111 protein-coding genes and 3 tRNA genes (1 of these 114 cut by a window edge) are annotated in these 113528 nt (G+C 71.1%); 39 read left to right on the forward strand and 75 right to left on the reverse strand.

The window, feature by feature from the left end; all coding sequences use genetic code 11:
• Window positions 1-165 precede the first annotated feature (165 nt).
• Both ligD (BN1197_RS06820) and ligD (BN1197_RS06825) read left to right on the forward strand, forming a co-directional pair.
• Complete coding sequence (gene ligD, locus BN1197_RS06820; RefSeq protein ID WP_176489721.1) at window positions 166-1254, forward strand: non-homologous end-joining DNA ligase; 1089 nt, start codon at window positions 166-168, stop codon at window positions 1252-1254.
• The gene (gene ligD, locus BN1197_RS06825) at window positions 1244-2188 is read left to right on the forward strand and encodes a non-homologous end-joining DNA ligase (protein ID WP_040157573.1); all 945 of its coding nucleotides are present in this window, start codon (window positions 1244-1246) and stop codon (window positions 2186-2188) included. The genes ligD (BN1197_RS06820) and ligD (BN1197_RS06825) overlap by 11 nt, the downstream gene beginning before the upstream one ends.
• Before the next feature lie 13 nt (window positions 2189-2201).
• Here the strand turns inward: ligD (BN1197_RS06825) and BN1197_RS06830 are convergent, their stop codons facing one another.
• From BN1197_RS06830 to dacB, 12 genes are all read right to left on the reverse strand, one after another.
• Window positions 2202-2879: a (2Fe-2S)-binding protein gene (locus tag BN1197_RS06830; protein WP_040157576.1), complete on the reverse strand. Its 678-nt coding sequence runs from the start codon at window positions 2877-2879 to the stop codon at window positions 2202-2204.
• Between the two features lie 31 nt (window positions 2880-2910).
• Window positions 2911-3243, reverse strand: coding sequence for a histone-like nucleoid-structuring protein Lsr2 (locus BN1197_RS06835; protein WP_040157579.1), 333 nt, complete (start codon window positions 3241-3243; stop codon window positions 2911-2913).
• A gap of 185 nt (window positions 3244-3428) precedes the next feature.
• Window positions 3429-3656: a hypothetical protein gene (locus BN1197_RS06840; RefSeq protein ID WP_040157582.1), complete on the reverse strand. Its 228-nt coding sequence runs from the start codon at window positions 3654-3656 to the stop codon at window positions 3429-3431.
• A gap of 109 nt (window positions 3657-3765) precedes the next feature.
• Complete coding sequence (locus BN1197_RS06845; RefSeq protein ID WP_040157585.1) at window positions 3766-4644, reverse strand: DUF2520 domain-containing protein; 879 nt, start codon at window positions 4642-4644, stop codon at window positions 3766-3768.
• 86 nt (window positions 4645-4730) lie between these two features.
• A complete protein-coding gene (gene folK, locus BN1197_RS06850; protein WP_040157587.1) occupies window positions 4731-5624 on the reverse strand; it encodes a 2-amino-4-hydroxy-6-hydroxymethyldihydropteridine diphosphokinase in 894 nt (297 codons plus the stop codon).
• Complete coding sequence (folP, locus tag BN1197_RS06855; protein ID WP_040158023.1) at window positions 5621-6427, reverse strand: dihydropteroate synthase; 807 nt, start codon at window positions 6425-6427, stop codon at window positions 5621-5623. Before folP ends, folK begins: the two co-directional genes overlap by 4 nt.
• Before the next feature lie 14 nt (window positions 6428-6441).
• The gene (gene folE, locus BN1197_RS06860; RefSeq protein ID WP_040157589.1) at window positions 6442-7026 is read right to left on the reverse strand and encodes a GTP cyclohydrolase I FolE; all 585 of its coding nucleotides are present in this window, start codon (window positions 7024-7026) and stop codon (window positions 6442-6444) included.
• Window positions 7004-9028: an ATP-dependent zinc metalloprotease FtsH gene (ftsH, locus tag BN1197_RS06865; RefSeq protein WP_040157592.1), complete on the reverse strand. Its 2025-nt coding sequence runs from the start codon at window positions 9026-9028 to the stop codon at window positions 7004-7006. The genes folE and ftsH overlap by 23 nt, the downstream gene beginning before the upstream one ends.
• A gap of 314 nt (window positions 9029-9342) precedes the next feature.
• Window positions 9343-9894, reverse strand: a complete 552-nt coding sequence (gene hpt, locus BN1197_RS06870; RefSeq protein WP_040157595.1) for a hypoxanthine phosphoribosyltransferase — start codon at window positions 9892-9894, stop codon at window positions 9343-9345.
• 40 nt (window positions 9895-9934) lie between these two features.
• A complete protein-coding gene (gene tilS / locus BN1197_RS06875; RefSeq protein WP_040157597.1) occupies window positions 9935-10933 on the reverse strand; it encodes a tRNA lysidine(34) synthetase TilS in 999 nt (332 codons plus the stop codon).
• Window positions 10934-11011: 78 nt separating this feature from the next.
• Complete coding sequence (locus BN1197_RS06880) at window positions 11012-12103, reverse strand: zinc-dependent metalloprotease (protein WP_052466138.1); 1092 nt, start codon at window positions 12101-12103, stop codon at window positions 11012-11014.
• 75 nt (window positions 12104-12178) lie between these two features.
• Window positions 12179-13420: a D-alanyl-D-alanine carboxypeptidase/D-alanyl-D-alanine endopeptidase gene (dacB, locus tag BN1197_RS06885; RefSeq protein WP_052466140.1), complete on the reverse strand. Its 1242-nt coding sequence runs from the start codon at window positions 13418-13420 to the stop codon at window positions 12179-12181.
• A gap of 449 nt (window positions 13421-13869) precedes the next feature.
• On the opposite strand from dacB, the gene BN1197_RS06890 reads away from it, so the two are divergent.
• Window positions 13870-14418, forward strand: a complete 549-nt coding sequence (locus BN1197_RS06890; protein WP_040157598.1) for an inorganic diphosphatase — start codon at window positions 13870-13872, stop codon at window positions 14416-14418.
• A gap of 80 nt (window positions 14419-14498) precedes the next feature.
• On the opposite strand, the gene cutA is transcribed toward BN1197_RS06890, so the two are convergent.
• Complete coding sequence (cutA, locus tag BN1197_RS06895) at window positions 14499-14831, reverse strand: divalent-cation tolerance protein CutA (RefSeq protein WP_040157602.1); 333 nt, start codon at window positions 14829-14831, stop codon at window positions 14499-14501.
• Between the two features lie 761 nt (window positions 14832-15592).
• On the opposite strand from cutA, the gene BN1197_RS06900 reads away from it, so the two are divergent.
• Complete coding sequence (locus BN1197_RS06900; RefSeq protein WP_040158030.1) at window positions 15593-15826, forward strand: ribbon-helix-helix protein, CopG family; 234 nt, start codon at window positions 15593-15595, stop codon at window positions 15824-15826.
• Window positions 15823-16065: a hypothetical protein gene (locus BN1197_RS06905; protein WP_040157605.1), complete on the forward strand. Its 243-nt coding sequence runs from the start codon at window positions 15823-15825 to the stop codon at window positions 16063-16065. Before BN1197_RS06900 ends, BN1197_RS06905 begins: the two co-directional genes overlap by 4 nt.
• Window positions 16066-16399: 334 nt before the next feature.
• Here BN1197_RS06905 and BN1197_RS06910 read toward each other — a convergent pair.
• From BN1197_RS06910 to BN1197_RS06930, 5 genes are all read right to left on the reverse strand, one after another.
• Window positions 16400-16473: transfer RNA gene (locus BN1197_RS06910), tRNA-Thr, on the reverse strand.
• Between the two features lie 109 nt (window positions 16474-16582).
• The gene (locus BN1197_RS06915) at window positions 16583-18145 is read right to left on the reverse strand and encodes an alpha/beta hydrolase (RefSeq protein WP_052466218.1); all 1563 of its coding nucleotides are present in this window, start codon (window positions 18143-18145) and stop codon (window positions 16583-16585) included.
• A gap of 116 nt (window positions 18146-18261) precedes the next feature.
• Window positions 18262-19404 carry a DNA polymerase III subunit delta' gene (locus BN1197_RS06920; protein ID WP_040157611.1) on the reverse strand — a complete coding sequence of 381 codons (1143 nt, stop codon included), beginning with the start codon at window positions 19402-19404 and terminating at the stop codon, window positions 18262-18264.
• Entirely contained in the window at window positions 19401-20105 is a 705-nt protein-coding gene (gene tmk, locus BN1197_RS06925) for a dTMP kinase (protein WP_082043701.1), read from the reverse strand. The genes BN1197_RS06920 and tmk overlap by 4 nt, the downstream gene beginning before the upstream one ends.
• A 207-nt stretch (window positions 20106-20312) precedes the next feature.
• Window positions 20313-21098 (reverse strand): CDP-alcohol phosphatidyltransferase family protein, encoded by a 786-nt coding sequence (locus BN1197_RS06930; RefSeq protein WP_052466141.1) that lies wholly within the window; start codon window positions 21096-21098, stop codon window positions 20313-20315.
• Here BN1197_RS06930 and BN1197_RS06935 point away from each other — a divergent pair.
• The 5 genes from BN1197_RS06935 to BN1197_RS06955 all read left to right on the forward strand — a co-directional run bounded on the left by BN1197_RS06935 (window position 21097) and on the right by BN1197_RS06955 (window position 25437).
• Window positions 21097-22098: a zinc-dependent alcohol dehydrogenase gene (locus BN1197_RS06935; RefSeq protein WP_040157614.1), complete on the forward strand. Its 1002-nt coding sequence runs from the start codon at window positions 21097-21099 to the stop codon at window positions 22096-22098. The genes BN1197_RS06930 and BN1197_RS06935 overlap by 2 nt on opposite strands.
• Before the next feature lie 71 nt (window positions 22099-22169).
• On the forward strand, window positions 22170-22562 hold the full coding sequence (locus BN1197_RS06940) for a 6-pyruvoyl trahydropterin synthase family protein (RefSeq protein WP_040157615.1): 393 nt from the start codon (window positions 22170-22172) through the stop codon (window positions 22560-22562).
• The gene (locus BN1197_RS06945) at window positions 22559-23653 is read left to right on the forward strand and encodes a glycosyltransferase family 4 protein (protein WP_052466143.1); all 1095 of its coding nucleotides are present in this window, start codon (window positions 22559-22561) and stop codon (window positions 23651-23653) included. Before BN1197_RS06940 ends, BN1197_RS06945 begins: the two co-directional genes overlap by 4 nt.
• Window positions 23650-24531, forward strand: a complete 882-nt coding sequence (locus BN1197_RS06950) for a class I SAM-dependent methyltransferase (RefSeq protein ID WP_082043702.1) — start codon at window positions 23650-23652, stop codon at window positions 24529-24531. Before BN1197_RS06945 ends, BN1197_RS06950 begins: the two co-directional genes overlap by 4 nt.
• Window positions 24532-24534: 3 nt before the next feature.
• Window positions 24535-25437 carry a lysylphosphatidylglycerol synthase transmembrane domain-containing protein gene (locus BN1197_RS06955; protein WP_052466145.1) on the forward strand — a complete coding sequence of 301 codons (903 nt, stop codon included), beginning with the start codon at window positions 24535-24537 and terminating at the stop codon, window positions 25435-25437.
• A gap of 31 nt (window positions 25438-25468) precedes the next feature.
• Here BN1197_RS06955 and BN1197_RS06960 read toward each other — a convergent pair whose 3' ends face one another.
• From BN1197_RS06960 to BN1197_RS07000, 9 genes are all read right to left on the reverse strand, one after another.
• Complete coding sequence (locus BN1197_RS06960) at window positions 25469-26212, reverse strand: RibD family protein (RefSeq protein ID WP_040157618.1); 744 nt, start codon at window positions 26210-26212, stop codon at window positions 25469-25471.
• Window positions 26213-26305: 93 nt separating this feature from the next.
• On the reverse strand, window positions 26306-26494 hold the full coding sequence (locus BN1197_RS06965; protein ID WP_040157621.1) for a YjfB family protein: 189 nt from the start codon (window positions 26492-26494) through the stop codon (window positions 26306-26308).
• 232 nt (window positions 26495-26726) lie between these two features.
• A complete protein-coding gene (locus BN1197_RS06970) occupies window positions 26727-28001 on the reverse strand; it encodes a sensor histidine kinase (RefSeq protein ID WP_040157624.1) in 1275 nt (424 codons plus the stop codon).
• On the reverse strand, window positions 27998-28672 hold the full coding sequence (locus tag BN1197_RS06975; protein WP_040157625.1) for a response regulator transcription factor: 675 nt from the start codon (window positions 28670-28672) through the stop codon (window positions 27998-28000). The genes BN1197_RS06970 and BN1197_RS06975 overlap by 4 nt, the downstream gene beginning before the upstream one ends.
• Before the next feature lie 340 nt (window positions 28673-29012).
• Window positions 29013-29774: a nucleoside phosphorylase gene (locus BN1197_RS06980; protein WP_040157627.1), complete on the reverse strand. Its 762-nt coding sequence runs from the start codon at window positions 29772-29774 to the stop codon at window positions 29013-29015.
• 34 nt (window positions 29775-29808) lie between these two features.
• Complete coding sequence (gene rpmF / locus BN1197_RS06985; protein WP_040157631.1) at window positions 29809-29997, reverse strand: 50S ribosomal protein L32; 189 nt, start codon at window positions 29995-29997, stop codon at window positions 29809-29811.
• A gap of 108 nt (window positions 29998-30105) precedes the next feature.
• Entirely contained in the window at window positions 30106-30708 is a 603-nt protein-coding gene (locus BN1197_RS06990) for a GTP-binding protein (RefSeq protein ID WP_141397238.1), read from the reverse strand.
• Window positions 30701-31165 (reverse strand): CobW family GTP-binding protein, encoded by a 465-nt coding sequence (locus tag BN1197_RS06995; protein ID WP_052466147.1) that lies wholly within the window; start codon window positions 31163-31165, stop codon window positions 30701-30703. Before BN1197_RS06995 ends, BN1197_RS06990 begins: the two co-directional genes overlap by 8 nt.
• Window positions 31162-31434, reverse strand: a complete 273-nt coding sequence (locus BN1197_RS07000; protein ID WP_040157633.1) for a type B 50S ribosomal protein L31 — start codon at window positions 31432-31434, stop codon at window positions 31162-31164. Before BN1197_RS07000 ends, BN1197_RS06995 begins: the two co-directional genes overlap by 4 nt.
• A gap of 54 nt (window positions 31435-31488) precedes the next feature.
• Here BN1197_RS07000 and rpmB point away from each other — a divergent pair, with 54 nt between their 5' ends.
• Genes rpmB through ykgO form a run of 4 tightly spaced genes read left to right on the forward strand, consistent with a single transcriptional unit; the run spans window position 31489 to window position 32378 of the window.
• A complete protein-coding gene (gene rpmB, locus BN1197_RS07005; RefSeq protein ID WP_040157636.1) occupies window positions 31489-31725 on the forward strand; it encodes a 50S ribosomal protein L28 in 237 nt (78 codons plus the stop codon).
• A complete protein-coding gene (gene rpmG, locus BN1197_RS07010) occupies window positions 31722-31892 on the forward strand; it encodes a 50S ribosomal protein L33 (RefSeq protein WP_342743869.1) in 171 nt (56 codons plus the stop codon). Before rpmB ends, rpmG begins: the two co-directional genes overlap by 4 nt.
• Window positions 31892-32197 (forward strand): 30S ribosomal protein S14, encoded by a 306-nt coding sequence (gene rpsN, locus BN1197_RS07015; protein ID WP_040157641.1) that lies wholly within the window; start codon window positions 31892-31894, stop codon window positions 32195-32197. Before rpmG ends, rpsN begins: the two co-directional genes overlap by 1 nt.
• A gap of 58 nt (window positions 32198-32255) precedes the next feature.
• Window positions 32256-32378, forward strand: a complete 123-nt coding sequence (gene ykgO, locus BN1197_RS07020; protein WP_040157644.1) for a type B 50S ribosomal protein L36 — start codon at window positions 32256-32258, stop codon at window positions 32376-32378.
• A 168-nt stretch (window positions 32379-32546) separates the two neighbouring features.
• Here ykgO and topA read toward each other — a convergent pair whose 3' ends face one another.
• From topA to BN1197_RS07045, 5 genes are all read right to left on the reverse strand, one after another.
• Entirely contained in the window at window positions 32547-35327 is a 2781-nt protein-coding gene (gene topA, locus BN1197_RS07025; RefSeq protein WP_040157647.1) for a type I DNA topoisomerase, read from the reverse strand.
• 170 nt (window positions 35328-35497) lie between these two features.
• A complete protein-coding gene (locus BN1197_RS07030; protein WP_082043723.1) occupies window positions 35498-37132 on the reverse strand; it encodes a DUF7059 domain-containing protein in 1635 nt (544 codons plus the stop codon).
• Between the two features lie 10 nt (window positions 37133-37142).
• On the reverse strand, window positions 37143-38384 hold the full coding sequence (locus BN1197_RS07035) for an ABC transporter substrate-binding protein (RefSeq protein ID WP_040157650.1): 1242 nt from the start codon (window positions 38382-38384) through the stop codon (window positions 37143-37145).
• 177 nt (window positions 38385-38561) lie between these two features.
• On the reverse strand, window positions 38562-39383 hold the full coding sequence (locus BN1197_RS07040) for a sigma-70 family RNA polymerase sigma factor (RefSeq protein ID WP_245851845.1): 822 nt from the start codon (window positions 39381-39383) through the stop codon (window positions 38562-38564).
• Window positions 39384-39490: 107 nt separating this feature from the next.
• A complete protein-coding gene (locus BN1197_RS07045) occupies window positions 39491-39862 on the reverse strand; it encodes an STAS domain-containing protein (RefSeq protein WP_040157657.1) in 372 nt (123 codons plus the stop codon).
• A gap of 87 nt (window positions 39863-39949) precedes the next feature.
• Here BN1197_RS07045 and BN1197_RS07050 point away from each other — a divergent pair, with 87 nt between their 5' ends.
• Window positions 39950-42262 carry a DEAD/DEAH box helicase gene (locus tag BN1197_RS07050; RefSeq protein WP_052466149.1) on the forward strand — a complete coding sequence of 771 codons (2313 nt, stop codon included), beginning with the start codon at window positions 39950-39952 and terminating at the stop codon, window positions 42260-42262.
• Window positions 42263-42404: 142 nt separating this feature from the next.
• Window positions 42405-43406, forward strand: coding sequence for a MinD/ParA family ATP-binding protein (locus BN1197_RS07055; protein ID WP_245851846.1), 1002 nt, complete (start codon window positions 42405-42407; stop codon window positions 43404-43406).
• On the opposite strand, the gene BN1197_RS07060 is transcribed toward BN1197_RS07055, so the two are convergent.
• The 9 genes from BN1197_RS07060 to BN1197_RS07095 form a co-directional block, all read right to left on the reverse strand.
• A complete protein-coding gene (locus tag BN1197_RS07060; protein WP_082043703.1) occupies window positions 43375-43818 on the reverse strand; it encodes an Rv3654c family TadE-like protein in 444 nt (147 codons plus the stop codon). The two genes, BN1197_RS07055 and BN1197_RS07060, sit on opposite strands and share 32 nt — an antisense overlap.
• The gene (locus BN1197_RS07065; protein ID WP_052466153.1) at window positions 43796-44206 is read right to left on the reverse strand and encodes a TadE family type IV pilus minor pilin; all 411 of its coding nucleotides are present in this window, start codon (window positions 44204-44206) and stop codon (window positions 43796-43798) included. The genes BN1197_RS07060 and BN1197_RS07065 overlap by 23 nt, the downstream gene beginning before the upstream one ends.
• Window positions 44207-44348: 142 nt before the next feature.
• Complete coding sequence (locus tag BN1197_RS07070) at window positions 44349-44588, reverse strand: DUF4244 domain-containing protein (protein WP_052466155.1); 240 nt, start codon at window positions 44586-44588, stop codon at window positions 44349-44351.
• A gap of 250 nt (window positions 44589-44838) precedes the next feature.
• Window positions 44839-45408 carry a type II secretion system F family protein gene (locus tag BN1197_RS07075; RefSeq protein ID WP_052466157.1) on the reverse strand — a complete coding sequence of 190 codons (570 nt, stop codon included), beginning with the start codon at window positions 45406-45408 and terminating at the stop codon, window positions 44839-44841.
• Between the two features lie 10 nt (window positions 45409-45418).
• A complete protein-coding gene (locus BN1197_RS07080; protein ID WP_052466158.1) occupies window positions 45419-46219 on the reverse strand; it encodes a type II secretion system F family protein in 801 nt (266 codons plus the stop codon).
• Window positions 46216-46341 carry a hypothetical protein gene (locus BN1197_RS17950; RefSeq protein WP_261795888.1) on the reverse strand — a complete coding sequence of 42 codons (126 nt, stop codon included), beginning with the start codon at window positions 46339-46341 and terminating at the stop codon, window positions 46216-46218. Before BN1197_RS17950 ends, BN1197_RS07080 begins: the two co-directional genes overlap by 4 nt.
• Window positions 46341-47477 (reverse strand): TadA family conjugal transfer-associated ATPase, encoded by a 1137-nt coding sequence (locus tag BN1197_RS07085; protein ID WP_040157663.1) that lies wholly within the window; start codon window positions 47475-47477, stop codon window positions 46341-46343. Before BN1197_RS07085 ends, BN1197_RS17950 begins: the two co-directional genes overlap by 1 nt.
• Window positions 47474-48196 (reverse strand): nucleotide-binding protein, encoded by a 723-nt coding sequence (locus BN1197_RS07090; protein WP_096807369.1) that lies wholly within the window; start codon window positions 48194-48196, stop codon window positions 47474-47476. The genes BN1197_RS07085 and BN1197_RS07090 overlap by 4 nt, the downstream gene beginning before the upstream one ends.
• Window positions 48197-49183: 987 nt before the next feature.
• Complete coding sequence (locus BN1197_RS07095; protein WP_040157666.1) at window positions 49184-50038, reverse strand: Fic family protein; 855 nt, start codon at window positions 50036-50038, stop codon at window positions 49184-49186.
• A gap of 179 nt (window positions 50039-50217) precedes the next feature.
• Between BN1197_RS07095 and BN1197_RS07100 the strand changes: the two genes are divergently transcribed.
• The 6 genes from BN1197_RS07100 (at window position 50218) to BN1197_RS07125 (ending at window position 56572) form a co-directional block, all read left to right on the forward strand.
• On the forward strand, window positions 50218-51453 hold the full coding sequence (locus BN1197_RS07100; protein WP_390622704.1) for a histidine kinase: 1236 nt from the start codon (window positions 50218-50220) through the stop codon (window positions 51451-51453).
• A gap of 138 nt (window positions 51454-51591) precedes the next feature.
• A complete protein-coding gene (locus BN1197_RS07105) occupies window positions 51592-52368 on the forward strand; it encodes a LytR/AlgR family response regulator transcription factor (RefSeq protein ID WP_040157669.1) in 777 nt (258 codons plus the stop codon).
• Window positions 52365-52751 carry a hypothetical protein gene (locus tag BN1197_RS07110; RefSeq protein WP_040157672.1) on the forward strand — a complete coding sequence of 129 codons (387 nt, stop codon included), beginning with the start codon at window positions 52365-52367 and terminating at the stop codon, window positions 52749-52751. The genes BN1197_RS07105 and BN1197_RS07110 overlap by 4 nt, the downstream gene beginning before the upstream one ends.
• Window positions 52748-54253: a sodium/solute symporter gene (locus BN1197_RS07115; RefSeq protein WP_040157675.1), complete on the forward strand. Its 1506-nt coding sequence runs from the start codon at window positions 52748-52750 to the stop codon at window positions 54251-54253. The genes BN1197_RS07110 and BN1197_RS07115 overlap by 4 nt, the downstream gene beginning before the upstream one ends.
• A gap of 340 nt (window positions 54254-54593) precedes the next feature.
• Window positions 54594-54932, forward strand: coding sequence for a DUF485 domain-containing protein (locus BN1197_RS07120; protein WP_040157678.1), 339 nt, complete (start codon window positions 54594-54596; stop codon window positions 54930-54932).
• A 35-nt stretch (window positions 54933-54967) separates the two neighbouring features.
• Complete coding sequence (locus BN1197_RS07125) at window positions 54968-56572, forward strand: solute symporter family protein (RefSeq protein WP_040158072.1); 1605 nt, start codon at window positions 54968-54970, stop codon at window positions 56570-56572.
• A gap of 68 nt (window positions 56573-56640) precedes the next feature.
• On the opposite strand, the gene BN1197_RS07130 is transcribed toward BN1197_RS07125, so the two are convergent.
• A complete protein-coding gene (locus BN1197_RS07130) occupies window positions 56641-57648 on the reverse strand; it encodes a hypothetical protein (RefSeq protein ID WP_141397240.1) in 1008 nt (335 codons plus the stop codon).
• A gap of 408 nt (window positions 57649-58056) precedes the next feature.
• Entirely contained in the window at window positions 58057-59541 is a 1485-nt protein-coding gene (locus tag BN1197_RS07135) for a S8 family serine peptidase (protein ID WP_082043705.1), read from the reverse strand.
• A gap of 254 nt (window positions 59542-59795) precedes the next feature.
• Here BN1197_RS07135 and BN1197_RS07140 point away from each other — a divergent pair, with 254 nt between their 5' ends.
• From BN1197_RS07140 to BN1197_RS07155, 4 genes are all read left to right on the forward strand, one after another.
• A complete protein-coding gene (locus BN1197_RS07140) occupies window positions 59796-61223 on the forward strand; it encodes a S8 family peptidase (RefSeq protein ID WP_245851847.1) in 1428 nt (475 codons plus the stop codon).
• A gap of 230 nt (window positions 61224-61453) precedes the next feature.
• Complete coding sequence (gene acs, locus BN1197_RS07145) at window positions 61454-63379, forward strand: acetate--CoA ligase (protein WP_040157684.1); 1926 nt, start codon at window positions 61454-61456, stop codon at window positions 63377-63379.
• A 202-nt stretch (window positions 63380-63581) separates the two neighbouring features.
• A complete protein-coding gene (gene sppA / locus BN1197_RS07150; protein WP_052466163.1) occupies window positions 63582-65351 on the forward strand; it encodes a signal peptide peptidase SppA in 1770 nt (589 codons plus the stop codon).
• Window positions 65352-65478: 127 nt separating this feature from the next.
• Window positions 65479-66282, forward strand: coding sequence for a crotonase/enoyl-CoA hydratase family protein (locus tag BN1197_RS07155; protein WP_040158083.1), 804 nt, complete (start codon window positions 65479-65481; stop codon window positions 66280-66282).
• 515 nt (window positions 66283-66797) lie between these two features.
• On the opposite strand, the gene BN1197_RS07160 is transcribed toward BN1197_RS07155, so the two are convergent.
• Window positions 66798-69050 carry a 6-phosphofructokinase gene (locus tag BN1197_RS07160; protein WP_040157686.1) on the reverse strand — a complete coding sequence of 751 codons (2253 nt, stop codon included), beginning with the start codon at window positions 69048-69050 and terminating at the stop codon, window positions 66798-66800.
• Between the two features lie 136 nt (window positions 69051-69186).
• Complete coding sequence (locus BN1197_RS07165) at window positions 69187-70011, reverse strand: glycerophosphodiester phosphodiesterase family protein (protein ID WP_040157688.1); 825 nt, start codon at window positions 70009-70011, stop codon at window positions 69187-69189.
• A 221-nt stretch (window positions 70012-70232) separates the two neighbouring features.
• On the opposite strand from BN1197_RS07165, the gene BN1197_RS07170 reads away from it, so the two are divergent.
• Complete coding sequence (locus BN1197_RS07170; RefSeq protein WP_082043707.1) at window positions 70233-70817, forward strand: phage holin family protein; 585 nt, start codon at window positions 70233-70235, stop codon at window positions 70815-70817.
• 103 nt (window positions 70818-70920) lie between these two features.
• Here BN1197_RS07170 and BN1197_RS07175 read toward each other — a convergent pair whose 3' ends face one another.
• The 3 genes from BN1197_RS07175 to nth all read right to left on the reverse strand — a co-directional run bounded on the left by BN1197_RS07175 (window position 70921) and on the right by nth (window position 73735).
• On the reverse strand, window positions 70921-72132 hold the full coding sequence (locus BN1197_RS07175) for a MarP family serine protease (RefSeq protein ID WP_052466165.1): 1212 nt from the start codon (window positions 72130-72132) through the stop codon (window positions 70921-70923).
• Between the two features lie 116 nt (window positions 72133-72248).
• Complete coding sequence (locus BN1197_RS07180; RefSeq protein ID WP_095999869.1) at window positions 72249-72995, reverse strand: NUDIX hydrolase; 747 nt, start codon at window positions 72993-72995, stop codon at window positions 72249-72251.
• On the reverse strand, window positions 72992-73735 hold the full coding sequence (gene nth / locus BN1197_RS07185) for an endonuclease III (RefSeq protein WP_261795896.1): 744 nt from the start codon (window positions 73733-73735) through the stop codon (window positions 72992-72994). The genes BN1197_RS07180 and nth overlap by 4 nt, the downstream gene beginning before the upstream one ends.
• Window positions 73736-73842: 107 nt before the next feature.
• Between nth and BN1197_RS07190 the strand changes: the two genes are divergently transcribed.
• Window positions 73843-74520 carry a Crp/Fnr family transcriptional regulator gene (locus BN1197_RS07190; RefSeq protein WP_040157689.1) on the forward strand — a complete coding sequence of 226 codons (678 nt, stop codon included), beginning with the start codon at window positions 73843-73845 and terminating at the stop codon, window positions 74518-74520.
• A gap of 47 nt (window positions 74521-74567) precedes the next feature.
• Here the strand turns inward: BN1197_RS07190 and BN1197_RS07195 are convergent, their stop codons facing one another.
• The 4 genes from BN1197_RS07195 to BN1197_RS17300 all read right to left on the reverse strand — a co-directional run bounded on the left by BN1197_RS07195 (window position 74568) and on the right by BN1197_RS17300 (window position 77185).
• Window positions 74568-75380, reverse strand: coding sequence for an MBL fold metallo-hydrolase (locus BN1197_RS07195; RefSeq protein ID WP_040157691.1), 813 nt, complete (start codon window positions 75378-75380; stop codon window positions 74568-74570).
• On the reverse strand, window positions 75377-76363 hold the full coding sequence (locus tag BN1197_RS07200) for an NUDIX hydrolase (RefSeq protein WP_096807370.1): 987 nt from the start codon (window positions 76361-76363) through the stop codon (window positions 75377-75379). The genes BN1197_RS07195 and BN1197_RS07200 overlap by 4 nt, the downstream gene beginning before the upstream one ends.
• 101 nt (window positions 76364-76464) lie before the next feature.
• Window positions 76465-76944, reverse strand: coding sequence for a RidA family protein (locus BN1197_RS07205; RefSeq protein ID WP_040157693.1), 480 nt, complete (start codon window positions 76942-76944; stop codon window positions 76465-76467).
• Window positions 76945-77029: 85 nt separating this feature from the next.
• The gene (locus tag BN1197_RS17300) at window positions 77030-77185 is read right to left on the reverse strand and encodes a DUF4177 domain-containing protein (RefSeq protein ID WP_095999870.1); all 156 of its coding nucleotides are present in this window, start codon (window positions 77183-77185) and stop codon (window positions 77030-77032) included.
• Window positions 77186-77415: 230 nt separating this feature from the next.
• On the opposite strand from BN1197_RS17300, the gene bagA reads away from it, so the two are divergent.
• Together bagA and bagB are read left to right on the forward strand one after the other, a co-directional pair.
• Complete coding sequence (gene bagA, locus BN1197_RS07215) at window positions 77416-78480, forward strand: ATPase BagA (protein ID WP_052466169.1); 1065 nt, start codon at window positions 77416-77418, stop codon at window positions 78478-78480.
• Window positions 78477-79760, forward strand: a complete 1284-nt coding sequence (gene bagB, locus BN1197_RS07220; RefSeq protein WP_082043708.1) for an ArsA family ATPase — start codon at window positions 78477-78479, stop codon at window positions 79758-79760. Before bagA ends, bagB begins: the two co-directional genes overlap by 4 nt.
• A gap of 237 nt (window positions 79761-79997) precedes the next feature.
• Here the strand turns inward: bagB and BN1197_RS07225 are convergent, their stop codons facing one another.
• The gene (locus BN1197_RS07225) at window positions 79998-80315 is read right to left on the reverse strand and encodes a WhiB family transcriptional regulator (RefSeq protein ID WP_052466171.1); all 318 of its coding nucleotides are present in this window, start codon (window positions 80313-80315) and stop codon (window positions 79998-80000) included.
• A 298-nt stretch (window positions 80316-80613) separates the two neighbouring features.
• Here BN1197_RS07225 and BN1197_RS07230 point away from each other — a divergent pair, with 298 nt between their 5' ends.
• From BN1197_RS07230 to BN1197_RS07245, 4 genes are all read left to right on the forward strand, one after another.
• On the forward strand, window positions 80614-82899 hold the full coding sequence (locus BN1197_RS07230) for a penicillin-binding protein (RefSeq protein ID WP_040157695.1): 2286 nt from the start codon (window positions 80614-80616) through the stop codon (window positions 82897-82899).
• Window positions 82900-82984: 85 nt separating this feature from the next.
• Window positions 82985-83911, forward strand: a complete 927-nt coding sequence (locus BN1197_RS07235; protein ID WP_040157697.1) for a metallophosphoesterase — start codon at window positions 82985-82987, stop codon at window positions 83909-83911.
• A 105-nt stretch (window positions 83912-84016) separates the two neighbouring features.
• A tRNA-Pro gene (locus tag BN1197_RS07240) sits at window positions 84017-84093 on the forward strand.
• Window positions 84094-84402: 309 nt separating this feature from the next.
• On the forward strand, window positions 84403-85932 hold the full coding sequence (locus BN1197_RS07245; protein ID WP_141397241.1) for a methyl-accepting chemotaxis protein: 1530 nt from the start codon (window positions 84403-84405) through the stop codon (window positions 85930-85932).
• A 637-nt stretch (window positions 85933-86569) separates the two neighbouring features.
• Here the strand turns inward: BN1197_RS07245 and BN1197_RS07250 are convergent.
• The 17 genes from BN1197_RS07250 to BN1197_RS17710 form a co-directional block, all read right to left on the reverse strand.
• Window positions 86570-87373: a flagellar hook-basal body protein gene (locus tag BN1197_RS07250; RefSeq protein ID WP_040157701.1), complete on the reverse strand. Its 804-nt coding sequence runs from the start codon at window positions 87371-87373 to the stop codon at window positions 86570-86572.
• A gap of 163 nt (window positions 87374-87536) precedes the next feature.
• The gene (locus BN1197_RS07255) at window positions 87537-88340 is read right to left on the reverse strand and encodes a flagellar hook-basal body complex protein (protein WP_040157703.1); all 804 of its coding nucleotides are present in this window, start codon (window positions 88338-88340) and stop codon (window positions 87537-87539) included.
• A gap of 39 nt (window positions 88341-88379) precedes the next feature.
• On the reverse strand, window positions 88380-89168 hold the full coding sequence (locus BN1197_RS07260; RefSeq protein ID WP_040157705.1) for a flagellar hook capping FlgD N-terminal domain-containing protein: 789 nt from the start codon (window positions 89166-89168) through the stop codon (window positions 88380-88382).
• A gap of 12 nt (window positions 89169-89180) precedes the next feature.
• A complete protein-coding gene (locus BN1197_RS07265) occupies window positions 89181-91649 on the reverse strand; it encodes a flagellar hook-length control protein FliK (protein ID WP_040157707.1) in 2469 nt (822 codons plus the stop codon).
• Window positions 91646-93076, reverse strand: a complete 1431-nt coding sequence (locus tag BN1197_RS17510; protein ID WP_052466174.1) for a transglycosylase SLT domain-containing protein — start codon at window positions 93074-93076, stop codon at window positions 91646-91648. Before BN1197_RS17510 ends, BN1197_RS07265 begins: the two co-directional genes overlap by 4 nt.
• Window positions 93073-93504, reverse strand: a complete 432-nt coding sequence (locus BN1197_RS07275; RefSeq protein ID WP_040157710.1) for a flagellar FliJ family protein — start codon at window positions 93502-93504, stop codon at window positions 93073-93075. The genes BN1197_RS17510 and BN1197_RS07275 overlap by 4 nt, the downstream gene beginning before the upstream one ends.
• A gap of 35 nt (window positions 93505-93539) precedes the next feature.
• A complete protein-coding gene (locus tag BN1197_RS07280; RefSeq protein WP_245851848.1) occupies window positions 93540-94916 on the reverse strand; it encodes a FliI/YscN family ATPase in 1377 nt (458 codons plus the stop codon).
• Complete coding sequence (locus BN1197_RS07285) at window positions 94913-95644, reverse strand: FliH/SctL family protein (RefSeq protein WP_040157712.1); 732 nt, start codon at window positions 95642-95644, stop codon at window positions 94913-94915. Before BN1197_RS07285 ends, BN1197_RS07280 begins: the two co-directional genes overlap by 4 nt.
• The gene (fliG, locus tag BN1197_RS07290) at window positions 95637-96656 is read right to left on the reverse strand and encodes a flagellar motor switch protein FliG (protein ID WP_040157715.1); all 1020 of its coding nucleotides are present in this window, start codon (window positions 96654-96656) and stop codon (window positions 95637-95639) included. The genes BN1197_RS07285 and fliG overlap by 8 nt, the downstream gene beginning before the upstream one ends.
• A gap of 103 nt (window positions 96657-96759) precedes the next feature.
• Complete coding sequence (gene fliF / locus BN1197_RS07295) at window positions 96760-98394, reverse strand: flagellar basal-body MS-ring/collar protein FliF (RefSeq protein ID WP_040157720.1); 1635 nt, start codon at window positions 98392-98394, stop codon at window positions 96760-96762.
• Window positions 98391-98930 carry a flagellar hook-basal body complex protein FliE gene (fliE, locus tag BN1197_RS17705; RefSeq protein ID WP_052466176.1) on the reverse strand — a complete coding sequence of 180 codons (540 nt, stop codon included), beginning with the start codon at window positions 98928-98930 and terminating at the stop codon, window positions 98391-98393. Before fliE ends, fliF begins: the two co-directional genes overlap by 4 nt.
• A complete protein-coding gene (locus tag BN1197_RS07305) occupies window positions 98927-99325 on the reverse strand; it encodes a flagellar basal body rod protein FlgC (protein WP_040157721.1) in 399 nt (132 codons plus the stop codon). The genes fliE and BN1197_RS07305 overlap by 4 nt, the downstream gene beginning before the upstream one ends.
• Before the next feature lie 14 nt (window positions 99326-99339).
• Window positions 99340-99702, reverse strand: coding sequence for a flagellar basal body rod protein FlgB (locus BN1197_RS07310; RefSeq protein WP_040157724.1), 363 nt, complete (start codon window positions 99700-99702; stop codon window positions 99340-99342).
• Between the two features lie 572 nt (window positions 99703-100274).
• The gene (locus tag BN1197_RS07315; RefSeq protein ID WP_040157727.1) at window positions 100275-101093 is read right to left on the reverse strand and encodes a CheR family methyltransferase; all 819 of its coding nucleotides are present in this window, start codon (window positions 101091-101093) and stop codon (window positions 100275-100277) included.
• Complete coding sequence (locus tag BN1197_RS07320; RefSeq protein ID WP_315969804.1) at window positions 101090-102214, reverse strand: protein-glutamate methylesterase/protein-glutamine glutaminase; 1125 nt, start codon at window positions 102212-102214, stop codon at window positions 101090-101092. Before BN1197_RS07320 ends, BN1197_RS07315 begins: the two co-directional genes overlap by 4 nt.
• A 20-nt stretch (window positions 102215-102234) precedes the next feature.
• A complete protein-coding gene (locus BN1197_RS07325) occupies window positions 102235-102600 on the reverse strand; it encodes a response regulator (protein ID WP_040157732.1) in 366 nt (121 codons plus the stop codon).
• A gap of 171 nt (window positions 102601-102771) precedes the next feature.
• Entirely contained in the window at window positions 102772-104391 is a 1620-nt protein-coding gene (locus tag BN1197_RS17710; RefSeq protein WP_040157734.1) for a methyl-accepting chemotaxis protein, read from the reverse strand.
• A gap of 273 nt (window positions 104392-104664) precedes the next feature.
• On the opposite strand from BN1197_RS17710, the gene rpiB reads away from it, so the two are divergent.
• Window positions 104665-105114: a ribose 5-phosphate isomerase B gene (gene rpiB / locus BN1197_RS07335; RefSeq protein ID WP_040157737.1), complete on the forward strand. Its 450-nt coding sequence runs from the start codon at window positions 104665-104667 to the stop codon at window positions 105112-105114.
• A 117-nt stretch (window positions 105115-105231) separates the two neighbouring features.
• On the opposite strand, the gene BN1197_RS07340 is transcribed toward rpiB, so the two are convergent.
• From BN1197_RS07340 to BN1197_RS07350, 3 genes are all read right to left on the reverse strand, one after another.
• Window positions 105232-105663 carry a chemotaxis protein CheW gene (locus BN1197_RS07340; protein ID WP_040157739.1) on the reverse strand — a complete coding sequence of 144 codons (432 nt, stop codon included), beginning with the start codon at window positions 105661-105663 and terminating at the stop codon, window positions 105232-105234.
• 150 nt (window positions 105664-105813) lie between these two features.
• On the reverse strand, window positions 105814-107493 hold the full coding sequence (locus tag BN1197_RS07345; protein ID WP_040157742.1) for a methyl-accepting chemotaxis protein: 1680 nt from the start codon (window positions 107491-107493) through the stop codon (window positions 105814-105816).
• Window positions 107494-107681: 188 nt separating this feature from the next.
• Complete coding sequence (locus BN1197_RS07350) at window positions 107682-110207, reverse strand: chemotaxis protein CheW (RefSeq protein ID WP_040157745.1); 2526 nt, start codon at window positions 110205-110207, stop codon at window positions 107682-107684.
• Between the two features lie 403 nt (window positions 110208-110610).
• Between BN1197_RS07350 and BN1197_RS07355 the strand changes: the two genes are divergently transcribed.
• The 4 genes from BN1197_RS07355 (at window position 110611) to BN1197_RS07370 (ending at window position 112236) form a co-directional block, all read left to right on the forward strand.
• Entirely contained in the window at window positions 110611-111063 is a 453-nt protein-coding gene (locus tag BN1197_RS07355) for a chemotaxis protein CheX (protein WP_040158120.1), read from the forward strand.
• A gap of 68 nt (window positions 111064-111131) precedes the next feature.
• The gene (locus BN1197_RS07360; protein WP_040157747.1) at window positions 111132-111494 is read left to right on the forward strand and encodes a response regulator; all 363 of its coding nucleotides are present in this window, start codon (window positions 111132-111134) and stop codon (window positions 111492-111494) included.
• A 49-nt stretch (window positions 111495-111543) separates the two neighbouring features.
• Complete coding sequence (locus tag BN1197_RS07365) at window positions 111544-112029, forward strand: hypothetical protein (protein WP_040157749.1); 486 nt, start codon at window positions 111544-111546, stop codon at window positions 112027-112029.
• A 118-nt stretch (window positions 112030-112147) separates the two neighbouring features.
• Window positions 112148-112236 (forward strand) — tRNA-Ser (locus tag BN1197_RS07370).
• Window positions 112237-112296: 60 nt separating this feature from the next.
• Here the strand turns inward: BN1197_RS07370 and BN1197_RS07375 are convergent.
• Both BN1197_RS07375 and BN1197_RS07380 read right to left on the reverse strand, forming a co-directional pair.
• A complete protein-coding gene (locus tag BN1197_RS07375; RefSeq protein ID WP_052466178.1) occupies window positions 112297-113400 on the reverse strand; it encodes a hypothetical protein in 1104 nt (367 codons plus the stop codon).
• A protein-coding gene (locus tag BN1197_RS07380) for a glycosyltransferase (RefSeq protein WP_040157752.1) crosses the window boundary here: on the reverse strand, window positions 113397-113528 show its 3' end. Its footprint extends 1131 nt past the window's final position; the window shows 132 of its 1263 coding nt (coding positions 1132-1263); the start codon falls outside the window, past its right edge — the gene reads right to left on this strand; its stop codon occupies window positions 113397-113399. Before BN1197_RS07380 ends, BN1197_RS07375 begins: the two co-directional genes overlap by 4 nt.

Here is a 113528-nt window from a genome sequence, read left to right on the forward strand (position 1 = left end):
ACAGGCGCTTTCACCGCCCTCGTTCACCACCCTCGCCCAGGCCCCGCCGCCACCGCGCGCGACCAAACCGCCTGTCCGAGCCGGGAAGGGGCTCAAACAGGCGGTTCCATCCGGGTCCGGGCCGGTGGACGCGCCCGTCTCGGCGGGATCGGGTGAAGATGGGGCATGCGCCCGATGCTCGCCACCCACGCCGATGCCGTTCCGCGCGGTCCGGAATGGGCGCACGAGGTCAAGTGGGACGGGTGGCGGATCATCGCCGAGATCACCGGTGGGCAGCTGCGCCTGTTCAGCCGGTCAGAACGCGACGTCACGTCCTCGTTCCCGGAGCTGCAGGGCATCGTGCTTCCCGATCTCGTCCTCGACGGCGAGGTCGTCGCTCTCGATGAGCACGGAGTCCCGTCGCTGCACGCCTTGGCCGACCGAATCGCCGGGCCCGTCAAGGCCGGACGCGCGCGGCCGCGGCCGGTCACGGTCATGCTCTTCGACGTCCTCCGCCTCGAAGGGCAGGATCTGCTCGACGTGCCCTGGGCGCAGCGTCGCGAACTGCTCGAGGCGCTCGCGCCCAGCCTGGACCACGAACGCTGGGCGGTTCCCGACGTGTACGACGACGGAGAACTGCTCTTGGAGGTCACTGCGCAGAACGGCCTCGAGGGCGTCGTCAGCAAACGACGCGACTCCCTGTACCTCCCCGGTCAACGCAGCCGCGCCTGGCTCAAACGCCCCCACCGGCGCACCCGCAGCGTCGTCGTCGGCGGCTGGCGGTACGAGACGAACGGCCGCGACCGGCTCGGGGCCGTACTCGTCGGAGCCCCGCAGGCAGACGGGCGGCTCCGACTTCTCGGTCGGGTCGGCGCAGGCCTCGCGGGTGAGGCGGGAGGCCACCTGCGCGAACAACTCGCCGACCTCACGTGTGACGACTGTCCCTTCGACGACGTTCCGCGCGAGGACGCCACCGGCGCGATCTGGGTGCGGCCGGAGGTCGTCATCGACGTCGAGAGCCTCGGGTTCGCCGCACATGGCCGGCTGCGTCAGCCGGCCTACCGTGGGCTTCGCCCCGACCTCACCGCCGCCGACGTCCCCGTCGAGGACCCCGCCGACCTCGAGAGGGACGTCGACGCCGGCGCATCGCCCGCTCCTCGTCCGGCCGGCGACGAATCCACACCCGAAGAATCCACACCCGGCGAACGCGCCCACGACGACAGCACCGAGAACAGCCCTGCCCGCGCCGAACAGGAGATCCGTGATGGCCGATGACCGCACCCGGGTTCGCGTCGAGGTCGACGGGCGCGTGCTGCAGCTCACCAGCCTCGAGAAGGTGATGTTCCCGGGCACGGGGACGACGAAGGCCGAGGTCCTCTCCTACTACCAGGAGGTGGCGCCGGTCCTCGTGCCGCAGCTGCGCGATCGCCCGTGTACGCGGTTGCGTTTTCCGCACGGCGTCTCGGGCGAGTCGTTCTTCGAGAAGAACCTGCCCGCCGGAGCGCCGAGTTGGATCCGGCGCGTCACGCTCGTCTCCCCGCATTCACGTCGCGCCGACGAGCTCGTCACCTATCCACTCATCGACGACGTCGCCGGGCTCACCTGGCTCGGGCAGCTCGGCGCGTTGGAACTCCACGTGCCGCAGTGGCGCATCGTCGACGACGGCACGACCGACGATCACGACACCGCGCGGTCGCGCCAGGCCGATGCGGACCGGCTGGTCGTCGACCTCGACCCCGGTGCTCCGGCGGGACTGCACGAGTGCGCGCAGGTGGCGCTGCTCGTCCGCGACGTGCTCGCCGGTGCCGGTCTCACCGACCTCGTGCCGGTGACCTCGGGCAGCAAGGGCCTTCAGCTCTACGCGATGCTCCCGGCACCGACTCCGTCGGCCCAGACCCGGGAGATGGCCAAGACCCTCGCCGAGCACCTCGCCGCCGAACGTCCCGACCTCGTGCTCTCGACGATGGCCAAGCAGGCCCGCGGCGGCAAGGTGTTCCTCGACTGGAGCCAGAACGTCGCGGCCAAGACGACGATCTGCCCCTATTCACTGCGAGGCAAGAACGATTCGCCCTTCGTCGCCGCACCGCGCACCTGGGCCGAGATCGAGGAGGGCGCAAGCGATCCCGTGGCCCTCGACCAACTCACCCCGCGCGAGGTGCTCGACCGTCTCGAAAGCGACGGCGATCTCATGACGGACGTATCCGGCTAGCGTTCGGCCGTGTTCAGGCCGAGAGCGCATTCTTGCGGTTGCGCGGGCAACGCGCGCAGGTGATGGCACCCGGAAGGGCGAAGAGAAAACAGCAGGATTCCCGGAGCCCGAGGCGGCTCGGTTCGCCCAGGACCGACGTGCGCGCCGAATCCAGGGTTGCGGCCCACGTGTCGCGCACCAGACCGAATCGCTGTTTGCTGCTCATCTTCACACCGGGCGAATAGGACTCCGCAAAGCGCATCGCGTGCGCTTCGTAGGCCTTACGAGCTTCGATCAGCCTCATTTGTGGATGTGTCACGCGTTTGATCGAATCGCCGCCGAGCGATTCGGCGACGGGATAACGCTCGAGATCGTCGAGGTCGAATCGCAACGCCGCCGGGGAGACGTCGGGGATCCAGTCACGCAACACCGCTGCGTAGGCAGCAGGCACCGCGACCACCTGGAGGTACCAGCCGAACACGAACGCGGCGCCCACCTGAGGGGGCGCCGCGCAGTGGTACCGACGTTCCTGAGCCCGGCCGACCTCGTCGCGCCATGCGGCGGTCGGGTCGTCGCCGGCCTCCTGGGCCTCGAGGATCTGCTGACACGACCACGGCAACGGACTCCCCCAGCCCTCGGCGACGACGTCGACGTACCCGATGTGGGCGGTGATGTCGGAGGCGAGGGCGGCGAGGTCGGGGGGCGTGGTCATGGCACGATCCACGATGCCACGAGGGGTCGGACTACTTGCCGTGGGCCTTGTCGTAGGCGGTCTGGAGTTCACCGGAGACACGACCGCGGTCGCTCACCTTGAAGCCGTTGGCCCGGCCCCATTCGCGAACCTCGTTCAGGTCTTCGCGTCGGGCCGATGCCCCACCGCGACGCCCGGTGACCTTGCGCCCGCCCGCACGACGGGCATTTCCGACCCATTCGCTGAACGAGTCGCGTAGACGCGCCGCATTCTTCTCGGACAGGTCGATCTCGTAACTGACACCGTCGAGCGCGAATGTGACGGTCTCCGTGGCCTCTCCACCGTCGATATCGTCGACGAGGATGACCTGGACGCGCTGGGCCATGGGTGTTCTCCCGAATGTAGTGGAACGCAAAAGTCGGCGAAGTCGATCTCGCCGACCGCAGTAACACTACGACATGAAGGCCACCCACGGAAACAGAACACCAGGCAAACGAAGAATGAGTGGAGCGGGTCGGCATCCGCTCACAACGACGGCCTCCCGCGGCCGACGGGTATTCGAGTTCGACGTCACATCCGCCGCGACGAAGTGCCGTCCTCGACCGGTGCGGAATCGTCGAACTCGTGCGGCCGCTGAACGCTCTCGGCCCGCTGTGCATCCTGGTCGGCGAGCCAGCGCGAGTAGGCGGCCCGTTCCTTGCGGTCGCCCTCGAGGAGCAGACGCATGATCTTGTAGAAGAGGAAACCGATACCGACCGACGGAAGCAGGGCGAAGAGGACCTGCTGCAAGAGTTCCACGACCGTTCCTCCTCTGAATCTCGGGATCGGCCCCCACGTTACCCGCCGGCCCCGGTCACCCCGACATCGCTCCGGGAGAACCACCCGTCGCGATCGGCGGGGCAGCTGCTCAGCCCGACTCCCCCTCGGGCGACCTCAGCGTGTCGAACACGGCGTCGTCGCGCAGGTCGATGACCTCCCCGCGGCGCAGCGCAGTGGCGAGTGCGACCCGCGCGCCGTCGCGATAGGCCGGGCGCGCGTCGGGGTGCCCGCCCGCGAGCGCGGCGATGTCGGAGGCCAGCCCGGGGGCGTCCCCCGTTTCCGCAGCGCCGTGTGGGTGGGCCGCCCGCGAGGCCACGACGTCGGCGCTCGCCTGCAGGTATCCCGCAAGGACGGCGGGCGCCTGCTCGACTCCCGATTCCCGCAGGCGGGCCACCCCGACCTCGAACAGCCCGTGCAGGTGATCTCCGAGAAGGGCGATCGCGGCCGCATAGCCCGCGCGCCCCTGCTCGTCCACCCAGAACGGCTCGGCCCCCATCTCGACGGCGAGAGCCTCGGCCACGGCACGATGTTCACCTCGCGCGGTGACCGCGGCCCGAGAAACCTGCAAACGCGCGAGATCGGAACGCGTGCCGGTGAATCGCGTGGCGGGATGAAGGGCGATGGGGAGGATATGTGGAATGTCGGCAAGGAGGCCGATTCCGAATCGCGGATGAGTGTGAAGGACGATCTGGCCCGGGCGAAACGCGTCGCGAAGCCGCTCGACCAGCGCGCAGAGTTCTCTGGCCGGTGGAGTGAGCAGCACGAGTTCACTTCTTGCGACGACGTCTTCGCATTCCCGCACCGGCGCTTGCAACAGAGCGGCGGCGCGATCACGAGAATCCTCACCGCGGCCGGAGGCGGCGACGACCCGGTGTCCGGCGGCGATCAGCGCGGCACCGAGCACCGAGCCCACGCGTCCGCATCCCACGACGCCCACGTCGAGTCGGGCGGGGTGCTGCGACGACATACCCGCACGGTAACCGCTCGTCTCGTTCGGGCGGACGGGGCGTGCCCGAACGACGACTCAGTCGCGGCCGGCGTCCAGAAGTGCGGTCACCAGTCCGGATGCCAGGCGCCTGCGGTGCGCACGCCCGCGAGGAGGCCGTCGGCGTCGAGACGCGCGACGAGTTCGGAGACGGGAACCGCCCGGCCCCTCATCCGCAGTGTCGCCTGCGGATCGACCTGGGCCCAGGGCACGAGGACGAATCCCCGTTCGTGCGCGCGGGGGTGGGGCAGCACGAGCGACTCGGTCTCGACGACGACGTCGTCCCCGGCGAGCGGATCTCCGTGCTGGACGAGGTCGAGGTCGAGCGTGCGCGGCCCCCACCGCACCCGGCGCACTCGGCCGTGGTCGGCCTCCACCTCGTGCAGCCGTCGCAGGACGGTGTGCGGCGCGAGGCGCGTGTGGCCCATGAGCACGGCGTTGAGGTAGACGGGTTGCTCGGGGCCGCCGACGGGGTCGGTCTCGAAGAGCTCGGAGACCCCGTCGACCCGCAGCCCCTCGATGGCCGCCACCGCGCGCACGGCCGAGGTCAGCGTGCGTCGTGGGTCGCCGTCGTTGGCGCCGAGGGCGATGACGACCTTGTGCACCGACTCGCGCCGGATCTGCACGGCGACGTCGGCGAAGGGCACGTCGATCGGGGCGTCGGGCTTGTGCACGACGACCTCGACGGCCTCGACCCCCGCCCGGGCCAGTGCCGCGTCGGCGATGCGTGCGGCGAGGGTCTCGACGAGGTCGACGTGCGGACCCTCGACGATGCGCACGACGTCGGTGGCGACGTCGGCGTAGCTCACGGTGTCGGCGAGGTCGTCGCTGCGGCCGGCGGGAAGGAGGTCGAGCTCGAGCGTGACGTCGACGACGAATCGTTGGGCCGTGCGGTGTTCGGCGTCGAGCACGCCGTGCGTGCCGAAGGCGGACACGCCGCTGAGCCGGATGCGGTCGCTCACGACGCGGCCTCGTCGGTCCAGGCGCTCACGGCCTCGTGCACCTGCAGCGCCGCGAGCGTCGAGGGCACGTCGTGCACCCGCACCGCCCACACGCCCGCCTGGGCGCACAGCAGGGAGGTCGCGGCGGTCGCGGCGTCGCGCGCGGTCGGCGGCACGGGCTCCTCCCGCCCGCCGAGCCGACCGAGAAAGGTCTTGCGGGAGGCGCCGACGAGCACCCGGTATCCGAGCCCCGAGAACGCATCGAGGTGAGCGAGGAGCTGCCAGTTGTGTTCCGCGGTCTTGGCGAAGCCGAGGCCCGGGTCGAGCACCAGCCTCTCCGGGTCGATCCCGGCGGCGAGCGCGGCCTCGACCCGCTCGTTCATCTCGCGACACACGTCGGTGACGACGTCGTCGTAGACGGCCCGCTGCTGCATCGAGTCACCGTGACCGCGCCAGTGCATCGCGACGTAGGTCGCGCCTTTCCGCCCGACGAGAGGCAGCATCTGCGGATCGGCCAGCCCACCGCTCACGTCGTTGACGATCTCGGCTCCCGCCTCGATCGCGGCCGCCGCCACCGACGCCCGCATCGTGTCGATCGAGACCCGCAGGCCCGACCCCGCGAGCGCGGAGACGACGGGCAGGACGCGGTCGAGCTCCTCCTCCTCGCCGGGGCGTCGCGAGCCCGGCCGGGTCGACTCTCCGCCGACATCGAGGATGTCGGCGCCCTGCCGGGCGAGGTCGCGGCCGTGCGCGACGGCTGCGTCGGGGTCGAACCAGCGCCCGCCGTCGCTGAAGGAGTCGGGGGTGACGTTGACGATGCCCATGACGAGGGGCCGGGTCACCGTGTGCCTCCGAGGATGAGGCTCATCGCCTCGGCGCGGGTGGCGGCGGAACGCAACTGGCCGCGCACGGCGGACGTCGTCGTGCGGGCTCCGGGTTTGCGCACCCCACGCATCGACATGCACAGGTGCTCGCAGTCGACGACGACGATGACGCCGCGCGGCTCGAGGTGCTCGACGAGGGCGTCGGCCACCTGGGAGGTCAGGCGCTCCTGGATCTGCGGTCGCCGCGCGTAGATGTCGACGAGACGGGCGAGCTTGGACAGGCCGGTGACCCGGCCGTTCTTGGCGGGGATGTAGCCGACGTGCGCGACGCCGTGGAACGGCACGAGGTGGTGCTCGCACGTGCTGTACACCTCGATGTCGCGCACGAGCACCATCTCGTCGTGGTCGATCTCGAACGTCGTCGACAACAACTCGGCCGGGTCCATACGCAGGCCGGCGAACAACTCGGTGTAGGACCGGGCGACCCGGGCGGGGGTGTCGCGCAGCCCGTCGCGGTCGGGATCCTCCCCGACGGCGATGAGCAACTCGCGCACGGCGCGTTCGGCCCGCGCGAGATCAACTGGTGGGGGGATCGACATGGCCTCCGCCGGGTATCTCGATGATCTGGGTGGGTGGGCTCTCGGTCTCGGGCTCGGACTCGCGTGGGTCCTCGCCTCGCGCGAGCGCGCTGCGTTCCGACGGGGTGAGAACCGGCGGGAGCTCGCTCGCGGCGCGGCCGTCGCCGCTGCACCAGACGGCGCGCCTGGGGCTGCGGATGACGCCGGCGAGCAGCTCGGCGAGCCGTGCTCCGCCGATCGACTCGTGCTCGATGAGCTCGAGAACGAGCCGGTCGAGCAGCGCGCGGTTCTCGTGCAGGACTTGCCACGCCTCGTCGTGCGCGGTCTCGATGAGGTGCCGCACCTCGAGGTCGACGAGGCCCGCGACCTCCTCGGAGTAGTCGCGCTGATGACCCATGTCGCGGCCGAGGAAGACCTCGCCGTCGTCCTGCCCGAGGCGCACCGCGCCGATGCGGCTGCTCATGCCGAACTGGGTGACCATGCGGCGGGCGAGGCCGGTGGCCTTCTCGATGTCGTCGGCGGCACCGGAGGTCGGGTCGTGGAACACCATCTCCTCGGCCACGCGCCCGCCGAGCATGTAGGCGAGCCGGTCGAGCATCTGGTTGCGGCTCGTGGAGTACCGCTCGTCGACGGGGACGACCATCGTGTACCCGAGCGAGCGGCCACGCGGGAGGATCGTCACCTTGGTGACCGGGTCCATGTCGTTCATCGCCGCCGCGACGACCGCGTGCCCGGCCTCGTGGTAGGCGGTCATCTTCTTCTCGGTGGAGCTCATGACCCGGGTGTGCCGGCGCGGGCCGCCGACGACCCGGTCGATCGCCTCGTCGAGGGCGGCGTCGTCGATGCCGCGCGCGCCGGCCCGTGCGGTGAGCAGGGCGGCCTCGTTGAGCACGTTGGCGAGGTCCGCGCCCGTGAAGCCGGGCGTACGGCGGGCCACCGCGCGCAGGTCGACCCCCTCGGCGAGGGGTTTGCCGGCGCCGTGGACGGCGAGGATGGCCTCGCGCCCACGCAGGTCGGGGGCGTCCACCGCGATCTGGCGGTCGAAGCGGCCCGGGCGCAGCAAGGCCGGGTCGAGGATGTCGGGGCGGTTGGTGGCGGCGATGAGCACGACCCCGGCCGCGTCGTCGAACCCGTCCATCTCGACGAGGAGCTGATTGAGGGTCTGCTCGCGTTCGTCGTGCCCGCCGCCCAGGCCCGCACCGCGGTGACGCCCGACGGCGTCGATCTCGTCGACGAACACGATGGCGGGTGCCTTGGCCTTGGCCTGCTCGAAGAGGTCGCGCACCCGGCTCGCACCGACGCCGACGAACATCTCGACGAAGTCGGAGCCCGAGATCGAGTAGAACGGCACTCCGGCCTCGCCCGCGACCGCGCGCGCGAGGAGGGTCTTTCCGGTGCCGGGCGGCCCGTACAGCAGGACGCCCTTGGGGATCTTGGCGCCGACCGCGGTGAACCGGGCGGGGTCGGAGAGGAAGGCCTTGATCTCCGACAGCTCCTCGACCGCCTCGTCGGCGCCGGCCACGTCGGCGAACGTCACCGTGCTGCCCTCGCCGTCGGCCAGCTTGGCCTTGGAGCGCCCGAACTGCATGAGCCGCCCGCCGCCTTGCATGCGCGCCATGAGGAACCAGAAGAGCAGCACGAACAGCAGGAGGGGCAGGACGTTGACGAGCAGCAAGGCGCCCCACCCGTCGGACGGCGGCTCGTCGTCGTAGACCCCGATCGCGTCGGACTCGCGCACCTGATCCATGAGCGAGGGCCCGCGTCCTTCGACGTACATCGTGTAGACCTCGCGCGTGGCACGGCCCGTGCCGACGTCGGTGGGCGCGGCGAGCTCGAGATCGAGCCGGTCGCCGTCACGGAACGTCGCCTTCTTGACGTGCCCGTCGGCGATGAGCTGCACGGCCCTGGAGGTGTCGACGCGCTGCGGACCGCCTGAGGTGCCGAGCTGGAGCACGACCAGACCCACGACGAAGACGAGAAGGACCCACAACATCGGGTTCTTGACGATTCGCGTGGCGTTCATGTGCTCCGGGGCCCTGATCGTGCCCCGCCCCTTCTGTCGGTGGCGTCGATCTGTCGGTGGCGTCGATCTGTCGGTGGCGTCGATCTGTCGGTGGCGTCGATCTGTCGGTGGCGTCGAGGGTCGCGCCGACGGCGGCGCGGGACGTTGGCACGACGGTACACCGGGGCACCGACAGACCCCGGTGGGCCTGCGGCTCGCTCGGCGAGATACCGCGCGCGGGAACGGCTTTCCTCTCGCCTGCCGGCTCGTGGAGCACCGGCCGCGACGCTCTCCCCGTCCTCGGACCGCGCAGGCGGAGATCGGTGCTGAAGGGATCAGGTGTAGACGTGCGGAGCGAGCAGACCGATGCAGCGCAGGTTGCGGTACTGCTCGGCGTAGTCGAGGCCGTAGCCGACGACGAACTCGTTGGGGATGTCGAACCCGACGTACTTGACGCCGACGTCGACCTTGACCGCGTCGGGCTTGCGCAGCAGCGTGCAGATCTCGACCGAGGCGGCCTGGCGGGAGGCGAGGTTGGCCTTGATCCAGCTCAGAGTGAGGCCCGAGTCGATGATGTCCTCGATGATGAGGACGTCCTTGCCGGTGATGTCGGTGTCGAGGTCCTTGAGGATGCGCACCACGCCCGAGCTCTTCGTGCCCGAGCCGTAGGAGCTGATCGCCATCCAGTCCATGGGTGCGGTGCCCGGCAGGGCCCGGATGAGGTCGGAGACCACGATGACCGCACCCTTGAGCACGCCGACGAGCAGCAGGTCCTTGCCCTCGTAGTCGCGCCAGATCTCCGCGGCGAGCTCATCGAGCCGAGCGAGGATCTGCTCCTCGGTGATGAGCACTCGCTCGAGATCGCCCGCCATGTGCTCGGCGTCCACGGTTCCTCCTGCGTGCGTGCGTGAAGCGGATGCGGCGAGGCTATCGGACGCGGCGGGACGGGTCGCACTCGACGACCAGGCGCGGGGGGTCGGCGAGGCGAGAGACCCGCACCCCACCCGGGAGGTCGATCGGGCCCTGCCCGTGCCAGTCGGCGACGAGCGCGTCGACGTCGGCGAGGTGGCCGGCGCGCAGGTCGCCGGGCGGGACTCCGTGCTCGAGGGCGAGAAGTCGCCACAGCCGGCGCCGGATCGCGGCCGGCTCGCCTTCGACGGCCGCCACCTCGCACTCCGACTCCCCGACCCGGTCGCGCAGGTGCCGGGCCACCGCATCGAGCGCGTCGGCATCGTCGCGCAACAGATCCGCGCTGCGAGCGAGGGCCGCGCCGATGCCGGGCAGCTCGTCCTCGATCGCCGCGAGGAGCAGCCGGGTGCGCACCCGCCGGTAGCGCGGGTCGAGGTTGTGCGGGTCGTGCCAGACCTGAAGACCTTGTGCCTCGCACGCGGCGCGGGTCGTCTCGCGCGGCAGGGCGAGGAAGGGTCGGCGGATGGCGCCGCGCTCGGGCGGCATTCCCGACAACGACCGGGTTCCCGAGCCACGCGCGAGCCCGAGCAGCACCTGTTCGGCCTGGTCGTCGCGGGAGTGACCGAGCAGTACGACGTCCGCGCCGGCCCGGCGACGCGCCTCCTCGATCGCCGCGTACCGGGCCGCGCGAGCACGCGCCTCCGGGCCGCCGCCCCCGACCGAACCCACCTCGACCCGCACGACCTCGGCGCCGAGCCCGAGATCTCGGCACGTCTGCGCCGCTTGGGCGGCCACCTGCGCCGAGCCGTCCTGCAACCCGTGGTCGACGATCACCGCCGCCGCGCGAATCGGCAGTCCCGCCGGGCGCCGCGCATCGCACTCGAAGGCGACGGCGGCGGCGAGCGCCAGCGAGTCCGCGCCTCCGCTCACCGCCGCGAGCACACCCCGGTCCTGCGAACGCAGAGCACGACGCACGGCGAGGCGGGTCGCGGCGACGGCGGGGTGCGGTCCGGGCACGGGATGGCCTCGAGTTCTTTCGGATTCGTCGCTGGAGGTCGTCGTTGAGATCCGTCGGGGGTGACGGGCGAGACGTGATCAGCCGTGGACGCGCGCGACCCACAGTTGCGGGTCGGCGATCTCCTCGGGCGCGGGCAGGGTCTGCGGGGAGGTCCATACCGCGTTGAAGCCGTCGACGCCGACGCGATCGATGACGGCACGCACGAACTTCGCGCCGTCACGGTACTGCGCCATCTTCGCCTCGAGACCGAGAACGCGGCGCAGGAGGATGTCGGCCGGCCCGAGCCCGTCGCGGCGCTTCTCGAAGCGAGCGCGGATCGTCTCGACGCTGGGCACGATGCGGGGGCCGACCTCGTCCATGACGACGTCGGCGTGGCCCTCGAGCAACGACATGATCGCCGTGACCTCGTCGAGTCGACGTCGTTGCTCGGGGGTGGTGAACAACGTCACCAATCCGCTGCCGCCTTCGCGGAAGGCCTCGGGAATGCCCCTGACCAGCGTCCCGAGGCGTTCGCGCAGCGTGTCGAGGTCGGGCGCGAGTTCGTCGAGCAGGGTGCGCGAGCGGGTCACCACGTACTCCCGCAGCCACGGATTGGCCGTGAACTGCACCCGATGGGTCTCCTCGTGCAGGCACACCCAGAGGCGGAAGTCGGTGGGGTTCACCGACATCGCGCGTTCGGTCTCGACGATGTTGGGGGCCACGAGGAGCAGCCGGGCCCCGTCGGCCGGGCCGCCGGGGGCGATGTCGTACTGGCCGAGGACCTTGGTCGAGAGGAACGACAGCAGACTGCCCACCTCGACCCCGGTGAGGGCGCCGCCGACCTTCTTCACGGGCGCGGGCATCGTGTGGTCGGGGCGCTCGACGATCCGCGTGACCACCGGGTCCATGAGCCCCGAGAAGGACCCGATGTTCACCTCCGACCACGTGGGCCGGTCGACGACGAGGGCCGGGGGCAGATCGGCCGGGGTCTCGAGGCGGGCCGTCTCGGCGACCGGGGCGTGGGCGCGCGCGGAGGCGAGCCGCAGCTCGGTGACCGCCTGTTCGGCCTCGGCGACCGACACCTTCGGGCCGGAGGGGGTGAGTCGCCGGGCGGTCGACCTCGCGAGTCCCCAGTCGACGAACGAGGGCGCAGGTGCGGATGCCCGCCGGGTGATGTCCTGCTCGGTCATCGGAGGTGTCCTCTCATCGGGGTCGAGCGAACTCGGGGCGTGGCGTCGATGTCACGCTGTGGCAGCCGATGTGCGTCACCGACAGCCGCAGGCCGCGATCGCCGCGATCAGGCGGTCCAACGCCGCACGCGCCTCGAGCGTTCCCCCGGCGCGATCGACGAGCACCGCGTAGACGAGCAGTCGGCCGTCGGCGTCGACCACCGTGCCGCCGAGTGCGTGGACGCCGGTGAGGGTTCCCGTCTTCGCCCGCGCCAGGCCGGCGGCGGGGCGGGCGCCGGGGCCGTGGAAGCGGTCGAACAGGGTGCCGCTGAGGCCGGCGACGGGCAGGCGCGCGACGACCTCGGCGAGCGCCGGATCCTGCCCCGTGCTCGCGAGCGTGAGCACATCGGCGACGACGTTCGCGGGAGCGCGGGTGCTTCGGGAGAGGCCGCTGGTGTCGACGAGCTCGGCCCCGGACACGGGAACTCCGAGGTCGGCGAGGCCGGTGCGGACCCACGTGGCGACCGCGGGAAACGTCGGTTCGACCCCCTGCGCGGCGGCGGTGCTGCGGGCGAGGGATTCGGTGAGCGCGTTGTCGGATTCGTCGAGAGCGAGCGCGAGCACCTCGGTGAGCGGCGCGGACCGCACCGCGCCGAGCGGGGCGGCGCCGGCCGGGGCTGGTGCCCGGTCGGGACGGCCTCGAACCTCGATGCCGGCCCTGCCGAGCTCGGTGGCGAGCAGAGAGGTCGCACGCAACGCCGGATCGGCGGGGGCCGCACGGCCGGGCAGGGCGCGGGCGTCGGTGGTGCCGAGCATCGTCACCGGGCCGGTGAGTCCGAGGCTCACGTCGCCGGGCTCCCACTCGGGGGCGAGGGCCGGGCCGCGAGCGTAGGAGTCGTCGAGATGGACGCGGACCGACCGCACGCCCGTACGTTGCAGCGAGGTCGCGACCTGCCCCGCGAGGTCGGCGATGCCGGCGCGTCCCGCGACCGCGCTCCGGTCTCCGCGACCGGGGGCGAGCAGCGTGTCGCCACCCGCGACGAGGACGACGTCGTTCGGAGTGGCTCCCGTGACGACCTTGGTCTCGAAGGTGTGCCGGCCGTCGGCGACACGGGTGATGGCCGCGGCCGTGAGCAGTTTGGCGGTCGAGGCGGGGGTGCGTGGCCGGGCGCCGTCGTGGTCGAGGAGGGTTCGCCCGGTCGCGCCGTCGCGGACGACGAGCCCGATCGAGGGCCCGAGCGCCGGATCCTTGAGGAGCGGCGCGAGACGCATCTTGAGCGCGGACGAGGTGGGTGCGGGCGCCGCCGAGGCCAGGGCGGACAGGGGCGGCGCCCGCACCCACCTCGTCCGCGCTCAAGATGCGGGGCGCCGCCGAGGCCAGGGCGGACAGGGGCGGCGGGGCGGTGGGAGCAGATGGGGCGGACGGCTCGATCCTGTCGGAATCGCCTGGGGCGCCCGGCTGCTCGGGCTCCCGACCGGATGGCGCCTCGTCGCGGGTCTCGGTGGTGAGCACCCCCGGAACGACATCGGCCACGTCGAGGGCGACGTATCCGCCGGCCAGCAGGCAGGCTGCGGCCACCCCCGCGGTGACGCGCTGCCCGCGCGTCGTGCGCGCCGTCATCCGACTCCTCACCCCCTGTGACCCCTGCGCGGGTTCTCCCCCGCTCGCTCGCGCGGGGAGCCGATGAGGTCCCCGTCGCATTCCCTGCCCGTCGGGGCACCTAGGGCCCCCGTGCATGACATGCTGTGCTGCGAGAATACGTCGCCACCTCAGGAGGGTTTCGAGCATGACCGGTACCGAGGCGTCCTCGCCGAAGATCTTCGACGTCACCGTCGAGATCCCGAAGGGTCAGCGGAACAAGTACGAGGTCGACCACGAGACCGGGCGAATCCGGCTCGACCGCATGCTGTTCACGTCGACGCAGTACCCCAGCGACTACGGCTACATCGAGGACACCCTGGGCGAGGACGGCGACCCCCTCGACGCCCTCGTGCTGCTCGACTCCCCCACGTTCCCCGGTGTGCTCATCGAGTGCCGCGCGATCGGCATGTTCCACATGCGCGACGAGGCCGGCGGCGACGACAAGATCCTCTGCGTGCCCGCCAAGGACCCGCGCGTCATCCACATCCAGACCCTCGACGACGTCAGCGAGTTCGACCGTCTCGAGATCCAGCACTTCTTCGAGACGTACAAGGACCTCGAGCCGGGCAAGTCGGTCGTCGGCGCGCACTGGGCCGGCAAGGACGAGGCCGAGCGCATCATCCAGGAGGCGGTCGACCGCGCTCGCGAGAACAACGTCACCACGAGCCGCTGGCCTGCGCCGCACGCGCACTGAGCCTGCGTTCGTTCGTCGCTTCTCGATCCCCCGTCGCCGCTGGTGGCGGGGGATCGTTGCGTGCCGGGACCCTTGGGCGTTCAGGAGGTGGTGGCCGGGCGCGTCTCTTCGGCGATCCAGTCGAGGTAGGCCGGTAGGCCGCCGGTGATGGGGAGCGCCATGATGCACGGCACGTCGTACTCGTGGAGTTCGGCGATACGCCTGCCGACGGAGTCGACGAGGTCGGCGCGGGTGTGCAACGACAGGCGCGCCTCGGGTGCGTCCTCGATGCGCCCCTCCCACCGGTAGACCGAGCGGATCTCCGGAAGGATGTGAGCGCACGCCGCCCACCGTTCCTCGACGAGGACGCGAGCGAGATCCGCGGCCCATTCGGCATCCGGACCGGTGACGACGAGTTCCACGCAATCGGCCACGACGGGCTCCCTCGGTGAGTGCGATACGGACGGCCGAGTTCAGGGTGTCAGACTCCGAGGCGCAGTGTCGCCGAGTGGATGGGGTTGCTCGGCGGCGGGCGGAGGCCCGCGTTCCAGCGTTGGCACGGAAGACGACGGGACCGGATTGGACCGTAAGCGCGCTGCCGACGCCCGATATGGCCCCTGGCATCCCTCGCAGACCCCCGAACCGGGCCGTCCACCCCTGCAGTTCTCGTGGACTCCCCGAATATGAGGAGTGCGATACGGATCTGAGGGCCCCGCGGCAGTCGGACTATCGACCGGCAACGAACCACCACCCGCTCACCGAGCACGACGAGGCGCGGGAGGGACACACTCGCGCAACAAAGACCGGTCAGTCTCGGCACCCTCAGATCGTGCAAGCTCCTGACCAGGGCCGATACGCCTACCCCTGTCTAGACCGCCCTGACTGACCGGTCTTTGTTGCGCGAGTTCTGCACAGCGGCGGGAGCTCGAGGTCGCTCGACGGGCGCCGACGCCGGACACGACGACGGTGGCGGCCGGAACGGCTTCGAGGTGCAGAGCACAAGAGCCGGTCGGAGTGCTCCGGTCAAGGATGGCGAAGCCATCGCGGAGCGACGCGACGAAGGAGCGCCCTCAATGCGGACGCGGAGTCCAGCGGATGCTCGGTCGTCGGGTCGGCGGTGCGGCGTCGCGCTCCCTCGGTCGCGCATGGCTCCGGCTTCCTGTTGCAAACCGCGTTTTCGTATTACGGTGAAGGCATGGTGAGCGAAGGTCGGATCGAGCAGTGGGTCTCTGAAGCCGAGGCGGGGTATGACGTCGAGACGTTGAAGCGGCGTGGGCGGGGTCGGCCCGGCCGCGCCGCGGAGGCATCTCAGGTAGTGGCGGTGCGTCTGACGGCAGATGAGCTTGCAGCCATCGACGCGGTTGCTGAGCGCGAGCAGGTGAGCCGCTCTGAGGCCATCCGGCGAGCGTTGGCCGAGTTCGCGGCGTGAGACTGCATCCGAGCGCGCTGAAGCACGGCGTAGCGGCGAAGGATGTCGAGCAGGCAGCGACCTGGTCCCAGTGGATCGAGCCTCTGGAGGATGAGGAGTGGCCTCATCGGGAACTGAGGCTTGGGTTCGACACTCGGGCTCGGTTGCTCGAGACGGTGGTGTTGGTGTTCGAGGGCGGCGAGGAGCTGGTCATTCACGCGATGCCGGCGCGACGTCAGTACTGGGGGCTGCTGCCCTGACCCTGCCCGTCGATCTTGCAAGTCGTGAGGGTGTCTGCGATTCCGTGGGCGCCCTCTCGTCGCGTCCTGGGGGCGGCCGAGCGCGAGAACCGCCGAAGGCCGCAGCGCAGCGCCGACCGCCAGGCGGCGGCTGACCCGCGCCGACGGAGTCAGCGCCCTTGACGGGCTGGCTCGGCACAGGAGGGACGACCTGTGTGCCCAAATAGTGCCCACGGAACGCTGATTCCGGCCAGACTCGCGAATCCAGGCGTTCGTCGTCGCGCTGTCGCCCTCCTGGCTTCACACGACCCTGAGCAGCAGAAACGCCCCCGACCGAAGTCGAGGGCGCCTTCTGAGCCGCTTGTCGGAATCGAACCGACGACCTATTCATTACGAGTGAATCGCTCTGGCCGACTGAGCTAAAGCGGCATGCACCTGCGCGAACACGTGCTCGGCCAACGATAGCAAAGCGGGTGCCCCGACCAAAAACCGAGCGGGGCAGGGCGACCGGCCCGCCGGCCACCGAGCCGGAGCCTCGTCAGCAGGTCAGGCCGTCCTTCGGCACCCGGCCCTTGGTGAAGAAGTCGTCGACGGCGTTGTCGACGCAGTTGTTGCTGCGCATGTAGGCGGTGTGCCCGTCGCCGTCGAACGTGAGCAGGTGCCCTCCCTCGAGCTGGTCGGCGAGTTTGACCGCCCAGTCGTACGGGGTGGCGGGATCGCGAGTCGTGCCGATGACGAGGATCGGGCCGCTGCCCGCCGCCGTGATCTTCGCCGGCTTCGCTCCCGAGCGAACCGGCCACTCCTCGCAGCTCATCGTCGCCATCGCCATCGACGCGCCCCACGTCGGAGCGGCCTTCTCGAAGCGGGCGATGCGGGCCTCGACCTCGGAGTCGTCGGACGGCGACGAAGGACGATCGAGGCAGTTGACCGCAGAGATGACCTGCATGATGTTGCCGTGGTAGGCGCCCTTCGCGTCACGGTCGGCGTACTCCCGCGCGAGCTCCATGAGCTGGTCGCCCTGCCCCTCCTTCGCCGCAGCCCGGAGCGCGTCGGTGAGTTGCTCCCACGAACTCTCGTCGTACAACGCCCGGGCCAGGCCGACGCTGGCCCAGCCCTCGGTGAGTTGGGTGACGCGCGCGTCGTCGGTGACCGGCAGGGGGTTCTCGTCGATGCGCTTCAACAGGTCGCGCAACCCCTGCATGCCCTGATCGACGTCATTGCCGAGCGGGCAGTCCTCCTCGTCCACGCAGTTCTTCACGTACGCCCGGGTGGCGGTCTCGAACCCCACCGCCTGGCCGAGGTTGAGCTCCTCGTCGGACAACTCGGGAGCGATGGCGCCATCGAGCACGAGACGCCCCGCGCGCTCGGGGAACAACCCCGCGTACGTCGCGCCGAGGAACGTGCCGTACGACTTGCCGAGGTACATGAGCTTCGACTGGCCGAGCGCCGCCCGCACGATGTCCATGTCCTTGGCCGCGTCGATCGTCGACAGGTGCGGCAGTAGCTCCGGAGCCTTCTGCTCACAGGCCTGTCCGAACGCCTTCGCCGACGCACGCGAGGCGTCGATCTCCGCCGTGTCATCGGGTGTCGGGTCCTGGGCGATGATCTCGTCCATCTTCTGCCCGTCGACGCAGACGAGCGGATCGGACTCCCCCACACCCCGAGGGTCGACGCCGACGACGTCGTAGGAACGCCGGATCGTGGGCGCGACGACGAGATCGGCCGCCCGCGCGTACTCGACCGCGGAGCCGCCAGGGCCGCCGGGGTTGACGAGTATCGAGCCCTTCGCCTTTCCCTCGGCCGGCACCTTGAGCATCCGCAGACGCATCGTGGCCCCGTCGGGCTTGTCGTAATCCACCGGCACCGTGACCCAACTGCACTGGGCCTCGGCCTCTCCCGCCGCTCCGCACGGTTCCCAGGTGAGCTTCTGCGCGTAGACCTCCGCGAGCCCCTCCTGGCCCGCCGGCGGGCTCGTCGCAGGGGCGGTCGTGTCACCACTGGCACCCCCGGGAGCGGGAACCGAGCACCCCGCCGTGAGCAGAGCCCCCGCGACCAGGATCGACAACGTGCGAGCGCGCCTCGCTGCCACGGATCGACCCACGGCGGTGACCTCCCTCGTCAATGGTGTCGTCAGTCGACGACGCCCCCACACGGTACCCGGGCCCGCACCCCGCGCGGACGAACGTCCAGCCCTGCGCACGGCGACTTCGCCCGGCCTCAGCGCCGCGGGAGGCGGAGCGAGATCGCCATCGCCTCGAGCGCGAGCAGCAGCGGAACGTTGGCCTCGATGCGGGTGCGCGCCTCGCCGATCGCGGTCATCGCGGCGAGCAACTCGTCGGCACTCATCGCCCGCGCGAGGGTGTCGACCTCGGCGCGCGCGTCCTCGTTGACGAGATCGACATGTGCCCCGAGCCGCACGACGAGCGCGTCGCGGTACACCGACAGCAGGTCGATGAGTGCCCGGTCGGTGACGTCACGCGCGAATCGGGTGGCGCGGGTCTTCTGCTCCTTCTCGAGCGTGGCGATCTGCGCGCGCACATGAGGAGGCTGGGTGCGGGCGGCCGGGTCGGCGCCGAGGGTCTCGAGGAGCCGGGAACGCTCGGCCGCGTCGCGTTCGGAGCTCGACGCCCCGGACTCCTCCGTGGCGATCGAAGCGAGATCGGCCGCCGCCCCGATCGCGTCGGGAACGCTGCGGATGCGTCCGCTCATCTGCACCACCTCACGCCGACGCCGGCGAGCGTCGTCGTCGCGGGCGAGCCGCCGGGCGAGACCGATATGACTCTGCGCGGCGCGCGCCGCGTACATCGCCATCGCCGGATCGACGCCGTCGCGCCGCACGAGCAGGTCCGCCACGGCCTTGGGCGGTGGCGTCCGTAGTCGCACGTGCCGGCTACGGCTGCGGATCGTGATGATGACGTCCTCATGCGATGGAGCACACAGCACCCACACGGTGCGCTCCGACGGCTCCTCGAGAGCCTTGAGCAGGGCGTCGGCAGCGCGTTCGGTGAGCCGGTCGGCGTCCTCGACGATGACGACCCGATACCGCCCGACCGACGGCCGATGCGCTGCCTCCACGACGAGTTCGCGCGCGTCCTCCACCCGGATCGACAGCCCCTCGGTGGCGACGACCGTGACGTCGGCGTGGGTGCCGTCGAGACTCGTCAGGCACTCCCGGCACTCGCCGCACCCGTGGTCGGGGCAGTTGAGCGCGGCGGCGAACGCCCGCGCCGCCGTCGACCGCCCGGATCCTGGCGGGCCGGTGAGCAGCCACGCGTGCGTCATCGACCCCGGATCGCGCGCGGCCCGATCGAGCGTCTCGATCGTCTGCTGCTGACCGACGAGGTCGTCCCAGACGGTCATCGCACCTCACCGTCCGGCGTGGTCGCATCGCCCGCCTCGGCGGTGGGCCGTGCATGCGGCGCGGCGTCACGATCTCCGACCCTCGGAGCCGCCTCGGTGGCGAGCAGGGCGCCCACCCGTTCTGCGACCGCGCGGGCGAGCTCATCGCGAGGTGCGGCGGCGTCGAGCACGAGGTAGCGCGCGGGATCGGCGGCGGCGAGGTCGAGGAAGTGCTCACGGACGCGGGTGTGGAAGTCCTCGGCCTCGGTCTCCATGCGGTCGGCGGCACGACCGGAGCGACGCTCGAGGCCCGTTCGCGGGCTCACGTCGAGCAGCACGGTGAGGTCGGGCACGAGACCGCCCGTGGCCCAACGCGAGAGTCCGGCAATCTGCTCGGCATCGAGGTCGCGACCCGCCCCTTGATACGCGATCGAGGAATCGACATAGCGATCGGTGACGACGACCTCGCCTCGTTCGAGCGCCGGCCGGATGAGCGTCTCGACGTGCTGGGCGCGGTCGGCCGCGAACAGCAGCGCTTCGGCGCGGGGCGCGATCGCGTCGCCGTGCAACAACAACTCGCGGATGCGCCCACCGAGCGGAGTCCCCCCGGGTTCGCGAGTGACGACCACCGCTCTGCCCCGCGCACGCAGGCTCGTGACCAGCGCCTCCACCTGCGTGGACTTGCCGGCCCCGTCTCCGCCTTCGAACGCGATGAACACCACGTCCGCAGCCTAGGCGAGACCTCCGACAACCCACCCGACACGCACCCGACACGCACCCACCCCGCGCTCGAACAGGCACTTCCACCCACCCGCTCACCCGCTCACACACCCACCCCTTCGGACATACCGATGTCCCACCCGGACCGGGCGTCCCGACCGCCGAGACAGCCGTCGTTTCCGGCCCTCTGGCTCATACGCCGAGCCCGATCACGTCCGAGGCCGGAAACGACGGCTGTCTCGGCGAGTTTCCAGGAGGGCGATGTCGCGGCCGAAGGAGCCGACGAGGGCGGCCGCCGCCGAGGTCAGCAGCACACGCCCCACCCTTCGCCGCACCACCGGGGCGAGCGCGACCGACAACGCGACCCCCTGCAACGCAGCGATGGCACGTCGCCGCCGGCTCGGTGGTAGATCCGCCCTCCACGCCGGCCGGACCCGCCCGCCGGCCACGAACGCGTACCGCGCGACCCCGATCACGAACGCCCACGGCGTCACGGTCCGCGCGGCCACCCCCGAGAGCAGGAGGAACACCGCCGCGTCGGTCTCCGTGTCGAGTCGCGCGCCATGCGTGCTGGCGGTGCCGGTCGTCCGCGCGACGATCCCGTCGACCGCGTCGAGGGCAAGTGCCGGAATCGCGAATCCCGCCACCCGCCAGGTACGTCGCCCCTCACCCAGCGTCTCCGGAGTGAGCGCCCCCGCCACGGCACATCCCGCCAGCACCGATCGAACGAACGTCACGGCATCCGCCGGGCCGCTGACACCCCCGCCCCCGACTCGTTCGTCCACGACGCCCCCATCAGAGGATCCCTCGATCGTGGACGGAGGTTCGCTCGCGATCGTCAGCGCCACTGCCGCCGGGAGGGGGAGTCCGAGAGCGACCCCCGCGAGCCGTCGCGGCCAGGGCCCACCTGCGACGGCGGCGTCGGCGACCACGGCGAGCGCCACGCCCATCGCGAAGTCGCGGCGCCGCCACCGACCGGCGAGAATCCCCTTCATGGAGTGCCGATCCTATTGGACCCTGCCCGGTGGCCGTGGTGAGATCCGCGCCGAGCAGGTCGGACCGCCTGGTCCGGGTGAGGCGCTGATCCGCACCGTGTGCTCGGGGGTCAGCCGGGGCACCGAGTCCCTCGTCCATCTCGGGCACGTGCCCGAACGGGTTCGCGACATCATGCGGGCCCCGTTCCAGCGCGGCGACCTGCCGGGCGAGGTGTGTTACGGCTACCTGTCGGTGGGCGTCGTCGAGGAGGCCGGACCGGCCGACCCCGAAACCGGCGCGGATGCAGGCGATCTCGTCGGCCGGCGCGTGTTCTGTCTCTACCCGCACGTCGACTGCTACGTCGCCCCCGTCTCGATGCTCACGCCCGTCCCCGACGACGTGCCCAGCGAGCGCGCCGTTCTCGCCGGCGCCGTCGAGACCGCCGTCAACGCTCTTTGGGACGCCGGTCCACGCCTCGGAGACCGGGTCGCGGTCATCGGCGGCGGCATGATCGGCATGTCGGTCGCCGCGTTGCTGCGCCGCTTTCCGCTCGACCGTCTCGAACTCCTCGACCCCCAGGAGTCGGCACGCCAACTCGCCGACGCGTTCGGTGTCACCGCATTGTCTCCCGAGAGCGGCCACGATGACTGCGACCTCGTCTTCCACTGTTCGTCGACGGCCGCCGGGTTGGCCCGCGGGCTCGAGTTGCTCGGCGACGAGGGCGAGGTCGTCGAGATGTCGTGGTACGGCACGACCGAGCCGGAGGTGCCGCTCGGTGTCGACTTCCACGCCCGACGGCTGAGCATCCGCGCGAGCCAGGTGGGAATGGTCTCCGGATCGCGACGGGCCCGCCGCACTCCCGCCGACCGCATGCGCCTCGCGCTCGACGCCCTGCGCGACCCGGCGTTCGACGCCCTGCTCACCGGGCCCGTGCCCCTCGCCGAGCTTCCGCAGACGATGGACGACATCGCCCACGGCCGCATCGACGCCCACTGTCACGTCGTCGACCACACGCGCTGACCGCTGCACACCTCCACCACAGCACCCCGCACCGCCGACGCCCGATCCCGCACTCGACCACAGGAGTTCCGTTGTTCCGTCTCACCGTTCGCGACCACGTGATGATCGCCCACAGCCTGCCCGACCCCTTCTTCGGGCCCGCCCAGGGGTTGCACGGAGCGACGTTCGAGGTGGAGGCGACGTGGAGTCGTCGTGACCTCGACGAGCACGGGGTCGTCCTCGACATCGGCGCCGCGACCGAGGCCCTCAAGGAGGTCCTCGGCGACCTCGACTACCGCAACCTCGACGATCACCCGGCGTTCGCGGGCCGGATCTCGACCACCGAGGTCGTCGCCCGGCACATCGCCGACGAGCTCGCCGCGCGCCTCCCCGATCCGGCGCTGGAGTCCCTCGAGGTGCTCCTGCGCGAGAACCCCGACGCGTGGGCGTCGTACACGCGCGAGCTGGGCCCGACGCGGGCGTGACACTCTTCGTCAGTCCGGCGGCGACGTCGGTGAGCGGCGGGCACGTCTACAACGAGGCCGTCCTCGCCGCCTGGCCCGGTGAACCTCCGGAACACGCGCGGCTCGAGGGAGATTGGCCCGACGGCCCCGGCACCGCGGAGACCCTCGCGGCGGCCCTGCGCGGCCATGACGCCGCGATCGTCGACGGGCTCGTCGGTGCCGCACACCCCGACGTGCTCGCCGCCGCCGAACGCGACGGATGCGCGGTGGCCCTGCTCGTCCACCTGCCGTTGCCCGACGAGACGGGGCTCACCGACGAGCGGCGCCGGAAGCTGACCGAACGCGAACGCGCCGCGATCCACGCCTGCACCACCGTCGTCGCGACGAGCCGCACCGCCGCCGCCGACCTCGCGGCACGCTACGAGCGCGACGACATCGGCGTGGCCCCTCCCGGCGTCGTCCAAGGGTCGCTCGCCCACGGCAGCACCCCGCCGCTCATCCTCTGCCTGGCGGCGTTGACCCCCCGCAAGAACCACGCCGGCCTCGCCCAGGCGCTCGGCCACATCTCGCACCTCGACTGGCAGGCCGTGTTCGCCGGTGGGGGCGACCTCGGTGCGCGGGCGGCGGTCGAGGGCGCCCTCGCTGCCGCCGGGATCGCCGAGCGGGTCGCCCTCGTGGGCGAGGTGACCGGCTGCGATCTCGAGGAGCTGTGGGCGCGCGCCGACGTCCTCGCGTTGCCGTCCTTCGCCGAGACCTACGGGCTCGTCGTCACCGAGGCGATCGCGCACGGCGTTCCGGTCGTCGTCGCCGAGGGCACCGGCGCGGTCGAAGCCCTCGAGGACGGCGAGGGGCCGGCCCCGGGGATCACCGTCGACCCCCATGACCCGTCCGAGATCGCCGACGGTCTCGCGACCGTCCTCGCCAATCCCGGCTACGGCGCATTCGCCCGCGCCCGCCGCGTCGACCTACGCTCGTGGTCCGAGACGGCGGCCGTACTCCTGGCGTGCCTGCCCGGCTCGACTCAGAAACAGAACATGACCGATACCGGCCGAGAACGAGCCGGCAGATCGGGCATCGGCCCGGGGACGACATCGACGGAAGGCACTTCATGACCGACGCCACACCGGATCCGGCCGACGCATCCGACACCGCCTCGGCACCCGGCACCCCTGCCCCACCGATGCCGACGCGCCCGGTGGAGGCCGACTGGCTCACGTTGCGCCGGCCCGCCGACGAGGCCGCGCGCGAGGGCACCCAGCGCCTGCTCACCCGTCTGTGGCGTGACCTGCGTACTTGCGCCGGTCCCGAGCACGAACAGCGGCCCGTCCGGATCGTCGACGTCGGCGCCGGCACCGGCGCCAACCAGGCGTGGCTCGCCCCGCGCCTGCCGTTCCCCGCGACCTGGACCCTCCTCGACCACGACGCCGACCTGCTGCACCATCCGGTCGCGACCGGCCAAGGCACTCGCGTCCACGGTGGGCTGGACGATCTGCCCCGGCTCGTCGAGGCCGACGGCACCCTCACCGTCGTCGTGGGGTCGGCGTTGCTCGACCTGCTCACGTACGACGAACTCGATACGCTCGCGACGCTTCTCGTCGAGACGGCGACCCCCGCCCTGTTCAGCCTCAGCGTCGACGGCGCCGTGAACCTCGTTCCCGCGGACGACGACGACACGCTCGTCGCGGACGCCTTCGACGCCCACCAGCGCCGCGACGGCCTGGCCGGGGCCTCCGCCGCGGACCACTTCTCGAGCCGGCTGCGCGAGGCGGGCGCCGAGGTCGTCGACGCGACGACCCCGTGGCGCCTCACGGCCGCACAGCCCGACCTTCTCCGGCGGTACCTGACGGATCGCGCCGCGGTGGCCGTCGAACACGACCCCGCCCTCGCCGACCGGGTGGAGGCGTGGCTCGAACGCCGCCTGCAGCAGGTCGACGCCGGAACGCTCGCGGTCGTCGTCGGCCACGTCGATCTGCTCGCCCTCCCTCGCTGACCCGTGACCGACGCCCCGGCGACCCGGCGGATCGCGCTCGCGACCCTGCAGGTCGTCGTGACGATCGCGCTGATCGCGTGGCTCGTGCACCTCTTCGGCACGAGCGCGGTGAGCGAGGCCGGAGCCGTGCTCACCCCGCTCGCCGTCGCCGGGGCGGTCGCGCTCGGGCTCGTCGGCGGCCTGGCGCAGGGGCTGCGCTGGCAAGCGGTCGCGGCCGGGCTCGGCGACCGAATGAGCACGGCCTACGCCGTGGCCCGCTGCCTGGAGGCGGCGTTCCTCAACGCGATCCTGCCCGGTGGGCTCGCCGGTGACGCGGTGCGCGCATTCCGGCGGGGGCGCTCGGGAACACGGTGGACCGCGAGCATCGGCTCGGTCGTCGGCGAACGGCTCTGCGGGACGGCCGTCGTCCTGCTCGCCGCCACTGCAGCGGCCGTCTCGTGGGGTCGGCTCGACCTCGCGGCCGCCTTCGCCCTGATCACCGTGGCGGTCGCCGCCGTGGCCGGCTGGTCGATGCGCCGGCTGCCGGCTCGTTCGGTCCTCGCGTGCGTGGGCTGGTCGGTGCTCGGCTGGCTCTGCTTCCTCGGTCTCTTCGCTCTCGCCGCCCAGGAGCTCGCCGCGGCGCACGCGGCTCCCGCCCTGGCCCCGGGGACGATGCTCGCGCTCGGTTCTCTGACCCTGGCGGGCATGTCGGTGCCGATCAACGTCGGCGGGTGGGGCCCCCGCGAGGGTGCGGCGACCCTCGCCTACGGCCTCGCGGGGCTCGACCCGGCGACGGGATTCACGACCTCCGTCGCCTACGGCCTCCTCGCGCTGATCTCCACCCTCCCCGGTGCTCTCGTCACCGTCGCCGGGCTTCTCAGGAGCCTGCGTCGAGACGAACATCCGGAGGACGACGACACGCGCTGAGCGACGTCCCGAGAGCGCCGGACCGGCGGCCTCATCCCCGGAGCAACAGCTCGGTACACACGTCGTCGCCGAGCACGAGACGCCGCGACGGTGGCCGAATCGCGTCGGCGAGCACGTCGGTACCGGAGAAACGCAGGCCCGGAACACCGTCGCCGATGAGCACCGGCGCGCAGGTGACGAAGAGACGGTCGAGGGCACCGGCCGCGAGGAATGACGACACGAGGCGCCCCCCACCTTCGACGAGGACGCGGCGCAGGCCACGCTCGGCCAGCGCGTCGAGGACCTCGGCCGGCTCGTACCCCGCCCCGGGCTCACGAACGACGACCTCCACGTGCTCGGGCAGGTCGTCGGGCACGTCCGCCGCCTCTCCCACCAGCCACAACGTCGGCGCGTCGGGCTCGGTGAGCAGATGCGAGGACCGCGGGACCCGGCCGCGGGGATCGAGGACGACCCTCGTCGGGTGGCCCGTGCGCAGCGGCGCGTCACGCACGGTGAGGCGGCAGTCGTCGGCGATGACCGTGGCCGCGCCGACGACGACGGCGTCGACCAGCGAGCGCAGCACGTGCAGGTGACGACGGTCCTCGGGGCCGGTGACGAACTCCGCGTCACCGGTGCGTGAGGCGATGAAGCCGTCGAGGCTCTGCCCGAGCTGTGCGATCACCAGGGGTTCGTCGCCGGTGAGGGGGACGTAGAAGTCGTCCAACCCCGGCAGAGAGGTCGCAGACCCGTCCGCGTCGGGGACGGGCGTCGGGGTGTCGTCGGGCGTGGCGCTCACCCCGGCACGCTAACCGGCGGGATGTGCCGGTGCGCGACGGAGTGTGTGCCGACTGTGTCCAGCAGCGCGACGAGGTGCGCGCGTCGGGCTGGGTCAGGCGTAGGTGTTGACGTTGCGACCGAGGTTGCCGTCGGTGGCCAGCGGCAGCGTCATGCTCTCGATGAGCCTGCTCGCGGCCGCCTGCTGGGTGTCCATCGTCTTCTTGAGGATCGACACCTGGGCGTCCTGGTACGCCGCGGCCGTCCTACTGCTGAGGATGGTCTGGGCGAGTGCGACATCCATGTCGGGTCCTTCCCGGTTCTTCGCAGGGCACCTCAGGGCGTCCGGCCCGGAGGACGGGGTGCGTGGCAGCGCACCCTCCGACCGGTCCCATCGGCCACGCGCGGGGTGCTCTGAGCGTGCCGCCGACGGGGTGTCGCCCACGCTCGACCCGCGGCGGCGATCCTGCTGCCTCCGAACGAGTCCCGGCCATGAACGCCGGTCTCGCATGCCGGACGATCGAGAGACGGACGTCCTAGGGCTCGGTGGGTGGGAACCGCAGCTCTGCCGCCGCACCGTCGAGGCAGTCCTCGCCGCCGGCGGATCCGAGCCACAGCTCGGCGCCGTGACGACGCGCGATCCACCGCACGAGCGGGAGGCCGAGGCCGTTGCCTCCGGTGGCACCGGAGATGTACGGCCGCAGCACGTCGACGCCCTGCGGGAATCCGGGACCGTCGTCGGCCACGCGCACGACCGCGCATCCGTCGCGGTGGGTGACGGTGAGCATGACACGGGCCGTACCGTCCTCGCTGCGGCCGTGCCGCCGGGCGTTGTCGACGAGGTTCGTGATCGCCTGCTCCAGCAGCATCGCGTCACCCTCGACCCAGACGGGCTCGGTGACGTCGACGACGATGCCGCCGATGCGCGTCTCGGCGTCGCACGCGAGCTCGTCGAGCCGCACCGCCTCGTGCCGGGCGGGCACCTCGGCGTGGTCGATGCGCGAGGCGAGGAGGAGGTTGGCCGCCACCCGCCCGGCGCCCTCGGTGGTCGCGACGAGAGTGCGCAGGTCACGGGCCGTTTCGGGTTGATCGGCGGGCAACCGCGTGAGCGCGGATTCGGCGATGGAACGGATGCGGGCGAGCGGCCCTCGCATCTCGTGAGCGGCGGTGGCGAGGAACTGCTCGCGGTCGTCGAGAGCCCGTTCGGCGATACGCAGGCTGCGCCCTGCCGTCCACCAGACGATCCACGTGAGCAGGAGCAGCAACGCCGCGGATCCCAGGACGGCGGGCGGGGTGAGGTCGGCCTGCAGCGGGCCCGCGCGGGGCGTGGCCGCCAACACGCACCCCGCGGGCGCGGGGTCGGCCTGGTCGAGCCACCACGGCATGCCCGCGACGCGCAGGGTGCCGAGGTCGGAGACGGTGCCGTTCTCCTCACCGTCGGCGAGGCAGGCGTCGACCGCCGCCTGCCAGTCGCCGTCGATCGGCTGCCCGCTGCTGAAGAGCCGGTGATACTCCGCGCCACGCTTCCACACGAGCACCAGCCCGCTCGACTGCCTCGTCACGTGATCGCCGTAGAGCGCCTCGGTCTCGGGCCGGCCGTCGCTGCCGGCGTAGACGAGCGCGGCCGCCCGCGACGCCTCGCCACGCAGGATCGCGTCGACCCGCCCGCGATCGAAGTGTGCGTCCAGCGCGGTGAGCAGCGTGACGAGAGTCGCGAGGCCGGCGACGGCCACGGCGACGAAGATCGCGGTGAGGCGCAGGCGCAGTCGGCGAAAGACGTCACCCGCACCGCCGAGCTGCCTCGTCTTCACCCCCGCACCTCGGCGACGAACCCGGCACCCCGCACGGTGTGGATGATCGGTGGTTCGCCGAGCTTGCCGCGCAGCAACCGGATGCGCACGTCGACGACGTTGCTGCTCGGGTCGGCGTACTCGTCCCAGCAGTGTTCGAGCAGTTCGGAGCGCGAGCACACCCGGCCCGCGTTGCGCACGAGGTGCACGAGGAGCGCGAACTCCTTGGGGGTGAGCAGCATCGAACGTCCACCGCGGGTCGCCTCGACGCGCGCGAGGTCGATCTCGACATCGCCGAGGCTCAGCGTGGAATCCGTGCCCCCGCCCTGGCGACGGGCCAGCGAGCGCAGCCGCGCGAGAAGCTCGTCCATGGCGAACGGCTTGACGAGGTAGTCGTCACCCCCGGCGTCGAGACCCCGGACGCGGTCGTGGATGTCGGCCCGCGCGGAGAGGAACAGCACCGGCACGGCGCACCCCCGGGCGCGGACGTCACCGAGCAGCTCGGCGGCGTCCCCGTCCGGCAGGGCGCGATCGAAGACGGCCACGTCGTAGGAGTTCACGCTGAGCCGCACGTCGGCCTCCGCGAGGGTGCCGGCCTCGTCGACGGCATAGGCACGTCGGCGCAGCACATCGGCGACCGAGCGGCGCAGCTCCAGGTCGTCCTCGAGCAGGAGAACTCGCACAGCGTCCATGATCGGCCCGAGACTGCCCCGGGGCACCCACAATTGGCGCGCGTCGGCCCCGGCACTCCCCTGATCTGCGCCGGGACCGACGATGCGAGCCCACCCCGCTGCGGGGCCCGGTCGCGCCTCCCCCGGGGAACCACGACGTCGGCGCACCCGTGACTCATCGCCCCGGGGTCCGACCGAGCCAGTTCTATACGAGTGTTCATGACGTTTTCGTGACGCTCCCCTGCTGGTCGGCCGGCTCCTAGCCAGGCCGGGAGCGTGCGCAGACCGACGTGGACCGGATCGTCCGCTGCGGCCGCGGAGCCCGAGGACGTCGAACCGGCCGAGTGGCCGACCCGGCGCGTCAGCGGACGACGGCGTCGAGGGCGAGCGTCAACGCGACCTCGCGCGCATCCTTGCCGAATCTCCTGGCGTCCCAGTTCTCTTCGGCGAGCGTGTCGGCGGTGTAGAGGATCTGCGCGAACGAGACGCCGCGAAAGTGCGCGCACGCGGCGAGCGACGCGCATTCCATCTCGACGACCTGGCATCCCTGCTCGAGACGCGATGCGAGAGTCGCGCGGGTCTCGCGATAGAAGGCGTCCGTCGTCCACGTCGGCACCTCGACGGAGGCGAGCCCGGCGTCGTCGATCGCCGCCGCGCACGCCGACCGAAGCGCGGCGTCGGTCTCGACCCAGTCCGCGGGCGGCAGGTAGTGATAGGAGGTGCCCTCGGCCCGCAGCGCCCTCGTCGGCAGCACGAATGCCCCCTCGTCGAAGTGCACGAGGCCGCCGCACGACCCGACGGCCACGGCCTGCCGGACTCCGCTCATGAGGACGTGCTCGAAGAGGATCGTCGCCGCCGGGCCGCCGAGCGGGATCTCGACGAACGCCACCTCGACACCCCGATGTGTTCCCACCCGAACCGGGTGCCGTCGGATGATCGTCTCGACCTCGTCGACGACCTCGTACCCGTGCTCGTCGGCGTAGCGGCTCGCGACGTCGCCGAGCAACGTGAGCACCGCTCGGGGAGGCAGCGAGACCCGCTCCTGAGCCCGCTGGGCCGCGGAGATCAGGTCGTGCGGGTCCGCGTCGTGGTCGAGGATCGGGAAGGCACCGGAGTCACGCATCCCGTCAGTCTCGCACCCGGCCGCCGCGGCGCCGTCAGTCGACCGGCACGCCTTCGACCAGGCCGAGCCGGGCGGCCTTGACCAGCCGACGAGGCACGACGACCGTGCGTCGGCCGCCGGCGCTCGTCACGTCGACCTCGACGAGGTCGGGCGCGGACGCCTTCCAGTTCGCCCGGCGGCTGCGGGTGTTGGACCGGGACATCTTGCGCTTGGGAACGGCCATGGGGTTCTCCTGTGGGGTGAGACGGATAGGGGGCGGGATGGATGCGGGGATGACGACGTCGTGGGCCCGCGCGCCGGAAACGACGGCTGTCTCGGCGTTCGGACGAGGTCAGGCCACGTCGCGACGAGAGCCGAGCCACGGGTCGTACCCGTCGTCACGACCGGCCCACGCTCCGAGCCCGGCGGCCAGTTCGGCGTCGGTGAGCAGCGTGGCCTCGAACACGGCGGCGACCTCGTCGATCTCGTCGTCGAGACCGGTGACGACGAGACGCGTGCACGCCTCGCATCCCGCGTCGTGCCAGGTGGAGAGGTTGCCGAGGCTGAGCTGACCGCCTGCGCCCTCCCACTGACAGACGACGTCGGGGCGGGTGGGCAGCCAGAAGACGCCGCGGCTGCGGCCGGGTCGTCCGCCCAGGGCCTCGAGGTTCTCCCGCAGTCGATCGGGGTGGAAGGGGCGCCACGACTCCAGCTGCAGGGTCCATACGCCCTCGCGACTCTCGGCCTCGGACGCGGACGCCGACAACGGGTCGCCCCGGTGCAGCACGTCCTCGCGGTCGCGGGGTTCGAGCAGCGCCGCGACGTCGAGTTCGTGCAGGCGCATGGTGCGGGCGGGGGTGAGGTGATCGAGCAGGACCTCAGCGGTCGAGTCGGGCTCGTCGTCCACGACGACGACGTCGGCGCCCTCGACCTGACGTACGAGGACCTCACCCACCGCCCGTTCGTCGTCGGCGGCCAGCGCCAAACCGCTCGCTCAGCAGGTCGTCCCCGCACACGTCCCACACGAGGTCGTCGCACGCGAGGGCGGTGACGACCGCGCCGATGTCGACGACACCCTGGTCCGCGAGCTCGACGAGCGCACGCAACACCGGAACCGGCTCGGCGGTGAGCGGCAGCGCGAGCACGATCGCCGTCGGTCGGCGCAGCGCGACCTCCCGGATCGCGGGAACGATGTCCTCCCGCAGGGCACAGCCGAGGCAGGCGTGCTCGAGCTCGGACGTGCGGTCCTCGATCGTGCCGCCGGCATCGTGGACGAGGCGGCGGAGGGTTCCGGCCTCCGCGTCCATGTCGTGGCGGATGACGACCGCGCCCGGGAGGTCGAGCAGCAGACCACCGGTCACCGACGAGCGCAGCACCTCCTCGATCGTGCAGCAGGTGACGACGGGGATCACTTCGCACCCCGCGCCGCGCCGGCACCGCTGCGGCCGTACCGACGACGGAACTTCTCGACCCGACCCTCGCTGTCGAGGACGCGGGCCGTGCCCGTCCAGAACGGGTGGCTCGCCGCGGACACCTCGACGTCGACCACGGGGTAGACGTTGCCGTCCTCCCATTCGATCGTCGCCTCGGGCGTCGCCGTGGAGCGGGTGAGGAAGGCGTGCCCGGCCGCGCGGTCGCGGAAGACGACGGGTCGGTACTCGGGGTGGATTCCCTCTCGCATGGGACCTCCTGTATCTTAATGCGAATCGTTCTCAGTTCTAGCACAGGAGGAAGGATGTCTGCACGCTGCCAGGTGACGGGAGCGACGCCGCAGTTCGGCAACTCGATCTCCCACAGCCACACCCGCACCAAACGCCGCTGGTCGCCCAACGTCCAACGCCGCACCTACCACGTTCCGAGCCTCGGACGCCGCGTCACCCTCACGGTGAGCACCCGGGGCATCGGCATCATCGACCGGCGTGGCATCGACGCCGTCGTCGCCGAACTCATCGCGAAGGGAGAAAAGCTCTGATGGCGAGGAGCACCGAGCTGCGCCCCATCGTCAAACTGCGCTCGACCGCGGGGACGGGCTACACGTACGTCACCCGCAAGAACCGCCGCAACGACCCCGACCGCCTTCGGCTGCGCAAGTTCGACCCCCGCGCCGGCCGCCACGTCGAGTTCCGCGAGGAGCGCTGATGGCCAAGAAGAGCAAGATCGCCCGCGACGCCCAACGGCGTGAGATCGTCGCCCGGTACGCCGAGCGGCGGGCGGAGCTCAAGCGCATCATCGCCGCCCCCGCCAGCAGCGACGACGAGCGTGACTCTGCCATGCGCGCCCTGCAGAAGATGCCCCGTGACGCCAGCCCGACCCGGTTGCGCAACCGCGACGTCGTCGACGGCCGGCCGCGCTCGGTCTACCGCAAGTTCGGGCTCTCCCGGGTGCGATTGCGCGAGATGGCCCACGCAGGCGAGCTGCCCGGCGTCACGAAGTCGAGCTGGTGACCGGGCGCGCCGACCGGCACGAACCCGGCGCGAACACGAGCAGAGAGAAGGAGACACCATGAAGGTCCGAGCCTCGATCGGATCCCTGGCCAAGGCGCCGGGGTCCAAGGTCGTCCGCCGCCGCGGGCACCTCTACGTCATCAACAAGCAGAACCCGCGGTTCAAGGCCCGCCAGGGCTGAGTCGGGCCGCCTCCCGCAGACCTCGGCCCGGAGGCGAGCCGAGAAGGAAGATGGGATGGCAGCGACGGTGGGGTGATCACCCCGGCTTCGCTGCCATCCCATCTTCCATGTCGGAGGCGGGCTCGCGTTCGGTGAGGTCGGCGGGTCCGCGTCCGGTGAGGTCGGCGGTCAGGCCTTCTTCGTCGACGTCCTGGCCGTGGACTTCTTCGTCGTGCTCTTCTTGGCCGTCGACTTCTTGGCGGTGCTCTTCGTCGACTTCTTCGTGGCCTTCTTGCGGGTCGTCGGACCCTTGGCGCGCTTCTCGGCGAGGAGTTCGAATCCCCGCTCGGGGGAGATCTTCTCGGGGTCGTCGTCGCGTCGCAGCGTCGCGTTGGTCTCCCCGTCGGTGACGTAGGGGCCGAAGCGACCGTCCTTGACGACGACGGGGCGTCCGCTCACCGGATCCTCGCCGAGTTCGGCGAGCGGCGGTTTGGCCGCGGCGCGACCACGCTGCTTGGGCTGGGCGTAGATCGCGAGCGCCTCGTCGAGGGTGATGTCGAAGATCTGGTTCTCGCTGGTGAGCGAGCGCGAGTCGGTGCCCTTCTTGAGGTAGGGGCCGTAGCGGCCGTTCTGCGCGGTGATCTCGGTGCCCTCGGGGTCGGTGCCGACGACTCGCGGCAACGACAGCAGCCGCAGCGCGGTGTCGAGCTCGATGGTGCCGAGATCCATGTCCTTGAAGAGGCTGCCCGTCTTGGGCTTCGGCTTGTTCTTGCCCTTGAGCTCGGCCTCGGCGTCGGTGAGCACCTCGGTGACGTACGGCCCGTACCGCCCGGCCTTGGCGACGACGGTGCGACCCGTCTCGGGGTTGGTGCCGAGCTCGCGCCCGTCCTCGGAGGCCTGTTCGAGCAGTTCGCGGGCCTTCTCGGGAGTCATCTCGTCGGGCGCGATGTCGTCGGTGATCGACGCTCGTCGAGCCTCCTTGGGGTCGGCGACCTCACCGGTCACCTCACCGGTGGCGGGGTCGACCCCGGTGGGCACCTCCTCCTGCACGTACGGCCCGTAGCGCCCGACGCGCACGACCATGTTGTCGCCGAGGCGGACCGTCGAGATCTCGCGGGCGTCGATGTCACCGAGGTTCTCGACGAGGTTGCGCAGGCCCTCGGCGTGCGCGGCCTGGTCACCGAAGTAGAACTTCTGCAGCCAGTCGACCCGCTGGGCGTCGCCCCGGGCGATCGCGTCGAGGTCGGCCTCCATCGAGGCGGTGAACCGGTAGTCGACCAGGCTCGGAAAGTGCTCCTCGAGCAGGCGGGTCACCGCGAACGCGAGCCAGTGCGGCACGAGAGCGCTGCCGCGGTGACCGACATAACCGCGGTCCTGGATCGTCGCGACCGTGGCCGCGTACGTCGACGGACGGCCGATGCCGAGCTCCTCCATCGCCTTGACCAGCGTCGCCTCGGTGTACCGGGCCGGCGGGGAGGTCTCGTGGCCGTTCGCCTCGGCCTCGCGCACGTCGAGCTCGGCGCCCTGGGTCAGCTTGGGCAGGCGCCGATCCTCCTCGCGCAACTGGGCGGCGGCGCGCTCGTCGTCGTCACGCCCCTCCTCGTAGGCCGCGAGGAACCCGCGGAACGTGATGACGGTGCCGCTGGCCGAGAACTCCGCGCTCGACGTCGACTTCTCGCCGACCTGGGCGCCCGCGGTGGGAACCGTGAGCTTGACCGAGGCCGTCGACCCCTTGGCGTCGGCCATCTGCGAGGCGACCGTGCGCTTCCAGATGAGCTCGTACATGGCGAAGTCCTCGCCGCGCAGCTCTCCGGCCACCTGGGCCGGCGTGCGGAACGTGTCGCCGGCGGGACGGATCGCCTCGTGCGCCTCCTGCGCGTTCGCGGCCTTCTTCTCATAGCGGCGCGGGCTCGCGGGCACATACTCCTCGCCGTACATGTCGCGGGCCTGGTTGCGGGCGGCGGTGAGGGCCGACTCCGACAGGGTCGTCGAGTCGGTACGCATGTACGTGATGTAGCCGTTCTCGTACAGCCGCTGGGCCACGCGCATCGCGTTGCGGCTGCTCAGGCGCAGTTTGCGACCGGCCTCCTGCTGCAGGGTCGAGGTCGTGAACGGCGGCGAGGGACGCCGGGAGTGCGGCTTCTCGCTGACCTCCCGCACCGTGGCCGCGACGCCGGTGACGGCCTCGGCGACCGCACGCGCCCCGGCCTCGTCGACCTGGAGGGCGTTGCCCTTGAGCAGGCCGTCGTCGCCGAAGTCTCGCCCACTGGCCACCCGGGTGCCGTCGAGGCCGGTCAAGCGTGCGGTGAACGACTCCCCCGAGGCGGCGTCGAACCGGCCGGTGACGTCCCAGTACGACGCGGAGCGGAACGCCATGCGTTCGCGTTCGCGCTCGACGATGAGACGCGTCGCCACCGACTGGACGCGTCCGGCCGACAGGCCCTGCCGCACCTTGCGCCACAGCACGGGCGAGACCTCGTAGCCGTAGAGCCGGTCGAGGATGCGCCGGGTCTCCTGGGCGTCGACGAGCGACTGGTCGAGGTCACGGGTCTCCTGCGCGGCGCGCTGGATGGCCTCCTTGGTGATCTCGTGGAACACCATGCGACGCACCGGGACCTTGGGCTTGAGCACCTGCAACAGGTGCCACGCGATGGCCTCGCCCTCGCGGTCCTCATCGGTGGCGAGCAGCAACTCGTCGGCGTCCTTGAGCGCGCGCCGCAGCTCGGTGACCTTCTTGCGCTTGTCGGGATCGACCACGTAATAGGGGTCGAAGCCGTTGTCGATGTCGACGGCGAAGCGACCGTAGGGCCCCTTCTTCATGTCGGCCGGCAGCTCGCTGGGGTTGGGCAGATCGCGGATATGCCCGACCGATGCCTCCACCTCGTAGCCGGAGCCGAGGTAACCGGCGATGGTCTTGGCCTTGGCCGGCGACTCCACGATGACGAGACGCCGCGGTTCACTTCCTGTCACGACTGCCCGATGTCCTTCCTCGCAGCGGATTCGTCGCTGCTCTCCAACCTGCGCCGTCGCGCGAGTGTTCGCCACACGGTAACGCGTGGTCGGCAAACTGATCGATTCCGAGGTCCTACGACCCGGTTGCGGCCGGGGCCGTGCCGGCCGGCGCCGCCGTCATGCGTGCCTCACTCGTGGTCCACCGCGGTGGCGGCCGGCACGAGCAGCCCGTCGGCGAGAAGCCTGCGCACGGGACCCGAGAGACGCGCTCGCAGGTCGACCGGGTCCTCGTCGGTCAACGCGGCGATCGCGGTGACCGCGACCTGGGCCGGCAGCTCGCCGTCGCACACACTCACGAAGGCGGCCAACGCCGTGTCGGCCTGGATCGCGCGTCGGAATCCACCGCCCTGCCGGATGAGGATGACGCTGGGATCGGAGGCACCCGGGCGCGTGTGGCGCTCCTCGGTGACGTCGGCGGCGGCGACGTACGTGTCGGCGAACAGCGCCTCGTCGTCGAGCGAGTGCAGCCGGGTGCGAGCGGTGAGACCCCGCGCGACGTGCGGGCCCATCGGGGAGTCGACGGCGCCGGTGACCTCGTCCAGCTCGATCCAGCGTTCCCGGCCCTCGGCGGGCCGCTGCAGCACGACGACGCCGAACCTCACCGACTCGACCCCGCGCGCCTCGAAGTCGTCGAGCCACGCGTCGATCCAGCGGTCGTACTCGGCAGTGCCGGGCCGGTGGCCACCGTCACGCGCCCACGTCTCGGCGTACTCCGCGACGTCCTGCTGCTCCCGCGCGATCACCCACGCGTCGAGACCGGCGCACTCGGGAGCGTCGAGCCACGCCCGCCAGCGCTCCTGCCATTGCGCGCCCGCGGCCACCTCCCAGTTGGCGAGGAAGCACGCGACCCCGCCCGGCGCCAGATGAGCACCGACCCCGCGCACGAACGCCTCGACGAGCGCGTCACCCTCCCGGCCACCATCGCGGTACTCGTACCGCGGCAGCCCGGCTCGGCGAGGGCTGATGACGAACGGCGGGTTGCTGACGACGAGGTCGAACTGCTCCGGCACCCCGTCGTGGACGACCGGGGTGAAGAGGTCGCCTTGCCGCAGATCCCACCGCTGCCCTGCCAGCTCGGCTGTGAACGTGGCGAAGGCGACTGCGCGGGCCGACAGGTCGGTGGCGACGATCTCGTCGGCGTGCGTGCCGGCGTGCAGGGCCTGGACACCGCAACCGGTGCCGAGGTCGAGCACCCGACCGACCGGCGTGCGTGGCGTCCACCGCGCGAGGGTGAGGGACGCACCGCCGACACCGAGCACGTGGTCGGGATGCAGGGGTCGACCGGTGGTCACCTCGGCGAGGTCGGAGACGACCCACCACGTGTGCTCCTCGTCGCCGTACGGACGCAGGTCGCACGCAGCTCGCAGGCCGTCCTCGGCCTCGCGCACGAGCCCGATGCGCAGCAGCCCGGCCGCTCGGACCCGCGGAAACGCCTCGTCGAGCTCGGCGTGGGTCACGGCCTCACCGAGGCCGAACAGGCGGAGCATCGTCGTCGCCGGCGTCTCTCCCAGACGGTCGAGCACCCGGCGCGCGGGCACGAGGTGATCGCGCATGATCGCGGTCGCAGCAACCGGCCCCAGGATGTCGTCGATGCCCTCGACGGTGAACGCGGCGTCGAACAGGTCGGCTCGCAGGGGCTCGACGAGCTCCGGCGGGAGCACCGGAACCGGTGGCGACTCTGGCGAGCCGCCCTGCTCAGTCGGGGCGGACGAGACGCGATCATCGACCGACGACGCGAGTTCACGCGGATCGAGATGGCTCATGGCGCACACACTAGAGGCAGGCTCCGACAACCCCGTCGCACGCGTCGAACCCCTGGGAGCAGGGCTCCTCGCGTGACCGGGAGGCCGTCGCAGGGGACGAAGCGACGGAGGCCCACCAGCCCTCGGCAGCCGTCAGCCCGGCGGCGGTCGGTGCGGACGGGGCGTCAGCGCGGGCGGCGGCGTCGGCGAGGGCGGAGTCGAGCTGGTCGAGGACGAAGTCGACCTGGGCGTAGCTCGTCATCGCGAGCACACCGGCGCCGCGCATGATCGCGTCGTGTTCGCGCACGTACCCTCGCACGGCATCGGAGTTGGCCAGGCTGCCGCCGGTGAAGGCGTCAAGACCTCCTGCGTAGTCGCTGGCCAGCATGATGACGCCGGCACCGGCGAGGTACCGGCCGACGTCGGCGAGCGTGCCGGGGAACTCCCCGGGTGCGGCGAGCGCCGACGGCGACGGTGAGGCTGCGCCGTTCGGGGAGGTCGTCGACGGCGCCGCTGTCGTGGCCTTGGCGCGGCCCTCACGCGACGACTGGACGGCCGGGACGAAGGTCACGCCCGCGTCCGAGTAGATCGCCCCGATGACCGACTGCGGTCCGTACGCGGTGATCCTCGTGGGGTCCCAGGCGCGGAGCACGACGACTCGGGTCGAGGCGAGCACGTCGCGATGGACGCGGCGAATCCCCGCGGTGCGCTCCTCGTACTGCCGCCGCAGGGCGGGGGCGCGGTCGCTGCCGAGCACGTCGGCCAGCCCCCGCACCCGGGCCTGCCAGTCGCGCCGGTGCTCTCCCGAGGTACGAACGACTACCACGGGCAGCCGCGCGCCGAGCTCGTCGACGAGGCGTCGATCGGTGTCCTCGGTGGCGAGGACGAGGTCGGGGTCGTGTTCGAGCACGTCGGCCGGATTCACGGGGTCGTCGGCACGGCCGCTGCCGACGACCGGCAGGGCTCGCAACGCCGCCCGCCGCGAGGGCGGCACGACGGCCGGGGCGACGGCGGTGGTCGCCACCACGGGCGCCGCGAGATCGAGCGCCGGCTGCAGGCAGGCATCACCCAGCGTGACGATGCGGCGTGCGCGTTCGGGGACGTCGTACGTCGTGCCCTGGAAGTCGACGCGACGACTGGTCACCGACGGCGCGGTGGTCGCGGCGGGCCCGGGCGTCTCCCGGGACTGATCCGGCCGACCGGAGCACCCGGCGATGACGCCACCACCCACCAGCGCCCCGAGCAGCACCGCGCGCCGAGACACGCCCGTCATCCGGTCACCCTCCCCTGGATCCACTCGAAGCCCACGCACGTCATACGCGTGTGGTCCCAGAGATCATCCCCGACGGCCGGGGCTGCGGAGGAACGACCTGCGCCGCGCGCGTCGGCACGGCGCGAACGGGCAACGAGGCGCGGTCGGTGAGGCGGGGTGCTCGGGTCGAGCGGTCGGTCAGACCGTGACCTCGAGCTGATCGCGCAACCCGTCGAGGATGCGGGAGAGCAGGCGGGAGATCTGCATCTGGCTCACGCCGATCTCGTTGCCGATCTGCTCCTGGGTGAGGCCGCGCACGAAGCGCAGCAGGAGGATGTGCCGGTCGCGCGGGCTGAGCATGGCGAGCGCGGGGCGCAGCATCTCGGCGTCGTCGACGTGGGCGAACGCGTCGCTCTCGTCGACGAGCATGTCGCCGAGCGCGGCCGTGCCGTCGGAACGCACCGGAGCGTCGAGCGAGAGGGCCGTGAACCCGGCGCGGGCCTGCTCGGCCTCGGCCAGCTCGTCGACGGGCACCCCGAGGTCCTGCGCGACCTCGGTCTTGGTCGGCGGACGCCCCCATGCCTGCTCGAGATCGGCCTCGGTCGTGGCCGCGGCACTCCGCAGCTCCTGGAGGCGACGGGGCGGGCGGACCATCCAGCCGTGGTCGCGGAAGTATCGCTTGATCTCGCCGGAGATCGTGGGAACGGCGTAGGCGAGGAACCCGGGGCCCTCCCCGATGCGGTAACCCTGCACAGCCTTGACCAGACCCAGGTAGGCGACCTGCACGAGGTCCTCCGGGTCGGCGCCGCGCTGGGAGTAGCGACCCGCCAGGGCCTCGGCGACCCCGGCGTTGAGGAGGACGATCTCATCCAGGCAGGACTGTTGTTCGGCGATGTCGGTGAGCGTGGCAGCGTGGGCGAACAGTTGCTCTGTCCGCTCCTCGCGGGCGGCGGACTCTGCCGGGGCGACCAATGAGACTCCGTTCACATCAGCTATCGCCGTGGCACGGGTCTCGGCCACAGCTCAGAACCTAGCGGCACCGTCTTGCCGGGAGCAAGAGGGCGCCGTAGCCCGGACTCACGACGGTGGCCAAGGGGCCGCGTCGAGAGGCGGGGGGGCCGGTAGGACTAACGCGGATCGGCCGGGCGGTCCTGCGGATCGGGCTCCTCGACGGCCTGCTCCGGGCTGTCGTAGATGGAGAACACCTGGTCGAGCCCGGTGATGGAGAAGACCCGAAGAACGCGGGGGTCGGAGCACACGATGCGCACATCACCGCCGTGATGACGCACGGCGCGCTGCGCACCGACGAGAACCCCGAGGCCCGTGGAATCGAGGAACGGAACGCCACGCAGATCCATGACGAGCCGGGAGCGTGCATCGCGAAAGAGCGTGTCGAGGCTCGCGCGAAGCACCGGCGCCGAGATGAGGTCGATGTCCCCGGTCGCCTCCACCACCGTGAAGCGACCCATGTCGTGACTGGACACCGATAGCTCGTTCATCACCGCCTCCTTCGACTTTCGCTCACTCTATGCGCCTGCGGGCCCCGGCGTGCACCCGGTCCGAGCCTCGCGCCGTACCGTGGACGGATGCCCCCCTTCGACCCCGGTACGACGCTCGCCGGGCTGCCCCCGTCGGCGCCCCGCGTCGCCGGTCGTCGTGTTTTCGTGGCTCGCAAGGGAACCGGGGTGCCGTGGCCGGAGTGGGCCGCTCCGGAGGTGCGCCGTGCCTTCGAGGCCCGGGGTGTTCGAGCGCTCTACAGCCATCAAGCGCATGTCGCGGAGCACCTGCACGCGGGTCGGCACTGCGTCGTCGCGACCGGCACCGCGTCGGGCAAGAGCCTCGCCTACCTGCTGCCCGCACTCTCCGCCGTCGTCGGGCCACCCGGAGCCGCCCCGTCGACGATGCTCTACGTCGCCCCGACCAAGGCGCTCGCGGCCGACCAGTTGGCGCACGTCGAGGCCCTCGGGATCCCCGGCGTGCGCGCCGCGCTCTACGACGGCGACACCCCGACCGACGAACGGGCGTGGATCCGGCGGCACGCGAACGTCGTGTTCACGAACCCCGACATGCTGCACCACTCGATCCTGCCCGGGCATCGACACTTCGCTGCCTTCCTCCGCGGGCTCTCGTTCGTCGTCGTCGACGAATGTCACGCGTACCGAGGGGTGTTCGGCACCCATGTCGGGGCCGTGCTCCGGCGACTGCGGCGTCTCGCGGCGCATCATCGAGCCTCACCGACGTTCGCGTTCGCCTCGGCGACCGTGGCCCGCCCGGCGGAGCATGCCGGCGCTCTGCTCGGGCAGGACGTGGTCGCGGTGGTCGACGACGGCTCGCCTGCGGCCGAACGGACCCTCGTGGTGCTCGATCCGACTCCGACCGACGGCACGGAGCGGCGCTCCACCCTCACCCACGCCGCAGAACGACTGGCCGACCTCGTCGCCGAGCAGGTGCGCACGGTCGTGTTCACGCGGTCGCGCGCCGGCGCCGAGGTGGTCGCCGAGACGGCCCGCCGCCGCCTGCTCGAGCGCGGCGCCGATGCGACTCTGGCGTCGACCGTCGCCGCCTACCGCGGGGGTTATCTGCCGGAGGATCGCCGAAGGCTCGAGCGGGATCTGCGTGAGGGGCATCTGCTCGGGGTGGCCTCGACGAGCGCGCTGGAGCTCGGGATCGACGTGAGTGGTCTCGATGCCGTGGTCCTTGCCGGTTGGCCCGGAACCACGGCGGCGTGGTGGCAGCGCGCCGGGCGGGCCGGACGGTCCGGCCGCGACAGCCTCGTGTTGTTCGTCGCCGACGAGGATCCGCTGGACACCTACCTCGTCGCCCATCCCGAGGCGTTGTTCGACCGCCCGCTCGAGGCGTGCGTGACCTCCCCGGACAACCCCCACATCCTCGGACCGCACCTGCTCGCCGCCGCGTACGAGCTTCCTCTGCGACCGGAGGAGACGATCTTCGGCCCTGCAGCGCCCGCGTTGCTCGATCGACTCACCGCGGCGGGACTGTTGCGTCGGCGACCGGTCGGGTGGTTCTGGACCCGAGACGAGCGCCCCACCGACGAACTGCCGATTCGCGGGGTGGGGGCGCAGATCGCCATCGTCGAGGACGCGACCGGACGTGTCATCGGCACGGTCGACGCCGCACGAGCCGACGCGGCGGTGCACACCGGGGCGGTGCATCTGCACCAGGGACGCACCTACGTCGTGCGTTCCCTCGACCTCGACGGGGGCAGTGCCCACGTGGCCGAGGGCGACCCGGGCTGGACCACGATGGCCCGCTCCGTCAGCGCCTTCGACATCCTCGACGTCGCCCGGTGCCGCGAATCGGGATCGGTCACCACGAGCACCGGGCGGGTCTGCGTGCGCAATCAGGTCACGTCGTTCCTGCGGCGCCTGCCCAGCGGTGAGGTGCTCGGTCAGCATCCCCTCGACCTGCCCGAGCGCAAGCTGACGACGTGCGCGGTCTGGTGGACCCTCACCCCCGAGCTGCTCGCCGAGGCCGGCGTCGACCCCCGCGACGTGCCCGGCTCGTTGCACGCCGCCGAGCACGCGATGATCGGGCTGCTGCCGCTGCTCGTCGCCGCCGACCGCTGGGACATCGGTGGGGTCTCCACGGCCGTGCATCCCGACACGGGCCTGCCCACGGTGATGATCTACGACGGCCACCCCGGCGGCGCGGGCTTCGCCGCGGAGGGATACGCCCGCGCCCGGGAGTGGATCGAGCGCACCCGGGAGGCGGTGAGTGCGTGCCGGTGCGAGTCCGGATGCCCGTCCTGCGTGCACTCGCCCAAGTGCGGCAACGGCAACGAGCCCCTCGACAAGGCGGGCGCCGTGGCTGTGCTCGACCTGCTGCTGATGGCCGAATCCCGCGACGACACGGGTGTTCTCGCCGCCGGTGACGTTTGACAGGAGCCCGGCTCTTGGACAAAAGTCCAGACACCGAGCCCCCCACCATCCCAGGACGGATCACGTGGCCTCCGCTTCTTCCCCGCACGGCGACTCTCGCCTCGATGCCCTCGCCGATCCCTCTGCGCCGCACCCGGACCCGGTGAGTGAGACACGGATCGAGTCCACGACTCGGACGGCGACGTCGACCCCGGCGACGTCGGAGCCGGCCGTCGCGGACGAGGCGAGTCCTCGCCCCGAGTGGACCGCCCCGATGGTCAGGCCGCGCGAACGCCGGCCGCGGTCCGGCTGGCGGTCGTCGGCCTACACGATCTCGGGTGGGCATTGGAACCCCGGGCTGTCGGCCAAGGAGGCCCATGAGCGCGATCGGGAGGCCCGCATCGCGACGCAGTTGCGCGGACGGCACGTCACCGCGTTCTTCTGCCTCAAGGGCGGCATCAGCAAGACGTCGACGACGGCGGCGACCTCCATCGCGTTGGCCGACCTGCGGCCCGACCCGGTGTTCGCCATCGACGCCAACCCCGACGCCGGTGACCTCGCCGAGCGGGTGGTGGGGGCCAAGCTCGCGGGCATCTCGCGCCTGGCCCGAGACGTGGAGAAGGTGACGAGCCTCGACGAACTCTCGCGGTACACGGCGACGAGCGGCCGGCTGACGGTGCTGCCGGGCGAGCCGAACCCGACGCTGGGCAACTCGCTCAGCTCTCGCGACTTCGAGAACATCATGCGCGTGGTGCAGCGGTACTACTCGTTCGTGCAGATCGACTGCGGAACGGGTGTCACGCACCCGCTCATGGCGGGCATCCTCCGGTTCGCCAACACCGTCGTCATCCCGGCCGCGTGGTCGATCACCGGCGCGAAGCGCGCGGCGGAGTCGATCGAGTGGCTCGAGGACAACGGTTTCGAGCATCTGGCCCGCACCTGCATCGTCGTGCTCACGGCGAAGGACATCGTGAGCAAGTCGGTGGACAAGGAGGCCGTCACGCAGCACCTGTGGAAGGCGGGGGACCTCATCGTCGTCCCCTCCGACCCGCACGTCGCCGACGGCGCCCTCCTCGAATGGGACCAGCTCAAGCCGGCGACCCGTGAGGCCTACCTCGACATCGCCGCCGCCATCACCGGGCGGTTCGGACGCCACCACCGCTGACGGCTGCTCCGGCCGGCGCGCGGGCACGCGCCGCGGCGACGGGCGCAGACGAGAGCGGTCGCTCCGGCCCGGCACGAGCCCGTGCGCGCGCCTCGCCGAAGCGAGCCGCGGCGCCGGGTGGTCGGATCGCCACCTCGATCTCGACGTCGAACCCGTCGGCCTGGCATTCCCGGACGGTCGCACCGTGCAGGCGGGCCACCCGGCGCGCCTCACCACAGACATCACCCGCCGTAGCGGTGGCTCTGCCCGCTGCGGCGAGCGCAGCCAGATCGGCCGCCGCCCGCGCGCGGTGTGACGTCACGGCCGCCGTGGTGAGGATCAACGCGGCGACGAGCAGGGCGAGAACGACCCCGAGCAGACCGAGCGCCATCACGGTCGCGCTCCCCTGCTCATGGTCTGCTCGACGCGACATCGGCACGTTCCCCTTCGCCCCCGGTGAGTCTGCTCGGCCGGACCTCGGAGGCACCTCGCTCGGTGGTGCCTTCCAGAACACTCGTCGCGCGGGCGGCCGGGGAGGGCAGGGCGTCGAGCAGCGGAACCCTCAGCACCGCCGGCGCGGACACGTCGACGACGACATCGGTGTCCACGCGGGAGATCGAGACGCGTGACCCGCGGGGGGCGGCTCGCGCGACGACAGTGCCGACCGCGTCGTCGCCCTCCCCTCGTGCGGCTGCTCGGGCGCCGGCCCGAGCGGCATCCACGCATCGCATCTGGTCGACACCGACCCGCACGGAGGTGAGGACCAGCGCCAACAGAAGGACGACGACCGGCATCGCCGCGGCCATCTCGGCCGTCACCATTCCGCTGTCGCCCGAAGCGGCCGGCCGCGCCGCCGCGCCCGGCCGCCGGCAGGCAACGCGGGCGCGGCGGTGGGCGTGGCCCCGACGATCAGGAACCGAAGGCGTGGGCGCGGACGGCCGTCCGGGGGTGGTCGGGCGCATGTCAGTTGCCGACGGCGAGGGCACTCGTGATGAGTTTGGTGAGCGCAGCGCTGACGGCGCTCGACTTGACGACCGCGACGAGCACGGCCGCGAACGTGCACGCGGCCAACGTGCCGACGGCGTACTCCGCCGTCGACATGCCGGCCTCGGCGGACCGGCGCAGTTCGGACCACCGCGACGCGATCCGTCGCGCGATGCGGTGGGTGATGAGTCGACGGGTGCGCACGAGGGTGCGAGACATGACGTGACCTTTCGTGGGGGTGGGATATCGGGAGGACACGGCGGGAGCCGCACCACCACTCTCGACTTCGACGCCGAGGGGCGGGGCACGCTCTCTCGCGCCTGGGGATGACGACGCCCCGCCCGCGCCGCTGTGGACAACGCTCGCCCGCATTCGCTCCACCGGACCCGCTCAGACAGGCGCTTTCACCAGGCGCCCCGGCGTGCGAAGCCGTCGACCTGCGGTGAAAGTGCCTGTCCCGGCGGTGACGTCAGCCCGCGAGGATGGTCGCGGCGAGAGCACCGACGACCGGGACGACCGTGGTCGCGACGAAGGCGGGCAGGAACGTCAGCCCCAAAGGAAGGACGAGGCGGACTCCGAGCCGCTCGGTCGCGACCTCGAGCCGCTGGTCCTCGGTGCGTCGGATGTCCTCGGCCGCGGCCGCGAGCGTGGTCGAGGGAGGCACTCCGGCCGCCTCGGCGAGTACGAGTGCACGCGCGACCGGCTGCCACGCGGCGTCCACCATGCGCCACGCCTGGTCGTCGGTGAGTCCCCAGCCGCGAGCGGCGACGACGACCGCGAGATCGGCTCCGAGCCGCCCACCTGTTCGCTCGGCGACGGTCGCCATCGCCGGCAGCACGCCCCGCCCGGAGGCCAGCACGAGCGCGAGAAGATCCGCGACGTCGGCGATCTCGACCGCAGGGGTGACCGCCGGCCTCGCCTTGGGGAAGAACCGCGCCACCCGGCCGTCGGCGCGGCCGGTCATGACGAACACCGCGGCCGCCACGAGGAGGGCGACGACGATCGCCTCGCCGGGAACGGCCGTCATGAGCTCACCCATGCCGCCGTCCTCACCCCAGAACCGGGCCGCGGGCCACCTGCTCGACCAGCCGCCGGACCCAGATCCGACCCGCCAGCACGAGGACACCTCCGGCGACGAGACACCACCAGGCGATGGGCGAGCGGACGTAGGCCTGCATCGGGTCGACGCCGACGGCGAAGGCCAGCAGCGGGCCGCCGAGCGGCAACGCGGTGAGGATGCGAATGGTCGCGTCCGCGCCCGTGGACGCGGTCTCGACACGACGGCGATGCGCGAGCTTGGCACGGACGAGACGGGCCACGCAGGCGACCGTGTCGGCCAGCGGGCAGCCGGTGAGCGCCGACAACTGCCAGGCGCGGGCGAACAGCCGCACGTCGGGGTGGTCCCGGGCGTGGCGCGACAGAACGGCCTCCACCGAGCGACCACGGCCCAGGGCATCGCGCATGTCGGCCACCACCGCTCCACCGTCCACGACCTCGCAGGCGAGTCGCGCCGCCTCCTCCGGCGATCGCCCTGCCCGCAGACTCGGAGCGAGGACGTCGAGGAACGCCAGCAGTGCCTCGGTCTCGGACTGCTCCACCACGGCACCGCCGGGACGTCTCCAGCCGAGTCCCAGTCCGTCGGCACGCGCCGCCACTGCCGACGGGCCTCCCGCCGGCCTCCGACCGAACACGCCCGGCGGCGGCCCACCGACGACCGAGGAATCCCCGGGTCGCCTCGCACGGACCGACGAACGCTGCAGGCCCTCGATGCGGGAGAGGGCCGCAGAGGACGGCAAGACGAGGATCGCCGACGCGAGGGCGAGTCCGGCGAGCACCACCGCGCCCGTCACGGCTGCTCCGCGAGACGCCGCGGTTCGGTCGACACCGGTCGCGGCGCCTCGACCCGCGGTCGGGATACCGACACGACCAGACCGGCGCGGGCAACGACGAGCGCGGTGACGAACGACGCCATCACGGCTCCTCGGGCAGGTCGAGCAGCCCGGCGAGCAACGCGTACCCCGCCTCTCGTCGGTATCCATCCGGCGCGCGGTGAAGAGCGGGCACCACGCGCAGACCGCGCGCGCCGCCGTCGAGGACTCCGATCGAGTCGACGACTCGCGCGTGCCCGTCGCGTCGCATGTGGACTACGACCCGCAGGGCACTCGCCAACTGGCTGCGGGTGGCCTGCGGGCTCATCCCGGCGAGGGCGCCGAGCGCCTCCATGCGAGCGATGACATCGGCCGGAGCGTTGGCGTGGACGGTGCCGCAGCCGCCTTCGTGCCCGGTGTTGAGGGCGGTGAGCATGTCGCGAACCTCGGCGCCACGAACCTCCCCGATCACGACGCGGTCGGGTCTCATGCGCAGGCTCTGCCGGACGAGGGTGGCGAGGTCGACCGCTCCCGTGCCCTCGACGTTCGGCTGGCGGGCCTGCAACGCGACCACGTGCGGATGCCTGATGGCGAGCTCCTTGACGTCCTCGACGACGAGTAACCGTTCCGTGGCGGCGACCTCGGCGAGCAGTCCGGCGAGCAGGGTGGTCTTGCCCGACCCTGTGCCACCGGTGACGAGGAAGGCGCAGCGTCGCGCGACCACGGCGCGCAGCACCGCGGCCATCGCGGGCGTGCAGGCACCCCAGTCCTCCAGGTCGGCCAGGGTGGGCGCGCTGCGACGTGGGATGCGCAGGCTGATGTGCGGGCCGCCGTCGACCAGCGGCGGGAGTACCGCGTGCAGACGGACGCCGGCCGGGAGCAGCCCGTCGACGTAGGGACTCGCGTCGTCGAGACGGCGGCCCGCGGCCCCGGCCAGCCGTACCGCCAGGCGGCGCAGGTCGGCGGCGTCGCCGAGGTCGACGTCGACGGGAGTCAGCCCTCCCCCACGGTCGACCCACACCCCGGTGACGCCGTTGACGAGCACATCGGTGACGCGGGGGTCCTCGACGAGGTCGGTGAGAGGGCCGCTGCCGAGCAGGGCATCCTCCATGCGGTCGGCGCGCCGGGCCACGCCGGCGGCACCGAGGACCGCCGACTCCTGGCCGACCGCGTGCGCGACGCGGGTGGGCGTCGGGCCACGACCCCGACGGATGTGGTCCCAGACGGCCGCGGTCGTCATGCGGGCCTCCGGCCGGGTCGCAGGAGTGGGTTCAAGGTGGAGAGCAGGACGTCGACGGCTCGGGCGTACGGCCCCTTGCCGGGCGGAGGACGTCCCTCGAGGATTGCGGTGGCGACTCGACCGTCGGTGGGCACGGCCCCGAGAAGCGGCAGGTCGAGAAGGCCGGCGAGCCGCTCGGGCAGGTCGGTCGTGCCCCGGTCGGTGCGGCAGGCCAGCCAGACGGCGTCATGGACGGCGTCGAGGTGGGCGAGGGAGGAGGCAGCTCCGGCGAGCGCCGGTACCGAGGTGCCCGTGAGCGCCACGACCTCGTCGCTCAGCTCGGCGACCTCGGCCTCCCACCACTCACCGGCGCGGGGAGCGTCGACGAATACGAGGTCACTCACCCGCTGGAGGGCGGCCACGGCGCTGAGCAGCACCTCGCCGGAGGGGACGACGGGTGCCTCTCTGTCGAAGGACAGCACTCCGCAGCGCCGGGACAACGGCAGCCTGCCGAAGATCTCGGCACCGTCGAGCGTGCCCGCCGCGTCGAGCAGGTCGCGCCATCGCAGGCCGGGCTCCTCGTCGACGCCCAGGACGACGTCGAGCCCGCCGCCGCAGGGCCGGGCATCGATGGCGACGACCGCTGCGCCGTGATGGGACGCGCGAGTGGCGAGCGCAGCGGTGAGGACGGAGGCGCCGACGCCCCCGGCGGTGCCGACGACAGAGATCACGCGAGACATGCCTGCAGCCTGGCGCGGGCGGGCTCCGCACCGGGAGGGCGCCGCGGCCGCCTGTGGACGGCTCTCGTGCCGCCGATCGGGTTGTGGACGACGCGCCGTTCGCCCGCCCCGCGGATCGGGCTGACGAGCCCCTTCGACAGGGCCGGTCGGGCGCGCGACGCTGCTCCGTCCCGCGGAGCGCGCGTCACGGCCGAGGGAGAGAACAGCGCAGATCTGGAGGTGGACATGGGGCGGCCCCCGCTGGGGGGACAACGGGGGCCGCCAAACGCGCCAAGCCCCGGGGGGGAGGAGCTGGTGCGCCGCGCTCAACCCGAAGGGAGCGCTGAACCCATTGTGCTGGTTGGACGTCCGATTGGCAATTCCGTGAGGCGAGAAAGTTGCACCCACTTCTGTAACGCCGCCGTCACACCCCCGACAGGCCGATGACCTCGGCATTCATCGTCCGTTGGCGCATCGGCGGCATCATGGAGGGGCGCCGCGCGGCCGATGGGCATCGGGCCGCGGCGGTTCCGGATCCGAGCGTGTTCGCCGAGCGTGGACGAACCCACACGGCGTCGACGCTCCCGTGGCCGTGGCAGCGGCCGAGACAAGGTCCGGAGACGACGATGGCACCCCCGCGGACGGGGGTGCCATCGGGCGGTGAACTGGCCGGGTGATCAAGCGTGCGGTCAAAGCCGTCCGGGTGGGGCCAGCCCACCAACGGACCGGTCCATCAGTGGACTGCCTGCGAGTGGGTACCCGGTTCGTTCACCTGCTCGTCGACTCGAGGATCGCTCTTCGTGTCGACAGGTTCAGCATGGGCGGCCATCCTGCAGCCGCGCAAGAGCAGACCATGGTGGCGTTCGTCATTGCGGCGTACGCTCATGGTGGGGATGCGCGGGCCACGGCCTCGACCCTCACGTCCGCACCCTCCTCGAACGCCCCGATTCGCGCCGCAATCCCTCAAGCACCGCAGTCCCTCAAGAGCACTCGGCCCTCCGGCCGGCATCACGCCCCGGCGTCGAGTCGCCCGGCCCGCACCTCGGTGGCGATCCGCTCCCCCTCGGCCGCGCCGTCTCGCACCGCGCCGGCCACGTGCCGCACCCACAATTCGATGCCCTCCCGGCTGCCATCCGCGTACGCGGCGAGCGCGCCGAGGTAGGGCGTTCCCACCCGGCGCAGGTGGCCGGCCTCGGGCACCGAGACCCCCGTCGGATCGACACCCCCGGCGTGGATCAGCGCACGCTCAAGCGCTCGGGCCACGAGCCCGTTGCCGCGCACGAACGGCCGGACGACGGCGATCTCGGCGTGGGCGAGGGCGGCGACGAGAACCACCGGGATCCCCGGCGTCCCGGCGCACGACAGTAGCGACGCAACGCCCGCGAGGCGCTCGTCGACGTGCGCGAGCGGCTCGCCGAGGTCGGAGAACTCCGGACATCCCTCGCCGCGACGCGGCCGGCCGAGCAGATCCGGGGTGGCGCCGAGAAGCGGCTCGGCGGCGGCCGTGTGGAGTCGCGCGAGCGCCTGCCGCGGCGAGCTCGTGACGAGGCGGCCGATGTGCTCGGCCTCGGCGGTCGCCTGCATCGCCCCGCGCAGCACGGTGAGCGTGGGGTCGGGACGTTCGGGCCATTCGACGGCGCCGATGAGCAGGCCACGGACGACCGCGTCGTCGGATCGGGCCCCGTCCATCTCGGCGGAGGCCCGGGCTCCTCGGACGCGCGACTCGGCCGCCGCCTCCGGGGCCCGGCGTCGCAGGCCCTCGTGCCAGCGCAGGCGGGTGCACGCCTCGCGCGCCTCGGTGAGGGCCTCGTCGACGGCCGGCCAGGCGGCGATCGTGCGGAGCGCGTCTGCGGCATCGTTCATGGGCGTCAGCGTAGGACGGCGGGTTCGGCCACCCGGGGGAAGGGCCGGCGCGGATGCCTCGCTTGCCTCGGTCCCGTCGTCACGCGGTCGCCACCGGTCGTCACGCGGTCGCCACCGGTCGTCACCCCGCCGCGTCGTCGATCCGGGGTTCGTGCCGGTTCCGGCCGTAGAGTGCGGGAGTGACGACGCTCCCGCTCTCCCTGCGGTGGTCGCAGGCCGCCGTGGCCGAGTTGGGCGCCCAGGCCCCCGTCGTGGTCGCCGTGGCCGTGGTCGCCGTGGCGCTGGTGCTCGTCCTCGTCGCCGTGGCCCTGCGTTCGCGGGGGCGCATCGCCTCCCCCGAGAGCACCGCCACGTACCGCACGCTCCACGCCGCCTCGACGGCCGCGCGCCACCTGCGTCACGGGCTCACCCCCGATGCCGCCGCGCGCGCCGCCCGAGACCTGCGACCCCTGCTCGGCGTCGACGCCGTCGCCATCGGTGACGCCGGAGGCGTGCTCGCGTGGGAGGGCGAGGCCGACCATCACCGTGCGGACTTCGCCGAGCAGGTGGGGGTCGTGCTCTCCAGCGGTCGCACGATGCGGCTCGACGAGCGTCGCGTGAGCTGCGACGATCCTGATTGCCTGCTGCGCGCCGCCATCCTCGCGCCCGTCGTGAGCGACCACCGGGTCGTCGCGGTGCTCGCCTCCTACCACCGCGGGTCGACGAGCGATCTCGTGCGCGCCACCGAGGCCGTGGCCGTGTGGATCGCGGCGCAGATCGACATCGCCGAACTCGGCCGTGAACGCGGCCGCGTCGTCGAGGCCGAGTTGCGGGCGTTGCGGGCCCAGATCAGCCCGCACTTCATCTACAACTCCCTCGCCGCCATCGCCTCGTTCGTGCGCACCGATCCCGACCGGGCACGCGAGTTGCTGCTCGACTTCGCCGACTTCACCCGGTACAGCTTTCGCCGCACCCGGCCCCTCACCCCGCTCGCGGACGAACTCGTCAACATCGAGCGCTACCTCGTGCTCGAGGAGGCCCGGTTCGGCGATCGGATGCAGGTCCACCTGCGGGTGGCGCCCGAGGTGCTCGGTGTGCGGGTGCCCTCGTTCGCCATCCAGCCGCTGGTGGAGAACGCGGTCCAGCACGGTATCGAGGCCGCCACGGGCGTCGGCACCATACGCATCGAGGCCCACGACATGGGGACGGAGGCCGAGATCGTCATCGAGGACGACGGCGCGGGGGCCGACCCCGAGCGCATCCGCGCCGTCCTCGCAGGGGACGAGGCCGGCGACCACGTCGGCATGGCCAACGTCGACGCCAGGTTGCGCCAGACGTTCGGCGACGAATACGGCCTCACCGTGGAGACGGCCGTCGGCGCGGGCACGAAGGTCTGCTTTCGCGTGCCCAAGTTCCATCCCGACGCCGACGAGTGAGCGCCGAGTGAGGCGGTGACGAGTGAGACGCCGAGTGGGGTGAGCAACGCCCTGAGACCACCGGCGACGGCGGCCTCATGCCACGGCCTGTCGCGTCGTTCACCACGTCCGTGGCCTCACCTCCCGTAATCTTCTCGCATGGCAGCAGAGCCTGCCGGGCCGACGACGCCCGGCCTGCGTGCCCTCGTCGTCGACGACGAGGCGCCGACCCGTGCGGAGCTGGCGTGGTTGTTGGAGCAGGACGACCGCGTCGGCGAGGTTCGCACGGCCGCGAACGGGGCCGACGCGCTGCGGGCCCTCGACCAGTCGCCCGCCGACGTCCTCTTCTGTGACATCCGGATGCCGGGCCTCGACGGCATGGAGCTCGCTCGTGTCCTCGCCCGCTTCGCCGAGCGTCCGCAGATCGTCTTCGTCACCGCCTACGAGCAGCATGCCGTGGATGCGTTCGACGTCTCCGCGACCGACTACCTGGTCAAGCCGGTGCGGGCGACGCGCCTGGCCGAGGCCGTGCGACGGGTCGTCCTGGCCCGTGGCGGGTCCTCGTCCTCGGCCTCCACGCCGACCGTGCCCGACGAGACGATCCCGGTCGAGCTCGGTGGCGTGACGTCGTTCGTGCAGCGCTCCGACGTGCTCTACGTGCAGGCCCAGGGCGACTACGCCCGGTTGCACACCGCGGAGGGCTCTCACCTGTTGCGCGTCTCGCTCACCATGCTCGAGGAGAGGTGGGCCGAGGCCGGTTTCGCCCGCATCCACCGCAGCACGCTGGTCTCGCTGCCCGCCATCACCCAGGTGCGCACCGACGGAGGCCGCAGCGTCGTCGTCGTGGGCGACGGCATCGAGCTGCAGGTGAGCCGTCGGCACAGCCGCGACCTGCGGGAGCGGCTCGTCCGGCTGCCGCGTCGCGGATCGTCGTGACCACGCCCGGCCGAGGACACGCCCCGCGTCGGGTGCGGATCACCTCGCCACGCCAGACCGCGAGCCGGGCCCACCGCGGTTCCCGCTACCGCGACCTGGAGGAGGAGACCGCGCTCGGCGAGGTCTATCTCGACTCCATCCTGCGCACCCAACGCCGCCTCACGTTCTCCCTCGTCATCTGCGTCGCGCTCATGGTGCTGCTCCTGCCGGGCCTCCTACTCCTCGCGCCGGAGGTCGTGCCGGTGGGCGGTGTCGGAGTGCCGGCATCTTGGGTGGGGCTCGGGGTGCTCGTCTATCCCGCCGCGGTGCTCCTCACGTACTGGTACGTGCGTGCCGCCGAGCGCGTGGAGAGCGAGTTCGGCGAGCTCATGGATCTTCCGTGACCGCACCGTTCGTCGTCCTCGCCATCGCGGTGACGTGCATCGCGACGGTCGTCGGCGGCGTCCACGGCGTGCGCCTGTCGCGCACGACCTCCGACTTCTACGTCGCCGGCCGCACCGTCACCCCCTGGCGCAACGCGTTCGCGATCGGCGGTGAATACCTCTCGGCGGCCTCGTTCCTCGGCATCGCCGGGCTCGTGTACGCCTCGGGTGCGGCGATGCTGTGGTTCCCCGTCGGCTACACCCTCGGCTACGTCGTGCTCGCCGCGGTCATCGCCGCCCCCCTGCGCAGGTCCGGTGCCTACACCGTGCCCGACTTCGCCCAACTCCGCTTGGAGAGCGCGCGACTGCGGCTCTTCACCTCGGTTCTCGTCGTGGTCATCGGATGGCTCTACCTCGTGCCGCAGTTGCAAGGGGCCGACATCGCCGTCGCCACGCTCACCGGAGCCCCCGGCTGGGTGGGCAGCGTCCTCGTCGTCGGTGTCGTGACGATCAACGTGGTCTCGGGCGGCATGCGGTCGGTGACCGACCTGCAGGCCGTGCAGTACTGGGTCAAGCTCGTCGCGATCGCGGTGCCTGCCGTGATCCTCGTCGCGATCTGGGCGGCCGACCACCGCCCCTTCCCCGAGATGCCCGCACCGCGCGTCGAGTCCCTCGGCATGGAGGCCTACTCGACGTATTCCCTGCTCATCGCTCTGTGCCTGGGCACGATGGGGCTGCCGCACGTCGCGGTGCGCTTCTACACCAACCGCGACGGCCGATCCGCGCGCCGCACCACCGTCCCGGTCATCGGGCTGCTCGGGCTCTTCTACCTCTTCCCGCCGGTCTACGCCGTGCTCGGACGCGCCTACCTGCCGACGCTGCCGCCCGGCGGTCAGGCCGATCAGATCGTGCTGCTCCTGCCCCACGTCATCGCGCCGGGGGCGATCGGCGAGGCCCTCGTCGTCGTGCTCTCGGTCGGAGCGTTCGCCGCGTTCCTCTCGACCGCCTCCGGGCTCGCGGTCGCGGTGACCGGGGTCATCGACCAGGATCTCGTGCGTCCTCGTCTGCGTCGATGGACCGGCGACGACGTCGACGGCATCTTCAGCTTCCGGGTCTCCGCCATCATCTCGATGATCGTCCCGCTGGTCATCACCGTCGCCCTCGGGCACGTGGGCCTGGCGACGATGGTCGGACTCGTGTTCGCCGTCTCGGCGTCGACCCTGTGCCCACTGCTCGCCCTCGGCGTGTGGTGGCGCGACCTCACCGCTCGCGGCGCCGCCATCGGCATGACCGTCGGCGCGATCGGTTCGCTCGCGGCCACCGTCGTCGTCCTCACCGGCCATCTGCCACCCGAGCCCTACGCGGCGTACGTGCAACGGCCGGCGGCGTGGACGGTGCCGCTCGCGTTCGTCACCGCGATCCTCGCCTCGCTCGCCACGGCCGAGCGGATCCCCCGCAACACCCTGCGCACGATGACCCGCCTGCACACCCCCGAACGCGCGCACTCCGGCCGGCGTCACTGACCAGGCGGCTCCGGCCGCCTCGTGGGTCGCTTCGTCGGGCTGGTCGTCGGGCCGGTCGTCGGACGCGTCGAGACCCGGCACGGTCACCGGCACCGGTCGCCGGTCCACCTCGCAGGGCAGGTGGCCCCGCCGCTCAGCGGCGACGGACGACCGTTCGCCGAACGACGGGGCACCGTCAAACGCACTCTGCCACCGTCGGCCTCACGCCCCGGCCGTGGTGCTGCCGCGACCCCCACCCGTCGCACCACAGTGGGGCAACGCGAGCGCACGGCTCGTGCGTCCGACCGTTCACGAACCCGTTTCACGACTCCGTTCACGACCCGACAGGAGGTGCTCGTCGGTGGACACGTCAGCCTCGGCAGCCTCGCCCTCGTATCGCCAGGTGCAGGAGAGCAGCCAGTTCCAGGATCTGCGGCGCAGGTTCCGCAGCTTCGTCTTTCCCTGCACGATCTTCTTCCTCGCCTGGTACTTCGCCTACGTCATCCTCGCGGCGTACTTTCCCGAGTTCATGTCGATCAAGGTGTTCTCGAACATCAACATCGGCCTGATCCTCGGATTCGCGCAGTTCCTCACGACGTTCGGCATCACGATCGCCTACGTGCGTTGGGCCGACAAGCAGTTCGACCCCCGCGCCGACGCCATTCGCGAGGAGATCATGGGAGTGGGTGAGCACAAGTGAACGCCTTGCAGTCCCTCACCCCGGCACTCGCGCCGATGGAGGGCGGGAGCACCGACGTCGGCAACCCGATCCTCAACATCTCGATCTTCGTCGTCTTCGTCGTCGTCACGCTGACCGTCGTCATCAAGGTCGCCTCCGGCAAGAAGACCGCGGCCGAGTACTACACCGGCGGCGCGGCGTTCTCGGGTGGCCAGAACGGCCTCGCGATCGCCGGCGACTACCTCTCGGCGGCCTCGTTCCTCGGCATCGCCGGCGCGATCGCCCTGCAGGGCTACGACGGCTTCCTCTACTCCATCGGCTTCCTCGTCGCCTGGCTCGTGGCGCTGCTGCTCGTCGCCGAGCTCATGCGCAACACGGGCCGGTTCACGATGGCCGACGTCCTCTCGTTCCGGCTGCGCCAGCGCCCGGTGCGCCTCGCCGCCGCGACGAGCACCCTCGCCGTGTCGTTCTTCTACCTGCTCGCCCAGATGGCCGGTGCGGGTGGTCTCGTCGCGCTGCTGCTCGGCCTCACCGGTCGGACGGCGATCAACGTCGTCATCGCGGTCGTCGGCGTCGTCATGATCGGCTACGTGATGATCGGCGGCATGAAGGGCACGACCTGGGTGCAGATCATCAAGGCGTGCCTGCTCATCGCGGCCGCCGCGCTCATGTCGGTGTGGGTCCTCGGCCTCAACGGGTTCAGCCTGCCGCAGGTCATGGACGCCGCGGTCGCGAACTCCGGCAAGGTCGGCGAGGCGCTGCTCAACCCGGGTCTGAAGTACGGCAAGAGCGATCTCACCAAGCTCGACTTCGTCTCGCTGTCGATGGCCCTCGTGCTCGGTACCGCCGGCCTGCCGCACGTGCTCATCCGGTTCTACACGGTGCCCACCAGCAAGCAGGCCCGAAAGTCGGTCGAGGTCGCGATCTGGCTCATCGGCGCGTTCTACCTGTTCACGCTGCTCATCGGCTACGGCGCCGCGGCGCTCGTGGGGCCGGAGCGCATCAACGCCGCGGCCGGAAAGGCCAACTCGGCCGCGCCGCTGCTCGCACTCGAACTCGGTGGCCCGATCTTCCTCGCCATCATCTCGGGCATCGCGTTCGCGACCATCCTCGCCGTCGTCGCCGGCCTGACGATCACGACGAGCGCGACGATCGCCCACGACATCTACAACGAGGTCATCAAGCGCGGCCAGGCCTCGCAGGAGAACGAGGTGCGGGTCGCTCGGATCGCGACCGTCGCCGTCGGCATCATCGCCATCGTCGGTGGCGTGCTCGCCTACGGTCAGAACATCGCGTTCCTCGTGGCACTGGCGTTCTCGGTGGCGGCCAGCGCCAACCTGCCGACGATCCTCTACTCGCTGTTCTGGAAGCGCTTCAACACCCGCGGCGCTCTGTGGAGCATCTACGGCGGCCTCGCCTCCTGCCTGCTGCTGATCTTCTTCTCCCCCGTCACCTCGGGCAAGGAGACGTCGATCTTCCCCCACCTCGACTTCGCCTTCTACCCGCTGGAGAACCCCGGCATCATCTCCATTCCCCTCGGGTTCTTCCTCGGCTGGCTCGGCTCGATGACGAGCAAGGAGTACAACGAGGCCAAGTTCGCCGAGATGGAGGTCCGCTCCCTCACCGGCGCCGGCGTCACGGGCGAGGTCGTCACGCACTGACACTCGTCCTCTCACGACAAGGCCGCTCCGGACAACGATGTCCGGAGCGGCCTTCGTCGTGCGGTGCCCTACGGACGCCGGACCTCGGACAGAAGCCGGGAGAGGGTGGCCGGTCCCCCCGCGGTGAGTGCCCCGGTGATGTCGGTCGCCCGCCACCGGGAGACGACCCGCGAGGTGCCGGTGCGTGTGTCGATGACGACCAGGCTGCGCTCGTCGCCGGTGCGGAGTTCACCGACGTACTCACCGTCCTCCGTGAAGCCGATGCCCTCGAAGAACTGATCCTCCTCGATCGGGACGCGGTGGCGCAGGCTGCCGTCGAGGTTCCGGATCTCGAGGCCGCCCACGGGTGGCTCGTTTCCGACCTGCTGCTGGTGGGGCGTCCGCTGGGTGCTCCGAGTGATCACCGTCTCGGGTGACGCCCCCAGTGGCATCGCGCCGATCTGATAATCGTCGGTGACGCGCCGCCTCAACCGCCCCGAGCCGGCGTCGTACGTGCGCACCCCGTCGGCACCCCACGTGGTGAACTCGTCGCGTCCCGGCCCCGGGGACAGCGACGCGACGGACTCGGCCCACGCCAACGTCCGTTCCGTGCCGTCGAGCGAGAGGAACGAGATCGGCACCGGTGCCCCGTCGGGCTCGGCGGTGAACGGGATGTGAGAGGCCCACCGTTGGTCGTAGAGGCGCCCCGGCACGTAGTAGACGCCCGAGCCGTCGGGAGCCCACGCCAACGGTCGCGCGATCCACTCTCCGCGATGCCGCACCGGCAGCCGGACGTCACCCGAACGGTCCCGCACGACGATCTCGGTGGGCGTGCCGAAGGCCACGCGCTGCCCGTCCGGGCCCGGGAGAGCAAGTGGCGCGGCGCGCCTCGGCAGGGAGAGACGCGTGGCCTCGCCGCCGACCGAGACGACGTCGACCTGTTCGGCCCAGGAGCCGATCTCCGGGTCGACGTAGTAGGTCAGCGCCGCCGGAGCCCGGCTCGCAGACCAGGCCGCGCTGGTCGGCGGGAGCCAACCGGGAAACGACGAACCGGTGAGCTCTCCTCCCCCGGAGACCCCTGAGATCCCGGAGGCCACGCAGACCAGGGCGCCCACGCCCGCGGCGAGGCCGAACCACCTGCGTGCTCGGAAGACGCGCCTGGGCCGATGCACCCCTGCCTCGGCATCGAGAGGCGGAGCCGCACCATCCTGGGTCGGCGCGACCGGCGCGTTCTCGTGATTCTCGTGAGTGTCGTGATTCTTGAGATTCCTGTGATTCTCGTCAGTCGAGATCGAATGCGACATCACAGACCCCCCGATCTGCTCGCTACGCGCGACGTCGGATTCCCCGCGTCGATCGCAGCGTAGAGCGCCGATCATCACCGGACAGCCGAAGCCCGAAGACCATCCGGTGAACAATGCTCACGGTCGCACCCCACGACACGCCGGAGGCGGTGACGCGTCGTGCGTCACCGCCTCCGGTGGTCCTCCTGAGGTACGGAGAGATCAGCGCTGGACGGCCTTGAGGGCGTCGACGATGCCGTCGCCGTAGAAGCCGTTGTACTGCGGGGTGCCGGTGCAGCGCGCGTCGCCCGCCGGGCACGGCCGGTCCTGCGCCTGCGACTTCAGCAGCGACACGAGCTGCGCCGGGGTCGCCTCGGGGTGCGTGCCCTTGAGCAGGGCGAGAACGCCCGCGACGTGCGGAGACGCCATCGACGTGCCCGAGAGCCTCGCCCAGCGGTGGCCGACGTAGGTCGAGAGGATCGACCGGCCGGGCGCCGAGACGTCGATGACACCGTCGCCGTAGTTCGAGAACGACGACAGGCCGCCGCTGCTGTCGAGGGAGGAGACGGTGACGACGCCCGGCAGCTCGGTCGGGATGTCGCGGCACGTGTTGTTGATCTTGCGGTCGATCGGCGTGGAGTCGTTCGGGCTCTCGTCGTCCGTCGTCTTGTTCGCGAGGTCGTACGCCGAGTTGCCGGCCGCGGCCGCATTGACCACGCCACGCTTGTCGGCGAACGCGTACGCCCGACGCATCGCCTCGAGCACCGGGGCCTGGTCGGCCTGGTCACCGCACCAGAACTGGAACGGGTCGACGTAGTAGCTGTGGTTGGCCACGGGGATCTGCTTGTTCGCGGTCCACATGATCCCGCAGATCGCGTACTCGGGGTAGATGAAGCCGTCGTCGTTGACGACCTTGACCGAGGCGAGCTTGACCGCCGGGGCGACACCGACGATGCCGACACCGTTGCGTGCCGCGGCCACCGTGCCCGCCACGTGAGTGCCGTGCGAGCTCGCCGTGGGCTCCCACCCGGTCGGCGACGGCACACCGCTGCCCGTGCAGTTGACCGACAGCGACGGGACGATGTTGGCCTTGAGATCGGGGTGGTCGGCCTCGATACCGGAGTCGACGATGGCGACCGTCACCTTGCGGTCACCGTCGGTGACCTTGTGGGCCTGATCGGCCTTGATCATGACGTTGTCCCACTGCTCACCCTCCATCGGGTCGAGGTTGCCGGCGGCACCGGAAGGGCTGCCGGTGTACATGCCCTCGAAGTCGGCGAGCTTGCGGTGACCGGGCGGGACGGGACGACCGGCGGGGGCTCCGGGAGCCTCGCTCACGGGCACCGTGCGGGTGGGCGCGGCGGAGGCGACGGCGCTGTTCTTGTCGGCCCGCAGCGTGGGCAGGAACGACGCCTTCGTCGACTGGACGATGAGGACGCCGATCTCGTCGTAGCGCTGGATCACGGTTCCACCGGCGGCCTTCACGGCGCGCTCGGCCTTGTTGATCTGACCGAAGTTGACCTTGTCGACGTTGACGACGTAGCTCATCGTCGCGCCCTCGGGAGCCACCACGGGCACCGGAGTGGAGGGGTCGGCGGTGACCGCGGCCGAGGCAGGAAGGGCCGAGGTGGCGAGGACGGGAACCACGAGAGTGCCCACGGCCGTCAGGGCCAGACCCAGACGCGTGAGACGGGAGGAAGGCTGCACGGTGTCTCCTGTGTTTCAGGGGGGGATGCCGGACATCGTCGTCCGACCGGATCAGTAGACACGGACCAAAGGCCCGACTCAAGGATTACGGACATCTTTCTCCGAGCCCGCGTTCAGGTTTCTCCGGAGCCCCGAGCATGTCGGTCGTCCGCACGATCTCAGTGAGCGGCGCGGGCAGGGTGTTGTCGGAGCCTTTCCCTACGCTGGCTCGTGGGTCACTCCCCCGGTGGCCGTCGACGCAGAGGAGGTTCTCCGTGTTCCGCAAGGCCGTTCCGTGCGCCCTCGCCGCGCTGGTACTCACGCCGATCGCGTGGACGTCGGCGCCTGCCACGGCGGGTCCCCGGCTCGAATCTGCCGCGACACGGGTCACCGAGCGACCCTCCACCCCGATGGCGCAGATCCCTCGGGCCGGCCGCACGGCCAGTTACCTCGTCGACCTGCGCGACACCTCGCGTGCCGATCGCCTCGCCGGCCACAAGGCCGTCACCGCGGCCGGCGGGCGGGTCGTCGTCGCGTGGCCAGAGATCGGGGTCCTGGTGGTCCAGTCCCGCGACACGAGCTTCCTCACCAAGATCCGCCGCGCCAAGGTCGTGGCGGCGGTCGGAGCCACCCGCAGCATCCCGGTCAAGCCCACCGCCATCGGGGCCGGTGTGTCCACCTCCGAGGGCGGTCGAGGCGGGCGCGAGCGCCCCCAGTGGAACCTCTCGATGGTCCGGGCCGATCAGGCCCACAAGGTCACCCGCGGCTCGCGCTCGGTCACGGTCGCCGTCGTCGACGCCGGGATCGACCCGACGCATCCCGAGCTCCGGTCCGCGATCGACCCGGCCAAGAGCGTCGGATGCACGAACGGCGGCCGGCCCGACACCCGTCCCGCCGCCTGGCGCGCCACCACCGACTCCCACGGCACGCACGTCGCCGGCATCGTCTCCGCGGCCCGCAACGGCCAGGGGGTCGTCGGCGTCGCGCCCGGAGTGCGGCTGGCCTCGGTCAAGGTCCTCGACGAGGACGGCATGATCTACCCCGAGTACGCGCTCTGCGGCATCATGTCCGCCGCGCGGGTGGGCGCCAAGGTCGCCAACCACAGCTACTTCGTCGACCCGTTCGTCTTCTGGTGCGACGACCAGCCGAGCCAGGCCGCGGTCAAGACCGCGATGCGCCGGGCGTTCGCGTGGTCGACCCGCAAGGGGGTCGTCAACGTGGCCGCGGCCGGCAACTCCGGGCTCGACCTCTCGCGCAAGTCGATCGACAGCGAGAGCCCCACCGACGCCACCGAGCGCATGCGCCGCATCAACAGCGGATGCCACGACCTGCCCACCGAGCTGCCGAACGTCGTCTCGGTGTCGGCCGTCGACCGCAAACGCGTCCTCGCGTCCTACTCCAACGACGGCCTCGGCTCCATCGACGTCACCGCCCCCGGCGACGACGTGCTCTCCACCGTGCCGGGCAACAAGTACGCCATCGAGTCGGGCACCTCGATGGCCGCCCCGCACGCCTCCGGCGTCGTCGCGCTGCTCGCCTCCCGGCACCCCAAGGCCGGCCCCAGGCAGCTCGTCGCCATGCTCGAGGCCCAGGCCCGGCCTCTGCCCTGCCCGCGCGGTGACGCCCAGTGCCGCATCAAGGGCGGAGTCTCCAGCTACTACGGCCACGGTCTCGTCGACGCCCTCGCCGCCGTCCGTCGCTGAGTCACCTCGTCGGCCTCCACCACGCCGACGGCCGTCGACACCGGCGGCCGGATCGGCATGCGCTCGGCCCCGAACCGCACCGAATCCGGTGCTGCCGCCGCGCAGCTCACGCGGTGTGACCGCTCGCCGCAGCAGGTGACCGACTGCCGACGGGGCTGTGAGCCCCCTTGGCAGGAGTAGCGTGAACACGGTTGAGTGACCCCACGCCACCGACCCCGCAGGAGGACAACGTGACCGAATCGAACCTCGCCCCGACTCCCGAGCTCACGGCGCAGGCCAACGGCAAGGCGGAGATGTTCGAGGCCGCCGACAAGGACTTCGAGGGTTTCTGGGCGGAGCAGGCCCGCAACTACGTCACGTGGCGCAAGGACTTCGACACCACGCTCGACTGGAGCAATGCCCCGTTCGCCAAGTGGTTCGTGGGCGGCGAGCTCAACGTCGCCGAGAACTGCGTCGATCGTCACGTCGAGGCCGGCAACGGCGAGCGCGTCGCGTTGCACTTCGAGGGCGTCGAGGGCGACTCCCGCTCGATCACGTACGCCGAACTGCAGAAGCTCGTCTGCCAGGCGGCCAACGCGTTCACCGAGCTCGGCATCGGCAAGGGCGACCGGGTCGCGATCTACATGCCGATGATCCCCGAGGCCGTCGTGGCGATGCTCGCGTGCGCCCGGCTCGGAGCCCCGCACTCGGTGGTGTTCGGCGGGTTCTCCTCCGACGCGATCCGCTCGCGCATCGCCGACGCCGAGGCCAAGCTCGTCATCACCTCCGACGGCCAGTACCGCAAGGGCAAGGCCGCGCCACTCAAGGCCGCGGTCGACGAGGCTGTGAGCGGCGAGAACACGACGATCGAGCACGTGCTCGTCGTCAAGCGCACGGGCATCGACGTGGAGTGGAACGACAAGGACCTCTGGTGGGAGGACCTCGTCGGCAAGGCCTCCGACGTCCACGAGCCGCAGCCGATGGACGCCGAGCACCCGCTGTTCATCCTCTACACCTCGGGCACCACGGGTAAGCCCAAGGGCATCCTGCACACCTCCGGCGGCTACCTCACGCAGTGCGCGTTCACCAACTCGATCGTCCACGACGTGCACCCCGAGACCGACGTCTACTGGTGCACCGCCGACATCGGCTGGGTCACCGGGCACTCCTACCTCGTGTACGGACCGCTCGCCAACGGCGCCACCCAGGTGCTCTACGAGGGCACCCCCGACTACCCCCACCAGGGCCGTTGGTGGGAGATCGTCGACAAGTACAAGGTCTCGGTGCTCTACACCTCGCCCACCGCGATCCGCGCGTGCATGAAGTGGGGCGCCGACATCCCGCAGCAGTACGACCTGTCGTCGATCCGCGTGCTCGGCAGCGTCGGCGAGCCGATCAACCCGGAGGCGTGGCGCTGGTACCGCGAGTACATCGGCTCCGGCACCGCTCCCATCGTCGACACCTGGTGGCAGACCGAGACCGGCGCGATCATGATCTCGCCGCTGCCCGGGGTCACGGTGCTCGAGCCGGGTTCGGCGCAGAAGCCCATCCCCGGCGTCAGCGCCGAGATCCTCGACGACGAGGGTCAGCCGTTCACCGAGCCCGAGAAGGTGGGTTATCTCGTGCTCACCAAGCCTTGGCCGGCGATGCTGCGCGGCATCTGGGGTGACGACCAGCGGTACAAGGACACGTACTGGAGCCGGTTCGGCGACAAGTACTACTTCGCCGGCGACGGGGCGAAGTACGACGAGAAGGGCAACATCTGGTTGTTGGGGCGCGTCGACGACGTCATGAACGTCTCCGGCCACCGGCTCTCGACCGCCGAGATCGAGTCGGCCCTCGTCTCGCACCCGACCGTCGCCGAGGCCGCGGTGGTCGGTGCCGCCGACGACCTCACCGGTCAGGCCGTGTGCGCGTTCGTCATCCTGCGCGGAGGCGCCGACGACTCCGACGTGGAGAAGATGGTCGCCGACCTCAAGGCGCACGTCTCCAAGGAGATCAGCCCGATCGCCAAGCCCAAGTCGATCGCGGTCGTGAGCGAGCTGCCCAAGACCCGCTCGGGCAAGATCATGCGCCGCCTGCTCAAGGACCTCGCCGAGGGCCGTGAGATCGGTGACGCGACGACGCTGACCGACTCCTCGGTCATGGACACCATCAAGGCCGGCATGGCCAAGTAGTCGAGCCCCCACGCGTCGGCCCTGCGGCAGGGACCGACGTGAGGTGACCCGCATCGTCCTGCCGCCCGAACGCCCCACCGGACCCCTGCCGGTGGGGCGTTCCCTTTCCCGCACGCGATCGGGTACGACCGGGGTGCCGTCACCGTCAACGGTTCAGGTGGTTCACCGGGCGTTGTCGGTGGGGGTCGGTAGCCTCGCAGGCGTGAGTGCATTCACCGAGATCCTCGACCGCCTCCCCTTCGACACCTCGGCCCTGCGCAAGCTGCCGGTGCCGGGCCTGTCGGGTGACTGCCTGCTCGAACTCGACCTCGCGCGTGGCGTCGCCGAGACCGCGCCCACGTCGCCGATCGAGGCGCTGCGCGAACGGCACACCCCTACCTTGCACGCCCTTCTCGAGGGTCTTCGTGACGCGGCCGACGACCCCAAGGTGCGGGGTCTCGTCGTCCACGCCTGCGCCCCGACGCTCGTACCGGCGCACGCCGAGGAGGTGCGCGACGCGGTCGAACGGTTCGGTGACTCCGGCAAGCCGGTCGTCGCCTGGGCCGAGACGTACGGCGAGATGACCAACGGGGTCGCGGGCTACCTCGTCGCCACCGCCGCCGACGAGGTCTGGCTGCAGCCCACCGGATATCTGCAGATCACGGGCGCTGCGGCAGAGGCGGTGTTCCTGCGCGAGGCGCTCGACAAGACGAGTATCGAGCCGCAGTTCGACCGCCGACACGAGTACAAGTCGGCGATGGAGACGTTCACCGAACGGCACATCACCGAGGCCAACCGCGAGATGCTGCAATCGCTCACCGATTCGGCGGTCGAGGCGTTCCTCGCCGGCATCGCGCGCGGTCGCGGGCTCGAGCCCGACGATCTGCGCGGCGTGCTCGACGAGGGGCCGCTCGCCCCGGGGCGGGCTCTCGACCTGCGGTTGATCGACCGCATCGGATACCGCGACGAGGCCTACGCGTCCCTGCGCGCCCGCGTCGGCGCCGAGGACGACATCGAGCTGCGGTACGTCGAGCGGTACGACTCCGGCTTCTCCGGCCTGGAGTCGATCCGGGGGCGGGGGCGCAAGGTCGTCGCGATCGTGCAGGCGGCCGGCCCGATCCACCTCGGACGCTCGGGCAGCGCCCCGATGGGCGGCCGTTCCATCGGCTCCGACTCCCTCGCGGCGGCGCTGCGTCACGTCGCGAAGGACGACAAGGTCGGCGCCGTGGTGTTGCGCGTCGACTCCCCCGGCGGCTCAGCGGTCGCCTCCGACGCGATCCGGCGCGAGATCCTGCAAGTCAAGGCCGACAAGCCCGTGGTCGCGTCGATGGGGTCGGTCGCCGGGTCGGGCGGGTACTACATCTCGATGCCGTGCACCGAGATCGTCGCCGACGCCACCACGCTCACCGGCTCCATCGGTGTGCTCGGCGGCAAGTTCGTCGCCCAGGGGGGCCTCGACCGGCTCGGCATCCACCGGGCACTCATCGAGACCGGCCGTTACGCGGGGATGCTCTCGAGTCAGCGTGCGTTCACCGAGGAGGAGTGGACCCTGCTGTCGCGCATACTCGACGACACCTACGCGGACTTCACGAGCAAGGCGGCCGAAGACCGCGACCTGCCGCTCGAAGAGCTCGAGCCACTCGCCCGCGGACGCGTGTGGAGTGGAGCGCAGGCCGTCGAGCACCGCCTCGTCGACGAGGTCGGCGGCCTCGATGCCGCGGTCGGCCGGGCCTGCGCCCTGGCCGGTCTCGACCCCGACCGCACCGAGACCCGCATCAGCCCCAAGCTCGGCCTGCTCGACAGGTTCATGCCCGCCGACAACAGCGATTCGCCGATCTCCACCGCGGCCGGTGACCTGTCGGCGCGCGGCATCGTCCGGGCAGGACTCGGCGCGATGTTCGGCGAAGGGGTGCCGCTGCTCGACGACGCCCTCGCCGCGCTGGGGCTCGGCACCACCGGCGTGCTCACGATGACGCCCGTGCGCTGGCGTTGACCGGGCAGACCGAAGTGAGGACCGAAGCGGACCGAGAGGAAGATCCGAGATGACGGAGCGCGCGAGAAGCACCGAAGGAACGGACGACCCGGCGTCGTCCCGGGTAGACGAGGTCGGGCGCGTCGACATGAGCGATCCACCGGTGCTCGTCTCCCGCGACGGTCACGTCGAGACGTGGACGCTCAACCGGCCCGACATCCGCAACGCGATCTCCGACGACGAGATGATCGACGCGATCGTGGCATCCGTGGAGCGGGTCAACCGCGACGACGAGGTGCGGGTCGTCGTGCTCACCGGTGCCGGGTCGGCCTTCTCGGCCGGCGGCAACGTCACTGCGATGGCGGAGAAGTCGGGCATGTTCGCCGGCTCGCCCGCGCAGATGCGCGAGGGGTATCGCCACGGTATCCAACGCATTCCCCGCGCGTTGTACGAGTGCGACGTGCCCGTGATCGCCGCGGTCAACGGTCCCGCGGTCGGCGCGGGGTGCGACCTCACGCTCATGTGCGACCTGCGTATCGCGTCGAGCCGCGCGTTCTTCGCCGAGAGCTTCGTCAAGCTCGGCATCATCCCCGGCGACGGTGGCGCGTGGTTCCTCCCCCGCGTCGTCGGCGCCGCCCGGGCCGCGGAGATGGCGCTCACCGGTGACCGCGTCGACGCGCGGACGGCCCTGGAGTGGGGGCTCGTCTCACGCGTCGTGGAGCCCGACGAGTTGCTGCCCGCGGCTTTCGACCTCGCACGACGCATCGCGGTCAACCCGCCGCGCGCGGTCCGCATGACCAAGCGACTCCTGCGGGAGTCCGGCCACTCGAGCCTCACCTCCCTGCTCGAGCTGTCGGCGGCCCTCCAACCCCTCGGCCACCACACCGACGACCACATGGAGGCCCTCACCGCCATGCGCGAGAAGCGCGAGGGCGAATACACCGGCGACTGACCCCCGCTCGAACAGGCCCTTTCACCCACACGACCGCAGCCCATCACGCTCGAACAGGCTTTTCTACCCCACGACGGCGGTGAAAGCGCCTGTCCGAGCGGGAGCACAACGGTCGACGCGGGTGAAAGGGCCTGTCTGAGCGGTCCGACGACGACCGACGCGGGTGAAAGGGCCTGTCCGAGTCCGGCCCCTTCCGCTCAAGCCCGCGACCGCCCACCCGACGCGCTCGAACAGGCCTTTCCACCCACCCGGCACGCTCGGACAGGCCTTTTCCACCACACGAGGGCGGTGAAAGGGCCTGTCCGAGCGGGAGCACAATGGCCGATGCGGGTGAAAGAGCCTGTCTGAGCGGGAGCCCGGCGGCCGACGCGGGTGAAAGGGCCTGTCCGAGCGGGAGCCCGGCGGCCGACGTGGGTGAAAGGGCCTGTTTGAGCGGGGTTTCGAGTCGCGTGAGTTGCCGGCTGATGTCGGCTGATACCGGCGGGTGGGAGCGGGTGCGGGTGGGTGCGCGTGGGTCAGTCGGCGCGCAGGACGGGGACCGGAGTCTCCTCTGCCGTGGCGGCGGCGCCGCGTTCGGCGACGGCGGCGAGCGCGGGACGCAGGTCGAGCCACCACTGGTGGAGGGGGCGGCGGTTCTCGACGTCGAGGTGCTCGAGCATCCGGTCGACCGGGGCATAGGTGACGACGCCGTCGACGAGACCGACGGAACGGGCCTGGGTGTCGCCGTCGGCAAGCTGGTCGGCGAGCCCGTCGATGGCGTGCTTGACGAGTCGCGTCGCGAGGATGCGATCGAACGGGGTCGGGGATCCGCCCTGCTGGATGTGGCCGAGCACGGCCTGGCGCACGTCGAACAGCTCGTGCCCCTCCTCCTCGAAGAGGCGGGCGAGGAAGTCGGTGGTGTAGAGGTCGTTGGCCCGTTCGTTGCGAATGGCCAGGTAGAGCCGCTTGCCGTCGAGGAACGCCTCCCGCATGGTGGCGACGTCGCGTTCGAGCCCGGCGAGGGTGATGCCCTCCTCGTGGAGGTAGACGCGTTCGGCGCCGGAGGCGATTCCCGACATGAGCGCGAGGTACCCGCATCGACGGCCCATGGTCTCGACGACGAAGCACCGGCGCGCCGCGCTCGCCGACATCTTGATCGCGTCGAGGGCGGTGACGGCGCTGTTGAGCGCCGTGTCGGCGCCGATCGAGAGTTCGGAGCTCGGCAGGTTGTTGTCGATACTCGCGGGCACGAGCATCATCGGCAGGTCGAAGGCGGGGAACCGCCCGCGTTCGGCGTTGAGGAGGTGCACGGCCAGGTAGGCGTTGTATCCGCCGATGACGAGCAGCGCGTCGAGTTCGAGTTTCTCGATCGACCGGCCGAGCGCGTAGAACTGGTCCTCGCTCGGGATGCGGCGTCGTGTGCCGAGTTCGGCCCCGCCCTCGTTCGTCCAGCCCTCGACGTCTCCCCACGTGAGGTCGCGGACGTTGCCCTCGAGCAGCCCCGGGAACCCGCCGTCGACGCCGACGATGTTCATGCCGCGGGTGAGCCCGAGGCGTTCGGCGGCTCGCGCGGCGGTGTTCATGCCGGGCGCGAGGCCGCCGGCGTGCAGGACACCGATTCGCGGCATCGGTTCGACGGGCTCGGTCCGCGACGGTGGCCGTGACATGCGCTCGAAGACGTCGAGCATCTCGCCGAAGCTCGCCCCGCGGGCGAGAACGGCCGACTCGAAGTCGCCGATGTCGACGAATCTCGCGACCTCCCGGGTCTTCTCGACGGCCTCGACGAGGGGGATCTGGGCGATCCGGTTGTGTCGCACGCCGAGGATGTGCGGGACGCTCTCGGGGGTCGCGTCGAGCACTTCCTGCACCGCGGCGTAACCGAGGAGGGTGCTCATCCAACGGTCGTAGGCGCTCGGTGAGCCACCCCGCTGCACGTGGCCGAGGATCGTCACCCGGGTGTCCTCGCCGAGACGCTCGGCGAGAAGGTCTTTGACCTGCTCGGCGGTGATCGGGGTGCCGTGCCGGTCGTGGGCGCCCTCGGCGACGAGCACGATGCTGTCGCGACGCCCCGCGGCCCGGCCAGCCCGCAGCAACTCGCAGACCTCGTCCTCCCACCCGTCGGCGGGCGGGTCCTCGGGCACGAAGACGTAGTCGCAGCCGCCAGCGATCGCGGCCATGAGCGGGAGATAGCCGCAGTGTCGGCCCATGACCTCGACGACGAAGCTGCGTTGGTGGCTGGCGGCGGTGCTCGCGAGGGTGTCGATCGCGTCGACGATGCGGTGCAGGGCCGTGTCGGCGCCGATCGTCATGTCGCTGCCCACGAGGTCGTTGTCGATCGAGCCGACGAGCCCGGCGATCATGAGCACGGGATGGGCCGCGGCGGTCTCGGGGGAGATCTCACCGAGCTCGACGAGTTCGGTCACGAGCTGCGGCCAGTTGCGGCGGAACGCGTCCGTGCCGGTCAACGAGCCGTCGCCGCCGATGACGATGAGGCGGTCGATGCCGTGTTCGAGCAGGTGGCGCGCCGCGCGACGCTGCCCCTCCCATTCGCGGAAGTCCTTGCTGCGAGCGGTGCCGATGACCGTGCCGCCGCGGTGCAGGATGCTTCCCACGTCGTCCCAACTCATCGGGGTGATACCCGCGCCGCCGTCGACCGCCCCCTGCCACCCTTCGTGGATGGCGTAGACCTCGGCCCCGAGGTGGATGCCGGTGCGCACCACGGCCCGCACGGCGGCGTTCATGCCCTGGGCGTCGCCACCGCTGGTGAGGACTCCGATCCGGGTGGTCATCTCGCGCACTCCTCACGTCGCTGGACCGCGGGCCGTCGCCCGGCCACGTCATCCACTCGGCCTTCGCGGGCGCGACCTGACGACCTCGCCCGTGCCCGGCCGCAACAGGGCCGGATGCTGCCCATCATGCCGGGCGTCAGCGGGCGGCCGGCCCGAGGCGGGGGTCGAGGGCATCACCGGAACCGTCGTGGCGGTCCTCGCCGGTCATCGGCGACCACAGGTCACGGCGCACGAAGACCGCGCGCAGCACGTCGGGTCGGTCGGTGATGACCGCGTCGACGCCGAGATCGAGCAGTTGGTGCATGCTCTCGGCGTCGTCGACGGTCCACGTGACCACCCGTACCCCGAGGTCGTGAGCCATCTCGACGACGCGTTCGACGTGGATGCGCAGACGTCCGAGGCGCACGGGCACGTGCGCGAACGGGGCCGTGGCGATGTGGCGCGGCGGGCGGATGCCGGCGCGTGCGCACGCGATGAGCACGGTCAGGGAGCGCCAGCCGAGCGTCGTTGCGACTCCCGGCACCTCCTCACGCACGTCGACGAGCCACCGGTCCCAGGCACCAGCGATGCAGAGCCGTTCGGCCACTCCGGGCCGTTTGAGGGTGGCGACGAGCGGCCCGATCGCGCGTTCGTCCTTGAGGTCGACCGAGAAGCACGTGTCGGGAAACGCCTCGAGGGCCTCGTCGAGGGTGGGAATCGTCTCGCGGCCAGACACCCGCACGCGTCGCAGCTCCGCCAGCGTGCGCGCCGCGAGCGGCCCGCGAGCGTCGGTCACTCGGTCGAGGGTGGCGTCGTGGAAGCAGACGAGGTGCCCGTCGGCGGTGAGCCGCAGATCGCTCTCGAGGTAACGAAAGCCGAGGTCGGTGGTGAGAGCGAAGGCGGCGAGGGTGTTCTCGGGGGCCAGCCCGCCACCTCCCCGGTGGGCGAGCGCGATGGGCCCGGATGCGTCGGCGTACCCCATGTCTCCACTGTCGCCGACCGCTCGTCACGCCTTGAACACGTACGGGCCCGCAGCCGGGTAGTTCACCGACCTTTCACAGCCGCACCACTCCGCGCTCACACACGCGACTCGCGATCGCCACCCGGCGCGCCCCGTCGCACCAGGCCTCGCCGGTGCCCATTCGACTCGCTAAGGTCGGGGTTGACATGTTCGAGGGCGTTTGCCCGCACAGGAGGTTCCCGATGTCCACAGCAGTGCCCCCCACCCCGGACCCGGCCGCGCCGCGGGCCTCCGACCCGACGATCGGGCGGTTGGTCGCGGACGCCACCGAGAACCTGTCCGGCATCATCCGTGACGAGATCGCGCTCGCCAAGGCCGAGATCTCCGTCGATGTCTCCCGGGGAGTCAAGGGCGGCGCGATGTTCGCGGTCGCCGGCGTGCTCGCCGTCTTCGGCCTCACATTCCTGTTGCACACGATCGCCCTCGGCCTTCACGCCCTCGGTCTGGCGCTGTGGCTCTCCTACCTCATCGTCACCGTCGTGCTCTTCGTCATCGCGGGCATCCTCGCGCTCGTCGGCAAGGGCGTCCTCAGCAAGATCAAGGGCAAGCCAGAGCGCACGATCGACTCGGCGCAGCGCTCCATCGACACGATCAAGCGCAGCGCGACCGGAGACACCACGCGCACGACCCGCGTCGCCGACCCCATCGCCCACGGCGCCACCGACCGTCCGGGCCTGAGCGGTCCGGCTCCCACGCCCGGCAACATCGCCGCGGCGGGCACGGTGAGCACCGGCGGATCCGGGTCGACCGAGGTCACCGAGCGCTGACCCCGCACCCGCACGAGAACGGCGCGTCCCTTTCGGGGCGCGCCGTTCGTCATGTCGTGGCTCGTGTCGGGTCTCGTTCCGGCCCAGGTCTAATCACGAGCGGTCAGGCGGCGGTGCAGCCGCCGACCGGAACCTGATGCCCGGCACGTGCCGTGGCGAGGACGGGGGCGACCTCCTCGAGCCGCAGCGCGTACGCCGTGTCGGCCTCGTCCTGCGAGCGCGCGAACACCACGCCGGCGACCTCCCCGGTGGTCGTGAGCAGGGGCCCGCCGGAGTTGCCGGGGTGGATGTCGGCGCGCAGGCCGTAGATCTGCCGGCTCACGGAGGCATCGTCGTAGATGTCGCGACCGCGCGCGGTGATGAGCGCACCGACCCGCGCCGCGGAGACGGTGTAGGGCCCGCCGAGCGGGTAGCCGGCCACCGCCGCGTCGGCGCCCCGGCGCAGGGGTGAGGACGCCAGCGGGATCGGCGAGAGATCCCCAGTCTCGGCGGAGAGCACCGCGAGGTCGCGCCCCGCGTCGAACGCGACGACCCGGGCGGTGCTTCGCAACCGGTCCTTGGTGATGCTCACGTGTTCGGCGCCGCTGACCACGTGGGCGTTGGTCACGATCAGCCCGGGTGCGACGACGAAGCCGCTGCCCTCCTGCATGCGTCCGCAGGCGGGTGCGGTCACGTCGATGCGCACCACCGAGCGACCGGCCCGGGCCACCGCCGTGTGGTCGGCGACGGCGGGGTCGACGGCCTCGGCCGGCAACGCGGGTTCTGCGCCGCCGTGTTCGAAGACCCGGGGGAATTCGTACCGGGCGAACAAGGCCGTGACCTGGTGCAGAGCCTCGTTGCGGTCGACCGGGGCGACGTCGTCGATCGCCCGCAGCACCCGTGAGCCGTCGATCGTGCGCGACACGTCTCCGGGCAGGGCGACTCGCAACGCACCGGCACCGAGCCACACCGTGGCGGCCGCGAGCACGAGCGAGACGACTCCGCCGAGCAGCCGGTCGATCGGGCCGATGACGGCACCTCGCCGCGGCAGCCGCCGCGCCAGGCCCGAAAGGATCGCCTGGCCGACGAGGGCGGCGAAGACGACGACGGCGGCCAGCGCCGCGAGCAGCAGTGGCCCGTCGAGGCGGTCCGGCAGGCGCGCGACGAGGTCGGGGGCGAACCGCAGACCGAGCAGGCCACCGAGCGCGAAGCCGACGACCGCGCCCGCGATCTGCACGAACCCGCGCGTGAGGCCGGCCGCGACGTACGCGAGCAGGACGGCGGCGAGGAACACGTCGAGCGCGAGCACGCTCACCCCCGCGTCGGTCATCGTCATCCCCGCTCGTCCTGTCGGTCCTCGACCGATCAACGTTCCGCTGCTCGTGCCGGTTCCGCCTCGCGCGGAGGCAGGTGCGGACGGTGCCGTCGATGCGGTCGACCCGTCTCAGCCGCTCATCGCCCCGGACGGTCGTGGCCCTGCCCGCCCTCGTCCGCCTCCTCGGCGACGATCGCGGCGGGATCGCGGGGAGGTTCGCTCGTCATCGGCGCTCGCCCGGCGCTGACCCGGTCGGGCAGCACCCGGGTGACGGCGGGATCCCAGGGCCGTTCGAGCCCGGCGAGGACGAGCAACCGGTCGAGCAGGGCCGCGGTGAACCCCCAGACGAACAGACCCTCGATCTCGAAACCCACACCCGTGTACCCGACGGGGTGGGTCACGGTGAAGCGGTTGGCGGGGTCGGCGAGCTCGGCCACGGAGGCGAGCACGACCCGCTCGACCTCGGCCGGGGAGTTGACCCGCACCGCTGCGGGGCGCTGCCACCAGCCGAGCACCGGGGTCACCGCCGAGTTCGAGACCGGCACGTGAACGGCCGGGAACGTCGTCACGATGTCGACCCCGGCGGCATCGAGAGCGACCTCTTCTCCCGCCTCGCGCAGCGCCGCCGCGACCGGGCCACCGTCGGCCGGATCGACGCGGCCACCGGGAAACGCGACCTGACCGGCGTGCGAGCGCAGCCCGGCCGCCCGCTCGGTGAGGACGACGATCTGGTCTCCCGCGCGCTCGCGGTTCGGTCCGACGAGCATGAGCACCGCGCTCGCACGGTCACCGCGCCCCGCCGGTCGGTGGCGGTCGAAGAATCCCGCGGGCGCGCGCTCGGACTCCGCGGCCACTCGGTCGAGCCACGGCGGGCGGGCGATCACGACGACGCCCGATCGTCGGCAGGCAGGTCCTTGACGAGCTTCTCCGCCGTCTGGGGGTCGGTGACGCCGATGCCGTACGACGGGCACCAGCGCGCGACGGGGCACGCACCGCAGGCCGGGCGACGGGAGTGACACGTGCGCCGGCCGTGAAAGATCAGCACGTGGGAGAGCATCGTCCACTCCCTCTTCGGGATGAGGGCGCCCACGGCGTGCTCGACGCGCACGGGATCCTCCTCGTCGGTCCACCCCATCCGCCGCGCGACGCGCCCGAAGTGGGTGTCGACGGTGATGCCCGGAACACCGAAGGCGTTGCCGAGCACGACGTTGGCCGTCTTGCGTCCCACCCCCGGCAGGGCGACGAGTTCGGTCAACGAGTCGGGGACCTCGCCGCCGTGCCGCTCGACGAGCGCGGCACCGATCCCGATGAGCGAGGTCGCCTTGGCACGAAAGAACCCGGTCGGCCGGATGATCGTCTCCAGCTCCTCCCGGTCGGCGCCGGCGTAGGCGGCCGCGTCCGGATACCGCGTGAACAGACGCGGGGTCACCTTGTTCACCCCGACGTCGGTCGACTGCGCCGAGAGCACCGTCGCGACGAGCAACTCGAGCGGAGAGGTGAAGTCGAGCTCGCAATGGGCGTCCGGATAACGTTTGTGCAGAACCCGGTACATGCGTCGCGCACGTCGCTTGAGCGCGAGCGGCGTCTCGGTACGCGCTCGCACCGCGGTGGATCCTGACCGCACATGCGGTGCGGTCTCGTCCGGAATGATCGGGCCGGTGCTCACGCACCCAGCGTAGGACCGGGCCTCGACGCGAGATCGCGCCTAGTGACCTCTGGCACACTGGACCCGTGGAGAACGACGTCGTACGCAAAGCCCCCCTGTTCGCGGCCCTGGACGATGCCGACGTGTCGGCGCTGCAGGCCACGATGTCCACGAGCCGTCTAGGCCGTGGCGAGGTCCTCTTTCGGGAGGGCGAGCAGGGAGACCGTCTGTACGTCATCCAGTCCGGCAAGGTGAAGCTGGGCCGCTCGAGCGCCGACGGCCGTGAGAACCTCGTCGCGATCCTCGGCCCGGGCGAGATGTTCGGCGAGCTCTCGGTGTTCGACCCCGGCCCGCGCAACGCAACCGCCACGGCGGTCGCCGAGACCCACCTCATCGGTCTGGGCAACGAGGCCCTGCAGCAGTTCCTCCTCGCGCGCCCGCCCGTGGCGCAGAGCCTGCTCGCGGCGTTGGCGCGGCGTCTGCGTCGCACCAACGACTCCCTCGCCGACCTCGTCTTCACCGACGTGCCCGGCCGCGTGGCCAAGGCGCTGCTCGATCTCTCCGAGCGCTTCGGCCGTCCCGTCGACGAGGGTGTGCTCGTCGCCCACGACCTCACGCAGGAGGAACTCGCCCAACTCGTCGGCGCCTCCCGCGAGACCGTCAACAAGGCTCTCGCCGACTTCGCCACCCGCGGCTGGCTGCGCCTCGAGGCGCGCGCCGTCGTGCTGCTCGACGTCGACCGCCTGCGCCGCCGCAGCCGCTGACGTTCGCGCCGGCCGGTCCTCACGCGACGCCGGCGCATGGCCCGGGTTCAGGACCTCTCGGTACCACGCAGGTGGTGCAACTGCGCCTCGACGCTGCGGGAGGCCGCCGGCCACAACTCTCGCGGCACGTCGGCGTAGACCACCTCGAGCACCGACTGCACGTCGGTGGCTCCGCCTTCGACGGCCTGACGTACCTGGTCGAGGCGTTCCCGCCGATGATCGAGGTAGAAGTGCACCGAGGCGTCGGCGTCGGGCAGGTACGCGCCGTGCCCGGGCAGGAAGCGTCGCACCCGCCCGCTGCCCGTGAGCCCGGCGAGCCGGTCGAGGGAGGCGAGATAGTCGTCGAGCCTGCCGTCGGGCCAGGCGACCATCGTCGTCCCCCATCCGAGCACCGTGTCGCCGGTGAGCAGGGCGTCGTCGGCACCCACGTAGAAGCACACCGAGTCGCGCGTGTGCCCCGGGGTGGCGAGGACACCGATCTCGAGGTCGCCGGCGACGATCACATCGCCGTCCGTGAGGTCGTCGGCACCGGGCCCCTCGGCCCGCACCCGGCTGCGGACGCGCTCGGCGAACACTCCGGCACCCTCGGAGTGGTCGGGATGCCGGTGGGTCAGCAGCACGGCCTCGACCCGCCGACCGTCGACGACCTCCTCGATCGCGGCGAGGTGGCCCTCGTCGGGCGGCCCGGGGTCGACGACGACGCACGACGATGCGCCCGCGTCACCGATGACCCAGGTGTTCGTGCCCTCCAGCGTCATCGGCGAGGGGTTGGGAGCGAGCACGGCGCGAACGTGTGCCGAGCCCTCTCCTCCGGTCCAGGTGCCCGGCTCGACCGGTGGGGTGGGAGGGGTCGCACTCATGGATGATCTCCTGACGGGCTCGGGCCTCCGCGGTGGGCCGGCAACTCCACGCGCAGCCGCGAACGGCCCGCGTCGTCGCTCTCGAGCACCGGCATGACGCGCAGCATCGGCGGCGCCGAGCCGAGGAACTCCCGCGCGTCCCGCGCCGCCGCGACCTGTTCCAGACAGACGACGGTGGGCGGCAGCAGCTGCGCGCGACCGGCCTCGAACTCGGCGAGCAACGTCCTCGGACGCACCCAGTCGGCGGCGGCGGCCTCGGTGGTGCGGTCGTCGGGCGTCTGTCCTTCGGGCAGACGCGCCGCGAAGAACCTCGTGTCGTAGCGGCGGCGTTCGAACTCCGGCGTGACCCAGTGCGCCCAGGGTCGCAACAGGTCGGTGCGCAGCACGAACTCACGCCGGATGAGCAGCTCGGCGAACGACTGCTCGCGAGACAGCAACCGGTCACGCTCGGCGTGCCACTGCTCGCTCGACACGTCGCCGACGAGCGTCTCGGCGTCGGGCCCGGCCAGCAGCACCCCGCATTCCTCGAACACCTCGCGGGCGGCCGCGACGACGAGCTCACGCGCCTCGGCCTCGTCGGACGTGCCGAGCCAGGCCGCCCACTGTCGCGGCGACGGGCCCGCCCATGGGAGGTGGTCGTCGGCGTCGCGCGCGTCGACTCCCCCACCGGGAAACACCATGCGGTTGGGCGCGAACGCCATCGACGAGCGGCGCCGAAGCATGAAGACCTCGACCTCACCCGAGGCCCCGGTCTCGGTCCCGGCCTCTGCCTGCGAAGCGTGCCCCGTCGATGCCGCGCCCCGGGCGCCGGCCGCATCTCGCACGACCATGACCGTCGCGGCCGGTCGAGCAGACACCACCTCGTGCCCTCGCTCCTTCTCCCCGCCGTCACCGTCACCGTCACCGGCGAGCGTCACCAGGTCCACGGGCACGTCGAAGTGGCGGACCCGCACCGGGATCCGTGGGGACTCGGGCGCGCTCACGTCACGCTCACCTCTCCTCGCAATGCCTCAGCACGCTGTGTCTGACAACGCCTCACGAACGCCCTCGGGCACTCGGCGCACACCGCAACGTCGCGGGTCGGTCAGTCGTCCTCGGCGAGGGCGACGAGGATCTCGACCTCGACGGGCGCGTCGAGAGGAAGGGCGGTGACACCCACGGCGCTGCGCGCGTGCACGCCTGCGTCGCCGAACGCGGCACCGAGGAGGTCGCTGGCCCCGTTGACGACACCGGGCTGGCCGGTGAACGCGGGGTCGCTCGCCACGTAGCCGACGACCTTGACCACCTGGGCGACCCGATCTAGGTCACCGACGACGCTCTTCACGGCGGCGATCGCGTTGAGCGCGCACACCTGCGCGAGGTCCTTCGCCTGCTGCGGCGTGACGAGCCCCTCACCCTCGCCGACCTTGCCGGTGGCGAGCATCTGACCGTTCTGCATGGGCAACTGCCCCGAGGTGTAGATGCGGCGGCCGTCGCGCTGGGCGGGCACGTAGGCGGCGACGGGCGGCACGACCTCGGGAACGGTGAGTCCCAGCTCGGCCAGACGATCTTCGACGTTGCTCACGATGTTTCTCCTCGCTGACGCCGCTCGGCGTCTCGGTGACACGGCTCTGTGAGCCCGGGGAACGCGACGCGGCGTCGCGCCCGGGTCAGGACTGCAGCGGACGCTTGAGGTAGGCGACGAGGTTGCCCTCGGGCATGACGACGACCTGGACGAGCTCCCAGCCGTCGGAGCCCCAGTTGTCGAGGATCGCCTTGGTGTTGTGGACGATCAACGGAACGGTGACGTCTTCCCACGTGGTCATGCCCCGACAATAGGCGGTCCCACCGACAGCCCGCCCGGCCCTCGCCACACCTCGTCATCCCTCGTCACCGCTCGCCTCCCCTCGTCATGCGCCGGTACACCCCCGGCACGCCTGAGATCGGGGACGCACCACCGAGCGCGACCCCTGCCGGGTCGCCGAACAGAGAGCCTGGTGCGCAGGCCGCGACCGCGCGCAGAGCGGGCCCGACGGCCCGTCCCTAAAGTGGTGGCATGGCCGACACCTCCGAGCTCCCCGTCGACGACACGGGTGCGCGACCCGATTGGCCCGGCGTCCGATTGCACGTCGTCACGGGCAAGGGCGGCACGGGCAAGACGACCGTCGCGAGCGCTCTCGCCCTCACCCTCGCCAGCCTCGGTCGCAAGGTCCTGCTCGTCGAGGTCGAAGGACGCCAGGGCATCAGCCAGGCGTTCGACGTGCCGCCGCTCGCCGACGACGAGCGGCTCGTCCTGAAGGTCTCGGGCGGTGGCGAGATCTGGGGACTCGCCGTCGACGCCAAGGCCGCGTTGCTCGAATACCTCGACATGTACTACCGGCTCGGGCGTGCGGGATCGGTGCTCGAACGGATGGGAGCCGTCGACTTCGCCACGACCATCGCGCCGGGCGTGCGCGACGTGCTGCTCATCGGCAAGGTCTACGAGGCGGTGCGGCGCCGCGCCGAACACGGCCGGAGCGCGTCCGGCACGGCTGCGGGCACGTCTGCGTGGGTCTACGACGCCGTCGTGCTCGACGCGCCTCCCACGGGCCGTGTCGGTCATTTCCTCAACGTCAACGAGGAGGTGGCCGAGCTCGCCAAGGTCGGCCCCATCCGCAGCCAGGCCGATTCGGTCACCCGCCTCCTGCGTTCCGAGGCCTGCGCCGTGCATCTCACGACGATCCTCGAGGACATGCCCGTGCAGGAGACCGTCGACGCCGTGGCCGAACTCGCCCGCATCCGCGTCCCCCTCGGCGCCATCGTCGTCAACCAGGCCCGCGACGAGTTGCTCTCCGAGGCCACGCTGGAGCGTCTGGCGGAGCTCGACTCCCCTGGTGTCCTCGCCGCGATCGGCGCCGACCTCGCCGCCGCGGGACTCGACGGGTCGCCGCAGGTCGTCACGGCGCTCGTCGACGAGGCCCGCGATCACGCGGCCCGTCTCGCGCTGGAGGACGAGCATCTGGTCACTCTCGCCGGCCTCGACGCGCCGCTCTACGTCCTGCCCCGCGTCGGCGACAGCGGTGATCCCGGCGGCATCCGCGTGCTCGCCCAACACCTCGCAGAGCAGGGAGACTGGTCGTGAACGCCCCCACCCCCGGCGCCGCCCGGCGTCCCGGCGCCCGGCCCGCCGGCCGGCCTACCGCGCAACTCTCGGCCCCGTTGTCGCTCGATGCCGACACGGTCATCGCCGATCCGAAGATCCACATCGTCGTGTGCTGCGGCTCCGGTGGGGTGGGCAAGACGACGACGGCCGCCGCGCTCGCCGTGCGCGCCGCCGAGCAGGGGCGTCGGGTCGCCGTGTTGACGATCGACCCCGCCCGCCGCCTCGCGCAGTCGCTCGGGCTCACCGAACTCGACAACATCCCGCGCGAGGTCCCCGGCATCGACAGCACCGCCGGAGGCAGCCTCGACGCGATGATGCTCGACATGAAACGCACCTTCGACGAGGTGGTGCAGGCGCACGCCACCCCCGAGAAGGCCGAACAGATCCTCGCCAACCCGTTCTACGAGGCGCTCTCCAGCTCGTTCGCGGGCACGCAGGAGTACATGGCGATGGAGAAGCTCGGGCAGCTCCGCGGTCTGCGCGGCGACGACGGACGGCCCCGGTGGGATCTCGTCGTCGTCGACACCCCGCCGTCGCGGTCGGCCCTCGACTTCCTCGACGCACCCTCTCGCTTGGGGTCGTTCCTCGACGGCCGGTTCATCCGCGTGTTGCTCGCCCCGGCCAAGGCCGGAGGCCGCGCCTACACCAAGGTCATGGGCGCGGGCATCGGCATGGCCTCGGGAGTGCTGTCCAAGCTGCTCGGCGCGACGACGCTCGACGACGTCCGCGGGCTCGTCGCTGCCCTCGACACGATGTTCGGCGGATTCCGCGAACGTGCCGACCACACCTACGCCCTACTGCGGCAACCCGAGACGGCGTTCCTCGTCGTCGCCGCGCCCGAACGCGACGCGCTGCGCGAGGCCGGTTACTTCATCGACCGCCTCGACGCCGACGGGATGCCGCTCGCGGGGGTCGTCGTCAACCGCGTACGCCGTGCGCGCACCGACGCCGTCTCGGCCGAGGGCGCGTACTCGGCGGCCGAGACCGTGCGTGCCGAGGCCGGCGAGGATCCCGAGGCGATCACGACCGCCGAGCTGCTCGAGGTGCACGCCGAGATCGCGGCCGAGGCCAGGCGGCACAACCGGCTCGTGCGCGACTTCGCCGCCCGGCATCCGCGGGTTCGGTTCGCCGAGGTGCCCACCGCCGCCACCGACGTCCACGACCTCGACGACCTGCGTCGCATCGGGGCGGCCCTGGCAGAACGGACGGCAGAACGGACGGCAGAACGGACGGCAGAACAGGTGGTCTCGGAGGCCTGAGCAGGCCACGTCGCCCCGCACGAGTCGCGCGACGAGATCGCGGGCACACGCAACGCCCACCCTGTGGCGAAGCCACGGGTGGGGGGGCCGGGCCTGAGCCGAGGTGAGAAGTTCGGGCGCCGGAATCGGCGAAGGCGGTCAGCCGGCCTGTTCGGCGGAGCGGGCCCGCTGGAAGAGGTCCTTCCACGACGTCACACTCGGGTTGCGACGCTCGGGCGCCGGAATCGGCGAAGGCGGTCAGCCGGCCTGTTCGGCGGAGCGGGCCCGCTGGAAGAGGTCCTTCCACGACGTCACACTCGGGTGGCGACGCAGGATCGCGCGACGCTCACGCTCGGTCATGCCGCCCCAGACGCCGAACTCCGCACGGTGGTCGAGCGCATCGGCCAGGCATTCGGCGACCACCGGGCACTTCAGACAGACGCGCTTCGCCTGTTGCTGTGCCGCCCCCTGCACGAACAGCTCGTCGGGTTCGGAGGTGCGGCACCTGGCGAGTGGAGTCCAGTCCTCCACCCACTCAGACTGACGACGCCGCATCGGCGTTGATGAGATCGTCATTGTTCGTCCTTGCGTCGGCGACCCACGGTCTGCAGATTGCACGTTCCTGATCGGCCGGTACCGGCCCGTGATCAGTCATCTGTGCTCCTAACGTTAAGAACGGTCGGCCGAACTTTCGATCCCCCGTCGGGATGGTTCGGCGTAGTGCGAAAGAACTAGTCCTGACGTCCCGAATCGGTCGTTTCGTCCGTAATGGCTACCTGTGGCGGGTCGAGTTCGCTTGCACGACCGCGGTGCAGGCCCATCGTCGACTGCGCAGGTGACGGGGGTTGTCGGAGACGGCGTCTACGCTGAACCCATGGAACGGCGTCAGGGGGCGACTGCGGTCGCGGGACTTTTCGGGGCCTTCGTCGCGGCATCGACCGTGCTCGGGCTGCTGATCGCGGGCATCTTCATGCCCATCGCGGGTCTCGGCGGCAGCGCCACCAAGTCGGTCATCACCGCCTTCGACGCGCTGCCCGCGCAGTTCACCTCCTCACCGATGGCCCAGCAGTCGCGCATCCTGGCGCGTGACGGCTCGGTCATCGCCACGCTGTACCAGGAGAACCGGCTGGTCGTGCCCATCGAGGACATCTCGAAGGACATGCAGAACGCCCAGGTGGCCATCGAGGACAGGCGCTTCTACGAGCACGGCGGCGTCGACGGGCGCGGCATCCTGCGCGCCGTCGCCACCGGCCTGCGGGGCGGGGGCAAGGAGGGTGCGTCGACGCTCACGCAGCAGTACGTGCGGCAGTTGCTCATCGCGACCGCGCGACAGAACGGCAACGAGAAGGCCGCGCAGGCCGCGCAGGCGCGCAGCGGAATCCCCGGTTACGTGCGCAAGATCCAGGAGATGAAGTACGCCATCTCCATGGAGCAGCGCCGCAACAAGGAGCAGATCCTCGAGGGCTACCTCAACATCGTGTACTACGGCGCCCAGGCCTACGGGGTCGAAGCGGCGGCGCGTCGTTACTACGACACCACGGCGGCCGAGCTCACGTTGCCGCAGGCCGCGATGATCGCCGGCCTGGCGCAGAACCCCGGTGTCGCCGACCCGATCAACAGCCCCAAGCGCGCGATCGAGCGCCGTAACACCGTGCTCAAGGCCATGCAGGAGCAGGGCTACATCAGCACCCGGCGCATGAACCAGGCCCAGGAGTCTCCGCTCGGGCTCAAGGTGCAGCCACTCAAACCGTCGTGCCCGGCGGCCACCAATCCCTACGTCTGCTACTACGTCGTCAACTGGCTGCTCGACCAGCCCGCGCTCGGTGACACCGTGAAGGAGCGCGAGAAGCGTCTCTACTACGGCGGCCTCAACGTGCAGACGACGTTCGACCCGGGCCTGACCAAGCGCACCAACGAGATCCTCGCCCGGCGGATCTCCCCCACGAACAGCGCCAAGCGAGGCACGGCCGCGGCCGTCGTCGAGCCGGGCACCGGCCGGGTGCTCGCCATCGGCCAGAACACGTCGTGGGATCTGGTGGGAGGCCGCGGAAAGACGAGTGTCAACTGGGCCGTCGATCAGAAGTACGGCGCGTCCGGTGGGTTCCAGATCGGTTCCACGGTCAAGGTGTTCGGCGTCGTCACCGCACTCGAGCAGGGCATGACCGCGAACAGCTCGTTCTACGCCCCAACCGACGGCACGCGCATCTCCGGCTCGAGGTTCGGAGGTGAGAAGTGCGGCATCGTCGACCGGTACTTCGCTCCCTACAACGCCGAGGGCGAGGAGCACGGCATGACGACGCTGCGCGAGGCGACGGTCAAGTCGATCAACACGGCCTTCGCCCAGCTCGCCACCATGGTGGGCGTCTGCAACGAGCGCGACACGATGAAGCGCATGGGCATGCACCGCGCCGACGGCAAGGAGTACGGCGCGGGTGGTATCGCGGCCACGGTGCTGGGAGCCGACAACGCGTCCCCGCTCACGCTGGCGTCGTCCTACGCCACGCTCGCCTCGGGTGGGATGTACTGCGAGCCGCGTCCGGTCGAGAGCGTCATCGCGTTCGACGGCACCGAGTTGCCCATCGGCCAGAACAAGTGCCGGCGAGCCATCGACCCCAAGGTCGCCTACGACACGACGCGCATCCTCACCGGAGTGCTCCAGAAGGGCGGCACCGGCACCAAGGCGGCGATGGGGCGCCCGGCCGCGGGCAAGACCGGTACCTCCGACAACAGCAACCAGACGTGGTTCGCCGGCTACACCCCGCAGCTCGCGGCGGTCGTCTGGTACGGCACCCCGTACGAACAGCGTTCGGTGCACGCCTACGGCGGCACGGTCGCCGCTCCGCTGTGGCGCCAGATCATGACCGAGGCGAGCAAGGGCATGAAGACCGAGCAGTTCCGCCTCATCAAGAGCGACACTCCCGCCGAGGCCGAGAAGAACGACGAGACCGTCTCGGTGCCCAACGTCGTCGGGCGCAGCGAGGAGTCCGCGACGCGCATCCTCGAGGAGGCCGGTTTCGAGGTCTCGGTCGACGACAACCGGGTGAACTCCGGAGACGTCGCACCGGGCAGCGTCGCCGAGTCCTCCCCGGAGGGTGGCAAGGAGGTCGACGCGGGGTCGACGGTGACCATCACGCTCTCCCGGGGTGGGCGTCCCGACTGACCCGCGCACACCCCCCAGCGCCATGAATGCGTTCGGCCCCGTCGGCGTCGACGGGGCCGTTCGCGTATCTGGAAGACTGGGCGCGATGCACACGCTCACGAAGGCCGTCCTCGCCACCGGGCTCGCCGGCGCCGGTGCGCTCGCCTACGGCTCGCTCATCGAACGCAACGCGTTCACGTTGCGCCGGTTCGTCGTGCCGGTGCTGCCGCGGGGCAGTGAACCGGTCGATGTGCTCCACCTCTCCGACATCCACCTCATGCCGACGCAGCGGCGCAAGCTCGCGTGGATCTCGGCGCTGGCCGAGCTGGAGCCCGACGCGGTCGTCAACACGGGCGACAACATCGCGCACCCGGAGTCGATCACTCCGCTCATCGACGCCCTTGCGCCGTTTCGGGGGCTGCCCGGTGCGTTCGTGCTGGGGTCGAACGACTACTTCGCGCCGGGGCGCAAGAACCCGGCCGATTACCTGCTGCGCAAGAAAGCCAAGCCGCGCACGCCGCGACTGCCCACCGACGTCCTCGTGGGCGAGCTCGTCGACTCCGGGTGGAGCGATCTGACGAACACGCGTGGGCGCATGGCCGTCAAGGGTCTCGACCTCGAGCTCGTCGGCGTCGACGACCCGCACCTGGAGTACGACCGGTACGACGAGGTCGCCGGCCCGGCCGATCCGACGGCCGATCTCACGGTCGGCATCGTCCACGCGCCGTACACGCGGGTGCTCGACGCGATGACGGCCGACGGGGCGGGCCTCGTCATCGCCGGCCACACCCACGGCGGCCAGCTCGCGGTGCCGTTCTACGGCGCGCTCGTGACCAATTGCGACCTCGACACCGGCCGGGTCAAGGGCCTGTCGCGCTGGTGGCCGGGTGCCAACGGCATCCCCTCGAACGAGGCACCGACGGACGCGGCCTGGATGCACGTCTCGGCCGGGCTCGGAACGTCGCCGTACGCTCCGATCCGGTTCGCCTGCCGCCCCGAGGCGACGCTTCTCACGCTCACTCCTCGCGCCTGAACCGGCCGGGCGCCCGACGCCGTCGGAGCGGTGCTGCCGATTCGGCGAACGGGTCGACGGTCGGCTAAGGTGGGGCGGTCGCCCACGCGGAACACCGCCGGGCTTCGGGGTGTGGCGCAGCTTGGTAGCGCGCTTCGTTCGGGACGAAGAGGCCGCAGGTTCAAATCCTGTCACCCCGACCACAATCGAAGGGCTCCTGACCTGTCCGGTCAGGAGCCCTTCGGCATACCGGCCCAGAATCCCCCTAGGCACGGGGTGCAATCGCAACCTCCGAGCCCCCAATGCAACCCGGCCTGTGTGATGTCGGCCATAAACAGCCGTACGAGCGTCCAAGAATTCACGCTTCGGGCTTAGGACCAGCACACTTCCTCCGATGAGACGCCTGGCCACGGTCGGCGAAACCCGTTCGACCGGTTGTCACTTCTCATCATCTGGAGACACCAGTGTTCGCTCGCTCAGCCCGCTCCGTTCGCTTCCGACTCCTGGCGACCATGCTCTGCGTCGCCGCCTTGGGCCTACTCATCGGTGTCGTCGCCTTCGTCCAGATCGGGAGTCTCTCCACGACCCGGTCCGAGGAGATGGGGCGCACGGTGCCGTACACGATCGGTCTGGAGAAGGTGGCGATCGCCGCCAAGGCCGCTGCGAACGACGAGCGTGGCTACCTGCTCACGGGCGACAAGAAGTTCCGCGACTCGGTGGACAAGCAACTCGCGGAGATCGACACCGACCTCTCGGCCGCCGAGCAACTCGCCCCCGACCAGGAGCAGGAATCGGCTCGCAAGGTCCACGAGTCGATCAACGCGTGGGCGACCGCGGTGCGAGCCGAGTTCGTGCAGTACGACACCGACAAGGACGCGGCGGTCAAGGCCGCACTCGGCCCGAACCGCGACCTGAGGAAGGCGTACGAGAAGGAGCTGACCGCGACCATCGACAAGGCTGCGTCCGAGATGACCCGCGGTGGGGAGTTCGCATCCGCGGTGCAGACCGGTCGCATCCTCGTGCTGGCCCTGGCCGCCGTCTCCCTGGTGGTCGCCGTCCTTCTCGCCCTTCGCCTCACGCGCCGGTTCACCCGTGCCATCGCCGATCAGGTCGAGGGCCTGGAGGCGATCGCCGCCGGTGATCTGACCGCGCGCGTGGAGGTCCGCTCCGACGACGAGTTCGGCCACATGGCCCACACGTTCAACAACTCCTGCACCGAGCTCGAGGCGGCGATGCGCGCGACCGCCGGTCACGCCCGCTCCCTCGAGACCATGGCCGAGGAGACGTTGACCACGGCGGCGCAGGTGTCGGATCTCGCCGACGAGCTGCGAGCGGTCACCGAACGGTCGACGTCGGGGGCGCAGCAGGCGTCGCGTGACCTGCAGACCGTCGCCGCGGGGACCGAGGAGATGACGGCGAGCATCCGCGAGATCTCGCGCTCGGCCAACGATGCCGCCGGTGTCGCGGCCTCGGCGGTCGAGGTCGCTGCGCACACGAACTCGACCGTGGCCCAGCTCGGCACGAGCTCGGCCGAGATCGGAGAGGTCGTCAAGGCGATCACGAGCATCGCCGAGCAGACCAACCTGCTCGCCCTCAACGCGACCATCGAGGCCGCGCGCGCCGGTGAGGCCGGCAAGGGCTTCGCCGTCGTCGCGAACGAGGTCAAGGACCTCGCCCAGGAGACCTCCAAGGCCACCGAGGACATCGCTCGTCGCGTCGAGGCCATCCAACTCGACACGGAGGCCGCCGTCACCGCAATCTCGCAGATCAGTGTGATCATCGCGCAGATCAACGACTCGCAGTCGACGATCGCCTCCGCCGTCGAGGAACAGACCGCGACGACGAACGAGATGGGCCGGAGCGTCTCGAGCGCGGCCGGTGAGACCGACCACCTCTCACAGGGTGTCGAGCAGCTCGCGCACGCCTGTCGCGAGGTCTCGGTCCGCTCGGCCGCATCGACCGACGAGGCCCACCGCCTCCAGGCCACGGCCCGCGACCTCGCCGCGGCCGTCGTCCGGTTCCGGTACTCCGACGTGTCCTGAGCCGGACGACGGCGGCCGCCGGCGAACGACGGCCGCCGCGGTCCTCGACGACGCTGAGACAGGCGCTTTCACCCGGGCTTCGCGCGGGTGAAAGCGCCTGTCTCAGCTGGGTTGCGCCACGTTCGGCTGGGGGTGGTGCGGGGCGACGTCACCGCACGAGCCGGCTCGCCACCCCCGGCCACACGTGGGCCGGCTCGCCACCCCCGGCCAGCGGGGGTGAAAGCGCCTGTCTCAGCTGGGTTGCGCCACGTTCGGCTGGGGGTGGTGCGGGGCGACGTCACCGCACGAGCCGGCTCGCCACCCCCGGCCACACGTGGGCCGGCTCGCCACCCCCGGCCACACGTGGGCCGGCTCGCCACCCCCGGCCACACGTGCGCCGGCTCGCCGCCCCCGGTCGCGCGTGGGCCGACTCGCCGCTCTCGGTCGCCAGGTGGGCCGGCTCGCCACCCCTGGTCCCGACGGGCCGGAGACACAGCCGATGAGGCCGGTGGCCGCGTGCGTCCGAGATGGAAGATGGGATGGCAGCGGTGGTGGGGTGATCACCCCATCACTGCTGCCATCCCATCTTCCGTGTTGCGTCGGAGCGCCGCCGGTGTGCCTCGCCGGCTCTCGGGATCGAGAGCGCCGGGCGTGCGGATCAGCGGCGGATCTGGTTCACGGAGTCGGCGAGCTCGTCCATCGTCGAGAGGACCTTGGAGTTCGCCGCGAAGCCGCGCTGGGCCATGATGAGGTTCGTCAGCTCTCGACCGAGGTCGACGTTGCTGGCCTCGACGACACCCGCGTAGACGCTGCCACGACCGCCGGTCCCGGCGGCGCCTGCGATGGGAGCGCCCGAGGCCTCCGTCGGACGGAACTCGGTGCTGCCGATGCGGAACAGGCCCGCGTCGTTCTGGAACCGCGCGATCTGAATCGTGCCGAGCACGACCTCACGCCCCTGCGCGTCCTGCGCGACGACTCGACCGCGTTGGTCGATGGCGAAGTTCGACGGGGTCGCAGCCGGGGTGGGAACGCGGATCGGCTGGTTGTCGACGCCGAGCACCGCCTTGCCGTTGCCGGCCCGCAGCACACCCTGCGCGTCGAGGGAGAAGTTGCCGTTGCGGGTGTAGGTCGTCTCACCGCCGCCCTGCAGCACGAAGTAGCCCGACCCGCCGATCGCGACATCGGTCGGCTTGTTCGTCGTGAGGAACGAGCCCTGATGGAACTCCCCGTAGATGTTGCGGGTCGCCACGCCCAGGCCGAGCATCGCGGGGTTGATCGCCCCGTTGGGCTGCGGCGGTGCCATGTTGTTGGCGCGCGCGATCTCGTTGAGGGTGTCCTCGAACATCGCCCGGTCGAGCTTGTAGCCGTCGGTGTTGACGTTCGCGATGTTGTTGCCGGTGACGTCGATGAAGATCTGGTGCTGACGCAGACCGGAGATCGCGGAATCGGCGGCACGGAACATGCGGTGGGCTCTTTTCTGACGGCAGGTAGTGACTGCACACGACCGGCGCACCCGAAACGAGTGCGCCGGTCGCAGGCCGCGGATCGCGGCCGGTGGGTCGACGTGGCAACGTCGACCCTGGGTCTGATCGACCGGCTGTCCGGATGGACGAGGGTCAGCCGGATCAGCGCTTCATGTTGATGAGGTCCTGCAGGACCTCGTCGGAGGCCGTGACGACCTTGGAGTTCGCCTGGAAGCCACGCTGGGCCATGATCAGGTTGGTGAACTCGCCGGCGAGGTCGACGTTGCTCATCTCGAGCGTGCCCTGGGTGACGAGGCCGAGGCCCTGGGCCGTGGGCTGGTCGACGATCGCGTCACCGGAGTTCAGGGTCTCCTTGAACATCGTGCCGCCGACGCGCTCGAGGCCGTTCGGGTTGTTGAACTTGGCGATGCCGAGTGTGGCGATCGTCGTGCCTTGCGGGTTGTCGGCATTGAAGCCGGTGATGACGCCGTTGGGCGCGACCTGCCACGACGTGTACGTCTCGGAACTGATGTTGATGGGTTCGCCCTCGACGTCGAGCACGTAGCTGCCGTCGCCGGTGACGAGGTCGCCGGCCTTGTCGAGGCTGAACGCGCCGTTGCGGGTGTAGAAGGTGTCGACGCCCTTCTTGATCTGGAAGAACCCGTCACCCTGGATGGCCATGTCCGTGGGGACGTTGGTGACCTGCAGACCACCCTGCTTGAAGTCGCCGGAGATCTGCCCGAGGCGCACGCCGAGACCGATCTGGGTCGGGTTCATACCACCGACGCCGTTGCCGCCGTCGGGGGCGGCCGCGTTCCGCACGACCTGCGACAGGCTGTCCTCGAAGACCGCGCGGGTCGACTTGTAGCCGTGGGTGTTGACGTTCGCGATGTTGTTACCGGTGACGTCGAGGTAGATCTGGTGGTTGCGAAGACCGGAGACGGCCGACCACATGGAACGGATCATGAGCTGATTCCTCCTTCTCGGGTGTGGCCCCGAGGTGTGTTACGCAGGGGTACCGGTGCTGCCGGTGTTGTCGGTGGGGGTGGTCCCCGTGGTGCCGTCCGTGGCCGTGTTTCCGGTGGGTGCACCGGTCGTGTCCGTGGTGGCTCCGGTGGAGGGAGCAGAGCCCGTGGTGCCGTCGGTGGTCGACGGGGCGTCGGTCGTGCCGGTCGGTGCCGTGGCAGGTGACTTCACCGACTGGACCGCACCGAGCGGCACGTCCTTGCCGTTCACGACAAGAATCGGCCCGGCGGTGGAGAACTTGACCGATTCCACCCGGCCATCGAGCGTCTTGGACGCATCGGCCGGGTCGGCGTAGGTGATGTTCGCGCCGATCATGCCGACAGCCGTGGACATTCGCTGTTCGACGGCCTGGCCGGCGTAGTAGGCCATGAGCTGATCGTTGCTGTTGGTGAGGTCCTTGACCGCGTTCGACATGGCCTCGGCGTTGCTCGACAGCTCGTTGACGCGCTCGAGCATCGCCATCGACGCGGTCTGCTGCATCATCGCGGTCGTGTCGGCCGGCTTGCTCGGGTCCTGGAATCGCATCTGGGCGACGAGCAGCTTCATGAAGTCGTCGGCGTCGAGCGCCATGCCGTACTTGCGGTTGATCTGCTGGGCCTGCTGGGTGGCCTCGGGCGTCGTGTTCGACTTCCACGTCTTGGTCGCCGGGTCCCAGACGGCCATCGACTGCGGGATCTCGAACTTCGTGCCGTCGGGCTGGGTGATCGTGACGGTCGGCGTCGGGGCCGGGGTGGACGTCGTTCCTGTTGCGCCTACGGGGGTGGTCATGGGTATCGCTCCTCAGCGACGCGGGGCAGGGCCGCGGTCGTCGGACGTCGGGTCGAAAGAGCCGGTGGAGGCCGGTGAGAGGGTGGTCGAGTAGTCGGTGAGCGCGTCGTCGTTCGCGGTCGTCGGGGACGTGGTCGCCGGCGACGTGTCCGTCCCTCCGGCGAGGCCGGGGAAGGCAGAGCCGTCGCCCATGACGGCGGCGCGGCGGGCGCGAGCCTGAGCGTCGGCGGCCTGCTGCCAGGTCGCCTGTCCGCCGTCGGCATGGCCACCGGAGTCGACGTCGACCGAGCCGGGGCGAAGCCCGAGGTCGGCGAGCTGCTGACGCAACTGGTCGACGTTGTCGCGCAGGAGTTCACGGGCGGTGCCGTCGGCGGCGCGCAGCACGACCGCCACCTCACCGCCACGGATCTCCAGCGTGACGTCGACCTTGCCCAGGTGGGCCGGGGCGAGCTGCAACGTCACCTGGTAGGAGCCGTCCTGCCCACGCAGCACGGGGCCGAGGCCCTGCATGATCTGGGCGTGGACAGGCGGCGTGGACGGGGCTGCCCCGGCCACCGGTGAGGACGACGCGACGGGCGCCGACGCCGGCGCGGTGAATCCGCGCTCGGCACCCGAGACCGGAGCAGCGTCGGCACGCGGCGCCTCCCGGCCGGCGGACTGTCCGCCCTGACCGGAGCCGCCGTCGCCCGTCCCTCCGGAGCCCGGACGCGCGGCCGCATTGTCGCGGCCGACGGGGGCGTCGGTCGAGGCATCGGTCGGCCGGGCGTCGAACGCCGCGTCCACTGCATCGTCCGTCGGCACGTCCGCGGTCGCGTGCTGGATGGCTTCGTAGGCCGAGCGGCTCTCGTGAACTCGTGACTCGGGGCGCTGCATGCCCGCGGCGTCCGAGCGCAACGGCGGCTCGGCAGCCTGAGGGTTCGACCGCACGGTGCCGTCGACATCGGCCGCATCCTGCGACGTCGCCGGAGTGGCCACCGCCGGGGTGGACGCCTGGCCACCCACGCCCCGGCTCGCGGCCGAGCGAGCGTCGGCGCTCTCCCCCGCACCCACCTGCGGTGTGGTGACGTCGGCGGGGAGCGGCGTGGTCGAGGCCGTCCGGCCGGTGGGGGTCGCGCCCGTCGCTCGCGCGGCGCGTTCCGCGTCGTCGGTCACGACAGGACGTGAAGCGTCCTGTGACGGGGTGGAGGCAGCGTTGGGGGTCGCGACTCCGGGGGCAGTCGCCCGTGGCGTGGCCTCCGGGGAGCTCGCGGGCCCGGTGCGCGCGGGCAGGGCTGCCGCGCCGTCGGCGAGGTCCGAGTCGGCCGGCGTCGACGCCGCTGCCGAGGCGGCCGCGCTCTGAGCGTCCTGCGATCGCGGCGCATTGGCGGCGCGTGCCGGAGTGCCGTCTGCCGCCACTCTCGACCCAGCGTCGGCATCGCTGCGGACAGTTCCCGCTGCTGTTGCCGCGGCACTCGAGACATTCGAGGCACCGTTGCCGGCAGTGCGCCCGGCTTCTGCGCGAGGAGCCTCGTCGGACGTGCCAGCCGCTTGTGTCGGTACAACAGTGTCGCGCGTCTCGCCCGCCGCACTCGTGCGGGCGCGATCGGTGCCCGCTCGCGGCGCAACCTGGGTGGCGCCCTCCGCGTCAGTGGCGGGTTCGTCACCCGCGGTGGTGGGCTCCGGCGTCGTGGTGAGGTCACCGGCGGAAGCCTCGGCGCCGCCGTCGACGGTCGCCAGGTCACCGTGAACGGTCGGAGCGACGGGAGCGCCGGCGGCACCCGGCTGCGATGGGGTCGAGGCGGTCGCTGCGGTAGAAGCGGCCGCTCGCTCGGGGCCGGCGGCCGGTGCCACGCCGGAAGAGCCGGTGGCAGCACCCTGCGCGCTCTGGCCGGAGCCCGTGCCGCCGTCGAGTGCTCCCGCTGCGAACTGGGCCATCGTCGCCTGGGTGGCGAGCACCGCGGCAGCGCCGTCGGCCGTGCTCGTGGGCACGGGGTTGGCGGTCGGGGCCGCACCAGAGGTCGCGGCTCCCGGAGCACCCGCGGTCGTCGACGTGTCGACGCCGTCGACGCTGTCGGCCGGCGCATCGGACGCGCCGACGGTCCCGGGCTCGGCGGTGCTCGCAACGTCTCCGAACGCGCCGCGAGAGACGCCCTCCGCAGCCGGGGTGGCGTCGATTCCGAGGCCGAGCGACTGGTGCCACACGCCTCGTTCGACGAGGCGGGCGAACGCCGACTGCGACGCGCGGGTCATCGGCGCGGAGCTCGTGGTGGAGTCGGCGGTGGTCTCCTCCTGAGCGGCGGGGGCGCCGGCGAGCTGCCCCTCGGCACCGGAGCGACCCGCCTCACGGCCGGTCACCTCACCGGAGCGTTCCCCCTTGGCGGAGCCGTCGCCGAGCGCCCCGCTGAGGGCACTGCCGAAGCCGTCGGCTGCGGCCCGGCCGGAGCCGTCGTTCGTCGCGCGTCCGACGCGGGCGCGGGTGACGTCGGGAATGAGGTCGGTCATGCGGCCACCTCCAGTCCGGCCATGATCCGCCGCACGTAGTTCTGGGTCTCGCGGTACGGCGGGATGCCGTTGTACTTGCGCACCGCTCCGGCACCCGCGTTGTAGGCGGCGAGCGCAAGCTCGGTGGAGCCGAAGGCACGCAGGTGCGAGCGCAGCAGGCGCGCGGCCCCGTCGACGGCCTGCGCCGGGTCGAACGAGTTCTTCACCCCGAGTCCGCGTGCGGTGCCCGGCATGAGCTGCATGAGCCCCTGAGCGCCGGCGCGGCTCACGGCGCGGGTCTTGAAGTTGCTCTCCTGCTTGGCCACGGCGGCGAGCAGCGTGGCGGGCACGCCGTACTTGCCCTCGGCCGAACGGAACAGCCGTTGGAGGGCCGCCGGTGCCTGGTTCAGCGCCGAGGTGCCCACGGCGTCGGGAGCAAGGCGGGGACGGGCGCCGGCCGCAACCGCAGCTCCAGGGCGTACGGCGGCGTCGACCAGCGACGTCGCGTTCGGAGTCGTGGTGCCGAGTCCGGCGAGCGCGGTCTGCAGCACGGCCTGGGCGCTCTCGACGTCCGAGCCCGTGAGGCTGTCCTTGACCGCGCTGGCCACCGCCTGCTGGTACGTCGAGGCGTCGACACCCGCGCTGAGGGCCGTGGTGCGCAGCGTCGAAGCGAGCTTGACCGTGTCGATCCCGGCAGCGGGCAGCCCGGCAGCGTTCTTCGGCGACGCCGCCGGTTGCGTGAGCGTGGCCGCGGCGGGCTGGTCGGGCAGGACCCGCCGGATCGCCGTGAGGTTCTTGTGGACCTTGCTGATCTTGACGACGTCGCCGGTGCGAGGAGCGTGGATCATCTTGCCGTCGCCGACGTAGATCCCGATGTGGTGCACGGGGCTGCCGAACGCGACGAGGTCACCCGGGCGGGCCTGCGACAGCGAGGCCACCTTCGCGCCCTGACGCGCCTGGTCGCGGGAGACACGCGGCAGGGAGATGCCGTGCTGCTTCATGACGAGTTGCACGAATCCGGAGCAGTCGAGGCCGATGCGCGGGTTGGTGCCGCCCCACTTGTAGGGGATGCCGAGGTACTTCTTGGCGGTCGCGAGGACGGCGTTCGCGTCCTTGAGCCCGAGCGAGCCCGTCGTCGAGTCCGGCGCCGTGGTCGAGGTCGTCGTCGCAGCAGGGGCCGAACGCGCCGCGAGGGTCGTCGTGGGTACCGATGACGCAGCGGCCGCCGCTCGCGCGACCGGGGTGTTCGCTGCCGCCGTCGAGCCGCCGTCGGACGAGCGCGCCTGCGTGCCCGGGCCCTGGGCGCGCGACATCGCCTCGCCGAACGCGCCCGTCGCGGGGGTCGCCGACTTGACCACCGCGCTCGTGGGCGTGGCGGTCGTGAACAGCGACTGGATCTGAGCGATCCGCGACTGGGCGGTGGTGAAGCCGCTCGTGTCGATCGTCATCGACGTCCTTTCCTTTTCCTCGACGCACTCTCTTCGGCCGTCCGCTGGTCGGCGTCGAGCATTTCGGCGAATCGCTCTTCTCGGGCGCGATCGACGAGGCGTTCGAGACCCTGGGTTCGCATCGCTGCTGCTCGGAGGGCCTCTCGGGCGGATTCGGTCTGTTCGTGCGCCGATTCGACGGCCTGCCGGGCCTGGGTCACCGAGGCCGCCGCCGCCTCGGCCATGCGGTGGTGGGCTCGGAACTCGTCGTAGGTCGTCTCAGCATCCGGAGGGCGGACGAGCTCGGGATAGTCGTTCTCGCGCCGGGCGAGAACGGCCGCGGCCTCGCGTTCGGCGACGGCGGCTCCGGCCATCTCGGCCTTCGCCCTGTCCTCCTCGATGCGCCGCACCCGCAGGAGGGTGTCGTACGGGGTCGTGAACTTCGGCATGTCGCTTCGCCCTCACTCGCACTCGGCGGCCCGGCTCAACCGGACTCGGCGATGCGGTGCAGCTCGGCCCACGCGCTCACCGCCGGGGTGAGGTCCTCCATGTCCTGCTTGAGGAACGCGTCGATCTCAAAGGATTGTTCGAGGGCGCGGTCGACCTGCGGGTTGCTGCCCTTGACGTAGGCGCCGATGTCGATGAGGTCCTTGGCGTCGCGGCGGGCCGCAAGCAGTTGGCGCAGCAGAGTCGCGTCGGCGCGCTGCTCGGGTGTGGTGACGGCCTTGTTGACACGCGAGATCGACTCGAGCACGTCGATGGCCGGGAAGTGGCCCTGGGTCGCGAGCTTGCGCGAGAGCACGATGTGTCCGTCGAGGATCGAACGCACGTTGTCGGCGATGGGGTCGTTGAGGTCGTCGCCGTCGACGAGCACGGTGTAGAGCGCGGTGATCGAGCCCGTCTTGGCCATGCCGGCGCGCTCGAGCAGGCGAGGCATGAGGCCGAACACGCTCGGCGGGTAGCCGCGGGTGGCCGGGGGCTCCCCCGCGGCGAGACCGACCTCGCGCTGGGCCATCGCGACACGCGTCACCGAGTCCATACAGAGGATGACGTCCTGGCCCTGGTCGCGGAACCACTCGGCGATCCGGGTGGCGGTGAACGCCGCGCGCAGACGCACGAGCGAGGGCTCGTCGGAGGTCGCGACGACGACGACCGAGCGCTTCATGCCCTCGGGCCCGAGGTCGCCCTCGATGAACTCGCGCACCTCACGGCCGCGTTCACCGACGAGCGCGAGCACGCTCACCGGCGCCTCGGTGCCGCGCACGATCATCGACAGCAGGCTCGACTTACCGACGCCGGAGCCGGCGAAGATGCCCATGCGCTGGCCGCGGCCTGCGGGAACGAGCGTGTCGATCGCCCGCACGCCGAGCGGCATCGGCTCGGTGATGCGCTCGCGGTCCATGGCTCGCGGCGGAGTGCCGTCGGTGCTCGTCAGAATGACGTCGGTCAGCGGCGGCCCGTCGTCCATCGGCTGCCCGAGTGCGTTGACGACCCGCCCCAGCAATCCACGGCCCACGGGGACCTGCAGCGGAGCGCCGGTCGAGAGCACCGGGTTACCGGCCCGGACGCCTCGCAGGTCGGAGACCGGCATGCACGAGGCGAACCCGTCTCCGAGCGCGACGACCTCGGCCATGATCGGGCCGTGGTCGCCGATGATGCGCACGGCCTCACCGATGCCGAGCTCGAGCCCCGAGACCTCGATCGACAACCCGATGGCGCTGGTCACCCGCCCCCGAGCGAGCGGCCGCGCGGCCTTGGCGGCCTGGCCCGCGAGATCGGCGTACACGCCGGAGAGCGCGACGTGGCGGCTCGCGCGACGCGGCGCCTCGTGATCGGCGGGGATCCGGGCGTGCAGGCTCATGCGCCGAGGGCCTTTCGTACCCGGTCGAGCGCGCCGGCGATCGAGGCGTCGACCTCGAGGTTCTCGGCCATGGCCACGGCGTCGCCGGGTGCCACCGACGGGTCCGCGATGACCTCGGCGACCGACCACTGGAGGATCTCGTCGGTGATCTGGATGACCTCGTCGTAGTCGGCGGGGTTCATGCGCAGGGTCACCGTCGCCCGGCGCGGCACCTGGGTGAGGGCCCGCATGACCGCGTCGCGGGCCGTGCAGTCGCCCACGGCGAGGTGGTGTCCGACGAGGGCCGCGGCGATCTCGACCGACAGGCCGGTGATCGTCTCCTGCATCTCGGCGACCGTGGGCGCCTGGTAGTCCAGGGCCCCGGCGATCGCGGCCTCGACGGTCATGAGCAGCTCTCCGAGTCGTTCGCGTCGCGCCGCGCGCTCACGTGCGTCCTTCTCGACGAACTCCGCCTGCAGCACGGCCATGTTCTCGAGGCCCTCGGCGCGCCCGGCCTCGAAACCCGCGGCCCGCCCGGCCTCGAAGCCCTCGCGCCTCGCCTCCTCCTTGGCCTGCTCGACGAGGCCCGCGAGGTAGGGGTCCACGAGGCGCGGGTCGGCGACACCGACGGGCGCGAACTCGGTGTTCGTCAGGTCGGCGCTCATCTGCGCGGGACGCGACGTGTCGTCCTCCGCCGCACGGATGACGTAGCTCGTGCGGTTCGGCGTATAGCGCAGCCCGCTAGGCAACGAACTCGTCCCCACCGCCGCGGGCGACGACGATCTCGCCGGCCTCCTCCAGCATGCGGATCGCCCGGATCACCACGGCCTGGGCCTCTTCCACCTGCTTGAGGCGCACCGGGCCGAGGATGCTGATCTCGTCGGCGAGCGCGAGCGCGGCACGCTCGGACATGTTGCGCGTGATCTTCTCGCGCACGTCCTCGCGCACACCCTTGAGGGCGACCGCGAGGTCCTTGGACTCGACCTTGCGCAGCACGACCTGCACCGCGCGGTCCTCCAGGCCCACGATGTCCTCGAACATGAACATCTGCGCGCGCACCTGCTCGGCGAGCTCGAGATCCCGCTTCTCCAGGCCCTCGAGGATCATGCGCTCGGTCGTGCGGTCGGACTGGTTGATGATCTCCACGAGCGGCTTGAGGCCGCCGACCTTCGTGTTGTCGGCCGCCTGCACGAGGGTGGAGAGCCGGCGTTCGAGGTGGGACTCGACCTGCTTGATGATCTCCGGCGACGTGCTGTCCATCACCGCCAGCCGGTGCGCCACCTCGGCCTGCACGTCGGAGGCGAGGCCGGAGAGGATGATCGCCGCCTGCTCCGACTGCATGTGCGCGAGCACGAGCGCGATCGTCTGCGGGTGCTCGTCCTGCAGGTAGTTGAGGATGAGCTTGGCGTCGACCCGGCGCAGGAACTCGAACGGCAGCTCGACCAGGGACGCCGTGAGGCGGTCCATGATCTCCTGCGCCTTGTCCTTGCCCATGGTCGCGACGAGGATCTCCTCGGCGAACGAGACTCCGCCCTGCACGTAGTACTGGCGGGCCTGCGCGAGTTGCCGGAACTCCTCCAGCACGTCGTCGAGCACCTCGACGTCGACGCCCTCGAGGCGAGCGATCTCGGCCGTGAGGGCCTCGACCTCGTGTTCCGGAAGTGATCTGAGGATGGCCGCCGAGGCGTCCTTGCCGAGCTGCACGAGAAGGATCGCGGCCTTCCGCAAGCCGGTGAGGTGAGGGGCGACGGTGTTGCTCACGGTCTCTCCTTCCCGCTCTCATCGTTGTACCGATACAACTCGTAGGTGTGCGCGTCGCGTGTGTGCGCGTCGTGCGTGTGCGTGTGGCGCGTGCTCATGGCCGTCACTTGCGTTCCGCGATCCAGCCGCGCAACAGGCGGGCGACCTCGTCGGGGTTCTCGTCGACCAGGGCCGTGATCTCGGCGCGCGCCTGGGTGCGGGCCTCGGACTGCGGGTCTAGCGGGGTGGCCTCGATGACGGGCATCTCGTCGTCCTCGAGCGCGTACTCCGCGGGCGGGGGCCCGGCGGTGAGCTCGGGCAGGGCCGCGTGCGAGCCGGTGAGGGGCTCGATCGAGGAGAGGTCGCCGATCTCCACCGTCGTCGTCTTGCGGCGGCTCTTGCGGAACCCGATGAGCAGCGCGAGCAGAAGCAGCAGCGCGAGGCCGATGTTCTTGGCGAGCTCGATGAGCTGGTCCTGGCGTTCCTGCTGCGCCGCGGCCCTGGCGGCCTCCTGGGCGGCCGCGGCCGCCTGGGTGTCGAACGGCACCCGGCTGACCTGCACGACGTCACCACGCTTGGGGTCGACGCCGCCCGCTGCGGCCACGAGGGCCTGCATCTCGGTCTGGTTGAGCGCCGCCGACTTGCTCGCGTCGAGCATGACCGCCACGTTGAGACGCGCGATCTGGCCGGGGGCCTGTTCGGTGACCGTCGTACGCGTGCCGACGGGGTTGGTCACCTTGCGCTTCTCGTTGTCGTACTGCTGGTTGCTCTGACCGGCGTTGGCGTTCGGCACGGTGATGTTGTCGGGGCCGAGCACGCCGCCGACGGGGGTCTGCCCCGAGCCGCGCATCTTCTCGGTCTCGGTGTCCTCCTGCACGGGCACCGCGCCGGGCTGGGCCGGGATGTACTCGTTCGACTGGACCTTGGTGTTGTCGAAGTTGAGGTCGGCGGTGACCGTGACCGAGGAGTTGCCCGGGCCGACGGCCTTGTCGAGCATCGCCTGGATCTTCTGCTGCGCCACGGCCGAGATCGACTGCGCCTGCTCGACGCGCTGGTCGCCGGCCGCTCCACCGCCGCCGGTGCCTCCGCTCGCCGACAGCAGCTTGCCCGTGCTGTCGGTGACCGTGACGTTGGCGGGGGTGAGCTTGGGCACCGCGCTGCTCACGAGGTGCACGACGGCCTCGACCTGGCTCGCGTCGAGCTGCTGCTGCGGCTTGGGCGTGATGAGCACCGACGCGGTCGTCGGCGTCTGAGCGGCGGTGAAGACCTCCTCCTCGGGCAGCGCGAGCTGCACCGTGGACTTCTGCACCGCATCCAGGCTGTCGATGGCCTTCTGCAACTCGCCCTCGGTGGCGCGCTTGGCGGCCATCTTCTGCTGGAAGTCGCTGGAGGCGAAGTTCTGCTGGTCGAGCAGCGGGTAGCCCTGGCTGTTCTCGGTGTTCGCGGGCAGGCCCGCGCCCGCCATGTCGATGCGCACCCGGTTGACGTCCTCGGCAGGCACGAGGATCGTCGCGCCGCTGTCGGCCAGCTCGTACGTGGTGCCGCTCTCGTCGAGCTTCTGACTGATCGCGTTCGCGTCGGTGCCCGAGAGGTTGGAGAACACCGGGGTGAGCGTGGGCTTGCTCGCCCACTGGTAGAACGCGAAGCCGCCCACGAGCGCGACGACGAGGGCGATGATCGTCACCGCACGCTGACCGGCGGTGAACGAGCCCCAGGTCGTCTTGACCGAGGTGAGGGCGGCGGAGATTCTCTTGTTCACAGTTGCATCCGAATGATGTCGTTGAACGCCTGGAGGGCCTTGTCACGCACCGTGACCGCGAGCTGGGTCGCGATGCCCGCCTCGTTGGCCGCGATCGTGTACTCGTGGATGTCCTTGAGGTCGCCGGTGGCGGCGGCCACGGCGAGCTTGTCGCTGCGGGCGTGCAGGGCCGAGAGCTCGCCGAGCTTCTCGCCGAAGTAGCCACCGGAGGCGCCCTGCCCGGCGCGTGTGGTCTCGACGGCCCCGGTCGTCATGTTCGCGGCGGTCACCTCGGGCGACGCGAACGTCGCCGGAGCCGCGGCACCGGTCGCCGAGAGCGGAGCCGCGGCCGGGCCGACCGCCGTGGCCGAGGTCGCGGGGCCGAAGGCAGCGATGCGGTCGGCCAACACCTGGCCGAAGCTCGAGACGCCCTGCTGAGCGGTGTCGATGCCGACGTCGGTGCGCGGCGGGGTCGCCGACACACCGTGGGCCGGGTTGAGGCCGAAGCCCGGCGTCACGCCGAAGCCGAAGGAGGGGGTGATGGGGGCGATGCTCATCGGCCGATTCCGATCGCTGCCTCGTAGGCACCCTTGGTCCGCTCCACGGCCGCGAGGTTGGCCTGGTAGGCGCGCTGAGCCTGCATGAGCTGCGCCATCTGGTCCGAGAGGTTGATGTCGGGCACGCGCACCTGCCCGCGCGCGTCGGCGAGGGGGTGATCCGGCATGTCGACGACACGGCCCTCGGGGTTGCCCCACACGTTGCCGGCGACGTACGTGCCGGCCGGCTTGCCGTAGTCGGCCGCCCGCGCCACGACGTACCGGGCCTGGAACGCGGCCTCGTCGGTGCGGCTCACGTTGTTCATGTTGCTGATGTTGTCGCTGATCGCGTCGAGCCACTTGCGGTTGACCGTGAGGCCCGAGTTGGAGACGTTCATCGCGTCGAACATGCTCATGTGCTTCCCCCCGATCAGGCGCCGGTGCCGGTGATGGCCGTGCGCAGGCCCTTGAACTTGTTGGTCAGCGCCTGCGACACGAGCTGCTGGCTGAGCAGGGTCTCCTGACCGGCGACGGCCTCCTCGTCGAGGTTGACGTTGCTGCCGTTCGTGCGCGTGGGCTCGAGGGAGCGCGCGGTGGCGATCTCGATGCCACGGGGGTCGCGGCCCTCGGCCACGGCCTTCTTGAGCACGGCCTCGAAGTCGACCTTGCCGGCGAGAAAGCCGGGGGTGTCGATGTTCGAGAGGTTGTCCGAGATCGTGCGCTGGCGCATCGCCAGGCCGGTCATGGCCTCGCTCAGCGTCCGCGTCGTCATGTCGCCGATGAAGAAACTCATGTGTGGCGGCTCCCCCCTGGGATGGCAGTGTGTCGGGTCCTGGCAGTGACCCGCCGTCGCCCGTCCGTGGTGACCGAGGCCCTCCGTGGCCACAGACCCCATCGACCGTTCGGGGCCCGCCCTGAGCCTCGAGACGGGCTCGATACGGCTCTGACCTGCATGAATACAAGAAGCCGGGCGTCCGGGAACAGATCGGTGTCCGGTCTCGGATTCCTCACCGCCGCAACCGGATCCGCAGATCACGACCCTGCGACAACGCGCCCGGCTCGAGTCACTCCGGGCGCTATCACCGAGAGAACGCGCCTTTTGCGCACGGGCCTCGCCTCCCGACGCCCCTCCCCCACTCGCTCGAACAGGCCTTTTCACCCCGACGACGCTGGTGAAAGAGCCTGTCCGAGCGGGTCTCCCGGGTGAAAACGCCTGTGCGAGCGGATTCTCGCGGGTGAAAACGCCTGTCCGAGCGGATTCTCGCGGGTGAAAGAGCCTGTGCGAGCGGCTTCTCGCGGGTGAAAGAGCCTGTCCGAGCGGGTCCTCGCGGGTGAAAGGGCCTGTCCGAGCGGTTGTGGTCCGGATCAGCGTGGGCGGTAGACCGCTGCTCGCCCGATCGTCTGCCGCTCCCAGGAGTCGTCGATGTTCATCGTCGTCTCCGCGCCACCGAGGAACAGGTAGCCGTCGGGGCGCAGCACCTTCTTGACCTGCTTGAGGATCTCGCGCTTGGTCTCGATGTCGAAGTAGATGAGCACGTTGCGCAGGAACACGACGTCCATCTGCGGCATCGGCGGGAACGGCTCGGCGAGGTTGAGGAACTTCGTCTCGATCATCGACCGAAGCCGCGGGTCGACCTGGTAGTTCATGCCGTGCCGGGCGAAATAGCGCACGAGCAGCGGGGCCGGAAGACCTCGGTTGATCTCGAACTGGTTGTAGATGCCCTCCTTGGTGCGGTTGAGCATCTTCGTGTCGATGTCGGTCCCGAGGAGCCGCACCCGCCAGCTGGGGTCGGCGCCGATGAGCTCCTGGATGAGCATCGCGATCGTGTACGGCTCCTGCCCGGAGGAGCAGGCGGCGCACCAGATGTTGAGCGACCGCTCGCGCCCGCGCTGCACGAGCAGGTCGGGCAGGATCGTGTTCGACAGCGCCATGAACGGGTGGCCGTCGCGAAAGAACGAGGTCTCGTTCGTCGTCATCGCCTCGACGACCTGGTCGCGCACCGGGCCGTTGGGGTTGGCGCGCAGAGCACGCACGAGGTCGGCGACGGAGGCGTCTCCCCGCTCCCGGGCGAGGGCGACGAGACGCGACTCGATGAGGTACTCCTTGCTGCGGTCGAGAACGATCGCCGACCGTGCCCGGACGACCTGACCGATGAAGTCGACGTCGGCTCCGGAAAGGCTCATGTTCGGGCACTCCTCGCGGTGGCGCCACGGCCGGCCATGGCCCGTGACGTGATGGCCTCCGCCATCTGGGGCAGGGGGATGATGTCGCACGGCAGACCCGCGGCGACCGCTGCGCCGGGCATGCCCCACACCACGGAGGTCGCCTCGTCCTGGACGACGAGCGTGCCGCCGGCGCGAAGGATCGGTTCGGCACCTCGGTGCCCGTCCTGACCCATTCCGGTCATGATCACCGCGAGAACGTTGCCGCCGTAGACCTCGGCGACCGAGCGGAACATCGGGTCGACCGCCGGCCGGCAGTAGTTCTCCTGCGGCCCCTGGTCGAGGACGACGCTCACGCCGTCGGCGCCGCGCTTGAAACGCATGTGGTAGTCGCCGGGTGCGACGACGACCTTGCCGGGCTGCAACGGCTCACCCTGACGGGCCTCGACCACCCGCAGCTTCGACTTGCCGTCGAGACGCTGGGCGAACAACTGGGTGAACACCGGTGGCATGTGCTGGGTGACGACGATCGGCACCGGGATGTTGCCGGGTAGGTGGGAGATGACGTTCGTCAGCGCGTCCGGACCCCCGGTGGAGACGCCGATCGCGACGACGTCGACCTTGCCGCTGCGTCCCGCGGTGGTGATCGGCGCACCCGGAGCACCGGGCGCCGCTCCCGGGGCTCCCGGGCCGGCTCCGCGCGGGGGCTCGCCGCCGAAGGCCGGGCGCACACGCCGCGGCATCGGGGCACGGCCCGTGAGCGACTTGATCTTGGGGATGAGCTGGCTGCGCACCGCCTCCATCGACTCGCTCACCGAGCCGACGTTCGCGGGCTTGGTCACGTAGTCGCTCGCGCCACGCTCGAGCGCGTCCAGGGTCGCCCCCGCACCGCGCTCGGTGAGGGTGGAGAACATGATGATCGGCAGCTTCTTGTCGACCTTGCGCACCTCGACGAGGGTCTGCAGGCCGTCCATCACCGGCATCTCGACGTCGAGCGTCATGATGTCGGGCTTGAGCATGCGCAGCTTGTCGAGCGCGTTCTTGCCGTTGACCGCCGCCCCGACGACCTCGATCTCCGGGTCGGTCTTGAGCACGTCGGTGATGAGGCGGCGAATGACGATCGAGTCGTCGCAGATCAACACACGGATTCTCGGCCCCGCCATCAGAGCAGCCCCAGCATCGCCAGCTTGTCCTCGATGACCTCCGGCGTGAACGGTTTGATGACGTACTCGTGTGCCCCGGCGGCGAGGGCGCGGACGATGTTGGCCTGCTCGGCCTCGGTGGTGACCATCATCAACGTGATGTCGCGCCAGGCCCGGTTCTTGCGCACCTCGACGATGAACTCGAGCCCGTTCATCACCGGCATGTTCCAATCGATGAGGCACACGTCGGGCAGGGGGCCCCGCTCGACCGCGTCGAGGGCCTGCCGGCCATCGGCGACCGCCTCCACCTCGAACCCGAGGTTCTCCATGGTCCGGGTCAGGATCGTGCGCATCGCACGCGAGTCGTCGATCACCAGTGCACGCATTGTCGTCCTCGCTGCTCGGGTCAGGACCCGGAAGGGGTCGGTGCCGCCTCTCCGACGGGTCCTACCGGACTCCGTCTCGCGCCGGCGGCGAAAGGCTCACCCACCCATCGGCGTGCGAGGTTCGTTCTCAAGCGCTCACGGACAACGCTCTTCGCGCCCGCGTGGCGCGTCTCAGTAGCGGAAACGTTCGAGGATCTGCCGCAGCCCGGCGGCGCGCTCGCCCAGCTCGTGTGCGGCGGCGGCCGTGCCGCGGGAGGCGTCGACGCTCGTGCGGGCGGTGCGACTCACGCGGGAGACCCGCTCGGAGATCGCGGACGCGCCGGACGCGGCCTCGCCGACGTTGCGGCCCATCTCCTGGGTCGTGGCCGTCTGCTCCTCCACCGCCGAGGCGATGGCGGCCTGCGTGTCGTTGATCCGCGCGATGATCGCGCTGATCTCGCCGATCGCGGTGACCGCGGCCTCGGTGTCGGCCTGGATCGCCTCGATGCGGCGGCCGATGTCCTCGGTGGCCTTGGACGTCTCCTGGGCGAGGTCCTTGACCTCGTTGGCGACGACGGCGAAGCCCTTGCCGGCCTCCCCCGCCCGCGCGGCCTCGATCGTCGCGTTGAGGGCGAGGAGGTTGGTCTGTTCGGCGATCGACGTGATGGCCCGCACCACCTCGCCGACCTCCGCCGAGCTCGCTCCGAGCTTGGCGATGGTCGTGTTGGTGCGATCGGCCACCTGCACGGCCGACGCGGCGACGCCCGCGGCGTCGTCGGCCGACCGCGCGATCTCTCGGATCGAGGCGGTCATCTCCTCGGTGCCCGCGGCCACGGTCTGCACGTTGCGCGACATGTCGCCCGAGGAGGAACTCACGGCCTCCAGGTCGGTGCTGGTCGCGTCCGCGCCCTTGTCGAGCTCGGAGGCCTGCTCGGCGAGACGGAGCGAGGACTCGGTGACGCCGTCGGCGGCGACCCCCACGGCCTGGAGGATCTGGCGTACCGACTCACGGGTCGCGTCGGCGGCCCGCGCGAGGTCGCCGATCTCGTCACCGGGAGCCACCCCGGTCGGCCGGGTCAGGTCGCCACCCGCCATGCCCGTGAGCGCCTGTTCCACCCCGCGCATCCGGCGGGCGACGGAACGAGCGACGAGCAGCGCGAGCACGATGACGGTGACGCCGATGACGACGAACGTGACCACCATGACGATCCGCTGACGCGCCGCGGCCGCCTGTGCCTCGGCGGCGGCCTCTGCGGCCCCGGTCGACGCCGAGTCGCCGAGCCTGGCGAGCACGTCACGGCTCTCGGTGAGCAGCGCCCACGAGCGGTCGATCTGCTTGGCCCCGGCCGCGCGGTCGTGGGCGAGGTAGAGCTCGGTGCCCCGCTTCTCGGCCTCGGTGAACTCGGTGTCGATCTCGCGCAGCCGCACGATGTCGTCGGCCTGGGCCTCGGTGAGCCCTTCGGAGGGGAACGAGGCGAGCAACCGGCTCTTCTCGTCGTGGATCGAGCGGGACTCGCCGCGTTCGGGCGAACTCTCCGACGCCGCGTCCCAGTTGCCGCCGTTCACCTGCAGCACGTAGCGGGTCTGCGCGGCACGCAACCGCTCGTCGAGGGCGGAGATCTGCGCGGCCGTCCGCGCCACGGCCGCCTGGGTCTCGTGTTCGCGCGCGGCGCTGCCCGCGCCGGCCGAGGCCGCCCACGACGCCGCGAGGAACACGAGCAGCCCGAGCACGCCGATGACGCCGATCGAGACGATCTTGGTGGCGAGCGGCACTCGCGCGACGAACGACGGGGACGGCGTGCTGGTCGACACGTGGGCTCCTGGAGGGACGAGCGGTCGGACGCTCTGCTCATCGGCGAAATCCCGCGCGAACAAAGGGAACCGGCGCACTCAGCTCTGGATTCCGGCCGGTGGTCGGGCCGCGGGATCGCGACGCCACTCCCGGTTCACGTACCCCCGCGAATGCACGGACGCGAGCGCACGCCCCCGTCGCCGACCCGCTCGAACGGTGCGGCGCGAGCGTCCGTGCCAGAATCGAGACCCCGCCTGCCGGGGCCGCCGACACGCCTGCCAAGGAGTACAGCCGTGAAGATCGCCATGGGCGCCGACCACGCCGGATTCACCCTCAAGACCGCCATCAAGGAACACCTCGAGGGGCTCGGCCACGAGATCCTCGACGCCGGGACGAACTCCACCGAGCGCACCGACTACCCGATCTACGGCTCGCGAGCCGCTCACCTCGTGACGAGCGGCGAGGCCGATCTCGGTGTCCTCACCTGCGGCTCGGGCATCGGCATCTCGATCGCCGCCAACAAGGTGCCGGGAACGCGGTGCGTTGTGTGCATCGAGCCGTACTCGGCGGCGATGGCGCGCCGACACAACGACGCGAACATGCTGGCCCTCGGTGAACGATTCGTCGGCGTCGACATGGCGCTCTCGTGCGTCGACGCGTTCCTCGCCGCGCAGTTCGAGGGCGGTCGCCATGCCGCCCGCGTCGCTCTCTTCGACGACATCGAGGCCGGCAAGGAGCTCTGACGCTCCCCAGTACGCCGAGACAGCCGCCGTTTCCGGCCTCCGCACCCCTCAGCGACGACCGCTGAGGGCGTGGGGGCCGGAAACGACGGCTGTCTCGGCGTGTAGAGGGTCAGAGGGTCAGGCAGCGACCTCCACGTCGACGGCCTTCTCGGTGTCGAGCACGAGCATGAGCTGGCGGTCGAGCTTGCACACCTGGGTGATGAGGTCGCGCACGCGCGGGGGAACCGTGTCCGGCGGAGCCTCGAAGCGGTCGAGGTCGGGTTCGAGCACGTCGCCGATCTCGTCGACGAGCAGGCTCGTGGCCGAGTCGGAGTTGCGGACGACGACGTTGGTCACCTCCTGGCCCTCCTCCCGCGGCGGCAGGCCCATCCGCTCGCGCAGGTCGATCGTGATGACGATCTGCCCGCGCAGGTTGATGAGTCCGGAGACCTCCTTGGACGAGAGCGGCACCCGAGTCAGCGCCTGCTCACGGAGCACCTCCTGCACGGTCTCGACCGGCACCCCGAAGAGGTGGCCGCCGAGGCGAAAGGTGCAGTACTGGGTCGACATGTCGCATCCTTCCAGGTCAGCGACCTGATGGCCGCCGGCGCGTCCCGGTCGGGGCGCGTTGTGATCTGCTCGCCTACTCATCGGCGGATCGGCCGCCGACTCAACTCATTCCGCCCGCGCGCCCTCGGCCGCGCGGGGCGCGCGGGCGGCTCAGTACTGGAACCGCCCCACGAGGGACTGGAGCTCACCGGCGCGCTGGGCGAGCTCCTGGGCCGCGTGGGAGGTGTTGTCGGCCGCCGAGGTGGTGTCGCCGGCCGAGCGGGCCACCGACGTCACGCTCTGCGCGATCCGGTCGGCGCCCGACGCGGCGTCGTTCACGTTGCGGCCCATCTCGTTGGTCGTCGCGGTCTGCTCCTCGACGGCGCTGGCGATGGTGGCCTGCGTGTCGTTGATCTGCGCGATGATCGAGGAGATCTCACTGATCGCCGCCACCGCGGCCTCGGTGTCGACCTGGATCGCCTCGACACGGTGACTGATGTCCTCGGTGGCCTTCGACGTCTCCTGGGCCAGGTCCTTGACCTCGTTGGCGACGACGGCGAAGCCCTTGCCGGCCTCCCCCGCCCGCGCGGCCTCGATCGTCGCGTTGAGAGCGAGAAGGTTGGTCTGCTCGGCGATGCTCGTGATCGTCTTGATGACGTTGCCGATCTCGACGCTGGACTCCCCCAGCTTGGCGACGGTGCCGTTGGTGCGGTCGGCGACCTGCACCGCGGAGGCCGCGACACCGGCGGCGTCGTTGGCGTTCTTCGCGATCTCGCGGATCGAGGCGGTCATCTCCTCGGTGCCGGCCGCGACGGTCTGCACGTTGCGCGAGACCTCCTCGGCCGAGCCCGAGGCCAGGCCGGCCTGCTTGGACGATTCGGTGGCCGAGCCGTTGAGCTGGGCCGACGTGGCCGACAATTCCTCGGAGGCCGCGGCCACCGACGACGCGGCGTTGCCGACCTCCGACATGACCTCCTGCATCGCGACTCGTGTGGTCTCGGCCGCGACGGCCATCTCGCCGAGCTCGTCGGTGCCGGTGTGGGTGCAGGGGACGGTGAGGTCGCCGCGCCCCATCGCCTGCAGCGTCGTCTTGACGCCGTTCGCCGCCCTGAGGAACGCGCCGGCGATGCGGCTCGCGAGTGCGAGCACGATGCCCGCGACGATGACGAGGAGGATCCACGAGATCCACCGCGACATGGTGGCCGCGGCAGCGGCGTCGTTTTCCGCGGTCTTGGCGCGGGCCTTCGCCGACTCCGTGACCTGGTCGGCCGCGTCCGTGAGCTTCTGCACCAGCGCCGAGGTCTCGGCGGTGACGACCTGGTCGGCCTGTGCCGTGGACTCCTTGGTGCCCTGTTCGTACAACTCGACCGCTCGTGCGTCGGCCTGCGCGAACTCCGCGGCGGCGGACTTGACCGCCTCGAGGCCCGCACGTCCCTCCTCCGTCTTCAGCTCCGGGAAGTTGGCGAGGTGGTCGTCGAGCTCCTTCATCGTCGCCTCGAACGCCTTGCGGTTCGGGTCGGAGCCCTTGATCGCCTTGACGCCCTTGCTGTGCACGTCGACCGCGTACGCGTTCTCGTACGCGTTGGCGGCGTTGATGAGCGTGAGCGTGTGGTTGGACGCCGCGCGCGCCACCGAGGCAGCGGCGATCTCGTGCGCCGCGTTCTCCAACCGCGAGTAGCTCCAGGTGCTCACGAGGGTGAGCAGGAGGAGGCCGGCGACGCCCAGGACGCCGACGCCGAGGACCTTGCCGCGGACTCCGAGCCCGCGCTGTCTGCTCCCGTCGGCGGCGGCCGGGTGGCCGCCTTCGGGTAGCGGTGCGACCTGTAGTGGGGCGACCTCGGTTGCGGGCATGCCGTTCCTCCCGGGTGGTGCGACGAGCGGTGGTCGGGGTGGGGTGGTGGTCGGGGTGTGTCGTCCGGTGCGTGTGGTTGTTGGTGTCGTTGTGGGCCGTGATGGGTGTCGTGGTGAGTGCTACCGGTGAAACCGCAGACGGCACCGCAGTTGCGGTGCCGTCGAGCGGATCATGAGGTGGGCCTCGATCAGTAGCCGTGTCCGGAGAACGCGCCCGAGTACCCCTCGGCGCCGAGCAGCTCCGGAACCTCCGGAGGCATGAGGGCGGCGAGCGTGGCGTCGATGTTGAGCAGCTCGGTGACGTGCTCGTTGACGACGGCGGAGCCGAGGTTGCCACCGGTGTCGAGGTGGGTGCGGATCGCGAGCTCGTCCTCGACGATGTCGAGCACCTGCGAGACGACGAACCCGAACAGGTGACCCTGGTGGTGGCACACGACGACCTGCAGTGAGGCGTCCTGCTCCTCCATCGCGTCGTAGCTGCCGTAGTCGTCGGCCAGGCGCAGCAGCGGGAGGATCACTCCGCGGTACTGCACGACCTGGTTGGGGCCGACGGTCTCGACGCGTGACATCGAGAACTCCTCGAGCCGTTCGACGCACGCGAGTGGCAGCGCCACCCGGCGGCCGTTGCTGAGCTTGACGACGAGCAGCGAGGTCGAGTCCTTGTTCGACAGGATCGCCTCCTCGGCGGCCCGGCGGGCGGCCTCGGCGCTCTCGTTGACCATGCCGGCGTGCGCGGCCAGCGCGTTGGCGTCGAGGATGAGCGCCACGCGGCCGTCACCCATGAGGGTGGCGCCGGCGTAGAGGTCGATGCCGCGCAACTGCCGGCCGAGCGGCTTGACGACGATCTCCTCGGTGTCCTCGATGTCGTCGACGACGAGCCCGAACTGGCGCTGGTCGGCGCGCAGCACGGCGATGAACGTCGTGTCGTGCTCCTCCTTGTCGACGCCGAGCTGGTCGCGCAGGTCGACGAGCGGCAGCAACTGGCCGCGGAGGCGGTACACGGGCGTGCCCTGGATCGTCTCGAGACGCTCGGCCATCTGCTCCTTGTCGAGGCGCACGAGCTCGAGGAGGTTGACCTGCGGGATCGCGAACATGTTGTCCTTGCCCCGCACGAGCAGGGCCGGGATGATCGCGAGCGTCAGCGGGATCTTGATGCGGGTCGTCGTGCCCTCGCCGTAGACCGAGCTGACGTCGATGACGCCGCCGATCTTCTCGATGTTGGTCTTGACGACGTCCATGCCGACACCACGGCCCGAGACGTTGGAGACCTTCTCGGCGGTGGAGAACCCGGCGCGGAAGATGAGGTGCTGAGCGTCGCGATCCGACATGCGGTCGGCCTCTTCGCGGGTGATGACACCCTTCTCGACGGCCTTCTCCCTGACCTTGTCGGGATTGATGCCGGCGCCGTCGTCGATGATCTCGATGTTGACCTGGCCGCCCTCGTGGAACGCCCGCATGAGCAGGACGCCCTCGGGGTTCTTGCCCTTGGCGATGCGCACGTCCGGCGGCTCGATGCCGTGGTCGCACGAGTTGCGCACGAGGTGGGTCAGCGGGTCCTTGATGGCCTCGAGGATCGTCTTGTCGAGCTCGGTCTCCTTGCCCTCCATCTCGACGCGGATCCGGCGACCCATCTGGTTGGCGAGGTCACGCACGACGCGGGGGATCTTGTTCCACACGTTCTCGATGGGCTGCATGCGCGTCTTCATGACGCCCTCCTGCAGCTCGCTCGCGACGAGCGAGAGGCGGTGCATGCTGCGCTGGAGCTCCTGGTCGTCGCTCGCGGCGGCGCGCTGGACGAGCTGGTTGCGCGAGAGCACGAGCTCGCCGACGAGGTTCATGAGCGAGTCGAGCAGGTCGACGTCGACGCGGATGCTGCTGTCGGCGACCGAACGCGACTTCTTCTCGCCGCCGTCACCGGCGGGAGCAGTCGCGGCCTGGGCCGCGCCGGCCTGGGCGGTGGCTGCGGCCTTGACGGCGTTGACGGCCTCGTTCTTCGCGTCGTCGGAGTCACCGGAGACGTCGCCGGCGTCGACGGAGCCGGAGTGCTCATCGCCGCCGGTGGGGGTCTCGGTGGAGTTCGCCTCGGCGGGACGCTGCTCGGTGGCGACGGTGGTCACCGAGACCGACGTGCCGTCCGCGGCCTCCATCGACTCCTCGTACGTCGAGACGGTGGTCGTCGTCGCACCGTCGGTGGTCGTCGTCACGCTCTCCTGGTACGACTCGGTCATCGGCTCGCTCACCTGCTCGTTCTGGGCCACCGCCGACACGGCGGGGGCGGCGACGGACGCGGCCTCGACACCGCCGGCCGCGGCCTCGGCGGCCGGGGAGCGTCCTTCGAGCAGCGCGTGCAGCTTGGCAGTGAGCTCCTGGTACTCCTCGGAGCCCTCGTGGCCGTCGTTCTCGATGTGGCCGAGCAGGGAGCGCACGGCGTCGACCATCTCGAGCAGCGCGGTGGCCATCTCGGGGTTGAGCACCATCTCACCGTCGCGCAGCTTGGACAGCAGCGACTCGCCGGCGTGCGCCACCCGCTCCAGGGTGTGCAGGGCGAGGAACCCACTCGTTCCCTTGATCGTGTGCAGCGTCCGGAAGATGCTCGACAGCAGCTCCCTCGACTCCGGCTCCCGCTCCAACGCGAGCAGGTCCTGGTCGAGCTGGTCCAGGTTCTCGTGACTTTCCACGAGGAATTCCTGAACGATCTCCTCCATGCCGTCCATGGGCACCTTCCTGGTCGCTGATCTTGCTCGCCCACCCATCGGCGGCAGACTTGGTGACCTGAGCGAGAGTTCACCCACCCCCTCGGGGGTGCCTCCGACGACGCCACGCATCCGCGACTCGACCGAGCCGGCGCGTCTTCTGCCGACGCGTGCGGTCTACGCGCGCGTACGCGCCCGCGCTCGCGGACGTGCGGTGACCACGGTCGGCAACCCCTGGTGCTTCCGTTCTGACCAGCGGCGATTCGCGTCACATTGGGCGCTCAGGTCATCGGCGCCGACGCCGATAAAGAGGTTGTCCCCTTGCGGATGACATTGTCCCTGCTGCCGTTTCGCGGTCGTGAGACGCAGGGCCCGCGTCACCGAGTACCACCAGACCACCGTGGTCGCCATCGAAGGACCGAGGATGCACCTGTCAAACGACGATGTCGCAGCGATCGTCAACGAGGTCTGGAGCTCCATGCTCGGCCTGCCCGTGGACGCCGTCGACCTCGAGGCGCCGAAGCAGATCGACGGGCCGGCCATGTCGGGCTCCGTCGCGGTCAACGGTGCGACGGACTGTCTGATCTGCGTCGAGATGGGCCAGGACGCCGCTCGACTCTTCGGCGCGACGATGTTCGGCCTCGCCGAGGACGAGGCCTCCGACGACGACATCAGCGACGCGATCGGCGAGCTCACCAACATGGTCGGCGGCAACATCAAGAGCCTGCTGCCCGAGCCCAGCGCCCTCTCGCTGCCGGTGGTCGCCCAGGGCGTGAGCCCCACGCTCAAGGTGCCGTCGGCGAAGAAGCTCCTCCATTCCCTCTACATGTGCGGCGACAGGCCGATCCTCGTCACCGTGTGGAACCGCCAGGACTGACCGTTCCCTGCCTCGGCATCCGCCGGGGCCCTGCCCGTAGCACGTACTCCCCGAAAGAGAGATTCACCGTGAAGGTTGTAGTCGCGGACGACAGCCGCGCCATGCGCATGATCGTCGTCAGGACCCTCCGTCAGGCCGGTTACGACGGTGCCGAGATCATCGAGTGCGAGGACGGTGCCGAGGGCCTGGCCGCCGTCAAGGCCAACAGCCCCGACCTCGTCCTCTCCGACTGGAACATGCCCAACATGAACGGCATCGAGTTCCTCACCGCGCTGCGCGCCGAGGGCAACCAGGTGCCGTTCGGGTTCGTCACCTCCGAGGGCTCGGACACGATGCGCTCCCAGGCCGACGAGGGCGGGGCGCTGTTCCTCATCGCCAAGCCCTTCACGGCCGACATGTTCGCCGAGGCCCTCAAGCCGGTCCTCGGCTGACGAGCCGACCCCTCCTGTTCCGACCCGTATCGAACGAAGCGACGCGACGATGGCCAAGATCCCCGACCACAAGCCCATCAAGGACCTCTTCGAGAGCCTGCTGGGGCGCGACGTCACCATCGCGACGCAGACCGAGAAGGTCGTGCCCACCGCCCGGCGTGCCTGCTGCGTGGGCACGTACATGGACGGTCACGGTGAGACCCGTGCTCTCGTGGCGGCCGACCTCGAACTCTCGGCCCGTGCCGGCGCGGCCCTCGGGCTCGTTCCGGCGACCGGTGCCGCGACGGCCATCGAGAACAAGGAGTTGCCGGCGGCGCTCTACGACAACTTCTACGAGGTGCTCAACATCTTCTCGTCGCTGTTCTTCGACGACGAGACGGGCGCCAACCTCAAGCTCAAGACCGTCTACCAGCCGGGCATGATCCTTCCTCGCGCCGAGGCCATGCAGATCCGCGGCCTCGGCTCCCGCGAGGACTTCACGCTCGACGTCGACGGTTACGGCACGGGTTCGCTCGGCATCATCATCCCGTTCTGACGGGCGGCGGCGGCCCCTTCCCGGGCCTGCGGCCACCCGCTCCGATCCGCTCCGGCACCCCCTCGGGGAGCCGGAGCGGATTCGGTTTCACGGGGTCTGATCAGGTACGCTCTCCGATGGAGGATTCGCATAGTGGCCTAGTGCGCACGATTGGAAATCGTGTTGGGTTAATCACCCTCAGGGGTTCAAATCCCCTATCCTCCGCCACCGAACACCAAGGGGGCGGGCCCATCACGGGCCCGCCCCCTTGGTGTTCTCCCACCTCGCTCAGCGGCCGATCGCCTCGGCGCCGCGCAGGTGGATGTGGGGCGGGTGGTGGGGCAACCGGCCCCCCGCGAGGACGTGTTCGGCGATGGTGCGGGTGCCCGCGAGGGTGTCGCCGAGGGCGGGCTCGAGCACCTTGTAGCGCTTGCCGAGGGCGCTCGCGAACGAGACCTTGATCGCGTCGACGAGCAGCAGCGCGCCGGTCGCGGTGAGCGGGCGGCCCGGCAGCAACTCGGCGCCGACGCAGATCGCGTCGGCGAGGTGTTCGCCGGCGAGCCGGCACAGGCCCTCGGCCACGGGGTCCTGGCGCGCGAGGTCGCCGACGACGGGCGCGAAGTCGGCGAGGAACTCGGCCTGCGGGAGGGTGCGCAGCAGCTCGGGCCACGTGCGCTCGTCACCGAACGCGTGCCGGGCGGCCTGCAGCAGCGGTTCGGAGCCGCCGGGGACCCCGTCGAGGTACCGCAACCCGGCCGCGAGCCCCTGACCGCCCAGCCAGGAGGCCGACCCGCGGTCACCGAGGATCGGGCCCCAGCCGTCGATGCGGTGCCACACCTGGTCGAAGTCCGTGACGATCGTGCGCACCCCGGTCGTCATCTCGAGGACGACACCCGGTTCGACGGCGCCCAGCGACCCGACGAGGGTGGCGATCGCGGCGTCGACGACGATCGTGCGGGTCGTGCCCGGCGCGGCCGCGAGCAACGCGGCCGGTTCGAGGCCGGCGGCGTCCCCACCGAGGGTCCACACCGCGAGGGCCGGCGCGCTGCCGGTGGTCAGTGGGGCGACCGCGCCCCACAGGTCCTCGGCGCGGGGGCAGGTGTCGAACTGGGGGATGTCGAGACGCATCTCGGGCTCGGTGCCCGTGCGCCGCGCACGCAGTCCACGCGGCCCGATGTCGACGGCGAGGTAGTCGCCCACCGTGGCGTCGGCGTCGTGGCCGGGTGCGCTGACGAACCGGGCGAACTCGGCGGAGTCGGCGGGGTCGGCGGATTCGCCCGCGGCGTCGGCAGGGCTCTCGTCGCGGGACGGTGGCAGGTCCGTACGGGCGTCGGTCGGCATCGGGGCGTGGTCCTGGGGGTCGAGGAGCAGATCGGTGGAGTCGGCGCTCACAGCGAGGCGGCGACCTGGGTGAGCTCGGGGCGACGCGCCTCGAGGGCGTCGGCCGCGGCGGGCCCGGGGTCGGGCAGGCTGCGCAGTGCCGCGGCCACCGGGTCGATCGGCGCGCCCGCCTCGACGAG

It is taken from the genome of Mobilicoccus massiliensis (genome assembly GCF_000826525.2).
Lineage (GTDB): Bacteria > Actinomycetota > Actinomycetes > Actinomycetales > Dermatophilaceae > Mobilicoccus > Mobilicoccus massiliensis.

Coding starts and splice junctions, on each gene's coding strand:
- ligD (WP_176489721.1), top strand. CDS start 166: ATGCGCCCGATGCTCGCCACCCACGCCGATGCCGTTCCGCGCGGTCCG.
- ligD (WP_040157573.1), top strand. CDS start 1,244: ATGGCCGATGACCGCACCCGGGTTCGCGTCGAGGTCGACGGGCGCGTG.
- BN1197_RS06830 (WP_040157576.1), bottom strand. CDS start 2,879: ATGACCACGCCCCCCGACCTCGCCGCCCTCGCCTCCGACATCACCGCC.
- BN1197_RS06835 (WP_040157579.1), bottom strand. CDS start 3,243: ATGGCCCAGCGCGTCCAGGTCATCCTCGTCGACGATATCGACGGTGGA.
- BN1197_RS06845 (WP_040157585.1), bottom strand. CDS start 4,644: ATGTCGTCGCAGCACCCCGCCCGACTCGACGTGGGCGTCGTGGGATGC.
- folP (WP_040158023.1), bottom strand. CDS start 6,427: ATGGGCATCGTCAACGTCACCCCCGACTCCTTCAGCGACGGCGGGCGC.
- folE (WP_040157589.1), bottom strand. CDS start 7,026: ATGTCGATCCCCCCACCAGTTGATCTCGCGCGGGCCGAACGCGCCGTG.
- ftsH (WP_040157592.1), bottom strand. CDS start 9,028: ATGAACGCCACGCGAATCGTCAAGAACCCGATGTTGTGGGTCCTTCTC.
- BN1197_RS06880 (WP_052466138.1), bottom strand. CDS start 12,103: ATGACCGAGCAGGACATCACCCGGCGGGCATCCGCACCTGCGCCCTCG.
- BN1197_RS06890 (WP_040157598.1), top strand. CDS start 13,870: ATGACCGGTACCGAGGCGTCCTCGCCGAAGATCTTCGACGTCACCGTC.
- BN1197_RS06900 (WP_040158030.1), top strand. CDS start 15,593: ATGGTGAGCGAAGGTCGGATCGAGCAGTGGGTCTCTGAAGCCGAGGCG.
- BN1197_RS06920 (WP_040157611.1), bottom strand. CDS start 19,404: ATGACCGTCTGGGACGACCTCGTCGGTCAGCAGCAGACGATCGAGACG.
- BN1197_RS06935 (WP_040157614.1), top strand. CDS start 21,097: ATGGAGTGCCGATCCTATTGGACCCTGCCCGGTGGCCGTGGTGAGATC.
- BN1197_RS06930 (WP_052466141.1), bottom strand. CDS start 21,098: ATGAAGGGGATTCTCGCCGGTCGGTGGCGGCGCCGCGACTTCGCGATG.
- BN1197_RS06950 (WP_082043702.1), top strand. CDS start 23,650: ATGACCGACGCCACACCGGATCCGGCCGACGCATCCGACACCGCCTCG.
- BN1197_RS06965 (WP_040157621.1), bottom strand. CDS start 26,494: ATGGATGTCGCACTCGCCCAGACCATCCTCAGCAGTAGGACGGCCGCG.
- BN1197_RS06975 (WP_040157625.1), bottom strand. CDS start 28,672: ATGGACGCTGTGCGAGTTCTCCTGCTCGAGGACGACCTGGAGCTGCGC.
- BN1197_RS06980 (WP_040157627.1), bottom strand. CDS start 29,774: ATGCGTGACTCCGGTGCCTTCCCGATCCTCGACCACGACGCGGACCCG.
- rpmF (WP_040157631.1), bottom strand. CDS start 29,997: ATGGCCGTTCCCAAGCGCAAGATGTCCCGGTCCAACACCCGCAGCCGC.
- BN1197_RS07000 (WP_040157633.1), bottom strand. CDS start 31,434: ATGCGAGAGGGAATCCACCCCGAGTACCGACCCGTCGTCTTCCGCGAC.
- rpmB (WP_040157636.1), top strand. CDS start 31,489: ATGTCTGCACGCTGCCAGGTGACGGGAGCGACGCCGCAGTTCGGCAAC.
- rpsN (WP_040157641.1), top strand. CDS start 31,892: ATGGCCAAGAAGAGCAAGATCGCCCGCGACGCCCAACGGCGTGAGATC.
- ykgO (WP_040157644.1), top strand. CDS start 32,256: ATGAAGGTCCGAGCCTCGATCGGATCCCTGGCCAAGGCGCCGGGGTCC.
- BN1197_RS07030 (WP_082043723.1), bottom strand. CDS start 37,132: ATGAGCCATCTCGATCCGCGTGAACTCGCGTCGTCGGTCGATGATCGC.
- BN1197_RS07035 (WP_040157650.1), bottom strand. CDS start 38,384: ATGACGGGCGTGTCTCGGCGCGCGGTGCTGCTCGGGGCGCTGGTGGGT.
- BN1197_RS07045 (WP_040157657.1), bottom strand. CDS start 39,862: ATGAACGAGCTATCGGTGTCCAGTCACGACATGGGTCGCTTCACGGTG.
- BN1197_RS07050 (WP_052466149.1), top strand. CDS start 39,950: ATGCCCCCCTTCGACCCCGGTACGACGCTCGCCGGGCTGCCCCCGTCG.
- BN1197_RS07060 (WP_082043703.1), bottom strand. CDS start 43,818: ATGTCGCGTCGAGCAGACCATGAGCAGGGGAGCGCGACCGTGATGGCG.
- BN1197_RS07065 (WP_052466153.1), bottom strand. CDS start 44,206: ATGGTGACGGCCGAGATGGCCGCGGCGATGCCGGTCGTCGTCCTTCTG.
- BN1197_RS07070 (WP_052466155.1), bottom strand. CDS start 44,588: ATGTCTCGCACCCTCGTGCGCACCCGTCGACTCATCACCCACCGCATC.
- BN1197_RS07075 (WP_052466157.1), bottom strand. CDS start 45,408: ATGGGTGAGCTCATGACGGCCGTTCCCGGCGAGGCGATCGTCGTCGCC.
- BN1197_RS17950 (WP_261795888.1), bottom strand. CDS start 46,341: ATGGCGTCGTTCGTCACCGCGCTCGTCGTTGCCCGCGCCGGTCTGGTC.
- BN1197_RS07085 (WP_040157663.1), bottom strand. CDS start 47,477: ATGACGACCGCGGCCGTCTGGGACCACATCCGTCGGGGTCGTGGCCCG.
- BN1197_RS07090 (WP_096807369.1), bottom strand. CDS start 48,196: ATGTCTCGCGTGATCTCTGTCGTCGGCACCGCCGGGGGCGTCGGCGCC.
- BN1197_RS07095 (WP_040157666.1), bottom strand. CDS start 50,038: ATGAACGATGCCGCAGACGCGCTCCGCACGATCGCCGCCTGGCCGGCC.
- BN1197_RS07105 (WP_040157669.1), top strand. CDS start 51,592: ATGGCAGCAGAGCCTGCCGGGCCGACGACGCCCGGCCTGCGTGCCCTC.
- BN1197_RS07125 (WP_040158072.1), top strand. CDS start 54,968: ATGGAGGGCGGGAGCACCGACGTCGGCAACCCGATCCTCAACATCTCG.
- BN1197_RS07155 (WP_040158083.1), top strand. CDS start 65,479: ATGAGCGATCCACCGGTGCTCGTCTCCCGCGACGGTCACGTCGAGACG.
- BN1197_RS07160 (WP_040157686.1), bottom strand. CDS start 69,050: ATGACCACCCGGATCGGAGTCCTCACCAGCGGTGGCGACGCCCAGGGC.
- BN1197_RS07165 (WP_040157688.1), bottom strand. CDS start 70,011: ATGGGGTACGCCGACGCATCCGGGCCCATCGCGCTCGCCCACCGGGGA.
- BN1197_RS07170 (WP_082043707.1), top strand. CDS start 70,233: ATGTCCACAGCAGTGCCCCCCACCCCGGACCCGGCCGCGCCGCGGGCC.
- BN1197_RS07175 (WP_052466165.1), bottom strand. CDS start 72,132: ATGACGATGACCGACGCGGGGGTGAGCGTGCTCGCGCTCGACGTGTTC.
- BN1197_RS07195 (WP_040157691.1), bottom strand. CDS start 75,380: ATGAGTGCGACCCCTCCCACCCCACCGGTCGAGCCGGGCACCTGGACC.
- BN1197_RS17300 (WP_095999870.1), bottom strand. CDS start 77,185: ATGACCACGTGGGAAGACGTCACCGTTCCGTTGATCGTCCACAACACC.
- bagA (WP_052466169.1), top strand. CDS start 77,416: ATGGCCGACACCTCCGAGCTCCCCGTCGACGACACGGGTGCGCGACCC.
- BN1197_RS07225 (WP_052466171.1), bottom strand. CDS start 80,315: ATGACGATCTCATCAACGCCGATGCGGCGTCGTCAGTCTGAGTGGGTG.
- BN1197_RS07230 (WP_040157695.1), top strand. CDS start 80,614: ATGGAACGGCGTCAGGGGGCGACTGCGGTCGCGGGACTTTTCGGGGCC.
- BN1197_RS07235 (WP_040157697.1), top strand. CDS start 82,985: ATGCACACGCTCACGAAGGCCGTCCTCGCCACCGGGCTCGCCGGCGCC.
- BN1197_RS07245 (WP_141397241.1), top strand. CDS start 84,403: ATGCTCTGCGTCGCCGCCTTGGGCCTACTCATCGGTGTCGTCGCCTTC.
- BN1197_RS07250 (WP_040157701.1), bottom strand. CDS start 87,373: ATGTTCCGTGCCGCCGATTCCGCGATCTCCGGTCTGCGTCAGCACCAG.
- BN1197_RS07255 (WP_040157703.1), bottom strand. CDS start 88,340: ATGATCCGTTCCATGTGGTCGGCCGTCTCCGGTCTTCGCAACCACCAG.
- BN1197_RS07260 (WP_040157705.1), bottom strand. CDS start 89,168: ATGACCACCCCCGTAGGCGCAACAGGAACGACGTCCACCCCGGCCCCG.
- BN1197_RS07265 (WP_040157707.1), bottom strand. CDS start 91,649: ATGACCGACCTCATTCCCGACGTCACCCGCGCCCGCGTCGGACGCGCG.
- BN1197_RS17510 (WP_052466174.1), bottom strand. CDS start 93,076: ATGACGATCGACACGAGCGGCTTCACCACCGCCCAGTCGCGGATCGCT.
- BN1197_RS07275 (WP_040157710.1), bottom strand. CDS start 93,504: ATGCCGAAGTTCACGACCCCGTACGACACCCTCCTGCGGGTGCGGCGC.
- BN1197_RS07280 (WP_245851848.1), bottom strand. CDS start 94,916: ATGAGCCTGCACGCCCGGATCCCCGCCGATCACGAGGCGCCGCGTCGC.
- fliE (WP_052466176.1), bottom strand. CDS start 98,930: ATGAGCATCGCCCCCATCACCCCCTCCTTCGGCTTCGGCGTGACGCCG.
- BN1197_RS07305 (WP_040157721.1), bottom strand. CDS start 99,325: ATGAGCATGTTCGACGCGATGAACGTCTCCAACTCGGGCCTCACGGTC.
- BN1197_RS07310 (WP_040157724.1), bottom strand. CDS start 99,702: ATGAGTTTCTTCATCGGCGACATGACGACGCGGACGCTGAGCGAGGCC.
- BN1197_RS07315 (WP_040157727.1), bottom strand. CDS start 101,093: ATGAGCCTTTCCGGAGCCGACGTCGACTTCATCGGTCAGGTCGTCCGG.
- BN1197_RS07325 (WP_040157732.1), bottom strand. CDS start 102,600: ATGCGTGCACTGGTGATCGACGACTCGCGTGCGATGCGCACGATCCTG.
- BN1197_RS07340 (WP_040157739.1), bottom strand. CDS start 105,663: ATGTCGACCCAGTACTGCACCTTTCGCCTCGGCGGCCACCTCTTCGGG.
- BN1197_RS07345 (WP_040157742.1), bottom strand. CDS start 107,493: ATGCCCGCAACCGAGGTCGCCCCACTACAGGTCGCACCGCTACCCGAA.
- BN1197_RS07350 (WP_040157745.1), bottom strand. CDS start 110,207: ATGGACGGCATGGAGGAGATCGTTCAGGAATTCCTCGTGGAAAGTCAC.
- BN1197_RS07355 (WP_040158120.1), top strand. CDS start 110,611: ATGCACCTGTCAAACGACGATGTCGCAGCGATCGTCAACGAGGTCTGG.
- BN1197_RS07365 (WP_040157749.1), top strand. CDS start 111,544: ATGGCCAAGATCCCCGACCACAAGCCCATCAAGGACCTCTTCGAGAGC.